Below are 106741 nucleotides of genomic sequence, written 5' to 3'. Positions count from 1 at the left end.
GGGATTGGGGATTCGCAAAAGCATAAGCCGGATCGCTGCAGCTGGCCCGCCTTTGCCAATCCCTAATCCCGACTCCCCAATCCCGTCCATTCGCAGAATGGACACGTCGCCAGCGCCACGTTGTAGTACCGCGGATCGTCGGTGACTTCGGCGCCGAGCCAGTCCGGCGTGGCGAACGCCTCGTCGGCGCTGTCCAGCTCGATCTCGGCGACCACCAGCCCGGCGTTGTCGCCGAGGAACTCGTCCACTTCCCAGAGGTGGCCCTGGTACTGTACGAGATGCCGGCGCTTGTCGATCAGCCCGCCCACGCACAGCGCCAGCAGCGCGCGCGCATCGGCCAGCGGGATCGGATACTCGAACTCCTGGCGGGTATGCCCGAGCTCGCGCGACTTGAGGTTGAGGAACGCGGCCTCGCCCTGCACCCGCACCCGCACCGACGCCTTCTGCGCCCCGCTGGCCAGCGCCGCCTGGTCGTTGAGATACCCCTGCGCCATCGGCATCACCGCGTGCGCCGCCGCGCGCCAGCCGTCGCCGATGACGAGGAATTTGCGTTCGATTTCGATGGCCATGGGAATCGGGAATGGGGAAAGGAGAATGGAAAAAGCTTAAACCGCGCGCGCAGCCGCTGTGACGAATCCCTAATCCCGATTCCCCATTCCCGGCTTTTCAAACACCGCAATGCTCTCCACATGCGCGGTGTGCGGGAACATGTCCATCGCGCCGGCGGCCTTGAGCACGAAGCCCTGTTCGTTGACCAGGTAGCCGGCGTCGCGCGCCAGCGAGCCGGGATGGCAGCTGACGTAGACGATGCGCTGGAACTGTTTCAGCGGTAGTTGCTGCAGCACCTCCAGCGCGCCGGAACGCGGCGGGTCCAGCAGCAGCTTGTCGAAGCCCTGGCGCATCCACGGCGCCTGGCGCTGGTCCTGGGTCAGGTCGGCGGCGAAGAACTGGGCGTTGTCCAGGCCGTTGCGCTGCGCGTTCTCCCTCGCGCGCGCCACCAGCCCGGCGTCGCCCTCCACGCCCACCACCTCGCGCACGGTGCGCGCCAGCGGCAGGGTGAAGTTGCCCAGGCCGCAGAACAGGTCCAGCACGCGGTCGTCGGGCTGCGCATCGAGCAGCGCCAGCGCGTGCGCGATCATCTTCTCGTTGAGCGCGGCATTGACCTGGATGAAGTCCAGCGGCCGGAACGCCAGTTCCACGTCCCATTGCGGCAGCCGGAACGACAGCGGCACCTCCTGCGGATACAGCGGGTGCACGCTGTCCACGCCACCGGGCTGCAGGAAGATGGCGAAGTCGTGCTCCTGGGCGAAGGCGATCAGCGCATCCTGGTCGCGCGCGCTCAGCGGCTGCATGTGGCGGAAGGTCAGCGCCACCGCGGCGTCGCCGGCGATGAACTCGATCTGCGGGATGTCGCGCTTGCCGTCCAGGCTTTCGACCAGCTCGGCCAGCGCGGTCACCTTGAAGCCGATCTGCGGGATCACCGTGTGGCAGACCGACAGGTCGGCGACGAAACGCGGATCCTGCTCGCGGAAACCGACCAGGGTCTTGTCCTTCTTTTCCACCCGCCTAACCGAGAAGCGGCCCTTGCGCCGATAGCCCCAGGGCGCGCCGGTCAGCGCCGGCAGCACCGCCTGCGGGGTCACGTGGCCGATGCGCTCCAGGTTCTCGGTCAGCACCCGCTGCTTGGCGACGATCTGCTGGTCCTCGGCCAGGTGTTGCAGCACGCAGCCGGCGCAGACCCCGAAATGCGGACAGCGCGGCGTCACCCGCTGCGGCGAGGCCTGCAGCACCTGCACGGTGCGCGCCTCGTCGAAGTGGCGGTTGCGCGCGGTCGGTTCGGCCAGGACGGTCTCGCCGGGCAGCGCGCCGGCGACGAAGGCGACCTTGTCGCCCTCGCGGCGGGCCACGCCGCGGCCGTCGTGGCTGAGGTCGGCGATGTCGGTCTGGAAGGGCGTGCGGTCGAGACGGTTTCTGGATCGGGCCACGTGGCAACAGGCTGCGGGCGGAAAAGGGCGGCTATTGTCGCAGATGGGCCGGGCCGGGACCGGCTTGCGATTGCCGCGCCGGCGAGGCAAAGTGGCGCACGCACGCGCGCCGCCGCGCGGGATGCGACCACGCCGCATGGAGGCATCAGCATGGCATCGAACCAGGACCCGGTAACGCGACTGCTGCTCGTCGAAGACGACCCGATCAGCCGCGCTTTCTTCGACGCGACGCTGCAGGCGCTGCCGGCCCAGGTGGACCTGGCCGACTCCGTCGCCAGCGCCCTCGCCCGCGCGCAGACGCAGGCGCACGACCTGTGGCTGATCGACGCCAACCTGCCCGACGGCAGCGGCAGCGATTTGCTGTGCCAGTTGCAGCGGCAACGCCCCGGCACCCTGGGGCTGGCGCATACCGCCGACACCAGCGCCACGGTCCGCGCGCAGTTGCTCGACGCCGGGTTCGCCGACGTGCTGCTGAAACCGCTCAGCACCGAACGGCTGCTGCAATCGGTGCGCCGGCTGCTCGCGCGCGGCCGCCTCGGCGGCACCGCCGGGACCGCCGAACCGACCCTGGACTGGGACGAGACCACCGCGCTGGCCGCGCTCAACGGCGAGCGCGCGCACCTGATCGCATTGCGCGAACTGTTCCTGGCCGAGCTGCCCGGCACCCGCGATGCGGTGGCCTCGGCCCTGCAACTCAGCGACGACCAGGCCGTGCGCAGCCACCTGCACCGGCTGCAGGCCAGCTGCGGCTTCGTCGGCGCCGCCCGCCTGGCGCGGGCCGTGCGCCAGTTGCATGGCGACCCGGCCTCTTCGCAGGCCCGCCACCAGTTCAGCGAGGCGGTGGCGGCGTTGTTGCACTGAAGGCCGGGATCGGGGATTGGAGATTGGGGATGGCTCCCAGTCACTTCCCACGCGTCGGCGTGCGGCGCCATCTGCCGCAACCCGCGCTTCTCGAGCGTTGCCCTGGCAGTCCCGGCTGGCAGCCGCCCTTCCCCGTGCGGTCACGATCCGGTCTCGCGACGGTGACGACAACGACGGTGTCCGCATGGCGCTCGCCACACAGCGAAACTTGCAAATAAGATTCGTTCTCGAATAAATTAACGCCCCGACGACATCTGCGGACCAGCCATCGCCCCGTCCGTTCACTACACGCAACAGGGGCCTTCTCATGTTTCAGACGTCATTCCACCGGCCAGCGCCGGCCATGGGCGTGCTCGCCCGCGCGCTGCTGGCCGCTCTCGTGGCCGCCGCGTCCACCTCGGCCAGCGCCCAGGACACCGCCAGTGACGGCACCCGCGATGCCGGGTCATCGGCCGAGGCCACGCAACTGGACACGGTCATGGTCAAAGGCCAGCGGCTCAGCCTGGACCTGCAGCAGGATGCGGCGGTCGGCGCGCTGGGCACGTCGCGCCTGCTGGATACGCCGTTCTCGGTGAGCCTGATCGAAGAACCCGAGATCGCGCGGCGCCAGGCCACCACGCTGGGGCAGATCTTCATCAACGATCCATCGGTGTTCGCGGCCGAGCCGCCGGCCACCACCAACTGGTGGGGCACGCAGATCCGCGGCATCGGCGTGCGCAATTTCTACGTGGACGGCGTGCCAATGCTGATGGAATGGGGCGGCGAGTTCCCGCTGGAAGCGGTGCAATCGGTGCAGGCGCTGAAGGGCCTGGGCGGCTTCATGTACGGCTTCGGCGCACCAGGCGGCATCGTCAGCTACCAGACCAAGCGCCCCACCGACACGCCACTGCTGGCCACCACGGTTGGCTACCGCAACGACAGCGTGTTCTCGGCGCAGGTGGATGCGGGCGGCCGTGCCAATGGCGCCGACTCCTTCGGCTACCGGCTCAACGCCGGCATCGAACGCGGCGACGCGTACAACGGCGCGGGCATCGACCGCAAGACGATCGCTCTTGCGGTCGAGCAACCGATCGTCGAGGGCCTGACCTGGCATGCCGAACTGGTGCACGAGCGCAACACGCTCGAGCACGAGCCGCTGTACTTCTATTGGGATGCCTACCAGGGCACCCGCCTGCCCCGCCCCACCAGCGACTACGACAAGATCCGCGTCGACGGGGCCTACTACGAGACCGCCCTGCTGCACGCGACCACCGGCCTGAACTGGCGCATCGACGAGCGCTGGAGTGCGGCACTGAGCCTGGGCGGCAGCCGCCGCCGGCACACGTCGCACAAGATGTTCGCCAATCTGCTGAACGAAGCGGGCGACTACGCCGGTTTCGCCTACGACTTCGGTGCGGTGCTGCGCAACAGCGTGGTGCAGCTGCTGGTCAACGGCCGCGTCGACACCGGCCCGGTGACGCACGCGTTGGTGTTCGGTGCCTCGGTGCAGCGCAGTTGGGACCAGTGGAGCAAGGCGTTCTACTGGAGCAACGACTTCGACGGCAACCTGTATCGCCCGCAGTCCTTCCGCCCCACCCGCCGACCGGACTACAGCCTGGCGCCGGTCAGCGCGGACCTGCGCCAGAAGGCGGTGTTCGTCAGCGACACCCTGCAGTTCGGCGACCACTGGCGCGCCATCCTCGGCGCGCGCCACGTGGATTACCAGCAACGCGATCTGGATGGCGACGCGTCGGTGGACAGCGGCTACCGCACCTCGGTGACGACCCCGACCGTGGCGCTGATCTACAAGCCCATCGACGACGTGTCGCTCTACGCCAGCTACGTGGAGGCGCTGGAGCCCGGCAGCCGCGTCGGCACCGATGCGCTGCCCGCCTATGCCAACGCCGGCAGCGTGCTGGCGCCGACGGTGAGCAAGCAGTACGAACTGGGCGCCAAGCTGCAGAGCGGGCGCTTCGCGCTGACCACCGCCGCGTTCCGCATCGAGCGCGGCGCGCAGATCGACGCCTACCGCGACGGCCTGCGCTACCTGACCCAGGACGGCCTGACCCTGTATCGCGGGCTGGAAGTGATCGGCAGCGTCGGCGTGACCGAGGATCTGGAAGTGGGCGTCGGCGGACTGTGGATGGACCCGCGGCTGGAGGATCTGTCGCCGGACAACGCGGCCCTGCGCGGCAACCGCCCGGCCGGCGCTGCACGCCGGCAGCTGCTGGCCAATGCCACCTGGCGCGTGCCGGGCGTGCGCGGCCTGAGCCTGCACGGCAACGTGCGCTACTCCGGCGATGCCTACTACGAGGATCAGAATCGCGTGCTCATCCCCGGGCATACCGTCGCCGCGGCCGGCTTCCAGTACGCCACCACGCTGGGCGGCTACGACGCGTTGCTGACCGGCAACATCAACAACCTGTTCGATCGCACCTACTGGAACCAGCACACGCTGGGCGAGGCACGCAATGCGGCGCTGAGCCTGCGGATCGATTGGCGCTGAGTGCGCCTGCCGCTGCCGTGGCCCCGCGTGGCGACGGCGGCGACGGGCGGCGGCGCTGCGCGGCGGCGTGGAGGTCTGTGGTCGTGACGGAAGCGACCGCAGGCGCGGCTTGAGCTGCGAGGGCGTTACCGGGAAAGCCCGTCGCCGCTGAGCCCACAAGGGCGAACAAGAACCGCTTCTACGGAGCAAGCCGCATCCGGTTGGGCGTGTGACGAACGCAGCTCACTCGGGTGTCCGCGTGGCGGCAGCGCTCGCGCCGTCGATCCGCCGCACTCACGACGCCGCGGAAGGCGGCGACCGCGGCGGCGCTTCCGGTGTGGATGTCGACATCGGATCGCGCTGCGCATCCAGCTCGGCGTCCGGCTCCGATGTCGCCGCGGGCGCTGCCGACGCCGGCATTGCGGCGACGCCGGGTGCAGCCGATCCCGGAGGATCGTCCTGCGGCGGCTCGGGATCGGCGACCGCCGGCGCGATGCCCGCGGCGCTGGCGCTGGCGCTGCGCTGCCGCGCCAGGTCCTCGACCATTTCCCAGGATTTCAGGCCGCGCCCGCCGAGGTGGTGCAGCAGCACCACGCGCATGCCGCGGCGCAGGCCGGGCAGATCCTCGGCAGCCGGTTCGGTATCGTCGGCCAGCGCCAGCAGGGCGCGCCCGGTGGCCATGCCGCTGCGCTGATCGTGGCCGCGGTCGCTCAGCAGCCGGCGTGGCCCGTGCTCGGCGTCGAGCACGTAGCGCGCGGCCGGGTCGATCGGGTCGCCGTCGCCGTCGTGGCGCAGGTCGAATCCCACGCCCAGCGCCTCCAGCAGGTCGCGCTCGAAGCAGCGCAGCGACCAGGCCAGCGGCGCTTCGGCGGCCAGCCGCGCGCGCCCCCGCGCGTACGCCAGATACAGGTCCGGCGCCGGATCGTCGCGCGGCGCCAGACGCAGCGTCAGTTCGTTGATGTAGAAGCCGGCCAGCATCGCCTCGCCGCTCAGCCGCGGCGCCGCATCCATCGCCTCGGCCTCGCGCAGTTGCGCCAGTTCGCCGCGGCGCTGCGCGCTGAAGCGGATCGACTGCAGCGGCTGCAGTGCCGCGCGCAAGGCCTGCTTCTTCGGCCCGTGCACGCCGCGCGCCAGCACGCCGAGCCGGCCGTGATGCACGCTCAGCACCTCCACCAGCAGGCTGGTCTCGCGCCAGGGCCGGGCGTGCAGGACGAAACCGGGTTCGTGCTCGATCAAGGCTGCAGGGGCTGGGAATGGGGAGTGGGGAATAGGGAATGGAACAGCATGCCGTCCCTGGCCGCATCATCGTCCAACGAACGGAAGGAGCCAGCGTCGTGTAGAAGCGGCGTCAGCCGCGGCGGGCGTTACCGGGGGAGCGCACGTGGCTGACGCCGCCCTACGCACACCATGATTGTCCGGGAGGCGCGGGAATCCGATTCCCGATTCCCGATTCACCATTCCCGGCTTATTCCCCGTACCCAAACGCCTTCAGCGCCGCCTCGTCGTCGGACCAGCCCTCGCGCACGCGGACCCAGGTCTCCAGGAATACCTTGGCGCCGAACAGGCGTTCCATCTGCTGGCGGGCCTTGGCGCCGATGTCCTTCAGGCGGGTGCCGCCCTTGCCGATCACGATCGCCTTCTGGCCTTCGCGCTCGACCCAGATCACCGCACCGATGCGCAGCAGCGCACCGTCCTCGGCGAAGCGTTCGATCTCCACGGTGGTGGCGTACGGCAGTTCCTCGCCGAGCTGGCGCATCAACTGCTCGCGCACCAGTTCGCCGGCCAGGAAGCGTTGGCTGCGGTCGGTGATCTCGTCCTCGCCGAACATCGGCGGCGCTTCCGGCACCAGCGCCAGCAGGTCGCGCACCAGCGCCTCCAGTCCCTTGCGCTTGAGCGCGGAGATCGGATGCACCGCGGCGAAGCTGCGGCCCTCGCTGACCTGCTGCAGGAACGGCAGCAGCGCGGTCTTGTCCTTGAGCCGGTCGACCTTGTTGACCACCAGCACCACCGGGATGCCGGCATCGCTGAGCACGTTGAACGCCAGCGTGTCCTCCTCGTCCCAGCGCCCGGCTTCGATCACCAGCAGGCCGGCGTCCACGCCTTCCAGGGAGCCGCGCGCGGCGCGGTTCATCACCCGGTTCATGGCGCGCTTCTGCTCGCGGTGCAGGCCGGGGGTATCGACCAGCAGCAACTGGCCGGCCGGGAAGCTGGCGATACCCAGCAGCCGGTGCCGGGTGGTCTGCGGCCGATTGGAGACGATGCTGACCTTGGCGCCCACCAGGGCGTTGGTCAGGGTGGACTTGCCCACGTTGGGGCGGCCGATCACGGCCACGCTGCCGCTGCGGTAAGGGGGAGTGGCTTGTTCGTTCACTTGCTCGAATCCAGTTGCTCGATGGCGGCGGCGGCGGCCTGCTGCTCGGCCAGGCGCCGCGAGGTGCCCTCGCCCTCGGTCACCAGGGCGGGCTCGGCGAGTACGCAGCGTACCCGGAATAGCTTGGCGTGGTCGTCGCCGGTCTCGCTGATCAGTTCGTAGGCCGGCAAGGTCCGCTGCCGGGCCTGCAGCCATTCCTGCAGGCGGGTCTTGGCGTCCTTCTCCACCTTGCCCACCGGCAGCGCCGCCAGCGCGGCCTCGAACCAGGGCAGGATGGTGGCGCGGCAGGTCTCGAAGCCGGCGTCCAGGTAGATCGCCGCGACCACGGCCTCCACCGCATCGGCCAGGATCGAGTCGCGGCGATGGCCGCCGGACTTCATCTCGCCCGGCCCCAGGGTCAGGCGTTCGCCCAGTTCCAGTTGCCGGCCGATCGCGGCCAGCGAAGCCTCGCGCACCAGTTCGGCGCGGGCGCGGGTCAGCGCGCCTTCGTCGGCCTTGGGCCAGCGCTGGTACAGCGCCTCGGCGATCAGCAGGTTGACGATGCCATCGCCGAGGAATTCCAGGCGTTCGTTGTGCGGTGCGCCGGCACTGCGATGGGTCAGCGCCTGTGCCAGCAACTGCGGCTCGGCGAAGCGGTGACCGATGCGGTCACCGCGCAGGATGGTCTTACTGGCCACCACGCGTCGTCAGGTCCTGGGTGGCGTCGAACTTGCCGACCACGTCCAGATTGGCGATCAGCGGGCGGCGCACTTCGTAGGCCACGTGCATCTTCACGCCGGTGTCGGTGCGCTCGAAGGTGACGTCGCCGGGCTTGACGTTGTCCGAATTGTTGATGTCCAGGCGCCGGAACAGCGAGGCCTTGGCCTGCGACGGATCCATCTCGGCGCTGCCGGCTTCGGTCGCCAGGCCCTTCATCGCCGAGCGCACCGCATAGAACTCCATGTACATCGGGAACAGCTTCATGCCGATGTAGACGAAGAATCCGACCACCGCCAGCACGATCACGAACGAGGTCAAGGTCATGCCACTTTGCTTGTGCTTCATCGCGCTTCCCCTCACGCAAGTCACTGAATGGTCGTCCCGATCCGCGACGGATCGAAACTGCCGCTGCAAAACCAGCCTTCGCAATTGAGCCAGATCAGGAACGCCTTGCCGCGCAGGTTCTCCTCGGGCAGGAAATGGGTCTGGGTCCAGAACCGGCTGTCCTCGCTGTTGTCGCGATTATCGCCCATCACGAAGTACTTGCCCGGCGGCACCACCCAGTCGCCCTGGCCGGCCGGATTGTTGCGGTCGATCCACTCCAGCTCGGTGTGGGTGCGGCCCGGCAGGTACTCGGTGAGCAGCGTGGCACCGGTCATTTCCGCGCCCTTGCCCTTGCCGACGTACTCGCCCATGACCTTGTACTTCATCGGCGTGCCGTTGATGTACAGGGTGTCGCCGTGGAAGCCGATGCGATCGCCCGGCAGGCCGATCACGCGCTTGATCCAGTTCTCGTCCGGCTTGTGCGGCGGCTTGAACACCACCACGTCGCCGCGCTTGGGCTCGCCGACCGGAATGATCTTCTGGTTGGTGATCGGCAGGCGGAAGCCGTAGGAGAACTTGTTGACCAGGATGAAATCGCCGACCAGCAGGTTCGGCATCATCGAGCTGGACGGGATCTTGTACGGCTCGGCGATGAAGCTGCGCAGGATCAGCACCACCGCCAGCACCGGGAAGAACGCCCGCGAGTAGTCGACGATCACCGGCTCGCTGTCGAGCAACCCGGCCCGCGCGGCGCGGCGCTTGGCGAAGAACAGCTTGTCCAGCAGGGTGATGATGCCGGTGGCGAAGGTCAGGACCACCAGCGCGATTTCAAACCATTTCATTCGTATTCCTTCGGAATGGGAATCGGGAATGGAGAACGGGGAATCGGGAAGGCAAGAGCAGGCGCTCTTTCCATTCCCCATTCCCTATTCACGACTCCCAGCTACTTGTCCATCTGCAGCACGGCCAGGAAGGCTTCCTGCGGAATTTCCACGCGGCCGACCTGCTTCATGCGCTTCTTGCCTTCCTTCTGCTTTTCCAACAGCTTCTTCTTGCGCGAGACGTCGCCACCATAGCACTTGGCCAGCACGTTCTTGCGCATCGCCTTGACCGTGGTGCGGGCGATGATCTGCGAGCCGATCGCGGCCTGGATCGCCACGTCGAACATCTGCCGCGGGATCAAGTCCTTCATCTTCTCGCACAGTTCGCGGCCGCGGCGGTCGGCGTGGCTGCGATGCGCGATCAGCGACAGCGCATCGACCTTGTCGCCGTTGATCAGCACGTCCACGCGCACGAACGGGCCGGCGTCGAAGCGCACGAAGTGGTAATCCAGCGAGGCGTAGCCGCGGCTGACCGACTTGAGCTTGTCGAAGAAGTCCAGCACCACCTCGGCCATCGGCAGCTCGTAGCTGATCTGCACCTGGCTGCCCAGGTAGTTGATGCCGATCTGGCTGCCGCGCTTTTCCTCGCACAGCTTGATGATGTTGCCGATGTATTCCTCGGGGGTGAGGATGTTGGCGCGGATGATCGGCTCGCGGATCTCCTCGACCATGTTCACCGGCGGCAGCTTGGCCGGGTTGTCCATGCTGATGATGCTGCCGTCGGTCTTCAGCACCTCGTAGACCACGGTCGGCGCGGTGCTGATCAGGTCCAGGTTGTACTCGCGCTCCAGGCGCTCCTGCACGATCTCCATGTGCAGCATGCCGAGGAAGCCGCAGCGGAAACCGAAGCCCATCGCCTCGGAGCTTTCCGGCTCGAAACGCAGCGCCGCATCGTTCAGGCGCAGCTTGTCCAGCGCCTCGCGCAGGTTTGTGTAGTCCTCGGCATCGACCGGGAACAGGCCGGCGAACACGCGCGGCTGCATTTCCTGGAAGCCCGGCAACGGCTTGCTCGCCGGGTCGCCGGCCAGGGTCAGGGTGTCGCCGACCGGCGCGCCGTGCACGTCCTTGATGCTGGCGGTGACCCAGCCCACCTCGCCCGCGCGCAGCGCCGGCAGCACCTTGCGCTTGGGCGTGAACACGCCGACGTTGTCGACCTGGTGGGTGCGGCCGGTGGACATCACCAGCAGCTTGTCGCCAGCCTTGATCTCGCCCTGCATCACCCGCACCAGCGAGACCACGCCCAGATAGTTGTCGAACCAGGAATCGATGATCAGCGCCTGCAGCTTGTCGGTGTCGCGCGGCACCGGCGGCGGGATGCGGTGCACGATCGCCTCCAGCACGTCGCGCACGTTCAGCCCGGTCTTGGCGCTGACCGGCACGGCGTCGGTGGCGTCGATGCCGATCACCGCCTCGATCTCGGCCTTGGCGCGGTCGATGTCGGCGGTGGGCAGGTCGATCTTGTTCAGAACCGGCACCACTTCCAGGCCCTGCTCCACCGCGGTGTAGCAGTTGGCCACCGACTGCGCTTCCACGCCCTGTGCCGCGTCGACCACCAGCAGCGCGCCCTCGCAGGCGGCCAGCGAGCGGCTGACCTCGTAGGAGAAGTCGACGTGGCCGGGGGTGTCGATGAAGTTCAGGTGGTAGACCTGCCCGTCCTGCGCGGTGTACGGCAGCGACACGGACTGGGCCTTGATGGTGATGCCGCGTTCGCGCTCGATCGGGTTGGAGTCGAGCACCTGCGCTTCCATCTCGCGCGCCTGCAGGCCGCCGCAGAGTTGGATGATGCGATCGGCCAGGGTCGATTTGCCGTGGTCGACGTGGGCGATGATGGAGAAGTTGCGGATGTTCCGCATCGAATCAGAGGACATGAGGTGGGCGGCCAACAAAACCAGCGGCAAAGACATCAACTATGTCGCCATGTACCACATCGCGCAAGTACCGCTCATCTGCATTGGCGGGCAGGATAGCCGAAACAGGCTAACACCTTGACTTTTCAGAAAAATTCAAGTACCAAACCGCAGCCCGGTATCGCACTGGGCAGTCGACACTTTCCTCTTCGAAAGGAACATGAAATGAAAAGGTCAACTTTCTTCAAGAACGTCACGATCGCTTGCATCGCAGCGCTTTGGTGCGTATTGGCCACAGCGGCAGCAGCGCCATCGGACAATGGCGACGACGCTCACCGGCCGACTTCGGCTTTCAGCAACAGCGGCATGCCCAAGCAAAGCTTCAAAATTTGCCCGGTAAAGAACGACAGCGGAAAATCTCAGAAGTACATTGCGTCCCCCAACAAATTGATGGATTGGTGCGACCACTATTGTTGCTGGGTCGAGAATGGGGTTAAGTACTGCCGTGTGGACTGCACATGCGCTTGATGAGAAACACCTGCGACATGACCTTGGCGAGGCGCACACTCGACTAGAAGCATCGACTCACGCAGCGATCAATAGCGTCGATGCCGCAATCACGAACCGTGCCTCACCAGAACCAACGCAGGGCTGGAGTGCCAGCCCTGCGTTTTTCTTCATCCAAAGAGGCAATGCATTACGACAGCGAGATCATTCCACGCTGATGGCCACGAACTGACTCGCCGGACTACCTGGCGCACGCACCAACAACATCACCACGTCGCCCTTCTTAGCGTCGGACGTGAGCTTGTGGAATTGAGCCGGACTGGAAACCGGAACCCGCCCGACCTGCAGCACGATCATGCCAGGTCGCAATTGCGACTTTCTCGCAAGCGCACTGCTGACCTGCGCCACTTGCACGCCTTGGTCGGGCTCCAATCCAAGCTTCTGGCGCATTTGCGCAGGGATCTCCTGGACGCTGATGCCCAGCGCGGTGCCCTCAGCCGCCTGTGGCGCAGGCGCCGCCCCGGCGCGACCAGGCAGTTGCTGACCCAACATTCCATCGTCGGCAATCAGCTCGCTCAAGGTCACCATGACGTCCCGCTCCTTGCCATCGCGAACGATCGTAACGCGCGCCTTGCTTCCAGGCGGCAACATGCCCACCAACGGAGGCAAATCCTCGCGCGTGTTGATCCTCTGACCATTGAAGGCAACGATGAAGTCGCCGGGTTCGATACCGGCCTTGGCCGCACCAGTGCCCGGCTGGACCCCATTGACCAGAGCACCGCGCGTGTCCGGCAGCCCCAGCCCCTTAGCCTCGACGTCACTGATGTTCGGTTGCATGGTCACGCCCAGCATTCCGCGACTGACCTTGCCGGTCTTCTTGATCTGCTCGACCGCGCTCATCGCCAGGTCGATCGGGATCGCAAAGCTGATGCCCATGTAGCCGCCGGAGGCGGAGAAGATCTGCGAGTTGATGCCGACCACCTCGCCGCGGGTGTTGAGCAGCGGGCCGCCGGAGTTGCCCTGGTTGATCGCCACGTCGGTCTGGATGAACGGCACGTAGCGCTGGTCGGCGTAGGGGTTGCTGCGGCCGGTGGCGCTGACGATGCCGGCGGTGACCGAGTGGTCCAGGCCGAACGGCGAACCGATCGCCACCACCCACTGGCCGGGCTTGAGCAGGTTGGAGTCGCCGATGCGCACCGTCGGCAGGTTCTTGCCGTCGATCTTCAGCAACGCCACGTCGTACTGCTGGTCGCTGCCGACCACCTTGGCGGTGAACTCGCGGCGGTCGGTGAGCTTGACCTTGACCTCGCTGGCGCCGTCGACCACGTGGTGGTTGGTCAGCACGTAGCCGTCGGGCGAAATGATGAAGCCCGAGCCCATCGAGCGGCCGGCGGGCGCGCCATCGTCGTCGTCCGGCGCGCCGCGGCCGCCGCGCGGCTGCCCGGGCATGCCCGGCATGCCGTCCGGACCGAAGAAGCGGCGGAAGAACTCGGGCATCTGGTCGTCGTCGGGCATGCCGCCGCCGGAGCGTGCGGCCGCGGCGCGGCGGCTGATGGTGGTCTCGACATTGACCACGCCCGGGCCGACCTGCTCGACCAGGCGGGTGAAGTCGGGAAGGTTGCCGACCAGCTGCGGCGCGGGCGCGGCCTGCGCGGCCGGCGGCGGGGCACTGGCGGCGCTGGGGCTGGGCTGCTGCGCGCAGGCGGCCAGCGGCACGGTCAGCGCCAGCAGGCCCAACAGATGGTGGCGAATACGGTGAGTCATCGGACGCAAGCCTCCGGTTCGGGAAGGGGAACAACGAGGGGACGAAGCAACGGGGACCACGCGCCGGAATGAGGCACGGACGCCTGCCGGCGCGCGGGGTCAGGGTTGCGGATGGAGCGGCGGGTTGGCTACGGCGTCGGCAGGCAATCGGGGTTCGAACGGATAGAACGCCGCCGGGTCCGCGCCGCTGTGCGGGAAGCTGGCGGTGAACGCGCTCCCGGCATCGGCGGATGGCAGCGTCGAGCGCGGCCACGGCCGGGCCTGCAGCGGCGTCGCCGGATGCCCGAACGGATCGCTGGCGCGTTGCGCGACCATCGTCGGGGGCGCGACCGGCGCAACGAACGGCGTCTGCGCCGGCGCCTTGGCCTGCGGTTTGGTAGGCGCCGCTGCGGCATAGGCGCGCTCGACCGGGACGCTGCGGGTGCGCGCGGCCTGGGCGCTACGGGTGGCCTCGCGTCGCGCCGCCGCGGCCGCCTCCTGGCGACGATTGGCGGCGATCGCCATTACCGGCGCGGCGGCGACGGCGGCGGCGAGATCGCCCTGCGGATCGGCCGGTGCCGGCGCGGGTGTCGGGACCTGCGGCGTGGTGGCGGCCGGCGCCGGGCTCGGCACGGTGGCATCGACGACCTGCGCCGGCGCCAACGCCTCGGGCGTCTGCGGCAGGCGTTGGGTCACGAACAGCGCGAGCACCGCGACCGAGGCGGCCAGGGCCGCACTGCCGCCCCAGCGCCAGGTGCGGCGCTTGCCGGCGGCGCTGGCCGCATCGGCACGCGCGGCCTGCTGCGCTTCGGCGGCCACCGCCTGGCGCACGCGGGCGCTGAAATCGCTGGGCGCCGGCACGCTGACGCGGCCGCGCAGGATGTCGCCGCACAGCTGCCAGCGCTCGTGGCAACCGGACAGTTCCTCGTCGTGCTGCAGCCGGCGCAGCACGAAGCGCGCCTCGTCGGCCGGCAGTTCGCCGTCGATCAGCGCGGACAGTTGCTGCCGGTAGTGCAACTCGAACTTGTCCGGCGCTGTGCTGTCGGGCGCCGGCACTGGCTTGGGAAAGGGCGTGCTATCGGTCATACGCGGTGTCGCTCACGGGTGGCGCTGTCGGTATCCAGCAGGGGACGGAGTTCGGCGTCGATGGCCTCGCGGGCGCGGAAGATCCGCGAACGCACGGTGCCGATCGGGCAGCCCATCTTCTGCGCGATGTCCTCGTAGCTCATGCCCTCCACCTCGCGCAGGGTGATGGCGGTACGCAACTCTTCCGGCAAGGCGTCGACCGCCTTCATCACCGTGCGTTCCAGCTCCTGGCGCATCAACTCGCGTTCGGGCGTGTCGGTGTCGCGCAGACGGGTGCCGCTGTCGAACTGCTCGGCATCGAGCACATCGACGTCGTCGGTGGGCGGCCTGCGGTTGTGCGCGACCAGGTAGTTCTTGGCGGTGTTCACGGCGATCCGGTGCAACCATGTGGAGAACTGGGCGTCGCCGCGGAAACTCCCGATCGCGCGGTAGGCGCGGATGAAAGTGTCCTGGGCCACGTCCTGACATTCGCTCCAGTCGGCGATGTAGCGCCCGATCAGGCCGACGATCCGATGCTGGTACTTGCGCACCAGCACATCGAACGCCGCGCTTTCGCCGCGCTGCACACGCCGGACCAGTTCAAGGTCCAGCTCCTGGGGTGTTTCGACATCGGCCATAGCGGGCCGCACTCCTGTCAGCCCAACCTACGTCGGACCCTCTGACCGCCAATTCGGAAAAAAGTTCAGCGCCCCTCAGCGGATCGCCGCCCCACGACGTTAACCGGCGTTCCGTTAGGCTGGCGCAAGGCCAGCGGTCGCGGGACGCGCCTCAATTCCCCTGGATTGGGATTTGACGCGACGGAAACAACCTCTGGATGATAACGATCTTCTCCATACACAAGCGGATGGTCCTCCCCATGCTTTCAGGCTTCGACGGGCTCCGATTCAGTCACTGGCAAGCGGATATCCGCGGCGACGGCGTCGTCGTGCTCAGCCTCGACCGCCAGGACGCGCCCGTCAACGCGCTGTCGCAGGACGTGTTGCTGGAGCTGGGCAATCTGCTCGAGCGCATCGCCATCGATCCGCCCAAGGGCGTGGTGATCCGCTCGGCCAAGGACAACGGCTTCATCGCCGGCGCCGACCTCAAGGAATTCCAGGAATTCGACCGCCGCGGCACCGTCAACGACGCCATCCGCCGCGGCCAGGCCACCTTCCAGAAACTGGCCGAACTGCCCTGCCCCACGGTCGCGGCGATCCACGGCTTCTGCATGGGCGGCGGCACCGAGATCGCCCTGGCCTGCCGCTACCGCGTCGCCTCCAGCGATGCCTCCACCCGCATCGGCCTGCCCGAAACCAAGCTCGGCATCTTCCCCGGCTGGGGCGGCAGCGCGCGCCTGCCACGGCTGATCGGCGCGCCGGCGGCGATGGACCTCATGCTCACCGGACGCACCGTGTCGGCCTCGGCGGCGCGGGCGATGGGCCTGGTCGACAAGGTCGCCGCGCCGGCCGTGCTCACCGATACCGCCGTGGCGCTGGCGCTGTCCGGCAGCGCCCGCCCCTTCAAGCAGCGCGCCACCGCCTGGGCCACCAACACCTGGCCGGCGCGCAAGCTGCTGGCGCCGCAGATGCGCAAGCAGGTGGCGCGCAAGGCGCGCAAGGAGCACTACCCGGCGCCGTACGCGCTGATCGGGGTATGGGAACGCAGCGGCGGCAGCGGCATCCAGGCGCGCCTGGACGCCGAGCGCAAGGCGGTGGTCAAGCTGGCCAGCACCCCAACCGCGCGCAACCTGATCCGCATCTTCTTCCTCACCGAGCGGCTCAAGGCGCTGGGCGGCAAGGACCACGGCATCCGCCACGTGCACGTGGTCGGCGCCGGGGTGATGGGCGGCGACATCGCCGCCTGGTCGGCCTACAAGGGCTTCGAGGTGACCCTGCAGGACCGCGAGCAGCGCTTCATCGACGGCGCGCTGAGCCGCGCCGGCGAGCTGTTCGCCAAGCGGGTCAAGGACGACAGCAAGCGCCCGGCGGTGGCGGCGCGCCTGAAGGGCGATTTGGCCGGCGAGGGCGTGCCGACCGCCGATCTGGTGATCGAGGCGATCATCGAGAACCCGCAGGCCAAGCGCGAGCTATATCAGTCCCTGGAACCGCGCATGCAGCCGACTGCGCTGCTCAGCACCAACACCTCCTCGATCCCGTTGACCGAACTGCGCGAGCACATCCAGCGCCCGGCGCAGTTCGGCGGCCTGCACTACTTCAACCCGGTGGCGCAGATGCCGCTGGTGGAGATCGTCTGCCACGACGGTCTGGCGCCGGAAAACCAGAAGCGGCTGGCCGCGTTCTGCAAGGCGATCGACAAGCTGCCGGTGCCGGTCGCCGGCACCCCGGGCTTCCTGGTCAACCGCGTGCTGTTCCCGTACATGCTGGAAGCGGCCACCGCCTATGCCGAAGGCATTCCCGGCCCGGCGATCGACAAGGCCGCGGTCAAGTTCGGCATGCCGATGGGCCCGATCGAACTGATCGACACCGTGGGCCTGGACGTGGCCGCGGGCGTGGGCGCCGAACTGGCACCGTTCCTGGGCCTGCCGATCCCGGCGGCGCTGCAGACGGTGGAGCCGGGCAAGCGCGGCAAGAAGGACGGCCAGGGCCTGTACGCCTGGGAGAACGGCCGCGCCAAGAAGCCGGAACTACCCAAGGACTACCGTGCACCGGACGACCTGGAAGACCGCCTGATCCTGCCGCTGCTCAACGAAGCGGTGGCCTGCCTGCACGAGGGCGTGGTCGCCGACGCCGACCTGCTCGATGCCGGCGTGATCTTCGGCACCGGCTTCGCCCCGTTCCGCGGCGGCCCGATCCAGCACATCCGCGCCGCGGGCGCCGACGTGCTGCTGGCGCGCCTGCGCGCGTTGCAGGCGCGCTACGGCGAGCGTTTCGCCCCGCGACCGGGTTGGGAGTCGCCGGCGTTGCGCGAACCGGTGGTGTGAGGCGCGCGCACGCCTTCTGTAAGCGTGCGTCAGGGCACCTCCCATAACGACGGGTCGCGCCCCTTTGGCAGCGGCTTCAGCCGCGGCGGGCGTTTCCCGGCAAGACCCGTCGCGGCTGAAGCCGCTCCCACGCGATCTTGCGGCGAATTCGCCGGGCGTACTGTGGGAGAGACTTCAGTCCCGACGCATTACGCCATCGGAAAGCGTGGCCGCTTCGCCCGGCGCGGCTGCATGACAGGTGATTCCCACAAAGCAAGCTGCCCGTAGCTTGATTGCGGGGAAAGCAGGTCGCTGCAGGCGCCCTTCGGTCGCACTCGGCATTCCAGGTGCGCGCGGACGACAAATCCCAAACCAGAACAACGCCGCACCTGCACGAACGCCGTTACGCAGCCGTGCTGCTAGTGCGAATGCCCCTGCATGTGGCCGTGCCCATGTGCGGGATGGGCATGATCGTGATCGTGGTCCTCGTGACCATGCCCGTGATGATCGTGACCACCACCCTCGCCCGCCGCCGGCGTGCCGCACGGGGGTGCGCCGCAATGGCCGGCTTCCATCTGCAGGGTGATGTGATCGATGCCGAACTGCGCATGCAGGCCATCGCACAGCGCGGCGCGCACGGCATCGGCGTCACCGCCGTCGGCGACCACCACATGCGCGGTCAGCGCCGGGGTGCTGGAGGCCAGCGCCCACACGTGCAGGTCGTGCACGCTGGCCACGCCGGGCGCGGCCTGCAGATAGCCGCGCACTGCGCCCAGATCCACGCCCTTGGGCACGCCTTCCAGCAGCACGTTGATCGCCTCGCGCAGCAGCACCCAGGTCCGCGGCAACACCCACAGGCCGATCAGCACCGCCAGGACCGGATCGATCAGTTTCCACCCGGTGACGCGGATCGCCAGCGCGCCGACGATCACCGCGACCGAGCCGAGCATGTCGCTCCACACTTCCAGGTACGCGCCCCTCATGTTGAGGCTCTCGCCGCTGCCGGCCTTGAGCAGGCGCATCGAGATCAGGTTGATCAGCAGGCCGAACGCGGCGATGCCGAGCATGCCGACGGTGGCGATCTCCTGCGGCTGGCGGAAGCGCTGCACCGCCTCCCACAGGATGTAGCCGGCCACCACGAACAGCAGTGCGCCGTTGACCAGCGCGCCCAGCGCCTCCAGCCGTGCGTAGCCATAGCTGCGCTTGGCATCGGGCGGGCGCCGGCTCAGCCGCACCGCGATCAGCGCGATCATCAGCGCCAGCGTGTCGGTGGCCATGTGCGCGGCATCGGACAGCAGCGCCAGGCTGTTGGTGAGGAAAGCGCCGGCCACTTCCACCACCAGGAACAGCGCGGTGAGGCCGAGCGCCCACCACAGGGGCTGCTCGTGGCGGATTTCGGTGGGGGCGTGGCTGTGATCGTGTCCCATGGGGCGACCGGGCGGCGATGCGGAGGAGGATGGCCGCTACCTTAGGCCGCCGCCTGCGCGGAGACTATTACACCGTTCGACAGCGGCACGCGCTCTTGTGCGCTCGCGCAGCCGATTGACCGCAAGGGGATACGGCAACCAGGCACACCGGATGCCGGGGTCATGAAGTCTGGTCGCTACCTGCCCTGCCACACTCTCGCCAAGGAAAAGGCTTGAGAAGCTCCCTCGCACGCGACTCATGAAAGCGCGGATCTCGGCATGGCGGCCGAGACCCGCACGACGCTCAACGGGCCGGCGCAGCCGATGGCGCGCCAGCGCTCTGCAACTGCTGCGCCTTGGCCAGGTGCTCGGCCACGTGCGTGCGCGTGGTGCGCAGATGCGCGGCCACGTCCGGGGTCTTCGCGGCAGGGATCAGGGTGCTGTCGAGCATCTGCAGGGCGGCCTGGTGATCCTTGACCATCGCCATGACGTAGGCCTGCTCGAAGCGATCGCCGTCCAGGGCCTGCAGCTTGCCGGCCTCCGCCTTGGCCTGCTGCATCTGCTGCTGCGCTGGCGCGGCCTTCGCATCAGGACCCCACGGCGCGATCTTGGCGTTGTTGTCCGAGTGCTCCTTGACCATCAGCATGGCGTAGTCGCGCACCGGGCCCTTGACCTGCTTCTGCAAGGCCAGGTTGCCGGCGTTGACCTCGCTGGTGTTGATCGCCGACAACACGCCGAGCGCCTGCTTTTCGTTGAGCGCGGACGCGCGCGCGCCTTGCGCGCCCTGCATGCCGGTCGACGTCTGCGCGGCAGAGGTCGACGGCGTTTGCTGCTGCATGGCGCCGGGATCGGTACTGCCGGCCTGGCCGGACGTATCGGTCTGCGCATGAGCGAGACCCACGCCGATAACCGACATCAGCGCCAGAGAGAACGCGGATCGGGAATGACGCATGACAATGTCCTTTGCTTGGCGGGTATCGCCATGCTCCGCGGCCTTTCGTGAGCGCTTGGTTGAACGTGGGTGCAGACGATGCGAAATGCTGCAGATGCACGTGGACTGCGGCGCCCGCGCCTACGGCAACCAGCGCAGCAGCAACACGCTGAGGCTGGCCAGCGCCAGCAGCGAGAGCGTGCCGGCCGCCAAGACGCGGCCGCCGGACGCAAGCACCGTGCGCAGATTCACCGACAGGCCCAACGCGGCCATCGCCACCAGGGTGAACAGCAGCGACAGCGACTGCGCCGCTTCGATGAGCAACGCCGGCAGCACGCCCAGCGCGCGCAGGCCCATCATGCCGACGAAGCCGAACACGAACCACGGCACCAGCGCGTGCGCCGGGCGCCGCTGCGTCGGCGATCCACCACGGACCAGCCCCAGCAGCAGCATCACCGGCCCGAGCATCAGCACCCGCATCAGCTTGACCAGCGCCCCCACCTGCGCGCTCAGCGCGCCCACCGGCACGGTCGCCGCCAGCACCTGCGGCACCGCGTACACGGTCAGGCCGGCGAGGATGCCGTAGCGGCGCTGGTCCAGGCCCAGCACGGGCACCGCCAGCGGCAACAGCAACACCACCAGCACGCCCAGCGCAGCGGTGAAGGCGATCGCTGCAGCGACATCCTCGGAGTCGGCGTCGATCACCGGCGCCGCCGCCACGATCGCCGAATTGCCGCAGATCGCATTGCCGCACGCGACCAGCGTGGCCAGCCGCGACGGCAAGCCCAGCGCGCGACCGATGCCGTAGCCGATGGCGATCGCCAGCAGCACCACCGCGGCGATGGCGCCCAGCAACAGACCGCCGGCCGCGCCGATGGCGCCGATGCCGACCGAGGCGCCGAGCAGCACGATGGCCAGTTCCAGCGGCAGCTTGGCGGCGAAGGCGATGCCGGCGTGCGTGGACGGCGGCAGGCGCCACGCCGTGCGCAGCAAGGTGCCGAGCACGATCGCGAACACCAGCGCGTCGATCCAGCGCCGGCCCAGCCACTGCAGTTGCGCGCACTCGGCCAGCCAGGCCAGCGCCGCCACCGCGATGGCCAGGGCCAGGCCGGGCAGCAAGCTGGAAGGTCTGTGCGGTTGGGTGCGCATGGCAGCGATCCGGATCGAGTGGCGGCAGATTGCGCCCGCAGACCGTTCCGATCCATCGCATAATTGTGCACACTTCATTCGCTCACTCCGAACGGTTGCCCCATGACCCTGGAACAACTCGCCCTGTTCGTGGCGGTGGCCGAGCGCCAGCACCTGACTCAGGGTGCGCAGGCCGCGCACCGCACGCCCTCGGCCGCCAGTGCCGCGATCAAGGCGTTGGAGCAGCAGTACGGGGTGGCTCTGTTCGACCGTGTCGGTCGCGGCCTGGTGCTGACCGCGGCCGGTGCGGCGTTCTGTGAGGACGCCAAGGCGATCCTGGCGCGCAGCCGTGCGGCCGAACTGGCGCTGAGCGAGTGGCGCGGCGTGCTGCGCGGCACCCTCGATCTGCACGCCAGCCAGACCGTGGCCAGCTACTGGTTGCCGACCCGGCTGATGGCGTTCCATGCGCGCTATCCGCAGATCGAGATCCGCCTGAGCGTGGGCAACACCGACAGCGTGGCGCGCGCGGTGCGCGAGGGACGCGCCGAACTGGGCTTCGTCGAGGGCCGCGTGCAGGCCGCGGAACTGCTGAGTTCGCCGCTGGGCCACGACCGGCTGCGCGTGGTCGCCGCGCCGGACCATCCGTTGGCGGGGCGTCGCCGCCCCGGGCTGGCACGACTGGTCGCCGACAGCACCTGGATCATGCGCGAACCCGGCTCGGGCACGCGCTCGGCGTTCGAGGCGGCGCTGCGCGATGCCGGCATCGGCCCGGAGCGCCTGCGTGTGGCGCTGTCCCTGCCCTCCAACGAAGCGGTGCTGTCGGCGGTGCAGGCCGGGCGCAGCCTGGCGGCGATCTCGCAGCTGGCCGCGGCGCCGTGGCTGGAGAGCGGCCGCCTGCAGCCCCTCGCCGTGGCCCTGGGCGAACGCACCTTCCATGCCCTGCGCCACCGCGAACGCAGCCTGGGTGCGGCGGCAGCCGCTCTGCTGGACTTGCAGGCCCCATCCACCGCGGCCTGAGCCTCGCGTGGGCGACGGTAGACGCGGCGCGCGATATCCATTCCAAAACGAGATAGCCCTCGGCAAATGCTTCATTGGAATGGAATGCCTGTCGCTTCTATCCTCGTTTCCGGTCTCTCGCGCGCCAAGGCAGCGGAAGGGGAATGTCCGCGGCGCCGCCAGCGGACATGCCACGCACGCCCCGCCACGTCGACAGACACGCCATCGAGGACAGCGATCGGGACAGCCTGCAGCCCTGCATGACGCCCTGCCGATGCCTCCAGGACCGGGTTTTCCGGCCCACGCCAACTTGCTCGGTCACTTTTTGTCCTGGGAGGGAACAAAAATGCCTTTGGAACAGTCCCGTCGCCCGGTCGGCCGGCGCGCGCACCGCCCTGCCGCCCGCACCCTGCTGGGCGCGGCCATCGTCCTGGCCCTGTCCGGCAGCTTCGCCGCGCACGCGCAGAGCACCAGCGCCGATCTGGCCGCCGCGCAACCCGCCAAGCCCGATGCCACGACCGGCCAGCAACCGGTCACCCTGGACAACGTGATGGTGGTCGGCCAGCGCGCCAGCCTGGAACAGGCGGTGCAGGCCAAGCAGCTCGACGACCACGTGGTGGAAGTCATCTCCGCCGACAACATGGGGCAGATGCCCAACGTCACCGTGGCCGAGGCGCTGGTGCGCCTGCCCGGCGTCAACGGCACCCGCGACCGCGGCAACGAAAGCCTGGCCACCGTGCGCGGCCTCGGCCCACGCATGACCATGGGCACGGTCAACGGCCGCGAGATCGCCTCCTCCGAACCCAACCGCGCGGTGCGCTGGGAAGTCTTCCCCACCGAGATCGTCTCCACCGTCAAGGTCTACAAGACTCCGTCGGCGGACCTGATCGCCGGCGGCATCGCCGCCACCGTGGACATCTCCACGATCAACCCGCTCGACCACACCGGCCCGACCTTCGTCGCCACCGGCGGCCCGGTCTACTACGACGAGGCCAAGGACGCGCGCGACTACTCGCCGTGGGGCCAGCGCCTGGGCGCGAGCTGGATCCACCGCATCAACGACAACCTGGCGGTCGCGCTCGGCGCCACCTACCAGAAGCAGAAGAACGCCGGCGTCTCGATCGGCACCTGGGGCTACACCGACGACAGCAACGCACGCGATGTGGATGGCGACGGCAAGGTCGACTACACCCCCTGGGGCGCGGCCGACCAGCTCAAGCTGACCGAGCAGACCCGCACTGGCGCCATGGGCACCGTGCAGTGGCGCTCGGGCAACCTGGAACTCAAGCTCGACGGCCTGTACTCGCGCATCCGCATCGACGAGGACCAGCGCCAGAACTGGTTCAACAACCTCGGCTACAGCATCTACTCGGCCAGCAATCCGTACACCACGCCTGGCTCGTCCTACACCATCGTCGATGGCGACGTGGTCGCCGGCACCCTGGCCAATTCCAAGCTGCAGGTGGACCACGTCGTGGCCCGCTACGACGAGGTCAAGACGCTGGCAGCCGGCGGCCTCAACGCCAAGTGGCGCGGCGACGTGTGGACGCTGGGCAGCGACCTGTCGTTCTCGCAGGCCAAGCGCGACAACGACTGGCGCGCGGTGCGCTTCGGCAGCAACCCGGACACGGTGTCGTTCGACTTCCGCCACGGCGTCACCCCCACCATCAGCACCAGTTCCGACGCGCCGGAATGGGGCATCAGCGGCCAGACCGAGCCGCAGGCGCTGCGCGACCGCATCGCCGCGCTGGCGCTGAGCGCCAGCCGCGCGATCGAGGATTCCCCGGTCACCGCGCTGGAATTCGGCGCGCGCGCGTCACGCCGCGAGAAACAGAACCGCCATTTCACCAGCTTCCAGTCGGGCTACAGCCAGCCGATCTCGGCCTACCAGAACCTGATCTACCCGGTGACGATGCCGGACCTGAACGTACCGACCCTGACCGGCGGCGACCTGGACGCGATCGCCAAGCTCGGCTTCGGCGGCTTCGATCCCAGCCTGGCCACCGAGCAGCGCCTGGACCACTGGAACGTCGAGGAGAACGTGCGCGAGGCCTTCGCCAAGGCGGTGTTCAGTTCGCAGTGGTTCGGCGTCGACGTCACCGGCAACGCCGGCGTGCGCGTGGTCCACACCGACACCGACAGCCACGGCTACGACACCGTCGGCGGCGTGGTGCAGCCGAGCAGCGCCGGCAAGACCTACACCGACGTGCTGCCCAGCGCCACGGTCAATTTCCTGATCGACCCCGAGCGCATCCTGCGCGTGTCGGTGGCCAAGGTGATGGCGCGGCCGCCGCTGGACGAACTGCGCACCGGGCGCGCGCTCGACGACCCCAACACCACCGTCGGCCAGCTCACCGGCAGCGGCGGCAACCCGCAGCTCAATCCGTTCCGCGCCACCCAACTCGACCTGTCCTACGAGTGGTACTTCCACAAGGAAGCGCTGGCGGCGCTGGCGCTGTACCGCAAGTGGGTGGATTCGAGCATCGGCTACAAGACCCAGCACGAGACCATCGACGGCCGCGACTACCTGATCAGCGGTCCGTTCAATGGCGGCGGCGGCTACATCAACGGTGCCGAGCTGACCTTCCAGACCCCGTTCTTCTTCATCCCGCACATGGAGAACTTCGGCATCTACTCGAACTACTCGTACGTGGAATCCAACCTGCACGAGTTCTCGCCGGCGGACAATCCGCTGCCGCTCAGCGGCCTGGCGCGCAACACCGGCACGCTGGACCTCTGGTACAACAACAGCAAGTTCGAAGCGCGGATCGGCTACAAGTACCACAGCCCCTACACCGTGGTGTACGGCTGGAACGCGGCGCGGCTGGCGCGACTGGAGAGCGAAGGCACGGTGGACCTGAGCCTGGCGTGGCGCTACAGCGAGCACCTGGGCTTCAAGTTCCAGGTCGGCAACCTGACCAACGAACCGTTGCGCGCCTACAGCGACAACAAGCGCAACCGGCTCGCCAACCAGGACGATGGCGGCTACCAGCTGTTCGGCCGCCGCTTCGCCCTGGAAGCGACCTACACGTTCTGAGCCGGTGGAGACCCGCATGCGATCCAGACGCACCTGGCTGCCGGCGCTCGCGCTGGCTCTCGCCACCGCCCTCGCCGCGCCCCTGGCCGGCGCCGGCACGCTGTACCTCGGCGCCGACCTGTCCTACGTCAACGAGATGGAGGATTGCGGGGTGCAGTACCGCGACCACGGCGCGGTGCGCGACCCGTTCGAGCTGTTCCATGCGCACGGTGCCAACCTGGTGCGCGTGCGCCTGTGGAACGATGCGCGCTGGACGCGCTACAGCGATCTGAGCGACGTCAAGAAGACCATCCGCCGCGCGCGCGCGCAGGGCATGCAGGTGCTGCTGGACTTCCACTACTCGGACGACTGGGCCGACGGCGAGAAGCAACTGATCCCCAAGGCCTGGGCCAACATCACCGACCAGGACGAACTGGCGCGCACGCTGTACGGCTTCACCTACGACACGCTCAGCGCGCTGGACCGCGCCGGGCTGATGCCGGAACTGGTGCAGGTGGGCAACGAAAGCAATTCCGACCTGATGGACAGCCAGCCCTGGGACAAGCGCCGGCCGATCGACTGGACCCGCAACGCCAAGCTGTTCAACGCCGGCATCCAGGCGGTGCGCGATGCCGGCGCGCGCTCGACGATCAAGCCCAAGGTGATGCTGCACATCGCCCAGCCGGAGAACGTGGAGCCGTGGTTCGCCGACGCCGCCAAGGCCGGCGTGCGCGACTTCGACTTCATCGGCATCAGCTACTACCGCAAGTGGTCGCGCGAGACCATGGACCAGCTCGGCGCCACCATCAAGCGCCTGCGCCAGCGCTATCCGGCCGAGGTGATGGTGGTGGAGACCGCCTATCCGTGGACGCTGGAAAGCGGCGACCCCTCGCCCAACCTGCTCGGCGCCGACTCGCTGATCAAGGGCTACCCGGCGACGCCGCAAGGCCAGTTGAACTACCTGGTCGACCTCACCCAACTGGTGGTCGACAACGGCGGCAGCGGTGTCGTGTACTGGGAACCGGCCTGGACCAGCAACCAGTGCAAGACGCGCTGGGGCGTCGGCTCCTCCTGGGAGAACGCCAGCTTCTTCGATTTCCGCCACGGCAACGAACTGCTGCCCGGCATCGGCTTCATGCAGCACGCCTACCGACCGGCGCCGGCCACGACGACCGGCAAGCGTGCCGCGCCGGCGCAGGACGCGCAGCCATGATCGAACTGAGCCGCCGCGACCTGCTGCGCTCGCTGGTCGCCGGCGGCGTGCAGGTGGCGGTGCCCGGCGCGGCCGCGGCGCTGGCGCCGGCCGCGCTCGCCGCCACGCCGGCTGGTAGCACCGCCATTGCGCCGCTCTCGCTGGACCTGGACGACGACGCACCGCGCCAGCGCCTGCTGTGCGATGGCGGCTGGCGCTTCCATCTCGGTCACGCCGACGACCCGGCGCGCGACTTCAACTTCGGCACCTTCCAGCGCACCTACGCCAAGGCCGGCAAGGACACTGCCGACGCCGCCCTGCTCGCCTTCGACGACAGCGCCTGGGAACGCATCGACCTGCCGCACGACTGGGCGGTGGCGCTGCCGCCGCGCCAGGACCCGACCTCCACCCTGGTCAACGGCGAAGACCCGGCCGCCGCGCACGGCTACACGCCGCTGGGCCGCACCGATCCACAGACCAGCATCGGCTGGTACCGGCGCGTGCTGGAGATTCCGGCGGAAGACCTGGGCAAGCGGATCAGCCTGGAATTCGACGGTGTGTTCCGCGACTGCATCGTGTTCTGCAACGGCCACATCGTCGGCCGCAACAGCAGCGGCTACTGCGGCTTCGACGTCGATCTCAGCGACGTGCTCGACTACGGCGCCGAAAACATCATCGCCGTGCGCGTGGACGCCACGCTCGGCGAAGGCTGGTTCTACGAGGGCGCCGGCATCTACCGCCACGTCTGGCTGCGCACCACCGACGCGCTGCACGTGCCGATGGACGGTGTGTACGTGCGCAGCGCCTGGGACGGCGGCGACGCGCAGGCGCTGGTGGAGACCGAACTCGGCAACCGCGGCGCGACGCCGCGGCAGTGCAGTGTGGTCTCGGTGATCCGCGCACCGGACGGGCGCATCGTCGCGCAGGCCAGTTCCGCGCCGATCACGGTCGAGCCCGGCGTAGTGCAGCGCGTGCAGCAGACCCTGGACCTGGGCACGCCCGCGCCGTGGTCGCCGGAGAACCCGCAACGCTACACGCTGTCCACGCGCCTGCTCGGCGACGGCCGCACCTGCGACGCGACCACCACCCGCTTCGGCGTGCGCCGCCTGCAGTTCGATCCGCAGCGCGGCCTGCTGCTCAATGGCGCGGCCTACAAGCTGCACGGCACCAACAACCACCAGGACCATGCCGGCGTCGGCACCGCCATTCCCGACCGCCTGCACGAATGGCGCCTGCGCCAGCTCAAGTCGATGGGCTGCAACGCCTACCGCAGCGCGCACAACCCGGCCTCGCCGGCGGTGCTGGAGCTGTGCGACCGGCTGGGCCTGCTGCTGATCGACGAGACCCGGCGCATGTCCTCCGACGACGAGGCCATGGCCGAACTGACGTCGATGGTGCGGCGCGGCCGCAACCATCCCTGCGTGATGCTGTGGTCGCTGGGCAACGAAGAGCCGCAGATGGTGACCGCGCGCGGCGCGCGCATCGTCGCGCGCATGCAGCGCCTGGTGCGGCGCCTGGATCCGAGCCGCCCCACCACCTTCGCCATGGACAAGGGCTTCGACGACGGCGTCGGCCAGGTCGTGGACGTGGTCGGCTTCAACTACCGCACCACGCAGATGGACGCCTTCCACGCGCGCCATCCGCAGATCCCGGTCTACGGCAGCGAAACCGGCAGCACCGTCGGCGTGCGCGGCAACTACCGCACCGACGACGTGCGCGGCTACGCCCGCGCCTACGACCTCGACTACCCCTGGTGGGCCAGCAGCGCCGAAGCCTGGTGGAGCTACGTCGCGCAGCGCCCGTACATCGCCGGCGGCTTCGTCTGGACCGGCTTCGACTACCGCGGCGAGCCGACCCCGTACAACCGCTGGCCGAACGTGGCCTCGCAGTTCGGCATCCTCGACAGTTGCGGTTTCCCCAAGGACAACTACTGGTACTACCGCGCGCAATGGACCGCCGCGCCGGTGCTGCACCTGTTCCCGCACTGGAACTGGGACGGCCTGCTGGACGAGCGCGACAACGGCATGGTCGACGTCTGGTGCCACAGCAACCTGGACGCGGTGGAACTGCTGGTCAACGGCGTCAGCCAGGGCCTGCAGCAGGTGCCGGCCTACGGCCACGTCGAGTGGCGCGTGCGCTACGCACCGGGCCGCATCGAAGCGCGCGGCTACCGCGACGGCAAGCAGGTGCTGACGCAGCGCCGCGAGACCGTGGGCGCCCCGGCCGCGGTGCGCCTGCGCTGCGAACGGGCGAATCTGCTGGCCGACGCCGAGGACGTGGCCGTGGTCGCGGTGGAGATCGTCGACGCCAAGGGCCGCGTCGTGCCCACCGCCAGCGACGCCGTGCGCTTCGCCGTCCGCGGCCCCGGCCGCCTGATCGGCGTGGGCAACGGTGACCCGTCCAGCCACGAACCCGACAAGGCCGATCAGCGCCGCGCCTTCAACGGCCTGTGCATGGCCTTGCTGCAGACCACGCGCGATGCCGGCACGCTGACACTGGAAGCGACCGCGCCCGGATTGGTGCCTGCGCGGCTGGCGCTGAAGAGTGTGCGCACCAGGCCGCGGCCGTTCGTCGCCTGAGGCGGGGGCGCGCTTTCAAGGAGCTGCGCGGCACCATCGTCATGCGCTCCCGACTCGGTGCTCCTACGCGGCGCTGGCGCGCCAGCTGCGCCCGCCCAAGCCGTGGTCGGCACACGCGCGACGCACAATGAAGCGAAGCCGCTGACGCGTCATTCCGAAGCCGATCTACGACGCCTCGCCAGCGTCGCCGCAGCCACGACGCTGCATCGCCCCGGCGATGCACGCTCCCCCACCGCGCATCGCGGCGAGGGAGCGCCAGCCCTCACCGCAAGCGCGACAAGGCACCGATCCCGGCGATCGCCAGCCGCTCCGCGGGCAGCGCTGTTTCGGCGAACGACAGCCGCAGGTAACGGATCTGCCGGACCTCGGGGAAATTCAGCCGCTGGGTCGAGAGCGCGTAGGCGATATTGGACAACTCGCCGCCACCGGCCGGCTGCCAGTGCTGGCCATCCTCGCTGCTTTCGGCGCGATAGCCCTTCGGCGGCGCCGCACCGTTCATCACCGTGCGCGAGGGGGTGAGGCTGAAGCCGGCGACCTGGCGCAGCGCACCCAGGTCGATGGTCACCTGCACGGGATGGCCCGGCGTGGGAGCGGGCACGACCCAGATCGTGCCGGCATCGTCGTCGAGCAACTTCTCCGCTCCCGGCGCGCTGGCCGCGACGATGCGCCAACCCGCGGTGGACAGCACGTCCGGCGCGTTCGTCGTGGGCCGCGCGACCGCAACGGGCGCCACCGCGCGGAACAGCGCGAATTCGCTGATCGCCGGACAGACAGGCGCCTCGAGCACACGCAGGCGCACACGGCGCGCGGCGATCGGACGATCGAGCCGCAGGATCCGCTGCGCGCCGATGCATTGCGCTTCGGCCAAGCGCTGCCACTGCCCATCTACCTCGGCGTCGACCGCGAAGCGGGTGACGCGCACGCCCAGCGGCAGGTATTCGCGCAGCCGGATCAGGTCGAAGCTGCGCGCCGCCGACAGTTCCAGCGACAGCGTCGGCGTGGTGACGTCGTCCGGCGTGGACCAGTAGCTGTCCGGCTGGCGGTCGAGCACACGCTCCGGCTCGAACCCCGGACCGCGCGACGCGTTGGCGCTGGCCTTGGCGCCCTTGGCCAGATCGATGGCGAAGCTGGCGCGGATCGCATCGCCGAAGCTCTTCAACACCGCGACGTCGTGGTCGGCGATGCGGCCGCGTCGGTCCGGCGGAAGATTGAGGTTCATGTTGGTGCCGCGTGCGACCGAGGTATCGAAGTAGCGCACCAGATTCTCCGGGCTGCGCACCTTGCCGTCTTCGTCGGCATGGTAGAACCAGCCCGGGCGGATCGAGGTGTTGGTTTCCGCAGGCCACCACAGCGCCCCGCCCCGCACGCCGGCGTTGCCGTTTTCCTGCGTGTAAGGCGCATTGGGCATGGTCGGCCAGCACGGATCGCCGGCCACGCCCTCTTCGTTGCCGACCCAACGGATATCTGCGCCCAGCGGATCGAAGGTGCAGGCCATCGGCTGGTGTTGGTGGACCAGCTCGATCATCCGCGGCCAGTTGTAGTAGGCGGGGGCATCGATCTTGCGGGTTTCGCGCGCTCCGCCGTAGTAACCGTCGCCACCGTTGGCGCCGTCGAACCAGAACTCGAACAGGTCGCCATAACCCGTGCACAGCTCGACGATCTGCTTGCGGAAATAGTCGAGATAGCCGGGACGGCCATACTCGGCGTGGTTGCGATCCCAGGGAGAGAGATAGATGCCGAAGGCCAGGCCGGCACGCCGGCACGCCGCGGCCATTTCGCCGACGATGTCGCCCTTGCCGTTCTTGTAGGGCGAATTGCGAATGCAATGCTCGGTCAGGCGCGTCGGCCACAGGCAGAAGCCATCGTGGTGCTTGGCGGTGAAGATGATCCCCTTGAGGTTGCCCGCCTTGGCCGCGGCGACGATCTGATCGGCGGAGAAATCGCTGGGATCGAATCTGCGCGGATCTTCGTCGCCGTAACCCCATTCCTTGTCGGTGAAGGTGTTCATCGCAAAATGCACGAAGGCGTATTGCTCCCACCGGTGCCACCGCAGCTGCCGCGCGCTTGGCACGGCGCCCCACGGTGCCGGCCCTTTCGGGCGCGGCGCGGCCACGATCTGGGCGGCGGATGCGCTGAAGCCCGCGGCGACGGCCACGACCCCCGTGGCAAGAAAGGTACGACGATCGATCATGGACGCCTCCGGCTCTACACAAGCTCGGATCTTAGCTTTTCCAACGGCGAAACAGTCCTGCCCGAAGCGACACACGGTCGTTCAACGGACACAGCGTCACCGTGTGGCCGGTCCTCCGCCGCATGCTCGGGAATTGCACTGCGTGCTGTCGCCGATCCACTTTTTTACGGACAATTGCAGTTGGCGCCGAGACGACTCGCACGCAGTTGCTGCGGACTCGGCATTGCACATACTGCGTGCGCACCGGACATTCGCTGTCTCGCGCTTGGCCTTCCTGCCGTTGCCCGTGGAAACGGTGCGGCCCCGACGTTGCACCGTGGATCGGCAGGTGGCGCATCGAACCACGCACCGGGCTGGCGCCGCGCCGCGCTGTCATTTGCTGCCGGCACCCGTCCATACTTGTCCACAGACAGTCACCCCGAAACTCATTAAGTCACTGAATCAGATGCAGAATCGAGAAAAGACCCACGTTCCTGGAAGCGCAGCGGAGCACACCCCGCTGATGAAACAGTTCTTCGCCGCAAAGTCCGAGTACCCGGACCTGCTGCTGTTCTTCCGCATGGGCGATTTCTACGAACTGTTCTACGACGACGCGCGCAAGGCCGCGCGGCTGCTGGACATCACCCTGACCCAGCGCGGCAGTTCCGGCGGTGCGCCGATTCCGATGGCCGGGGTGCCGGTGCATGCCTACGAGGGCTATCTGGCGCGGCTGGTGGCGCTGGGCGAATCGGTGGCGATCTGCGAGCAGATCGGCGATCCGGCGCTGGCCAAAGGCTTGGTCGAGCGCAAGGTGGTGCGCATCGTCACCCCCGGCACGGTGACCGACGAGGCCTTGCTGGACGAGCGCCGCGACACCTTGCTGATGGCCATCGCACGCAACAAGCACGGCTACGGCCTGGCCTGGGCCGACCTGGCCGGCGGCCGCTTCCTGGTCAACGAGGTCGACAGCGAGGACGCGCTGGAGGCGGAACTGGCGCGGCTGGAGCCGGCCGAACTGCTGGTGCCCGACGAGGACCAGTGGCCGGAGTTCCTGCGCGAGCGCCGCGGCGTGCGCCGCCGGCCGCCGTGGCTGTTCGATGCCGACAGCGGCCGCCGCCAGTTGCTGGCGTTCTTCCAGTTGCACGATCTGAGCGGCTTCGGCATCGACGACAAGCCTCGCGCGACCGCCGCCGCCGGCGCCCTGCTCGGCTACGTGGAGGAAACCCAGAAACAGCGCCTGCCGCACCTGACCGCGATCGCGATGGAGACCGCCGGCGAGGCGATCGCGATGAACGCGGCCACCCGCCGCCACCTGGAGCTTGACACGCGCGTCGATGGCGACACCCGCAACACCCTGCTCGGCGTGCTCGACAGCACGGTCACGCCGATGGGCGGGCGCCTGCTGCGGCGCTGGCTGCACCGTCCGCTGCGCCTGCGCGAGGTGCTGGTGCAGCGCCACCACGCGGTCGGCACGCTGATCGACCGCGGCGCCGACGCCGACCTGCGTGAGGCGTTCCGCGCGCTCGGCGACGTCGAACGCATCCTCACCCGCGTCGCCCTGCGCTCGGCACGCCCACGCGACTTCTCCACCCTGCGCGACGGCCTGGGCCTGCTGCCGAAGGTGCGCGCGATCCTGGCGCCGCTGGATTCGCCGCGACTGGCCGCGCTGGCGGCGGAGCTGGGCCAGTACGACGAGATCGCGCACCTGCTGGCGTCGGCGATCGCCGAGCAGCCGCCGCTCAAGCTCAGCGACGGCGGCGTCATCGCTGCCGACTACGACGCCGAACTGGACGAGCTGCGCCGGCTCAGCACCAACGCCGACCAGTTCCTGATCGACCTGGAAGCGCGCGAACGCGCCAACAGCGGCATCACCACGCTGAAGGTCGGCTACAACCGCGTGCATGGTTACTACATCGAGATCAGCAAGGGCCAGGCCGACAAGGCGCCGGTGCACTACAGCCGGCGCCAGACCCTGACCAACGCCGAACGCTACATCACCGAGGAACTGAAGAACTTCGAGGACAAGGTGCTGTCGGCGCGCGAGCGCGCGTTGTCGCGCGAGAAGCTGCTCTACGAAGGCCTGCTGGACACGCTGGGCGAGCGCCTGGAGCCGCTCAAGCGCGCCGCCGCCGCGCTCAGCGAACTGGACGTGCTGGCCGGCTTCGCCGAACGCGCACAGGCGCTGGACTGGACCCCGCCGGAACTGGAGACCGGTGCGTGCCTGCGCATCGAACGCGGCCGCCACCCGGTGGTGGAAGCGGTGCGCGAGCAGCCGTTCGAGCCGAACGACCTGGACCTGCACCCCGACCGCCGCATGCTGGTGATCACCGGCCCGAACATGGGTGGTAAATCGACCTACATGCGCCAGAACGCGCTGATCGTGCTGCTCGCGCACATCGGCAGCTACGTGCCGGCGCGGCGCGCGGTGATCGGCCCGATCGACCGCATCCTCACCCGCATCGGCGCCGGCGACGACCTGGCGCGCGGCCAATCGACCTTCATGGTCGAAATGGCCGAAACCAGCTACATCCTGCACCACGCCACCGCGCAGTCGCTGGTGCTGATGGACGAGATCGGCCGCGGCACCTCCACCTACGACGGCCTGGCGCTGGCCGACGCGGTGGCGCGTCACCTCGCCCACCACAACCGCTGCTACACGCTGTTCGCCACGCACTATTTCGAGTTGACCGCACTGGCCGACGAATCGGTCGAAGGCGGCGCCAGCGGCATCGCCAACGTGCACCTGGACGCGGTCGAACACGGCGACCGCCTGGTGTTCATGCATGCGGTCAAGGACGGCCCGGCCAACCGCAGCTTCGGCCTGCAGGTGGCGGCGCTGGCCGGCCTGCCCCGGACCACCGTGGCGCAGGCACGGCGACGCCTGGCGGAACTGGAGCAACGCGGCGGCGAGAGCCACGCCTCGCAGATGGCGCCGCAGGCGCTGGACGCACCGCAGCAGTTCGGCCTGTTCGCGGCCACGCCCTCCGCCGCGCAGGAAGCGCTGGCCGCACTGGATCCGGACGAACTCACGCCCAAGCAGGCGCTGGAAGCGCTGTACCGGCTCAAGTCGCTGCTGTAGGCGGCCTGCGATTCAACCCCTCTCCCATCGGGAGAGGGGTTGGGGTGAGGGTTCGGCGCGAAGCGTCTCGCAGCGCCAGGACACACGAGGCTGCGCCCGCACCCTCATCCGCCCCTTCGGGGCACCTTCTCCCAGTGGGAGAAGGGAAGCGCTAGAGCCCCTCTCCCCCCGGGAGAGGGGTTGGGGTGAGGGTTCGGCGCGAAGCGTCTCGCAGCGCCAGGACGCACGAGGCTACGCACGCACCCTCATCCGCCCCTGCGGGGCACCTTCTCCCAAGGGGAGAAGGAAAGCGCTAGAGCCCCTCTCCCACCGGGAGAGGGGTTGGGGTGAGGGTCCGGCGCGAAGCGTCTCGCCGCGTCAGGACGCACGAGGCTGCGCCCGTACCCTCATCCGCCCCTTCGGGGCACCTTCTCCCAAAAAGGGGGCCATGGTCCCGGCGGGAGAAGGGAAGCGCCGAAGCCCCTCTCCCACCGGGAGAGGGGTTGGGGTGAGGGTTCGGCGCGAAGCGTCTCGCAGTGTCAGGTTGCACGAGGCTGCGCCCGCACCCTCATCCGCCCCTTCGGGGCACCTTCTCCCAAGGGGAGAAGGGAAGCGCTAGAGCCCCTCTCCCACCGGGAGAGGGGTTGGGGTGAGCGTCCGCCCGCACGGCACACCCAACCACCAGTCATCCCACCTCCCGCTAAGCGCTCGCCGGCACGGCGTTCGGGCGCGGCATGAACGGGTTCGGATGCGCCGCCAGCAACGCATCGTCGATGGCCGCGGCACGCTGCGCCGCCGGGCGCGCCATGTGCCGCTGCACGAAGGCGACAAACGCCGGCCGCGCCTGCAGCACACCGATGCGCGTGTAGAAGCCGAGAAACGCCGCGGCATAGAGGTCGGCCGCGCTGAAGCGATCGCCGGCCAGGTGCTCGCGACCGGCGACGCCCTGCTCCAGCATGTCCAGCAGATCCTCGCCATGGCCGTAGCCCGCGCTGTGCGCCGGGGCCAGCGTGCCGTGCTGCCTGGCGGTCAGGAACGCCTCGGCCGGGCCGGCCAGCAGGAACAGCCAGCGGTAGTAATCGCCACGCGCCGGCGATCCAAGCGGCGGCGCCAGTTGCCGCTCCGGCACCAGGTCGGCCAGGTAGGCGCAGATCGCCGCGTTCTCGGTGACGGTGGTGGTGCCGTGGACCAGCGCCGGCACCTTGCCCATCGGGTTGATCGCCAGATACGCCGGCGTCTTCATGCCGGTGCCGTAGTCGAGGATCTGCGCGCGGTACGGCAGGCCGGTTTCTTCGAGCATCCAGCGCGCGATGCGGCCGCGCGACATGGGGTGGGTGTAGAGCACAAGATCGTGGGACATGGTCGGACTCCGTGGTGGACGCCACGCAGTCTGCGCGTGCCCTGCTGACACCTGCTGTCAGGAGCCGACGCCGTGTCCGGTGGCGGCGCGCCAGCGCCGGATCAGCAGATGCCGCCGCGTCGGGTAGCGTTCGCTGTCGTCGCGCAGCGCCAACACCCGGTCGGCGCGGAAATGGCGGAAATCGCCGCGCAGTTCGCACCACGCCGCGATCATGCCGAAACCGCCCAGGAAGGCCATCGCGAACGGCCAGATGCGCCGTTGCGAGGCGACGCCGCCGGCATCGGCATAGTCCATGTGCAGCACGTGTTCCAGACGGATGCCACGACGCAGCACCGGCAGCCACGGTGCCGCCGGCTGCGCGGGCGTGGCCGCGGGCACCAGCAATCCGCTGGTCTCCAGCGCCAGCCGCAACGGCGCCGGCAGCGACGCCCCGATCCGGGTGATGGCGCGCTGCGCGGCCTGCGCCAGTTCCGGATCGGCCTGGCTCGCCACCCAGCGCGCGCCCAGGGTCAGCGCTTCCAGCTCGTCCTCGCTGAAGTTCAACTCCGGCAGCAGGAAGCCCGGGCGCAGCACGTAGCCCACGCCCGGGTCGCCGAGGATGTCGGCGCCCTGCCCGCGCAGGCTGGCGATGTCACGGTACAGCGTGCGCAGGCTCACTCCCAGATCGGCGGCGAGCTGCGCCCCGGCCACGGGCCGGCGTCGCCCGCGCAGGGCGTCGAGCAGGCGCAGCAGACGGGTGGCGCGTTGGGTCATCGCGACAGGATAGTGGGCAGGCGCCGCCAACGGGAGGCGCTGGTGCGTCAGGCAGCCCGCCTGGCGCTGCAGTCCGATCGGTGTCGCACTGCGCAGCGACGCTGTCGCCTGGAGGAAACACGGACTTCTATACTCGACGGCGAACGCGCGGCCCCGCTCCGTCGCAAACGGGGCCGCGCACACCAGCACAGGCCGCACGCGTCCGCGACGGCTACATCCAACGAGGGAACGCATGCAGCCACGCTCGCGAACGTCGTCACGCCCCCCGGTCCGCTGCACCATCGCAGGTGCCATGCGGGCGCCACATCCGCGCAGCGGCCGTCGCGGCATCCGGGACTGAGGCGACGATGATGGAATTTGCCCTTTTCGCCATCGGCGTGGTCGTCGGTGCGGTGCTGTTGCATCTGGCGCGCCCTCTCGGGCGGAGCGCCTCCGCGCAGCGGCCTGCACCGGCGACCGACGCCAGCGACAACCACCACGCCGCGCCCGAGGCAACGCAGGAGACCCCGGCGCAGCATCTGCAGCGGCTGCGCCAGCAGGTGGAAGCACAGGACGAGCAGATCCACAGCCCTGCCGATCTGGCACAGATTCCGCAGTTCCAGCACGGCGTGGCGCTGCTGGCGGGCGCGGAGTTCTCCCATCAGGAACTGGTCGAGGCGCTGGGCAGCCCAGGCTACGTGCTGCCGTGCATGGCAGCGCAGGCCTTGGCGCAACGCCGCTCCCCGGATGCGGACGCGATCCTGGACGTGCTCCCGCACCTGGGTTCGTATCCGCTGAGCTTCCTGTTCGACTACCTGCAGCGCCTGCCGGATGCCGACCATCTGCACGCGCTGCTGCGCCACGCACGCGACTGGTGGTGGAACGTCGTCCCGTTCCGGCAACGCCTGCGCGCCTATCTGCAGTGGGCCGCAAGCAAGGCCCCGGCGGACCGCCCGGTGGATTTCGACGAACTCGACGATGCAGCGCTGACCGCACTCGGCGACACCCTGGCGCAGTTCAAGGAACCCGTGCTGGAGCCGTTCCTGCGGCGCCTGCACGACGCACGCAAGCAGCGTCGCGAGCAGCGCGTGCTCGGCGGCTTCGGCCGTGTCGTCGCCGCGGTGCCGGCGCGCCTGCGCCTGCACCACCCGGGGCTGGATGCGGCCTTGCAGCGCGCCTACGAGCACGTGATGACCACGCCTCCGCAACCGGTCCTGCTGGTCGGCGAGCACGGCGTGGGCAAGAGCGTGCTGATCGACCTGCTCAGCGAACGCCTGCTCGGCGAAGGCTGGCGTGTGTTCGAGGCCTCCGCTGCGGAGATCCTGGCGGGGCAGAGCTACATCGGCGAACTGGAGGGACGCATCCGCGAGATGCTGGCGGTCCTGCACCGCGAGCGCGCCCTGTGGCGCGCGCCGGACTTCTACGACCTGCTGCACAAGGGCGCGCATTCGCGCGATCCGCGCGGCATCCTCGATCTGGTGCTGCCGGCGCTGGAGCGCGGTGAGTTGCGCCTGATCGGCGAGATCACGCCGCGGCAACTGGCGCAGCTGCAGGTGGCACGGCCGACCACGCGTTCGCGCTTCGAAGTGGTGACGCTGGCACCGGCCGCGTCCACCGCGCTGGCGCAGATCGGCGCACAGTGGGCGCAGGCCCAGGCGCAGGCGCTGCAGACCGAGGTGATCGACGCGCGCGCCCTGGCCGAAGCCGAACGCCTCGCCGCGCAGTACTTCCCCGATCAGCACGAACCCGGCCGCCTGCTGCAGCTGCTCGACGAGACCCTGCAGGCCGCGAAGGACGGCGACGACGCACGCCTGCCGCTGGACGACGATGCCCTGCTGCAGGCGGTGGCCAGGCGCAGCGGGCTGCCGCTGGAGGTGATCGACGATCGCCAACGGCTGGAACTGGAGACGCTGCGCCGTTTCTTCCGCAAGCGCGTGCTGGGCCAGGACGAGGCGGTGGAGACCCTGCTCGACCGCATCGCCATGCTCAAGGCCGGGCTGATCGACAGCCGCCGCCCGATCGGCGTGTTCCTGTTCGCCGGCCCGACCGGCACCGGCAAGACCGAATTGGCCAAGGCACTGGGCGAACTGCTGTTCGGCACTCCCGAGCGCCTGCTGCGCCTGGACATGAGCGAGTTCCAGGGCGAGGACGCGCTGTACCGGCTCACCGGCGACGACAGCGCCGGGCAGCGCACGCTGATCGCGCGCATCCGCGAGCAGCCGTTCTCGGTGGTGCTGCTGGACGAGTTCGAGAAGGCCCACCCCAAGGTCTGGGACCTGTTCCTGCAGGTGTTCGACGACGCCCGCCTGAGCGACCGCAACGGCAACACCGCCGACTTCCGCCACAGCATCATCATTCTCACCAGCAACGTCGGCGCCACGCTGGCCCGCGGCGCCGGCCCCGGCTTCGCCACCGTCGCCGGCGGCTACTCGCGCAACGCGGTGGAAAAGGCGGTGTACGAGACCTTCCGCCGCGAGTTCGTCAACCGGCTCGACAAAGTGGTGCTGTTCAACCCGCTGGATCGGGCGCTGATGCGCGAGATCCTGCACAAGGAACTGGATCGCACGCTGACCCGGCGCGGCCTGCGCAATCGCGCCTGGGCGGTGGAATGGGAGCCGTCGGCGATCGAGTTCCTGCTCGACCGCGGCTTCACTCCGGACCTGGGCGCGCGGCCGCTGCGCCGCGCGATCGAACAGCATCTGCTCGCGCCCCTGGCACGCAGCATCGTCGAGCAACGCGCCCCCGAAGGCGACCAGTTCCTGTTCGTGCGCGGCGCCGGCGACCGCCTCGACGTGCGCTTCATCGCAGCGGACGCGCCGCCGCCGCCGGAAGCCTTGCCCGCGGCGGTCGACCCCGCCACGCCCACGGATCTGCGCGACCTGGTGTACGCGCCCAACGCAGACAGCGCGGTCCTGCCGCGCCTGGATGCGGCCTTGCATCGCCTGCAGGAATCGCATGCCACGCCGGCCTGGCGGCAGGCGCGCGAGGCCGACTTCGCCGCCATGGGCGAGCGCGATTTCTGGTCGCAATCCGGCCGCTTCCAGGTGCTGGACCGGATCGAGCGCCGCGACCGCATCGAAAGCGCGCTGGCCACCGCCGTGCGCCTGCGCGCGCGGCTGGACGGCGGCGCCCAGCGCGACGGCGAGTTCGTGGCGCGCCTGACCCAGTTGCTGTGGCTGCTGCACCTTGCCAGCACCGCGCTGCAGGAGCAACGCCCGCAGGATGCGCTGCTGGACCTGCGCATCGGCGCCAGCGAGCTGCACCGGCATCCGGCCGAAGCGCGGCAGTGGTGGCAACGTCTGCTGCAGATGTATCTGGCCTGGGCCGAGCAGCGCAACATGCGGGTGGAGGTGCTGGCACAGGATCCGCAGCAGGGCCGCGCCTGGCTGGCTATCGCCGGCTTCGGGGCGCTGGCGTTGCTGGACGCGGAAGCCGGCCTGCACGTGCAGGAGCAGGAGACCGACGAACCGACCCTGCGCCGGCTCGCGGTGCAGGTGCGGGTCGCCCCGGACCTGCCCGGGCAGGCACGGCGCGCGCCCATCGGCGAGGACGAACTGCGGGTGTGCCGACGCTACCGGATCGCGCCTTCGCCGCTGGTGCGCGACAGCGTCCGCGGCTGGCGCAGCGGACGCCTGGAACGCGTGCTGGGCGGCGATTTCGATGTGATGCCGGTCGACTGAGTCCTGTCACGGACGCAGGCGGCATGCGGCCACTGCAGGGAGCGCTGGGCAGGCGCGCGATGCGCGGCCACACCGCACACCGCCATCGATGCGATAGCTGCACGCTATCGATTGATTAGAAGAATTCGAATTCTCTAAATCGCGGCTTCCGCCTATCGTGTCTCCAGTTTCACCGTGTCGCCGCCGTATGATCGCGGCGCCGAGCCACCCCATCTCGTCCACCAAGAGCCAAGGCAGCCTCCCATGACCAGCGAATCGAAATGCCCGTTCCACCAGGCTGCCAGCGGCAGCGGCACCAGCAATCGCGACTGGTGGCCCAAGCAGTTGCGCGTGGACCTGCTCAACCAGCATTCCGCCCGTTCCAACCCGCTGGACCCGCAGTTCGATTACGCCAAGGCGTTCAAGCAACTCGATCTGGAAGCGCTCAAGCGCGACCTGCATGCGCTGATGACCGATTCGCAGGACTGGTGGCCGGCCGACTTCGGCCACTACGGCCCGCTGTTCGTGCGCATGGCCTGGCATAGCGCCGGCACCTACCGCACCGGCGACGGCCGTGGCGGCGGTGGCCGCGGCCAGCAGCGTTTCGCTCCGCTCAACAGCTGGCCGGACAACGTCAGCCTGGACAAGGCGCGGCGCCTGCTGTGGCCGATCAAGCAGAAGTACGGCCAGGCCATCTCCTGGGCCGACCTGCTGATCCTCACCGGCAACGTCGCGCTGGAATCGATGGGCTTCAAGACCTTCGGCTTCGCCGGCGGCCGCGCCGACACCTGGGAGCCGGACCAGGACGTGTACTGGGGCCGCGAGACCAAGTGGCTGGGCGGCGACGAGCGGTATTCGCACGGCTCGCCGGGCGTGGACGAGGCGCACGGCGTGCTGGTGAAGGACGACGACAGCGAAGTGCGCCACACCCGCGACCTGGAAAACCCGCTGGCCGCGGTGCAGATGGGCCTGATCTACGTCAACCCGGAAGGTCCGGACGGCAACCCCGACCCGCTGCTGGCGGCCAAGGACATCCGCGACACCTTCGGCCGCATGGCCATGAACGACGAAGAGACCGTGGCGCTGATCGCCGGCGGCCACACTTTCGGCAAGACCCACGGCGCCGGCCCGGCCGACCACGTCGGCGCCGAGCCGGAAGCGTCCGACCTGGAAAGCCAGGGCCTGGGCTGGTCCAACAGCTTCGGCAGCGGCAAGGGCGGCGACACCATCACCAGCGGCCTGGAAGTCACCTGGACCACCAAGCCGGCGCAGTGGACCAACGAGTTCTTCGAGCACCTGTTCAAGTTCGACTGGGAACTGAGCAAGAGCCCGGCCGGCGCCCACCAGTGGGTGGCCAAGAACGCCGAGGCGGTGATTCCGGACGCGCACGACCCGTCGAAGAAGCACCTGCCGACCATGCTCACCACCGATCTGGCGCTGCGCTTCGACCCGGCCTACGAGAAGATCTCGCGCCGCTTCCTGGAGAACCCGCAGCAGTTCGCCGACGCCTTCGCCCGCGCCTGGTTCAAGCTGACCCACCGCGACATGGGCCCGCGCGCGCGCTACCTCGGCTCCGACGTGCCGGCCGAAGAACTGCTGTGGCAGGACCCGATCCCCGCCGTGGACCACCCGCTGGTCGACGCGCAGGATATCGCCGCACTGAAGAAGACCCTGCTCGACTCCGGGCTGAGCGTGGCGCAACTGGTGTCCACCGCCTGGGCCGCGGCCTCCACCTTCCGTGGCTCGGACATGCGCGGCGGCGCCAACGGTGCGCGCATTCGCCTGGCCCCGCAGAAGGATTGGGAAGTCAACCAGCCGGCGCAGCTGGCACAGGTGCTGGCCACGCTGGAAGACATCCAGGCGCAGTTCAACGGCGCGCAGAGCGGCGGCAAGAAGATCTCGCTGGCCGACCTGATCGTGCTCGGCGGCGCCGCCGCGGTGGAACAGGCGGCCAAGCTGGCCGGACAGATCGTCGAGGTGCCGTTCGTGCCGGGCCGCATGGACGCCTCGCAGGAACAGACCGACGTTGAGTCGTTCGCGGTGCTGGAACCGATCGCCGATGGTTTCCGCAACTACGCCAGGCGCCGTTATGCGTTGTCGGCCGAAGCCCTGCTGATCGACAAGGCGCAGTTGCTGACCCTGACCGCCCCGGAGATGACCGTGCTGGTCGGCGGCCTGCGCGTGCTCGGCGCCAACAGCGGCCAGTCCGCGCATGGCGTGTTCACCGATCGCCCCGGCGTGCTCAGCAACGACTTCTTCGCCAACCTGCTGGACATGGGCACCGAGTGGAAGGCGACCTCGGAGATGAAGGACGTCTACGAAGGCCGCGACCGCAAGAACGGCGCCGTGAAGTGGACCGGCACCCGTGCCGACCTGGTGTTCGGCTCCAACTCGGTGCTGCGCGCGGTGGCCGAGGTCTACGCCAGCGCCGACGCGCAGGCGAAGTTCGTGCGCGACTTCGTCGCCGCCTGGACCAAGGTGATGCAGCTGGATCGCTTCGACCTGGCCGCCTGACGACGGCAGACGGGGCGCCGCAGCGGCGCCTCGCTTGTCCTAGTTGCATATGACGACAACGCCCCGCTCGCCGGGGCGTTGTCGCGAGTGCAGCGGCTCCACACGCTCTGTCGCAGAGGGCAACGCACGAATGGGGATGACGAGGAATGACCGCCCTGCGTCGCGGCTGAAGCCGCTCCCACGGTGTGTCAACCGCCATGAGCACGCCGACGCTCGCCAGGACGCAAGCCGGTCGTGGGAGGGACTTCAGTCCCGACTGCATGCAGCCGAGGAAGCCTGATGTTGCTTGCAGCGACTGGCCATCGAGCGAAACACGCGACCAGCGCACCACCCACCTTCGGCAACGTCACGGCACCATTCGGTCGTCGCTGCAACTCGGTCAACCGCACCGATCCTCGGCCAGGCGCAGCGGACTCGGCTACAACGCGTCCAGATCCCCCAGCGCGCGGATCAGCCGCCGCGCGCGCTTGTCCGGTTTGCCCTCCGGCGCCTGGTAGCCGTTGCGCTCGGCGCTGCGCTGCGCACGCAACTGCGCACGGCGCTCGCGCGAAGCATCGCTTTCTTGGTACAGGGTCTGCGCCACGCTGGCCGGGCCGCGGGTATCGCTCAATCCCAGCACCTGGATCTCGAACACCTCGTCGCCGCGCTGCACGCGCACCTGCTCGCCCACGCGCACCGCGCGCGAGGATTTCGGCCGCTGCCCGGCCACGTCCACCTTGCCGGTCTCCACTGCCTGCTTGGCCAGGCTACGGGTCTTGAAGAAGCGCGCGGCCCACAGCCAGACATCCAGGCGCACCGCGGCAGCTTGTACGACAGATTCATTCATTGCGTTGCTCGACATCCACTCGCGTTGGGGATTGCAGGCAGTCAAAAGGCGACGCCGGATCGGACACCATCGCGCCGCTGAGGGCATGCGCGGCGCACACGTCTCTCCGCACAGATGGCGATGCGATCGCACCAATGCAAGTACCGCGCCGCAGGGGCTCACCTTTCCGGGATGAATGGGTTGGCAGAGAGCGAGCGACCTTGAGGCAGGCGCAGCGGGGGGCGGCTCGCCCAGGTTTCATGTCCCATGCCGTTGCTGGCGTCGCCCCCTACCCGGCACCAAGCAATGACCCGAGCCGTGCCGAACGCAGTTCCATCCTCGCCGCAGCGCACCACCGCGACTCGGACAGGACCGGCCGCCACGCGTGACCGCGCACGCCACCCGCCGTGGGGCGGCGCAGGCCCGTCCCCTGCCTGCCTGCGGCACGAACGCTGCAGACCCAGATCCGCCCATCGCCCCGCCGACATCCGTCGGTGCTAGTGTGGCCGGCTCACGCTCGCTCCCGACCCGCGATGACCAAGCCCGCTGCGCTCACCGAAGGCCCGATCGGCCGCCAGTTGTTGCTGTTCTCGCTGCCGATCCTGGCCGGCAACATCGCGCAATCGCTCAACGGCTCGGTCAATGCCGTGTGGATCGGCCGCTATCTCGGCGAAGCGGCGCTCACCGCCGCGGCCAACGCCAACAGCATCATGTTCTTCCTGATCGGTTCGGTGTTCGGCATCGGCATGGCCGCCACCATCCTGATCGGCCAGGCGATGGGCCGCAGCGACGTGGCCCAGGCGCGGCGGGTGATGGGCACCAGCGCCACCTTCTTCATCGGCATCTCGGTATTGATCGCCGCCGGCGGCTGGTGGCTGGCGCGGCACCTGCTGGCGGCGATGGGCACGCCGGCGGCGTCGCTGCCGCTGGCCGAGGCCTATCTGCGGGTGATCTTCCTGGCGATGCCGCTGCTGTACACCTTCGCGTTCCTGTCGGCGGCGCTGCGCGGCACCGGCGATTCGCGCACGCCGTTCCGCTTCCTGCTGCTGTCGGTGGTGCTGGACATCGGCTTCAACCCGCTGCTGCTGTTCGGGCTGGGGCCGTTCCCCAAGCTGGGCATCGCCGGGGCGGCCTGGGCCACGCTGATCGCGCAGGCGGTGTCGCTGACCGGGTTGCTGCTGTACCTGCGGCACAAGCGCCACGTGCTGTGGCTGGGCCGCCGCGACGCGCGGCTGTTCCGGCTCGACCTGCCGATCCTGCGCGCGCTCATCGTCAAGGGCGTGCCGATGGGCCTGCAGATGGTGCTGATCTCGCTGGCGATGATCGTGATGATCTCGCTGGTCAACGGCTATGGCACCGCCACCTCCGCGGCCTACGGCGCGGCGCTGCAGCTGTGGGCCTACCTGCAGATGCCGGCGATGGCGATCGGCGCGGCCTGCTCGTCGATGGCCGCGCAGAACGTCGGCGCGCAGCGCTGGGACCGGGTCGCGGCGACCGCGCGCAAGGGCGTGCTGTTCAACTTCCTGCTGACCGGCGCGCTGATCGCGCCGCTGATCCTGTTCGACCGCTGGACCCTGGCGCTGTTCCTGCCGCCGCACAGCGCGGCGCTGGAGATCGCGCGCCACCTCAACCACATCGCGGTGTGGTCGTTCCTGTTCTTCGGCGTCACCTTCGTCATCTCCGGCGTGGTCCGCGCCACCGGTGCGGTGGTCCCGCCGCTGCTGATCCTGGCGCTGTCGCTCTGGGGCATCCGCGTGCCGTTCGCGCAGTTGCTGCAGCCGCAGCTGGGCGTGGATGCGGTGTGGTGGAGCTTCCCGACCAGCGCCACCTGCGCGATGCTGCTGTCGCTGGCGTATTACCGCTGGGGCAACTGGCGCACCGCGCGGATGCTGGTGCCGTCGCGGCCGGAGACCGTGGCGCATCCGGCGGAAGTGCCGGTGCAGCCGCCGGCACCGGTCGCCGACGTGGCGGTGGCGCAGGATCCGGCGCGCTGAGCGCTGCGCTCGCTTCACTATCCGCAGGCGCCATTGTCTGTGCGGGAGTCGACTGTCATGCAGCCGCAGCGATCGAAGCCCAAAGCCGTCCGACACCGTCACGCGTCGGGACTGAAGTCCCTCCCACAAGGGCGCCAAGCCCCTGTGGGACGCGACTGAAACTCCTGCCACAAAAATAACGGCCAGACCCGCCATCGCGGACATGACGGCTCCGCTCCCGCGCGGCGCGATCCAAACCCCGCAAACGCAAACGGCCGCCCGAAGGCGGCCGTTGCGGCAGCGACCGAGGTCGCCGGAAGATTACTCGGCCTTGGCGGCGGCAGCAGCGGCCTGGCGCGCGACCTTGGCCTGCGCAGCGGCGGCCAGGTCTTCCTTGATGCGGGCGGCCTTGCCTTCCAGGCCACGCAGGTAGTACAGCTTGCCGGCGCGGACCTTGCCGCGGCGCTTCACTTCGACCGAGTCGATGGTGGCGCTGTGGGTCTGGAACACGCGCTCGACGCCATAACCGTGCGAGATCTTGCGCACGGTGAACGAGGAGTTCAGGCCGGCGTTCTTGGTGCCGATCACCACGCCTTCGTAGGCCTGCACGCGCTCGCGGTTGCCTTCCTTCACCTTGACGTTGACGACGACGGTGTCGCCCTGGTTGAACTCCGGCAGCTTGCGCTGGATCTGGGCGGCTTCGAAGTCGGCCAGGATGGTCTTGTTGAGCTTGCTCATGGTGGGCACCGCTTGTGTCTGGTGAGGTGGTCCGGCAGTCGCCGCACGGCGATTGCGCGATATCGGATGGGCCAAGCACGGAACGCACTGGCCGGAAAGCCGGGCATTTTAACCCAGCCCGGCGGCAATGGCTAGGGCTTGGATGGATTTTCCTGTTCGGCGGCCTGCGCCGCCTCCCGCTCCTGGCGGAATTCCTGCAGCAGGCGCCGGTCGGCCGCGCTCAGCGCCGCCTCGTCCAGCAGTTCCGGACGCCGCAGCCAGGTCCGCCCCAGCGCCTGCATGCGCCGCCAGCGCGCGATCGCGGCGTGGTTGCCGGAGCGCAGCACCGCCGGCACCTCGCCCAATGCGTGTTCGCGCGGATGGGTGTAGTGCGGGCAGTCGAGCAGGCCGTCCGGGCCCTCGAAACTGTCCTGGGCCGCGGATTCGGCGTCGTTCAGCGCCCCCTCCTGCAGCCGGGTGACCGCGTCCACCAGCACCGCCGCGGCCAGTTCGCCGCCGGACAGCACGTAGTCGCCGATCGAGATTTCCTCGTCCACCGCGGCGGCGACGAAACGCTCGTCCACGCCCTCGTAGCGCCCGCACAGCAGCAGCAGCCGCGGCAGCGCGGCCAGTTCGCGGGCCTTGGCCTGGGTCAGCGGCCGGCCTTGCGGGCTCAGGTAGATCAGCGGCGCCGGCAGCGGATCGGCCGCGCGCACCGCCTGCAGGCAGGCCTGCAGCGGCTCGATCATCATCACCATGCCCGGGCCGCCGCCGAACGGGCGGTCGTCGACCTTGCGGTAGCCGCCGCTGGCGTAGTCGCGCGGGTTCCAGCCGTGCAGGTCCAGCAGCGCGCGCTCCTGCGCCCGCCCGACCACGCCGAACCCGGCGCACTGGGCGACGAACTCGGGGAACAGACTGATGACGTCGATGCGCATGAGGCGGGGAATGGGGAGCCGGGAATGGGGAATGGGAAAGGCAAACGCCAAAGCGGCCGCATGGCCGCTTCGCTCAGAACTCGGGGTCCCAGTCGACCACGACCAGGTTGGCCTCGAAATCCACCGACTTGATGTAGTCCGGCTGCACGAACGGCACCAGCCGTTCGCGGTCGCCGCGCACCACCAGCACGTCGTTGGCGCCGGTGGAGAACAGGTGCGACACCTGCCCCAGCGCCACGCCGTCGACGGTACGCACGTCCAGGCCTTCCAGGTCCACCCAATAGTACTCGTCCGGGCGCGGCGGCGGCAGGCTGCTGCGCGCCACGTAGATCTCGGTGCCGCGCAGGGCCTCGACCGCGTCGCGGTCGGTGACCTCGGGCAGCGTGGCGATCAGGTACTTGCCGGACTCGCGGCCGCGCACGCCGCTGAGGCTGCTCTCGCTGCCGTCGGGCTTGCGCACGATCCAGGGCTGATAACGGAAAATGGCGAGGCGCGGCTCGGTCCAGGACTCGAGCTTGGCCTCGCCACGGATGCCGAACGCGCCGAGGACCCGACCGAGCAGGATGCGGCGCTGGCTGTCTTTCATTGGGGCAAACGCGAGGGCCGCGCGCTGGGCGCGGCCCGCGGAATCAGGCCGCGGCGGCCTGGTTCTTGGTGGCTTCCTTGTACAGGTTGCGCACCTTGTCGGTCAGCTGCGCGCCATTGGACACCCAATGGTCGACGCGGGCCAGGTCCAGCACCACGCGCGGCTCGGCGCCCTGGGCGACCGGGTTGTAGTAACCGACGCGTTCGATGTTGCGGCCGTCGCGCGCGCTGCGCACGTCGGTGACGATGATGTGGTAGAAGGGGCGCTTCTTGGCGCCGCCACGGGTAAGGCGGATCTTGACCATGGTGAGTTTCCGGTGTTGCCCAGTCGCCAGGATGGCGCGGTGAACCGACGATTATAGCGACCGGCCCCGGCTCTGCCAAGTCTGGGCCGTGGCCTGCGGCCGCGGGATTGGGGATTCGAGATTGGGGATTCGCCAGGAGCGGCAGCCATGCCACGATGGCCGTCCACGGGGTGCTCAGATCGCCTGCCAGGGCTGGGTGTGCGACGCCGCCTCCAGCATGGCCAATAGATCCGCGGCCGGGCGCAGCGCGCGCCCGTCCACCGCCGCCACCGCCTGCTGGCCGCGGGCGTTGCAGGTGAAGGCGGCCACGTCCGGCCCGAGTTCGTGGAGCGACAGCGGCCGAACCTCCTGCGCCACGCCCAGCGCGGCGAGCCCGGCCTGCAGCAACCGTTCCTGGGTGCCGCGCAGCGCTGGTGCCTGCGGCCAGTGCAGACAGGCGCCGTCCCACAGTCCCAGGTTCCAGGTCGGCCCTTCGGCCACCTGCCCCTGCGCGTCGACGAACAGCGCATCGTCGCTGCCGGCCTGCAGCGCCAGGCGGCGCTGGTGGAACGCGGCGAAGGTGCCGACGTGCTTGAACTGCGCCGCCTCGCGTGCGAACACGCTGCTGCGCAGGCGCAGCGGCGCCGCCTCGGCCTGCGCCGGTGGCGCCAGTGACACCAGCAGTTCCACCGCGCAGTCGGCATCGGCCCGGCGCAGGGTGAATGCCGGCGAACACACGGTGACGCGCAGCGACGCGTTGCCCCTGCCGAACGCGGCCAGCGCCGCGCGCAGCTCGCCGCGCACGCGCTCATGCGGCAAGGCACTCCCGAACAGCGCCGCATTGGCCTGCTGCAACCGCTGCAGATGCAGCCCGAACCCGCGCACGGCGCCATTGCGCACCTGCATGGTGCTGAAGTGCCCATAGTTCACAAGCGCGGCGGCGGCCAGCAGCTCGGCGCCGGCAGGCTGCCCGTGGTGGAAGACCTGCGATGTCACAGCAGGGCCTGCGCCTGCGTCCACCAGCGTTCAACCAACGTCGCGGCGGGCTCGGCCTGGGCCATCCACGCCGACTGCCCGGCCCAGGCCTGCATCGCCGCCAGGCGGCCGGCGCGCTGTGCGGCCTGGCGCATCGGCGCAGTCAGGCCACGCTGCACCGGGTACGGCCGCGGCGGCGGCGCCTCCGCGGCAGCGGCGGCGCGCACGTAGTCGGTGGCCAGCGCGCGGCCCAGGCGGCCGGAAAAGGCGAGGGTCAACGTGGTCTGCTCGGGTTCGGCCTGGGCCAGCGCATCCGCCCAGGCCGGTGCCAGCGCCGCCTCCGGGGTGCGCAGCAGGGCGGTGCCGATCTGCACCGCGCTCGCGCCCAGGGTCAAAGCGGCGGCGATGCCACGGCCGTCGCCGATGCCACCGGCGGCGATCACCGGGATCTGCAACTGGTCGGCCAGCCGCGGCAGCAGCGCGAACAGCCCGGTCAACTGCCGCTCGGCGCTGCCGGCCTCGAAGGCACCGCGATGGCCGCCGGCCTCCGCCCCCTGCGCGACCACCGCATCGGCACCGGCGGCCTGCGCAGCCAGCGCCTCGTCCAGGGTGGTGGCGCAGGCGAACCAGGCGATCCCGGCCTGCTGCAGGCGCTGCACCTGGTCCGGCCGGAACAGGCCCATGATCGAGGAGGCCACTGCCGGACGCGCCGCGAGCAGGGCCTCGAACTGGGCATCGAAATCGGCCGGCGCCGCATCGCCGGCGGCGGCGTCGACCGGCGGTCCCCAGGCCGCGAGAAAGGCGCGCACCTCGGCCTCGGCGGCGGCATCGCGCGCGGGGGGCGGATCCGGCACCCACAGGTTGACCTGTGCCGCCCCGCCGCCGGCGGCGCGGAACGCATCCATCCACGCCACGATGTCCTGCGGCGCCGACAGCACCGCGCCCATCGCCCCCATGCCGCCGGCCGCGGCGACCGCGGCCGACAGCGGCACCGGGCAGGCACCGGCCATCGGGCTGAGCAGGATCGGCAGGTGCAGGCCGAAGCGCTGCCGAAAGGCGTCCACGCGCGCCAGGCGCTGCATCATGCGTGCTCCGCGATTCAAGGAACGGCCATGGTAGCCGCGCCGCCTTCCGGCCGCCGTGCCAGAGATGCGAGGACGCTCACGGCAGCGGCACCGGCAGACATTGCCGGTCCCGATCGCCGACCCACACCTGCTGCTGGGAAAAAGCGCGCAACCGTGACGGGCGATGCACGAAGGCACCCCACAGCCGCAGATCGACGAACGTCTCGACAGCACGATCGCGCCACGCCGCCGGACCGGACAGCCGCAGCTCCAGGCAATACAGCCCATCGACCGGACACACCACCTCCACGCACGCCGGCGTCGCCGCGGACGGACGCAAGGCCATCAGCTGCGGCCCGTGCAACAGCGCGAACAGCCCCAGTTCGCCGTCGGTCGGACGGCTGCCGCCGGGCACCGGCAGTGACCGACCGAACAGGCCGGATGTCCACACCGCCTCCAGCACCAGGACGTCGCCCTGGCTCAGCTGCAGAAAGTGACGATGCACGACCACGTTATCCGTGGGATCCGCCACCGCGGTGTCCTGCGCTCCATGCACGTCCCAGGCCCGCTCGGCGCCGGCGAACAGCAACGCGGCCGCGGCCGGCACGCGCGCCACGCAACGCGGCGGCAACTGCGCCAGCGGCCATGCGTCACGCACTGATGCCTCGACAACGGCGAGGCTGCCATCGGGGCGCTGCGCATACGCCAACGGCGTGCCGCGCAGTGGCTGCATCGGCAGCGCCAGCCGCTCCGGTTCCGGCACGCGCCGCCACAGCGCCACCGTGCCGGGCACCTGCAGCTCGGCCTGGCCGATACCGATCGAGTACACGCCGGTGCGCACGATCGGCACGACGCACTCGGCATCGGCCGCCACGTCCAGCCACTGCGCCTGGGTCGCGCCCGGTGCCAGCAGGTCGCAGCGCCACTGCGCGGGGCCGTCAGCGGCGGGATGGAAGGCGAGCACCAGCGCATCGCCGGCGTACAGCACAAGCTCGGAGGTGGTGCAGATGCCCTGGCGCGGGAAGCGCTCCTCCGGGAACGGGACGATGTCCTCGAGATGATGGCGCCATTGGCGCGGACCGGACGGCCGCGCGCGCATCGCCGCAGGTGGGATGACAGGCTGCGCTGGCGGCGGCAGCCGCGCCGGCGCGGGCGTGGCGCCGGCCTCGCCAATGGCGGGGCCCAGGGAAGCCGCCGCGGTACCGCCGGCCGTGCGTCGCGCCATCGCACGATCGATCGCTGCGACGACCAGTACCACCAGCACCCAGTACACCAGCGTCGCCGGCAGCACCGCCCAGCCGGAGGCCGAGTGCAGCGCCAGGGCCAGCGCCAGGGCCAGGCGCAGCACGCGCGTGCCGACGGACACGCTCACCGCACGCGCCGTGGCCGCGGGCTCAGCGGAACGGCAGGCCGCCGCGGCCGCCCATGCCGCCGAGCATGCCCTTCATGCCGCGCATCAGGCCCTTCATGCCGCCGCCGGCCATCTTGCTCATCATCTTTTCCATCTGCTGATACTGCTTCATCAGCTTGTTGACGTCGGCCGGCTGGGTACCGGAACCGCGGGCGATGCGCGCGCGGCGCGAGCCGTTGAGCAGGCCCGGGTTGCGCCGCTCCTTCTTGGTCATCGAGCCGATGATGGCGATCATCCGCGGCACGTCCTTGTTGCCGGCGACCTGCTGCTTGAGGTGCTCGGGGATCTGGCCCATGCCCGGCAGCTTGTCCATCAGCCCGGACAGGCCGCCCATGTTCTGCATCTGCTCGAGCTGGTCGCGCATGTCGTTGAGGTCGAACTTCTTGCCCTTGGCGACCTTCTCGGCCAGCTTCTGCGCCTTGTCCTTGTCGACCTGGTGCTCGACCTGCTCGACCAGCGACAGCACGTCGCCCATGTCGAGGATGCGGCTGGCCAGGCGGTCGGGATGGAACACGTCCAGGCCGTCCGGCTTCTCGCCGACGCCGATGAACTTGATCGGCTTGCCGGTGATGTAGCGCACGCTCAGCGCCGCGCCGCCGCGGGCGTCGCCGTCGGTCTTGGTCAGCACCACGCCGGTCAGCGGCAGCGCCTCGCTGAACGCCTTGGCGGTGTTGGCCGCGTCCTGGCCGGTCATCGCGTCGACCACGAACAGGGTCTCGACCGGGGTGATCGCCGCGTGCAGCGCCTTGATCTCCTCCATCATCGCCGCGTCGATGGCCAGGCGGCCGGCGGTATCCACCAGCAGCACGTCGACGAAGGACTTGCGCGCGTCGGCAATGGCGGCGCGGACGATGTCCACCGGCTTCTGCGAGGCCTCGGACGGGAAGAACAGCACCCCGACCTGCTCGGCCAGGGTCTTGAGCTGCTCGATCGCGGCCGGGCGGTACACGTCGGCCGACACCACCATGACCTTCTTCTTGCGCTTTTCCTTCAGGTGCTTGGCCAGCTTGCCGACCGTGGTGGTCTTGCCCGCGCCCTGCAGGCCGGCCATCAGCACGATCGCCGGCGCCGGCACGTTGAGGTTGAGGTCGCTGGCGGCCGAGCCCATCACCGCGGTCAGCTCGTCGCGCACGACCTTGATCAGCGCCTGGCCCGGGGTCAGGCTCTTGAGCACTTCCTGACCGACCGCGCGGACCTTGATGCGCTCGATCAGCGCCTGCACCACCGGCAGGGCGACGTCGGCCTCGAGCAGCGCGATGCGCACTTCGCGGGTGGCTTCGCGGATGTTCTCCTCGGTCAGGCGACCGCGGCCGCGCAGGCGCTGCATGGTGCCGGAGAGGCGTTGGGTGAGGGATTCGAACATGCGGGCGGGTCGCGGACGGGAAACGGCCGTCGATTATAGCCGGGCGCGCCGGCGATCCCCGGCGGCGCCGTCACGGCGGCTGGCCCGATATGCGAAACTGGCGCGATGCTCATCACCGTCCTCGCCGCCCTGCTGTACCTGGCCGCCACCGGCCTGCTGATCGCCGCGGTGGTGCGCGACCGGGTGGACCGCAGCCGCGCCTGGCTGTGGCCGGCGCTACCGGCGGTGGCCCTGCATGCGGGCTATCACGTGCAGGTGGCCCTGCACACCGCCGGTGGCCCGGACATGCACTTCTTCGCCGCGCTGTCGCTGGTCAGCCTGGGCATGGCGCTGATGACCGCCCTGGTCGGCGCCAGCGGGCGCATGGCCGCGCTGGGCGTGGTGGTGTTCCCGCTGTCGGCGGCGCTGCTGCTGGCCTACCACGGCTACGGCCACGAGCCCGCGCCGGTGCTGGACTGGCGGCTGCAGTTGCACGCCTGGCTGGCGCTGCTGGCCTACGCCACGCTGGGCATCGCCGCCCTGCTGGCGGTGATGCTGTGGCTGCAGGAACGCGCGCTGCGACGCCGCGACTTCCATCCATGGCTGCGCGCGCTGCCGCCGCTGACCGCGCTGGAGACGCTGCTGTTCCGCACCATCGTGGTCGGCTTCATCCTGCTGACCCTGACCCTGCTGACCGGGGTGCTGTTCGTGCAGGATTTCCTGGCGCAGCGGCTGGTGCACAAGACCGTGCTCAGCGTGCTGTCGTGGATCGTGTTCGGCGCGCTACTGTTCGGCCGCTGGCGCTACGGCTGGCGCGGGGTCAAGGCGGTGCACTGGACCCTGGCGGCAATGGTGCTCCTGCTGCTGTCGTTCTTCGGCAGCAAGTTCGTGATCGAACTGGTGCTGGGACACGCGCAGTAGCGGCCCCCGTCTTCCCGTAGAAGCGGCTTCAGCCGCGACGGGTGACACCGGGAAAGGCCCGGTCGCGGCTTCAGACACGCCTGCGACGTCCCACGCCTCAACCGCCGCCCTGCTCCGCCAACGCCGCCTCCACCGCCGCCCAGTCGGCGCCGCGGCCGACCTCGGCGAAGCGATAGTCGATGCGGTGCCGATAGACCTGGCCGGGACGCAGGATGCAATCGGGAAAGCCCGGCTGGTTCGGCGCGTCCGGATAGCCCTGCGGCTCCAGGCAGATACCACGGCCCAGCGCCGGATGCTGCCGGTCCAGGCCCTGGCCTTCATAGAGTTGCACCGCCGGCATCGGACTGACGATGCGCATGGCCACGCCGCTGTGCGGCGAATACAGCAGCGCGGTGCAATCGTGGCCCTCGGCCAGCACCAGGCAGTGGTCGTAGCCGGCGCTGAGCGACAGTTGCGGATCGGCGGCGATGTCCTTGTCGGCGATGGCACGCGCCTGGCGGAAATCGAACGGCGTAGCGGCCACCGTGGCGATCTCGCCGCGCGGCAGCAGCGCCGCATCGCGCACCGGCAGGTAACGGTCGGCCGGCACCCGCAGCCACTGCGCCGCGGCGGGCACCGCGGCATCGCCGGCCAGGTTGAAATAGGGATGGTGGGTGAGATTGAGCGGGGTCGGCGCATCGGTCTGCGCGACGAACTCGACGCTCAGGCAACGGTCTTCGACGCGGTAGGTCGCCTCCACCGACAGGTTGCCCGGATAGCCCTCCTCGCCGGCCGGCGAGTCGTAGCGCAACTGCAGCATGCGCTCGGTCTGCGCCGACACCGTCCACACCCGGCGGCCGAAGCCCAGCGCGCCGCCGTGCAGATGGTTGGCGCCCTCGTTGGCGGTGACCGCGTAGTGCCGGCCATCGACGGTGAAGGCCGACCCGGCGATGCGGTTACCGAAGCGGCCCACCAGCACGCCCAGGTAGGCCGGGTCCTGCAGGTAGTCCTGCAGCGTCGGCAGCCCCAGCACCAGCTCGGTATCGCCGTGCGTGCCCTGCAGGCGCAGGCTGCGCAGCAGGCCGCCGTAGGTCAGCAACTCGGCGCGCAGGCCGTCGCCGCTGTCCAGGACCATGCGCTGGATGGCGGTACCGTCGGGAAGATGACCGAAGAGCGAGGACATGCAGGAGCCTTGGAAGTCGGTGCGCATGCGCGGGGTCCGCAGCATAACCAGCGAGGGCGCGACACGGCCATCGCCGCGCGAGCGCCGACAGCGCGCTGTGCGATACCGCGCACGTTCTGGCAACACACCGCGTGCGGCGCCGTGCCGCGCATTGCAATTCCGATATGGCGGCCTCGCATTTGGGCATTGGTTCGCCCTCCACGTGTCTTCTATGCTCGGGAGCGGGGCACACCGGGGACAGGCGCGGAAGCGATCGTGCCGGGGGGTGCGCGCCCCGAATGCGGCAGCGCCTGGGCTTCATGGCCAAGGCCGCGCGCCGGCCGTCACTCCCACGCGACGCTGGCGACGGCGCCGCCCTACCCGACAAGGAGCTCCCGATGCGTTCGCCCCGTTTCCTGCAGCAGCGTGCGGCACACTGGCGACGGTTGCCGCTGATCGCCGCGACGCTCGGCCTGGCACTGGCCGCCACACTGGCGCAGGCCGCCGACGTCGAGGTGCGCGGCACGCTGCGTGCCGACCGCCCTGGCGCCGCGGTGTCGCGCCACCTGTTCGGACAGTTCGCCGAGCATCTGGGCAACGGCATCTACGGCGGCGTCTGGGTCGGCCCGGACTCGAAGATCCCCAACACCCGCGGCTACCGCAACGACGTGGTCGCTGCGCTGAAGGCGCTGGACGTGCCGGACATCCGCTGGCCCGGCGGCTGCTTCGCCGACGAATACCACTGGCGCGACGGCATCGGTCCGCGCAACCAGCGCCCGACCAGCGTCAACACCCACTGGGGCGGCGTGGAGGAACCCAACAGCTTCGGCACCCACGAGTTCATGGACCTCACCGAACTGCTCGGCACGCAGGCGTACGTGGCCGGCAACGTCGGCGACGCGGCGCCGGACGAGATGGCGCAGTGGGTGGAATACATGACCGCGCCCACGCGCTCGACCCTGGCCGAACAGCGCCGCCGCAACGGCCGCCAGGCCCCGTGGAAGGTGCCGTTCTTCGGCGTCGGCAACGAACTGTGGGGCTGCGGCGGCAACATGCGCGCCGAGTACGCCGCCGACGTGTTCCGCCGTTACCAGACCTTCGTCAAGGCGCCGGCCGACCAGAAGATCCTCAAGATCGCGCCCGGCCCGAACGAAGACGACTACCACTGGACCGAGGTGATGATGCGCGAGGCCAGCAAGTTCATGGACGGCCTGAGCCTGCACTACTACACCGTGCCCGGCGGCTGGCCGCCGCGCGCCTCTTCCACCAGCTTCGACGAGGCGGCGTGGATCGAAACGCTGTCGCGCACGCTGCGGATGGACGAGCTGATCAGCAAGCACAGCGCGATCATGGACAAGTACGACCCGGACAGGAAGGTCGCGCTGGTGGTCGACGAATGGGGCACCTGGTACAAGGGCCTGCCCGACGTGAACCCGGGTTTCCTGCACCAGCAGAACACCTTGCGCGATGCGCTGGTGGCGTCGCTCAACCTGGACATCTTCGTCCAGCATGCCGACCGCGTGCGCATGGCCAACATCGCGCAGATGGTCAACGTGCTGCAGGCGATGATCCTCACCGACGGCGACAGGATGCTGCTGACGCCGACCTACCACGTCTTCATGCTGTACAAGCCGTACCAGGACGCGACCGCGCTGCCGCTGCAGATCAGCACGCCCGACTACCGGCATGCCGGCTATACGGTGCCGGCGGTGCACGGCTCGGCGGTGCGGGCCAAGGACGGGCACGTGTACGTGGCGCTGACCAATCTGGACCCGAACCGCAGCGCCGACGTTACGGTGCAGGTCGACGGCGTGCAGGCGCGCGGCGTCGACGGGCAGATCCTGACCGCACCGACCATCGACGCGCTCAACACCTTCGCCCAGCCGCAGGCGGTACGCCCGGCCGCCTTCGCCGGCGCGCGCGTGCAAGGCGACACGCTGCAGGTGGCGCTGCCGGCCAAGGCGATCGTGATGCTGAAGCTGCAGTAGCCCCAGGCCATTGCCGCGCTCCTAGCCCCTCTCCCCCCGGGAGAGGGGTTGGGGTGAGGGTCGGCCCGCGCAGCGCAGCCACTCCTCGCCAATTCCAAAAAGGGATTTGGATTCCTATGCGGCGCGCCGCGCTGCGCGACTAGTCCTGCGCGTCGGTCAGCAGCGCGAACAGCGATTGTCCATCCGGCGCGATCAGGTCGCTGACCGCCCAGCAGCCGTTGCCGCGGCGCTGCAGTTCGATCTTGACCGACTGCGCCCGCGCGGCACGACCGCCGAGCGCCAAGCGGTAGTCCATGCGCACCTCCACCACGGTGGCCTGCGAACCGCCCGAGACCAGGGTGAAGGTCGGCGCGCCCTGAATGTCGCCGTCCTGCGCGCTGGTCCACGGGTCGAAGTCCAGCCGGCACACGCCCTCGCGCGCCGCGCAGCGCTGGTCGGCCTGCAGCGCGTGCGCAAAGGATGGGGTCAGCAAGCCGTCCAGGCTTTGCGGCTGCCAGTAGAAATCGCGCGCCTTGTACAGGCGCTCGGCCATCTGCAGCGGCGTCGCGCATGCCGGCGGCTGCGCGGCGGCGAGCGTCGGCGACAGAGCAAGCAGGGTCAGGAGGACAAGACGGCGATGCATGGGTGGCTCCGGCGATCGGGGCCGGCTATGAAGCCCGGATCGCGGCGCCAACGCAAGCGCGGACAAAAAAAGAGGAGCCGGCGAACCGGCTCCTCGTTCTCCTGCCGCATTGCCAGATGGCAACGCGGCTCACGCGGCCTTGACCGGCGCATAGCCGTCGAAGGTCATGCTCGCCGATGCCCGTCCCTGGGTCAGCGAACGCAACGCCGTGGCATAGGCCTGCAGTTGCGCCAGCGGCGCCTGCGCGACCACCTCGGCACGGGAGCCGCGCTCTTCGATCGCCACGACGCGTCCCTCGCGCCGCTGCAGATCGCCGAGCACGTCGCCGACGCTGTGCGCAGGCGCATCGATCGCCACCGCCATCACCGGCTCCAGCAGCAGCGTGCCGGCCTGCGCCAGCGCCGCCTTCACCGCGTCCGAAGCCGCGCGCTGGAACGCCATGTCCGACGAATCCACCGCATGCGCCTGGCCATCGACCAGCACCACCTCCACGCCGACCACCGGATGACCGAGCGGGCCTTGCGCCAGCGCCGCACGCGCCCCCTTCTCGGTGGCGGCGACGAAGACCTTCGGCACCACCCCGCCGCGGCTGCGGTCGACGAAGGTGACCGCACCGTCCGCGCGCGGCAGCACATCCAGCACCACCTGCGCGAACTGGCCCTGGCCGCCGTTCTGCTTGGACAGCCGTGCCGCCACGCCCAGCGCGGCCGCGCGCGGCGTTTCCTGGTAGGCCACGCGCGGCGCACCGGTGCGCACGTCCACGTGCCACTCGCTGCGCAAGCGCTCCACCATCACCTCCAGGTGCAGCTCGCCCATGCCCCAGATCACCGCTTCGCCGGTCTCCGGATCGCTGTCGACGCGGAAGGACGGATCCTCCTGCGCCAACCGCGCCAGGCCATGGCCCAGCCGCACCAGCTCGGTCGCGTTGGCCGCGCCGAGCCGCCACGCCAGCACCGGCGGCTGTGTGCGGATGCGTTCCAGCACCCACCGCGCCTGCACGCCGCTGAGCGTCTCGCCGCTGACCGCGTCCTTCCAGCCGAGCACGGCGACGATCTCGCCGGCCTGCGCCTGCGCCACGTCGTGGGTGCGCTGCGCCTGCACCACCGCCAGCCGCCCGACCCGGCGCGGACGCCGCGCATGCGACGTCCACACCGTGTCGCCGACGCGCAAGGTGCCCGAATACACGCGCACGAAGGCCAGCGGCCCCTGCGCGGTATGCGCGAACTTGAACACCAGCGCCGCCAGCGGACCGGACGGATCCGGCGCCAGCAAGGTGTCGGGTCCGTCCTCGGCGCCGGCATCGGTGTCCGTGTCAGCCCGGGCGGCGACCGGCGGGCGGTCCAGCGGCGACGGCAGCCAGTCGACGATCGCGTCCAGCAACGGCTCGATGCCCTTGCGCTTGAACGCCGAGCCGGCCAGCACCGGCACGCCGGCGCCGGCCAGGGTGGCCCGGCGCACGGCGGCGCGCAGCAGCTCGGCGTCGATCGCGCGTTCCTCGAGATAGGCCTGCGCCAGCGCCTCGTCGTGCTCGGCCACCGCGGCGATCAACTGCTCGCGTGCATCCGCGAACGTGACCACCTCCTCGGTGTTCCAGGCGCGCGTGTGCAGTTGCCCCGCGTCGTCCCAGCTCAGCAGGCGGCCGTCGACCAGGTCACTCCAGCCGTCGAAGCCGGAGTCGCCCGACACCGGTACGCCGACCGCCCAGACCTTCGCGTCGAGCTTGCTGCGCAACTGCGCCAGCACGCCGTCGAACGAGGCACCGGCACGGTCCATCTTGTTGACGAACGCGAGCATCGGCACGCCGTGGCGGCGCGCTTGCCGCCACACGGTTTCGGATTGCGGCTGCACGCCGTCGACCGCGGAGAACACCGCGACCGCACCGTCGAGCACGCGCAGCGAGCGTTCCACTTCGATCGCGAAATCGATGTGTCCGGGGGTATCGATCAAGGTCAGGCGATGCGCCGGCCGCCCGTCCGGCGCCCACTGCACCTGCACCGCGGCCGCACCGATGCTGATGCCGCGCGCACGTTCGATGTCCGAGAAATCGGTGGTGGCGGCACCGTCGTGGACTTCGCCCACACGATGGATCGCACCGGCGGCCCACAGCAGGCGTTCGGTGAGGGTGGTCTTGCCGGCGTCGATGTGGGCGATGATGCCGAGATTGCGCCAGCGGGAAAGGGTGTTTGTGTTCATGAGAAAGACTCCGCATTGCCAACACGGGGGACGCCGCATGCCCCGGTTGGCGAGGCGGGCATGCGGCTAGGTTTCGGGTTCGGCGGCGTAGTGCATGGCACGTTCTCCTTGGCGTGTCGGAATGGTGGAACAGCGAAAAACAGGCAATAAAAAAGCACCCATCGGGTGCTTGTCTGCGGCGGATCGGCGATGGCCGGCGTTAGCGCACGGCGTCGACCACTCCTTCAGGCAGGCGCACCCGGCCTGCGCTGACGCGCAGGGCGTTGGGCAATATCAGCAGCGGTGCGTGGGCCATGGCGGCGTGGACGTTCGGGTGGAAATGTGGCCGCAAGTCTGAACCTGTGCGAGGGCCCGGTCAATGCGGGCGGCGCGGTGCCGCTGGAACGGTCAGAAGCGCTGCATGCAACGCTGACATGGCTGGAGGCACTGCCAGCGGTACAGAAGCGCACGGCCATGCATGCCCGTCCGGCGCCACGGGGCGGGACATTTCAATTGGACCGCCCCGATCGTCGCGCCGGTGCGGCAGATGCCTCTGCCGGCACCGACATGACGTGCGCCTCACCAACCGATATTAGTGTTCTGGACCAACCCGGCCGCGGCGTTGGGGCCCTTCCAGAGCACGTTGCCCATCGCCACGCCGTACTGGCCTGCGCCCCAGAACAAGGATTCCTTGCCACTGGAGCGGCAATGGTTGCCGATGATGCTGACCCTTGAAATGTTGTTGAAGAACATCGCGGTGTCGCGCGTATTGTTGAAGATGTTGTTGTGGACGGTGATGTCGTGGATGCGGCCGACGGTGTCGGAGACCACCGACAACTGGAAATCGCCGCCCTCGAAGGTGTTGTCGGCGAAGGTGATCGAGTTTGCATCCTGGCTCAACGAGCACAACACCGTGCCGGGCGGTCCGGACAGCCAGTTGCCGATGCATTTGACATAGGAACTGTTATTGGTGATCTGCACCGAGGCCACCTTGACCTGATCGATCACGTTGTGCGAAATGTTGATCTCCAGGCCGTGGTCGACGTAGACGCCAATGCCTGCACCGGCCGAGGCGAGAATCGAGTTGTTGACGATTCTGACGCCCTCCGGCTGCGCCGACGTGGACCCCAAATAGACGCCCCCGCAACCAAGCATGTAATTGCCCTCGACGAATGAGTTGATGCCGCCGTCGCGGTTGTAGACCGCATAGTCGCCGATGGAATTGAAGAAGCACTCGCGGATCTGGTATCCCTCGCCGCCGACGCAGTGAAAGCCGTTGGACAGGAACCGCGAGAACGCCACGCCGCGGATCAGGATGGTGCGGTCGTCGGGACGGTCCGGTGCGGAGTACGCGTATTCCACGCCATTCTGCGCGCGATTCATGCCATCCAGCCCCAGATCAAACAGCGCGGCGTTGCCGCCGAGCACGTAGACCAGAGCTACGTTGGTGGGAAAGTTCTCGCCGGCACGAATGGCGCAGTTCTGTCCAGAGCCGGCCACCACGAACCCCGCCGCGCTGTTGACCTTGCTCTTCACGAACAGCGGAAAATCGACCCGATAGGAGCCCGCGGGAAAGAACACGTAGCCGCCATCGGTCCCCACGCTGTCCAGGGCTGCCTGGATCGCCGGCTGGTCGTTGGTCGCGCCATCGCCGACTGCGCCGAAATCCTTGACGTTGACGATCGGGGAAGCTGTTGCCGCCGCCTGTGTCGTGTTGGCGCCGGCCACGTCCACGCCAGCCAGCGCCGCCACCCCAGCCATGCCGCCCAGCCCCACAAAGCGGGAAAAATCGCGGCGCGACATTCCGGCCGGGGGCCGCTGTCCATTCGAGTTCTGTTGCATGTCCATCTCTCGTTTTGGTGAAAAAGGGCGTTGTGGAGAAAGCCGCATCGGCGGCATCACATGTGATCCCAAAAACGTTTCAGCCGTCACCCGTCAACGATCGCGATCGCGCCGTGAGCCAGCGATGCGCTGTCAGCGACAGCCGGCGTCAAACACTCCAGATCTCGCCGAACACCCGTTCGAAATTCGCTCCCAGCACCTTCTCGGCCACCCGGGCACTGTAGCCCTGGCGCAGCAGCGCGTCGGCCACGCGTTCGAGCTTGCGCGGGGTGTTGGCGTCGGGCAGGTAGGGCAGACGGTTCTCGCCCGGGGCGCCGATGCCGTCGCGACGGCGCTGCACCAGGTCTTCCTCGAAGGCGCGCCGGTCCTGCTCGGTGGCCGGGAAGAACAGCGAATCGGTACCGATGCCGACATGGTCCTCGCCGCACACGTCCAGTGCGTGCAGCAGGTGGCGCATGTAGTCGGCCAGCTGCGGTTGGCGGCTGTCCTCGGTCAGGAACGGCAGCATGTACACGCCCATCACCCCGCCCTTGTCGGCCAGCGCGCGCAGTTCGGCGTCCGGCTTGTTGCGCGGATGCGCGAACACTGCGGCGCAACCGGCATGGGTGATGACGGGCGGACGCTGCGACAGCGCAATGCCGTCGCGGGTGGTCTGCAGGTTGCAATGGCTGAGATCCAGCGCCACGCCGAGCCGGTTCATGCGCGCGATGGCGTCGCGGCCGAGCGCGGTGACACCGCCCGTGTCGCCGTCCAGGCAGCCCACGCCGAACGGCGTGGTGCGGTTGTAGGTCAGTTGCATGACCCGCACCCCGAGCTGGCGGAACAGGTCGATGCGCGCGGGCTTGTCCTCCAGCATCGCTGCCGATTCGAAGGAGAAGATCAGCGCGACGCGGCCCTCGCGCTTGGCGCGGCGCAGGTCGGCCGGCTGCAGCACTTTGAGGAAATGCTCGGGATAGCGCTCGACCAGCGCCTGCGCGGCGGCGATGTCCTGCACGGCGGTCTCGAAGTCGCCGGCCGCACCGCCCAGCGTGGTCTTCAGCGCCGACACGCCGGAGTCGCGCAATTGCTGCAACAGCTGCGGTGCATCCGGGCCATCGAATACCTGCCCGATCGAGGCCAGGGCGTTGGCGTCGAGCACCAACGCACGCCGGTACAGCGCGTCGGCATCGTGCGCACGGGCAGCGGCGGCGCCCGCGATGGCGGCCCCGGGCAGCACGCCGGCCACTGCACCCACGGCAGCGGCGCCCAGGCATTGCCGCCGCGTCCATCCCTTGCTCATCGCTTCGCTCCCCGGTGCGTCCTGCGGTGTCGGCCCGCATGCGTGTACGGCCTGCGCCATGCGCGCGCCAGGCACCATACCGCAACGCGCCCCGCCCCACCATGTGAGGCGCGGCCGCATGGATTTCATCGCCACGGCCTCCTATCATCCGCCGACACTTCCAGGACGGCCGCCCATGACCACCCCGCAGATGTCGGTGTATTTCTTCCTGCAGGCGGCGGTGATCCTGCTGGTGTGCCGGCTGGTCGGCCTGCTGGCCAGGCGCCTGGGCCAGCCGCAGGTGGTCGGCGAGATGATCGCCGGCGTGGCGCTGGGGCCGTCGCTGTTCGGCGCGCTGCTGCCGGACCTGCAGCAGGCGCTGTTCCCCAAGCCGACCCTGGACATGCTGTACGTGGCCGCGCAGTTCGGCGTAGGCCTGTACATGTTCCTGGTCGGCACCGATTTCCGCGGCGAGCACTTCCGCACGCGCTACCGCAGTGCGATGGGCGTGTCGCTGGCCGGCATCGCCGTGCCGTTCGTGCTCGCCTTCGTGCTGGCGCCGTGGCTGCTGCACGTGCCCGGGCTGTTCTCGGCCAAGGCCAAGCTGCTGGAGGCGTCGCTATTCCTGGGCGCGGCCATCGCCATCACCGCGTTCCCGATGCTGGCGCGGATCATCCACGAGCGCGGCCTCACCGGCAGCCCGCTGGGCACGCTGGCGTTGACCGCCGGCGCGGTCGACGACGCCGCGGCCTGGTGCATCCTCGCGCTGGTGCTGGCCAGCTTCGGCGGCAGCTGGGGCAGCGCCTATCTGGCGATCGGCGGCGGCGTGGGCTACGCGCTGTTCATGCTGCTCGTCGGCCGCCACTGGCTGCGCCGCCTGGCCGACCACGTGCGCCCCGAGCAGCCGCTGAGCGCCGGGGTGCTGGCGGTGGTGCTGATGCTGTTCTGCGTCAGCGCCTGGGCGATGGACGCGATCGGCATCCACGCGGTGTTCGGCGGTTTCCTGCTCGGCGCCTGCCTGCCCAAGGGCGCACTGACCGAAAAGCTGCGCGAGCAATTGCAGCCGTTCGTGGTGGTGTTCCTGCTGCCGATGTTCTTCACCTTCTCCGGGCTCAAGACCGAGCTGAGCGTGCTGCTGGACCCGCAGATCCTGCTGGCCGCCGGCGCGGTGCTGCTGGCTTCGTTCCTGGGCAAGGGCATCGCCTGCTGGGCGGCGGCGCGGATCAGCGGCGAGACCAACCGCAATGCGATGGCGATCGGCGCACTGATGAACGCGCGCGGCCTGATGGAGCTGATCATCATCAACATCGGCCTGCAGGCCGGGGTGATCGAACAGGGACTGTTCTCGATCCTGGTGCTGATGGCCATCACCTCCACGCTGATGGCCACCCCGCTGTTCAACTGGGTGATGCGCCGCGCGGGCGGCGACGCGCTGCCGGCGGTGGCGGGCGGGAGACCCTGAGGCGCGCACGCGTTCGGCGGCGCGTCGCCGACACCGCGCACGGACGCAGGAAGCAACGCGGCGTCAGAGCGGCATCAGCCGCCACAGTCCATAGGGATTGGCGAACAGGTCGCCGGGCTGGAACTGGCTGCTGGCTTCGGCCTGGATCCGGTAGCGCGGCGCATCCGCCGCGACCGAGAAGGTATGGCCGGCGCGCACGTCGGGCGCTTCGTTGAACAGGTAGCAGGTGAAGGTGTGCAGCAGGCCGACCGGGTCGGATGCCGCCTGCGCCGCGACGATCGCGTCCTTCATGCCGAACTGGTGCATGCCGCAGGAGTAGACCTGCTCGCCGGTGATGTTCAACACATAGGCGCGGTGGGCGCTGCCTAGCGACAGGTCCGCGCACAGCTGCCGCCAGTCGGCGGGGCTGTGGGCGACGCCGCTGCTTTCCACCTTCACCCCCAGGCCACCGGCGTCCAGCAACGCCGCGGCCGCGCGCATCATCGTCTCCGCACGCACCCGCGAGCCGCCGGCACCGATCAGGTAGACGACGGACGCATGCGTCCCGATGCGCGCCATGTCGGCCGAGCCTCGCCAATGCGGGCCGGCGGCGGCGAACGCGGCGGCCATGCGCGCATCGTGCGGTTCGTACTGCAGTTCGCATGCCTGGCCGCTGTCCATGTGCATCAGCACGTGCCCGGCGAACAGGTAGCCGCCGCTGTCCTGGACGATGCGCGCGAGCAGGTCCGCGCGATCCGGCCATGGGCCGGGAATGCAGAGCACGATCTTGGGAGGTTCGATCACGGGTAGCGGCTCCTTGCCGTCAGGTGGGAGCGAGCGGTTGACGGGCATGGCCACCGCCGCGACGGCACCGTCCCCCGCCGGAAACGCCGCACTCAGGTCAGCGCCGTCATCACGCCCTTGCGATAGGCCGGGCGCTGCTGCAGACGTTGGTACCAGGCGTGCAGGTGCGGCAGTGCCGGGCGTTCGATCGGCATCTCGAACCAGGCATAGGCGAAGCTGCCCAGCGGGATGTCGCCCATGGCGAAGTGCTCGCCCGACAGCCAGGGCTGTTGCGCCAACGCGGCGTCGGCGGTGTGCAACAGCTCGGCCGATTGTTCCAGCGCGGCGGCGATCCTGGCTGCATCGCGCTGTTCCGGCGCGGTGCGCAACACGCCCCAGAACAGGTCGCGGAAGGCACCGGCGAAGCGCGAGGTGGTCCAGTCCATCCACTTGTCGCCCTGCGCGCGCAGCGCCGGATCCTGCGGGTACAGCGTGCCAGGGGCGTAGCGCGCGGCCAGGTAGCGGACGATGGCATTGGATTCCCACAGCGCCAGGCCATCGTCCTCGATCGCCGGCACCAGGCCATTGGGATTGAGCGCGCGATAGGCCGGCTGATCGTTGCCGCCGAACGCGCCGCCGACCTCGATGGAGGTGTAGGCCAGGCCGATCTCCTCCGCGCACCACAGCACCTTGCGCACGTTGCTCGAATTGTGGCGGCCCCAGATGGTCAGCATGTCGGCGCTCCGGTTGCGGTTGCCGAATTCTACGCCGCCGTGCCGCTCACGCGCTCGCCGCACCCTGCGGCAGGCGCCGGGTCAGCAGTCGCTGCAGCAGGCAGAACAGCAGCAACAGGCCGCCGATCACGATGCGCGTCCACCACGAGCTGAGCGTGCCGTCGAACACGATCAGGGTCTGGATCGCGCCCAGGATCAGCACGCCGAACAGAGTCCCGATCACATAGCCGCTGCCGCCGGCCAGCAGCGTGCCGCCGATCACCACCGCGGCGATGGCGTCCAGTTCCAGGCCCTGCGCATGCAGGCTGTAGCCGGACAGCATGTAGAACGTGCACACCACCCCGGCCAGCGCCGAGCAGAAGCCGCTGAAGGCGTAGACGCGCACCTGCGTCGCCTCCACCGGCAGGCCCATCAGCCGCGCCGAGGCCTCGCTGCCGCCGAGCGCGTACACGCAGCGGCCGAAACGGGTGCATTGGGTCAGCCACATGCCCAGCGCCACCGTCGCCAGCGCGATCAACGCACCGATCGACAGCGACGCGTCGCCGCCCAGCGGCAGCCGCGCCTGCGCGATCGCGGTGTACAGCGGGTCGGTGATCGGGATCGAATCGACGCTGATCAGGTAACTGGCGCCGCGCGCCAGGAACATGCCGGCCAGGGTCACCACGAACGGCTGCAGGCGGTAGCGCTGGATCAGCAGGCCCATGAACGCACCGAAGACGCTGCCGAGCAGCAGCACCAGCGGGATCGCCGCCAGGGGCGACCAGCCGTGGCGCTCGACCAGCGATGCCGACAGCACGGTGGTGAACGCCAGCACCGCGCCCACCGACAGGTCGATGCCGCCGCTGAGGATCACCAGGCTCATCCCCACCGCGGCAATGCACAGGAAGGCGTTGTCGATCAGCAGATTGGCCAGCACCTGCGGCGCCAGGAAGCCGTCGTAGAGCACGCCGCCGGCCGCGAGCATGGCCACGAACAGCGCCACGGTGATCGCCAGCGGCAGGCGGGCGCCCTGCAGCACGCCCGCCGCCTTGCGCAGGCCGGACCCAACCGGGCGTGGAGCCGCCGCGCTCATGGCCGCACCTGCGGCGGCGGCCGCCGGATCCAGCCGCGCAGGTGGGCGCGGAAGCGCGGCGATTGCAGCAGCATCACCGCGAACACCAGCAATGCCTTGATCAGCATGGTCACCTGCGCCGGCACGCCGAAGGCGTAGATGGTCGCGGTCAGGGTCTGGATGATCAGCGCGCCGATCACGCTGCCGGCCAGGCTGAAGCGGCCGCCATCGAGCAGCGTGCCGCCGAGGGTGACCGCGAGGATCGCGTCCAGTTCCATCAATTGCCCGGCGTTGTTGGCGTCGGCGCTCTTGACGTTGGAGCTGATCAGCAACCCGGCCAGGCCGGCGCTGAACGCGCAGAACACGTACAGCAGCACCGCGATCAGCCGCGCACGCACGCCGGCCACCCGCGCCGCGCGCGGGTTGTGGCCGATGGCGCGCACGAACAGCCCCAGCGCGGTGCGCCCCAGCAGCAGTTGCAAGGCCGCGAACACCGCCGCGACCACGAACAGGGCGAACGGCAGGCCGAGCAGAAAGCCGTTGCCCAGGTAGAAATACGGCGCGTAGTAGATGGTGAGGATCTGCCCGTCGCCGATCAGCTGCGCGATGCCGCGCCCGGCCACCATCAGGATCAGCGTGGCGATGATCGGCTGCATGCCGACCTTGACCACCAGCAGCCCGTTCCACAGCCCGCACAGCGCCGCCACCAGCAGCGGCGCCAGCAGCACCGCCCACAGCGGGAAGCGGCTGTGTTCGCCGCCGCCGATCATCCACGCCGCTACCGTCGCGGCGATCGCCACCACCGCGCCGACCGAGATGTCCAGGCCGCGCACCGCAATCACCAGGGTCATGCCCATCGCCACCAGCGCCAGCGGTGCGGCACGGTTACCGATGTCGACCAGGCTGCCGTACAGGTGGCCGTCGCGCCATTGCAGGCTCAGGAAGCCCGGGTCGCACAGGCCATTGCCGAGCAGCAGCACCGCCAGCGTCGCCAGCGGCCAGAACAACGGATGCGCGCGCAGCCGCGCCGACCAGCGCGATGCGGTGGTGTCGGGCGTGGCGGTGGCGCTCATGCCGCGCTCCCGGCGATCAGCTCGAAGATCGCGCGCTCGCCGCAGCCGCCGGGCAGTTCGCCGACCAGGCGGCGTTCGCGCAGCACCGCGATGCGGTCGGCGATGCGCGCGAGCTCGGCGACCTCGGCGGAGATGAACAGTACCGCCATGCCCTCGCGGGCCAAGGCCAGGATCCGGGTCATGATCTCCTGCTTGGCGGCGATGTCGATGCCGCGCGTGGGTTCGTCGAGGATCAGCAGCCGCGGCCGCGTCGCCAGCCAGCGCGCCAGCACCACCTTCTGCTGGTTGCCGCCGGACAGCAGCCCCACCGGCGTCTCCAGGCTGGCGGTCTTGATGCCCAGCACGTCCACATAGCCCTGCGCGATGCGCAGCTGCTCGGCCGGCGCCAGGAACCGGCGCAGGCCCATGCGCGCCTGCAGCGCCAGCACGATGTTCTCGCGCACCGACAGTTCGGCGACGATGCCCTCGGTCTTGCGTTCTTCCGGGCACAGCGCCAGGCCGTGGGCGATCGCGTCGGGCGGGCCGCGCAGCGCCACGTCGCGGCCGTCGATCGCCACGCGGCCGCGATCGGCACGGTCCAGCCCGAACAGCAACCGCGCCAGTTCGGTGCGGCCGGCGCCGAGCAGACCGGCCAGGCCCAGCACTTGGCCTTGGCGCAGTTGCAGGTCGACCGGCTGCAACTGGCCGCGCCGGGCCAGGCCCTGCGCCTGCAGCAGCGGCGCAGCGTCCTCGGGCGCGGCCACGCGCACCGCGGCGGCCGCGGCGCTGGCCGGGTCGAGCGCGCGCCCGACCATCGCCGCGACCAGTTGCGGCGCCGGCAATTCCGCCGGTGTGTATTCGCCGACCAGGCGGCCGTTGCGCAGCACGCTGATGCGGTCGGCCACCGCGTACACCTGGTCCAGGAAGTGGGTGACGAACAGGATCGCCATGCCGCCATCGCGCAGCGCGCGCATCACCCGGAACAGTTCGGCCACCTCGCCTTCATCGAGGCTGGAAGTGGGTTCATCGAGGATCAGCACCCGCGCCGACACGCCGACCGCGCGCGCGATCGCCACCATCTGCTGCACCGCCACCGGATAGCTGCCCAGCGCGCGCCGCACATCGATGGCGATGCCCAAACGCTGCAGGCCGGCCTCGGCCTCGCGCTCGACCCGGCGCCAGTCGATGCGCCGCAGCCAGCCGCGCAGCGGGTAGCGGCCGGCGAACAGGTTCTCGGCCACCGACAGGTTCGGGCACAGGTTCACTTCCTGGTACACGGTGCTGATGCCGAGCCGTTGCGCCTGCTGCGGCGACGCCGGCGCGACCACCGCGCCGTCCAGCGCGATGCGCCCGGCGTCGGCGGCGGTCACGCCGGTAAGCAGCTTGATCAGGGTCGACTTGCCGGCGCCGTTCTGGCCCATCAACGCGTGGATCTCGCCGCCGCGCAAACGCAGCGCCACGTCCTCCAGCGCGGCCACGCCGGCATAGGCCTTGCTCAGTCCCTGCGCCTCCAGCACCAGCGGATGCATGCGCGCGGCCTCAGTACTTGCGCTTGGGCAGTTCGGCCGCGGCCTGGTCCTGGGTGTACACCGACTCCTCCACCACGATGCGCTTGGGCAGCGGCTTGCCGGCCTTGAGGTCGCGGATGGCCTGCACCAGTTGCGGGCCCAGCAGCGGATTGCATTCGACGGTGACGTTGAGCTTGCCGGCCTGCATCGCCTCGAACGCGCCCTTCACCCCGTCCACCGAGATCACCAGGATGTCCTTGCCCGGCTTCATCCCGGCTTCCTCGATCGCCTGGATCGCGCCGATCGCCATGTCGTCGTTATGCGCGTAGAGCACGTCGATGTTGCGTCCCTCCGACTTCAGGAACGCCTCCATCACTTCCTTGCCCTTGGCGCGGGTGAAATCGCCGCTTTGCGAGCGCACGATCTGGAAGCGCGGATGCGCCGCCAGGATCTCCTTGAAGCCCTTCATGCGATCGATCGCCGGCGCCGAGCCGACGGTGCCCTGCAGTTCGACGATGCGCACCGGCTTGTCGCCGTCCTTCAGCGGCGAACGCTCGACCAGCCAGCGCGCCGCCTTGCGCCCTTCCTCGACGAAATCCGAACCGATCAGGGTCACGTACAGGCTGTCGTCGGACACCTTCACCGCGCGGTCGGTCAGCACCACCGGGATCTTCGCGGCCTTGGCCTCGCGCAGCACCGTCTCCCAACCCGACTCCACCACCGGCGAAAACGCGATCACGTCCACGCGCTGGGCGATGAACGAGCGCAGCGCCTTGATCTGGTTTTCCTGCTTCTGCTGCGCGTCGGAGAACTTCAGCGTCATGCCGGCATCGGCGACGGCCTGCTTGATCGAGGCGGTGTTGGCAGTGCGCCATTCGCTCTCGGCGCCGACCTGGCTGAAACCGACGGTGAGTTGCCCGGGCGCCTTGCCGGCGTCCTTGCCGCCGCCGGAACACGCGGCCAGCGCCATCCCCAGCAGTGCCGCGATTCCCAGCGCCCGCATTCCCGACGTGTGCTTGTGCATAGCCCCTCCTCGTTGATGGCACGCTGGCGGCGGACGCGGCCCGGGGGCCGCGACGCGCCGCCCACCCTCCCAGGCCGGCGTGCGCTGATTCGATCAGTTCATGGTGCGGATGTGTAAGCCGTCTTGACCGTGGTGTAGAACTCCACCGCATACCGGCCCTGCTCGCGCGGGCCGTAGCTGGAGGCCTTGCGTCCGCCGAACGGCACGTGCGGGTCGACGCCGGCAGTGGGCAGGTTGACCATCACCATGCCCGCCTGCGCATGCCGCTTGAAATGCGTGGCGTGCTTCAGCGAGCGCGTGGCGATGCCGGCGCACAGGCCGAACTCGGTGTCGTTGGCCAAGGCCAGCGCGTGCTCGTAGTCGTCGGCCACCAGTACCGCGGCGACCGGGCCGAACACCTCCTCGCGGGCGATGCGGTGCTGCGACTGCGCGGCCACCAGCGCCGGGCGCAGGTAGTAGCCGCGGTGCGCGCACTCCAGCGCCTCGCCACCGTAGAGCAGTTCGGCGCCTTCCTCGCGGGCGATGCGCAGGTAGTCGCGATCCTGTTCGAACTGGCTGGCGCTGGCGACCGGGCCGATGTCCACACCCGGCTCCAGCGCATGGCCGATCTTCAGCGCGGCCAGGCGGGTGCGCACCCGCGCGACGAACTCGTCGTGCACCGCGCGTTCGACGATCAGCCGGCTCGAGGCGGTGCAGCGCTGTCCAGTGGAGAAGTAGGCGCCGTTGACCGCGATCTCCGCCGCCAGGTCCAGGTCGGCATCGGCCAGCACCACCAGCGGATTCTTGCCGCCCATCTCCAACTGGATCTTCAGCCCGCGCTCGGCGGCCTGGCGCAGCAACCGGTTGCCGGTGGGCACCGAGCCGGTGAAGCTCAGCGCATCGATGCCGCGCTCGGCGACCAGCGCCTGACCGACCGTGCTGCCGCTGCCGAGCACCAGGTTGAACGCGCCGTTTGGCAGGCCGGCGCGGCTGAGGATCTCGGCCAGCGCCCAGGCACAGCCGGGCACGATCTCCGCCGGCTTGAACACCACGGTGTTGCCGTAGGCCAGCGCCGGCGCGATCTTCCACGCCGGGATCGCCAGCGGAAAATTCCACGGCGCGATGATGCCGACCGTGCCGACCGGCTCGCGGGTGATCTCGACGTTGACCCCGGGCCGGGTGGAGGCCAGCGTCTCGCCGGGAATGCGCAGGGCCTCGCCAGCGAAGAACTTGAAGATCTGCCCTGCGCGCGCCGCCTCGCCGATGCTCTCCGGCAAGGTCTTGCCCTCTTCCGAGGCCAGCAGCGCGCCCAGTTCCTGCTTGCGCGCCAGGATCTCGCTGCCGACCGCGTCCAGCGCGTCGGCGCGCTGCTGCGGGGTGCTCGCAGCCCACGCCGACTGCGCCGCGTTGGCCGCGGCGATCGCCTCGCGCACCGTGGCCGCGTCGAGGCTGCCGGCTTCGCCGACCGGTGCCGACAGGTCGGACGGATTCTCGTCGGGGGCGAGGTCGTCGCCGGCCACCCAGCGGCCGTCGAGGTAGCTCTGGAAACGTCGGGTCATGCCTACCTCCGTGCGGTTCTACAGCGCGCGCACGCCGCCCAGGGCGAATCCGCTGTCGACGCGCTGCAAGGGATTGACCAGCGCCGCGCCGAACTCGGCCAGTTCGATCTCGAAGCGGTCGCCGGGCTGCGCCTGCACGCCATCTGCGAAGCTCAGCGTGGCGGTGCCGAAGAAATGCAGGTGCACGTCGCCGGGCACGCGGTGCGCGGCGTACTTGAAATGGTGGTACTCGAGATTGGCCAGCGAATGGCACATGTTGGCCTCGCCGGTGACGAAGGGCTTCTCCCAGATCACCGCGTCGCCGCGGCGGATGCGGCTGTGCCCGCGCAGGTCGCGCGGCAACGGGCCGCAGCGCAGTTCCGGGCCGACCGCGCAGGCGCGCAGCTTGGAATGGGCCAGGTACAGGTAGTTCTGGCGCTCGGTGACGTGGTCGGAGAACTCGTTGCCCAGCGCGAAGCCGAGCCGGTACGGCACACCGTCGGCGCCGATAACGTACAGCCCGACCAGTTCCGGCTCCTCGCCGCCATCCAGGGCGAAGTCCGGCGATGGCAGCGGCGCGCCCGGCGCGACCAGAGTGCTGCCGTCGCCCTTGTAGAACCATTCCGGCTGCGCGCCGGGCTGGCCGCCGCGCGGGATGCCGCCGTCCACACCGAGCTGGAAGATCTTCATCGAATCGGTGAGCGTGCCCTGCGCCGCCTGCTGCTGCAGGTTCTGGTGCATGGCATCGCGGGTGGCGGCGCTGCCCAGGTGGGTCAGGCCGGTGCCGGTGACGCGGCAATGCGCCGGGTCTGGATGAGTCAGCGGCGGCAGCACCCGGCCGGCCGCCAGCAGCGCGGCGTAGTCGAGCACGCGCTCGCCGCGCAGCTGATGCGCCTGCGCCTCCAGGCTGGCGCCGGCGGCCAGCGCCGCGTTGGCCAGCGCATAGGTGGACGCCACCTCGCGCAGCAGCCGCACCTGGCGGCCATCGTCTTCCACCACACCGACGCCGGGCGTCCCGGCGTCATCGAGCAACTGGATCAATCGCATGCATCGGTCGCCTGTCGGAATGCGGGCGCGCAGCGCGCGACGCGGGACAGGCGCGACGCGAAGCGCTCGTCGCTATTCTGGCCGGACGACCTATATGCAACAAATATCGGTTTTGGCTTAACGTATACGAACATTCATATCACTCTGAGCGCCATGCCCGCCGCCCCGCCCTGGTTCGTCCGCGCCCGCCTGAAGACCCGGCAATTGATGCTGCTGCTGGCGATCGAGGAGGAAGGCAACATCCACCGCGCCGCCGAGACCTTGAACATGTCGCAGCCGGCCGCCTCCAAGCTGCTCAAGGACCTGGAGGACATGCTGGCGGTGCCGCTGTTCGAGCGCCTGCCGCGCGGCATGCGCGCCACCTGGTACGGCGAGGCGATGATCCGCCACGCGCGCATCGCCCTGGCCAGCCTCGGCGAGGCCGGCGCCGAGATCGAGGCGCTGAAGGCCGGCTATGCAGGCAGCGTGGCCGTCGGCGCGATCGCCGGGCCGGCGATGAGCCTGCTGCCGTCCGCGCTGGCCCAGGTCGGCGCGCAGCATCCGCTGCTGCGGGTGAGCCTGCGTGTGGACGGCAGCGACGTGCTGCTGGAGCAACTGGCGCAGAACAAACTGGACATCGTGGTGGCGCGTCTGTTCGCGCGGCACGACAAGCGCCACCTGCACTACCAGGCACTGGCCGAGGAAAAGGTCTGCGCCATCGCCCGCCCCGGCCATCCGCTGCTGGCGGCGCCGGCGCCGACGCTGGCGGTGCTGGCCGAGGCACCGTGGATCGTGCCGCCGGACGGCAGCGTGTTGCGCCACCGCTTCGAACTGATGTTCCAGAACGCCGGGCTGGAGGCGCCCAAGCGGGTGATCGAGACCTCGGCGCTGGTGGTGCTGCCGCAGTTGCTGCGGCATGGCGACGCGCTGGCGGTGGTGCCCGAGGACGTGGCCCGGCATTTCGCCGACCACGGCAGCGTGGCGATCGTGCCGGTGGCGCTGTCCTGCCGCATGGACGCCTTCGGCCTGATCACCCGCCGCGACTGGCTGCTGTCGCCGGGTGCGCGGATCGTGCTGCAGGCGCTGCAGGAGGCGGCGGCGACGGTCTACGGCGTCGCCGTGACGGCGACCCCGCCGTCGCTGCCTGCGGACGGCTGATCGCGTCGGAACTGAAGTCCCTCCCACAACGCGCCGCCCAGCAGCAGCGCCCGGCTGTTTGTGGGAGGGGCTTCAGCCCCGACGAGCGAAGCCGGATACCGCCTCCGCTGTTGCCCTGCCCGAACCGGTGCCCCCGCGACGCCCAGCCGCGCGACCGCGCTCAGGTCCAGCCGCCGTCCACCACGAACTCCTGCGCGGTGATCGCGCGCGCCTCGTCCGAGGCCAGGAACAGCGCCATGCGCGCGATGTCCTCGGGCATCACCTTGTCAGGCAGGCACTGGTTGCGCGCCAGTTCGCGCTCGCCGGCCTCGTCCAGCCACAGGGTGACCTGGCGTTCGGTCATCACCCAGCCCGGGGTCAGCACGTTGATGCGGATCCGCGCCGCGCCCAGGTCGCGGGCCAGGCCGCGGGTCAGGCCGTTCACCGAGGACTTGGCGGTGGCGTACACCGGGTAGCCGCCGGTCTTGCTCTGCCAGCCGGTGGAGCCGAGGTTGACGATGGAACCGCCGCCCAGCCGCTGCATGCCCGGCACCACCGCCTGGATGGCGAAGAACGCCGCACGCTGGTTGATCGACACGCAGCGCTCCCAGTACTCCGGGGTCACCGCCTCCAGCGCATGGCGGTCGTCGCTGCCGACGTTGTTGAGCAGCACGTGGAAGTCGCCCAGCTCGGCCGCCGCCTCGCCGATCGCCGCCTGCAGCGCGGCCACGTCGGTGACGTCGCAGCGACGCCACCACGGCGCGGTCAGGCCGGACGCGGCCAGCCGCTCGGCCAGCGCGGCGCTGGCCTCGGCCGCGACGTCGACGAAGGCCACCTGCGCGCCCTGCGCGGCGAAGGCCTCGACCAGCGCGGCGCCGATGCCGGAACCGCCGCCGGTGATGAAGACGCGGCGCCCGTGCAGGCTGCCGTAGGTTGCGTTGCCGAGGGAGGAAGGCGCTGCGCTTGCCGAGTTGTCCATGCCGTTTCGCTCTAGGTGGATAGGATTTCGATATATGAAAACAAATATCCATTTGGAGATATTTGCTATTTTTCACGTATCAATATGCCCGCTAGCATCCCCGGCGTAAAGCATCCGGGGGCGGCTTGCGCACAAGGCGGATCCCGGCGTCCTGGACTCGAGGAATCCGCCGACATGGGCTCACCCAGCAAACCGCCGCGCCGCAGCCAGGCGTGGTTCGGGCGCGAAGGCAAGCAGGGCTTCTACTACCGCAGCTGGCTCAAGAGCGCCGGCCATCCGCACGACATGTTCGATGGCCGCCCGGTGATCGGCATCTGCAACACCTGGTCGGAACTGACCCCGTGCAACGGCCACCTGCGCGAACTGGCCGAACACGTCAAAAAGGGCGTGTACGAGGCCGGCGGGTTCCCGCTGGAGTTCCCGGTGATGTCGCTGGGCGAGACGCAGATGCGCCCCACCGCGATGTTGTTCCGCAACCTCGCCAGCATGGACGTGGAGGAATCGATCCGCGCCAATCCGCTGGACGGCGTGGTGCTGCTGATGGGCTGCGACAAGACCACCCCGTCCTTGCTGATGGGCGCGGCCAGCGTGGACCTGCCGACCATCGGCGTGTCCGGCGGGCCGTCGCTGTCGGGCAACTGGCGCGGGCAACCGCTGGGCTCGGGCACCGGCGTGATCGAGATGTCGGAGATGGTCCGCGCCGGCACCCTGAGCCAGGACGACTTCGTCGAGGCCGAGGCCTGCATGCAGCGCTCCAAGGGCAGTTGCATGACCATGGGCACCGCCTCGACCATGGCCAGCATGGTCGAGGCGCTGGGCATGTCGCTGCCGGAGAACGCCGCGATCCCGGCGGTGGATGCGCGCCGCGCGCGGCTGGCGCGGCTCAGCGGGCGGCGCATCGTGCAGATGGTGGAAGAGGATCTGCGCATGTCGCAGATCCTCACTGCCGACGCCTTCGCCAACGCGATCAAGGTCAATGCGGCGATCGGCGGCTCCACCAACGCGGTGCTGCACCTGCTCGCCCTGGCCGGCCGCGTGGGCGTGCCGCTGCAGTTGGACGACTGGGACCGGCTCGGCTCGCGGCTGCCGTGCCTGGTGAACCTCAAACCGTCCGGCCAGTACCTGATGGAAGACTTCTACTATGCCGGCGGGCTGCCGGCGGTGATGCGCGAACTCGGCAGCGAACTGGCGCTGGACGCGCGCACCGTCAACGGTCGCAGCCTGGGCGAGAACGTGGCGCAGGCGCCGTGCTGGAACCGCGAGGTGATCCACCCGCTGGACGCGCCGGTGCGCGCGGAGGCCGGCATCGCCGTGTTGCGCGGCAACCTGGCGCCGGACGGTGCGGTAATCAAGCCGTCGGCCGCCTCGCCGCACCTGTTGCGGCACCGCGGGCGCGCGGTGGTGTTCGAGAGCATCGAGGACTTCAAGGCGCGCATCGACGACGAGGCGCTGGACATCGACGCCGACTGCATCATGGTGCTCAAGCACTGCGGCCCGCGCGGCTACCCGGGCATGGCCGAGGTCGGCAACATGCCGTTGCCGCCGAAGCTGCTGCGCGCCGGCATCACCGACATGGTGCGCATCTCCGATGCGCGCATGAGCGGCACCGCCTACGGCACCGTGGTGCTGCACGCCTCGCCGGAGGCCGCCGCCGGCGGCACCCTGGCGATGGTGCGCGACGGCGACATCATCGAACTCGACGTCCCCGGCCGCGCGCTGCACCTGGAAGTCAGCGACGAGGAACTGCTGCGCCGGCGCAGCGAATGGACCCCGCCACCGGCGCCGACGCGCGGCTGGAGCAAGCTCTACGTGGAACACGTGCAGCAGGCGCACCTGGGCGCCGACCTGGATTTCCTGGTGGGCGGCAGCGGCGACGCGGTGGCGCGCGATTCGCATTAACGGTCGCGGCGGGATGCATCCACCTTGCCCTCGCAGGAGCGGCGGCGAGCCCGCCGTGCGCACTGTAGGAGGGACTTCAGTCCCGACGCATTGCGCCATCGGAACGCACATCACGTCGCGCGTCGCGGCTGCATGACAGGCGACTCCCGCAGGAAGTGGCGAACGCCGCCTTGCTCCACACGCACCACCCCCACACGTCACCGAACCGTCATCTGCAGCTTCTAGCCTGCCCCGCACCCCAGGGACAAGGCAGGCTCGGTGGCGGCTCACCCCAAACGCGCATGGGCGCGCATGTTCGCGGAACACGGCCCGGTGCTGCGCGGCTTCTTCGTGCGCCGCGGCGCACGCGAAGACGCCGAGGACATGGTGCAGGAAACCTATCTGCGGCTGCTGCGCGCGCATCGGCAGCAGGGCGAGGCCATCGCCAATCCCGAAGCCTATCTGTACACCGTCGCGCATAACCTGGCGCGCGAACAGGCCGCGCGTCGCCGGCAGGCGCCGCTGCGCATCGACGAGATGGAGCAGTTCTCGCAATTGCTGGCGGCGGGAGAGGACGTGGAAGACAGCGCACACCGGCGGCAGCGCCAGCAGCACCTGCAGGCCCTGCTCGCCGAACTGCCCGCGCGCACCCGCGCGGTGCTGGTGATGCAGTACCGTGACGGACTGAGCTACAAGCAGATCGCCGAACGCATGGGCGTGTCGCCGCACATGGTCAAGAAACATGTGGTGCGCGGGCTGTCGGCCTGCCGCCGCGCGCTGGCCGAGAGCGGAGACCGCTGGTGAACGACAGCACATTCTCTTCGCGCAGTGCCATCGCCGATGCCGCGCACTGGCATGCGGTGCAACGCATGCAGCCGCTGGACGCGAAACAGGAACAGCAGTTGCTGGACTGGCTGACCGCCTCGCCGCAGCATCTGCGCGAGTATCTGGCCATGCAGCGCGTGGCCGGCGAACTCGGCGAGGCGCTGCGCGGCATGGACCTGGACGTGGACGCCTTGCTCGCCAGCGACGACACCGCCGATGGCACGGCGAGCGGCAACGTCATCGCCCTGCCCGTGCCGCGGCGCGCGACAGCGGCAGCGCCAACGCGTGCGGCGCGCGCCCACGCCGCGCCGCGCTGGCGTCTGGCCGCGGCCGCCGCGGTGTGCGCGGTGGCGGTGCTGGTCGGCTGGGCCTGGCCGCGCAGTCAGACCTACCGCACCGCGCTCGGCGAACAACGCAGCGTGCAACTGGCCGACGGCAGCACGGTGCGGCTCAATGCGCAGACCCAGGTACGCGCCACGCTGACCCCCTGGAGCCGAAAGCTGCAGTTGCTGCAGGGCCAGGCCAGTTTCGTAGTCGCCGCCGACCGGCGCCCGCTGCAGGTGCAGGCCGGAGGCCTGCGCGTGGAAGATATCGGCACCACCTTCGACATCGCCCTGCACCCCGACCAGGCGCGCATCGAGGTCTCGGCCGGGCGCGTGCAGGTGTGGCGCCAGGATCGGCCGCAGCAGCCGATGCTGGCCGATCTCGGCGCCGGCCAGAGCGCGCGCATCGACACCGCCGATGGCCGGGTCGAACTGGGCAACGAGGACGTCGCCGCGATGCACGCGTGGTGGCAACACCGCATCGTGTTCCGCGACGAACCGCTGGCCAATGTCGCCGAGGATTTCAACCGACTCAACCGCACCCGCCTGCTGATCGACGACGCCGATGCCGGGGCGATGCGGCTGACCGGCAACCTGCGTGGCGACGACGTCGCCGCGTTGCGCGCCTTCCTGGATGCGCAGCCGACATTGCAGGTGCGCACCAGCGCCGACGGCATCCACGTGCGCAGCCGCACGCCGATACAGGCGCGCCTGCAGTAGCGCGGCAGCTGCGTCGCGCGCACTGCGCGGCGCGCGCATCCTTCAAACCAGACGGCCGGCGCGCCATCAGCGCGTCACATGCATCGTGCACGCACGCATCCGTGCGCGCACGCGAAGCCAGCACCCCCACGCACGTGTCACAGAAAATTCATCGAAAAACGGTGCCCGATCTTCGTCGTCGCGCCTCGTAGTCCGGGGACAGCGCAGGCAAACGCCCATGGGCGATGCCGCGCGCACCACCACCCCCGCTCTCACAGGACCCGACGATGCGCCGCACCCTGTTCCTTTCCATCGCCCTCGCCCTGCACGCCGGCGTCGCCGGTGCGCAGACCGCGCCCATCGCGGTCGAGGCGATTCCCGCGCAGCCGCTGGCGCGCGCGCTCAATGCGCTGTCGCGGCAGACCGGCCTGCAGTTCGTCTATGCCGCCGGCAGCACCGGCAACCCGCAGACCCATGGCAGCCGCGCCGGCGCCGCGCCGGAACAGGCGCTGCAGCAACTGCTCGACGGCACCGGCCTGCGCTACCGTTTCCTCACCCCGACCACGGTGACGATCGAGGCAGCGAGCGCGCCGGCGGAAACAGCGGCCACTGCACCGGCGGCGATGGCGGCCGCACCGACGCCGGCACCGGTGACGTCGGCGGATGCGCCGGTCAAGCAACTGGACAGCATCCAGGTGCTCGGCAGCTACGCCGGCAGCCTCAGCGCCGCGCTGCGCGAGAAGCGCTACGCCGACAGCGTGGTCGACGTGATCGCCGCCGAGGATATCGGCAAGCTGCCGGCGCAGAACGTGGCCGAAGCGCTGCAGCGCGTGCCCGGCGTGTCGATCGTGCGCGACCGCGGCGAAGGCGTGTATGTGCGCGTGCGCGGCCTCGGCCCCAACTTCCAGGTGACCACGCTCAACGGCCAGACCATGGCGGTCAACGAGAACGTGCGCACCTCCGGCCAGACCGGCCGCCAGTTCCGCTACGACACCCTGCCGGCGGAACTGGTCGCCGGCCTGGAGGTGATCAAGAGCCCCACCGCGGACCTGGACGAAGGCGCGATCGGCGGCATCGTCAACGTGCGCACGTTCCGCCCGCTGGAACTGGGGAAAACGCTCACCAACGTGTCGCTGGAGTCGAGCCAGGCGCAGCGCACCCACGCCAACGACCCGCGCGTGTCCGGACTGTTCAACTGGGTCAACGCCGACGGCACCTTCGGCCTGCTGCTGTCCGGCGCCTACGCGCAGCGCAGCCTGCGCCAGGACCGGGTCAACGAAGTGAGCTGGGACTACTACCGCGACGGCGTGCCGGGCGTGCCTGGCGCCAACTACGTGCCCACCGGCCTGCGCCCGACGCTGGAACTGGAGCAGCGCGAACGCACCGGCATCGCCGCCTCGCTGCAGTGGAAACCGAGCGCGGCCTGGGAAACCAACCTGGACCTGCTCTACGCCAAGCAGACCGTGCACTACGACGAATACAGCCTGGGCGTGGGCTTCGACAGCCTGGCCAAGCTCAGCAACCTGCGCGTGGCGCATGGCGGCGTCGCCGGCTTCGACTACCGCAACGGCCAGGTGCAGATCTCGCGCGAGACCTCCGGCATCACCGACGACAACCGCAGCGCGCGCCTGTCCAGCACCTGGAGCGGCGATGCGTGGACGCTGGGCGCGGTGGCGTTCCACTCGCAGGCGCACAGCTACGACTCCGATCCGATCCGGCGCACGCGCCTGCGCAGCGGCACCACCCTGTCGATGCGCGTGGACATGCCGCAGGCCGATGGCGACGACGTGCCCGACTGGCGCTTCACCAACGGCTTCGACCCGACCAACCCGGCCAGCGTGGCCGGGCGCCGCCTGGAGTGGCGCGAGATCGATGCGCGCGACAAGGAGGACGCGCTGCAGCTCGACGCCAAGCGCGCGCTCGGCGACGGCTTCTTCCGCGAGCTCAAGTTCGGCGCCAAGTACCGGCAGCGCTCGCGCACCTACGATCGCGCCGACCTGCTGCTGACCAGCATCGCCGGGGTGCGCTTCCCGGCGGGCAACTTCACCGCGCTGCCGGTGGACGACATGCTGACCGACGCCAACGGCAACCTGCCCCGGCAGTGGCTGGCCCCGATCGAATCGCGCTTCTTCGGCACCTGGCCGACCGCCGCGGACCTGGTCAACACGCCGAACAGCGCCGACCTGCAGAACTCCTACGAGGTGAAGGAGAAGATCGGCTCGGCCTATGCGATGGCCGACTTCGGCGGCGACCTGGCCGGCCGCGCGCTGCGCGGCAACCTCGGCGTGCGCCTGGTGCGCACCGAGCAGACCACCGACGGCCATGCCGACGTCAACGGCAGCGCGCAACCGGTGCACTTCGAACGCAGCTACAGCAACGCACTGCCCTCGTTCAACGCGGCCTGGGACGTGCGCGAGGACATGGTGCTGCGCAGTTCCGCGGCCAAGGTCATCACCCGCCCCGACCTCACCGACCTGTCGTCCAAGCTCACCTTCAATTCCAGCGGCGAGATCCTCACCGCCAGCGGCGGCAATCCGTCGCTGCGTCCGTTCGAGGCGTGGCAGTACGACCTGACCTTCGAGTGGTACATCGACGGCACCTCGGCGCTGACCGGCGGCGTGTTCTACAAGGACATCTCGCGCTTCATCCAGACCCAGATGTCGAACCTGCAGTACCAGGGCCAGACCTACCTGCTCTCGTCCAAGACCAACGGCAGCCAGGCCAGCGTCAAGGGCGTGGAAGTGGCCTACCAGCAGGTGTTCGCCGGCCTGCCGGCGCCGCTGGACGGGCTGGGCATGCAGCTCAACTACACCTGGACCGACAGCGAGGCCACCTATCGCGACGGCAGCCGCACCTTCACCGACAGCCTCGAAGGCGTGGCCAAGAACACCTACAACGCGGTGCTGTTCTACGAGAAGGGACCGCTGATGGCGCGGGTGAGCTATGGCTGGAGCGACGACATCGTCAACGCGGTCGGCACCGCCAACGTCGCCACGCTCAACAGCGACAAGTTCGGCAGCCTCGACGCGAACGTGGCATGGAAGGTCAACGACACCCTGTCGGTGTTCGTCAACGCGATCAATCTCACCGGCGCTGTGCAGCGCCAGTACGTCGGCGACCGCCTGTTCGGCGGCTACACCGACTACGGCCGCACCTGGTCGGTGGGCTTGCGCGCACGTTTCTGATCCGCCGCGCTGCCGCCCACGCGCGGCAGCCAGCCCGCCCCGCGGCCTGCATCGCCGCGGGCGCCGGCCATCGCACCGTGCGCCGCCCACCGCCGCGCGCGTCGTACCGCCTCTGCCTGGAGCTTGCCGATGCCATCGCTGCCGCGCCTCGCCACCCTTGTCCTGTTTGCCCTCATGCCACTGGCCTGTGCCGCGGCACGCGCGCAAGCGGCCGCGACGGAGACGCTGGAAAAAGTCGTCATCCTCAAGCGCCACGGCGTGCGCGCGGCGATGTCCAGCGCGGAGCAACTGGAGCGTTACTCGGCGCGCCCCTGGCCGCGCTTCGCGGTGCCCGCCGGGTATCTCACCGCGAACGGCGCGGCGCTGGAACGCTTGTTCGGCGCCTACTACCGCGCCCGCTATGCGCCGCTGGGGCTGTTCGCCGGCGACGGCTGCGCGGCCGCGTACTACTGGGCCAACCGCACCCAACGCACCCTCGCCTCGGCGCAGGCGCTGGCCAGCACGCTGACCCCGGGCTGCGCCAACCCGGTGCACAGCGTCGCCGACGATGCCTCCGATCCACTTTTCGACGGCGCGCCCGCCCTGCGCACTCCCGCCGCGGTGGCGCAGATGCGCGCGGCCATCGCCGGCCGCATCGGCGGCGACGCGCAGGCCTGGAACGCGGCCCAGGCCGACGCCATCGACAGCCTGCAGCAACTGCTGCTGCAGTGCGCGCAACGGCCCTGCCCGGCCGACGCCGGCAGCGGCAAGCTGCGCCTGGATGCGGTACCGGCGCGGCTGGGCGATGCCGACGACGCGATCCCCGGCATCGAAGGCCCGGCCTCGACTGCTTCCGGCCTCAGCGAAAGCCTGCTGATGGCCTGGGCCGACAGCCAGGACTTCGCCGCGCTGGGCTGGCGCGGCGTCGACGAGGCCAGCCTGCTGCGCGCCTTCGCCCCGCACCAGGCCGAGTTCGCGCTGCGCCTGCGCGCGCCCGCCGTGGCGCGCATGGCGGCCTCGCCGCTGGCGGCGCGGCTGCTGGCGACGCTGCTGGACGGCAGCGGCCAGGCCACGCGGGCCGAACCGATCGGCGGCGCGGCGCGGCTGGTGGTGCTGTCCGGCCACGACGGCACCCTGACCCTGCTGGCCGGCATGCTCGACCTGCACTGGCAACTGCCCGGCTACCAGCCCGACCAGACCGTGCCCGGCGGCGCGCTGGTGTTCGAGCGCTGGCGCCGCGCCGACGGCGAACGCGTGATCCGCCTGCGCTACACCGCGCAGAGCCTGGCGCAACTGCGCGAACGCCGCGCGCTGACGGTGCAGGCGCCGCCGCTGGAGTCGCCCGTGTTCATCCCGCAGTGCAGCCGCGCCGACGCCGCCTACGACTGCCCGCTGCCCGCCTTCGCCGCCGCAGTCGAGGCCGCGCTCGATCCGCAGTTCCTGACCCCATGACGCCACGTGCGCCGGCCCCGGCCGGTCGCGCGGCGGCATCGGTGCCTTCCGGCACCGCCCCTGGCGCTCGCGCCACCCGCTGTTCCTCCCAACCCGCAAGAGGCGATTCATGATCCAGCATCTACGCACCCTCGTGAGCTACGGCATCGGATTGAGCCTGGCCTGCGCCGGCGTGGTCCACGCGCAATCGGACGTCGGCGTGCTCGACGTGCTCACCTACAACGTCGCCGGCCTGCCGCAGGGCATCTCCAGCAGCAACCCGGCCGCCAACACCGCCCAGATCGCACCGAAGCTGGCGCCCTACGGCCTGATCAACGTGCAGGAAGACTTCAACTATCACGCCACCTTGTACGCGGGCGACAAGCACCCCTACCGCACGCCCACCAGCGGCGGCGCGGCGATCGGCGACGGCCTCAACACGCTGAGCAACTACCGCTTCGACGACTTCACCCGCATCAAGTGGGACAAGTGCAACGGCACCGACTGCCTCACCCCCAAGGGCTTCAGCTACATGCGCGTGCGCCTGGACGACGGCGTGCTGCTGGACGTGTACAACGCGCACCCCAACGCCGGCACCGAAAGCGCCGACCTGGCCGCGCGGCGCGCCAACATCAGCCAGCTGTCGCAGTTCATCCAGACTTGGTCGGCCGGCAACGCGGTGCTGGTGATGATGGACTCCAACACCCGCTACACCCGCGCCGACGACAACATCCGTGCGTTGATTTCCGCCAACGGCCTGACCGATACCTGGGTGGAACTGGTCAAGGGCAGTGCCCCGGCGGCCGGCGCCGCGCCGCTGCTGTGCGGCACCCCGCCGACCAACGACTGCGAAGTGGTGGACAAGATCCTGTACCGCGACGCGCCGCAGCTGACCCTGGTCGCCAACCGCTACAAGCTCGACGACGGCAACTTCTACGACAGCGACGGCAAGCCGCTGTCCGACCACTACCCGCTGGCCGCGCAGTTCGGCTGGGCGGTCGGGACCACCGTGCGCACCAGCGACCAGTTCGGCGGCCCGCACGGCACCCCGTTCAACGACATCGCCAAGGGCGCCGAGCAGCGCACCATCGCCAGCGTGACCTTGCGCGGCGCCTCGCGCCTGGACGGCATCGCGCTGGGCCTGGACAACGGCAGCACCCTGGCCCACGGCGGCAGCGGCGGCGACGCGGTCACGCTGCGCCTGGGCAGCAACGAGCGGCTGACCTCGGCCACGCTGAGCGTGGGCCAGTACAACGGCCACACCCGGCTGTTCTCGCTGAGCCTGCGCACCAACCAGGGCCGCAGCCTCAGCGCCGGCACGCCGACCGCCGAGACCTACACGCTCACCGCGCCCAGCGGCTGGCACATCGCCGGCTTCACCGGCCGCGACGGCGACGAGATCGACAAGCTCGGCGTGGTCTACCGCAAGGATTGACGGACCCGCGGGCGCCATCGCGCCTGCGGCACCGCAACGGCAACGGCGCGCGTGGCGACGCGCGCCGTTCGCCTTACCGAAGAAGAGGCGACGGCTGCGACCTGTGGCCGGTCGCGCGCATCGACGTGCAGCGAGCGGATGCATTACCGCTGACGATGCGGATCGGAAATCTCCACACCAGGCCGCGCGATGCGGCCACGTGTCTACGTGGGCCGCACTCGCGCGCACACCACCGCATCGCGATTCGAAGCGACGCAGTACACGGGGACGACGCGCCGCTGCCCGCCGACGCCGCAGCCTATTCGCTCGCCGCTTCCAGCGCCTGCGCCAAGCGCTCCACCGCGATCACCTCCATGCCCTTGACCGTACTGGTCTTGGGCGCATTGGCCTTGGGCACGATGGCGCGCTTGAAGCCGTGCGTGGCGGCCTCGCGCAGCCGGTCCTCGCCATTGGGCACCGGGCGGATCTCGCCGGACAGGCCGACCTCGCCGAAGGCGATGGTCTTTTCCGCCAACGGCCGATCGCGCAGCGACGACAGCACCGCCAGCAGCACCGGCAGGTCGGCCGCGGTCTCCTGCACGCGGATGCCGCCGACCACGTTGACGAACACGTCCTGGTCGCCGACCACGATGCCGCCATGGCGGTGCAGCACGGCCAGCAGCATCGCCAGCCGGTTCTGTTCCAGGCCCACCGCCACGCGCCGCGGATTGGACAGCGGCGAGGCATCGACCAGGGCCTGCACTTCCACCATCAGCGGCCGCGTGCCCTCGCGGGTGACCATCACGCAACTGCCGGGCTGGTGCGCGCTGCCGCCGGACAGGAAGATCGCCGACGGATTGGAGACTTCCTTCAGCCCCTTCTCGCCCATCGCGAACACGCCCAGTTCGTTGACCGCGCCGAAGCGGTTCTTGAACGCGCGCAGCAGGCGGAAGCGGCTGCCGCTCTCGCCCTCGAAGTACAGCACCGCATCGACCATGTGCTCGAGCACGCGCGGGCCGGCGATGCCGCCCTCCTTGGTGACGTGGCCGACCAGGAACACCGCGGTGCCGGTCTCCTTGGCATAGCGCACCAGCCGCGCCGCGCTCTCGCGCACCTGGCTGACCGAGCCGGGCGCGGCGGTCAACGCCTCGGTCCACAGGGTCTGCACCGAGTCGGCGACGATCAGCTTGGGTCGCGCCGCGCTGGCATGCTGCAGGATGTGCTCGATGCCGGTCTCGGCCAGCGCGTTGAGGCCGTCCAGCGGCAGGTCCAGGCGCACCGCGCGCCCGGCGACCTGGCCCAGCGATTCCTCGCCGGTCACGTACAGCACCGGCAGCGTGCCGGCCATCTTCGCCAGCGCCTGCAGGAGCAGGGTCGATTTGCCGATGCCGGGGTCGCCGCCGATCAGCACCACCGCGCCCTCGACCAGGCCGCCGCCGAGCACCCGGTCGAACTCGCCGATGCCGGTGGACACGCGCGCCTGGTCGCGGTGCTCCACGTCCTTGAGCGCGGTGATCTTCGGCGTCTCGGCCTTGCCGGCCCAGCCGCTGCGCCGCGCCGCGGCCGGCGCCTTGGCCGTGGCCGCGCTCTCCAGCACGATCTCGCTCAGCGCGTTCCAGGCACCGCATTCGGTGCACTGGCCCTGCCACTTGTTGTATTCGGCGCCGCACTCGCCGCAGACATAGGCCGTTTTCGCTTTCGCCATCTGCTTCTGGTCCGCTCAGACAATGCACCAGCATAGTGGCTGGCGGTCTCAAGGTCCGCGACGCGGCGCCAGGCACCGCATCGCATTCGCTTCCCCAGCGTGTAACGCGGCGGCGGGAAGACGTCGCGCACTCGGCAGCGACGACGATGTACGGTGGCGCTGCTGCGTTTCCCCGCGACTGGTGACCCAAGTCGCCCGCGCACGGCCGCCAGGCGGCAGCAGGAGGCAGCCTGTGGCGCCGACGTCGGGTCAGACCGATTCTGCCCGGGACGATGTCCTCTTCGCTTGTCGCGGCAGGGAGGCCGTCAGCGCGCCTTCAAGGCGGCAAGGAGGTGTTCCGCCTGCTCCCGTCGCCTAATGCGCACGAAGCGAATATGCGCGTACTGCGGGTTGTGCAGATCGGCCTGGTAGCGCGCGCGGTTGCTGCGCCAGGTCTTGAGCATCCAGATGATGATGGACTCCCGGCTAAAGAATGCGCGGCGAAAACTCTCGCGATTTCCCGTACCGGGCCACAGCTCATGTTTGTGCCAGGCCCGTTTGAACGCTCTGGCGACAGCCTGGAACAGCGTGCGCAAAAATCCATAGTCCACCCACACCACCAGGTCCACGTCGCGCCATTTCACGGGGCGCGTCCGGTTGTAGTTGCCATCCAGCACCCAGTCGGCAGAGGCGGCCAACGCACGCTCCAGTTCTTTCAGGAACACATCGTCCGGGGTCCCCTGCCAGTCCGGGCGCCAGTAAAGTCTGTCCATTTCGACATAGGGAATCGCAAGTTCCTTGGCGATCAGCCTGGCGAGTGTGCTTTTCCCGCTTGCGCTAGTGCCGACCACATTGATTTTCACCGCCTGACCTCGTCCCCGCAAAGAAGATCGGCCACCTCGGCCGCTCCCGCACGGTGCTGCGCTCGCTGCAGGAACGGCTTCACATGGACTGCGCCATCGGTGGCGACCAAACAATGAGCATCGTGCGCGCAACCGCCGCAAGCGACACGCGCCAGCACGACGACGCCGTCGCCGCACCGCGCACCGGCACACCGAAGCGCCGGTCGGCGATCGCGCTCGCCGCCCTCAACGCGCCTTGTACAACTCGCTCAGGCGATCCGGCGTGCCGGCGATGCGCTCCAGGTGCGGATACTGCAGGCCGCCGTAGTAGGCGATGAGCAAGGTGTCGTAGCGGTCGCCGCGCTTGACCAGCAGTTCGATCGGCGTGCTGCCGCCCTTGGCCGCGGTGACCGCATCCTTGAGCGCCTCGGCGCTGTACTCGCGGCCGCCGACTGCGACCACGCGGTTGCCGGCGATGATGCCGGCATTGAACGTCGGGCTGTCCCACAGCACGGATTGCACCCGGCCCTGCTCGTCCAGGCTCAGGCCGAGCGAGTAACTCAGGTCCAGGCTCTTGTTGCGCGCCTCGGAGGTCTTGCTGGCCGCGTTCGGCTGATCGGTATAGACCAGCTTCCAGCCGCTGGCCTCGATCCCGCCGACCAGCGACCCGTGCTCATCGAGACGGCTGCGCAGCAGGCTCGCCCAGTCGTACTTGGCGATCCCATCGAGCGTGGCGACGATGTCGTCGAAGGTGTAGGTGTTCACGTCCCAGGCGCCGTCGTGCATGCCGAAGAACGCCTTGGCGAAATCGTCCAGCGAGCGCTTGCCGCCGCTGAGCTCGCGCAGCTTGGCGTTGACCTCCAGCCAGACCATCTGCCCGCCGGAATAGTAGTCCTCGCTCAACTGGTAGCTGCGGTAGGCGCGCGGCCGGCGCATCGACATGGTCGGGTCGTTGGTGGTGTCCTGCAGCGCGCGCCAGGCCAGGCCGGGACGGCCGCGCTGGTAGACCGCGGCGACGTTGGCCAGCATGTCGCGGGCCTGGTCCTGGGTCCACAGCCCTGCGCGCGCGGCGATCACCTCGCCCCAGAACTGGGTCTGACCCTCGTACAGCCACAGCAGGCTGTCGCCCATCGGCACGTTGAAGTTGGGCGTGGCCAGGTCGGCGCCGCGCCGGTACTTGCCGTTCCAGGAGTGGTTGAACTCATGCGCGAGCAGGTCGCGCATCTCCCAGCTCTTGTCCCACTCGGTGAAGTAGTCGAGCGGGCCGCTGTTCTCGCTGGAGCGATGATGCTCCAGGCCGATGCCGCCGAGCTTGTCGGTCAACGCCAGCAGGAACTCGTAGTGGTCGAAGTGGCGCGCGCCGTACAGCTTGTCCATCTGCTGCACCAGGGCCACGTGCGCCTTGACCTGCTCGGGCTTGGCCTCCAGCGACTTGGGCTTGTCGGCGAACACGTTCAGCGCCACCGGCGCCTTGCCCTTGTCGTCCAGCACGATGCGCTTGTAGTACTTGCCGGCGAACATCGGCGAATCGACCAGGTCGTCGAAATCGATCGGCTTGAACGTCACCGTATCGCCGCTGCGCGTGGCGGTCTCCAGCGCGGTGGCGTAGCTCCAGCCGGCCGGCAGGGTCACGCTGGCCTGCGCCTTGATGTTGCGCGCGTACACCCCGGCCGGATACAGCGCAGTGGTGTTCCACTGCAGGTTGAGCATCTCCGGGGTCATCATCACCCGGCCCTGGCCGTCGCCCTGCGAGGACAGGAACTGGTACTCGGCGACGATCTCGCTGACGCCGGCGGGCACGTCGATCTTGAACGCATAGACGTCGAACTGGTCGCGCGTCCACGGCAACACCTTGCCGTTGGCCTTGATCGTCAGCCCGGCGAGCTTGTCGATCGGACCGGTCGGCGAATGGTTGCCGGGGATCCACTGCGGATACAGCAGGGTCATCGGCCCCGGCGTGGCCGGGATGGTGCTGCGCACGCGGAAGATACGGTGCGCCAGATCGGTGGCATCGACATCGATCTTCAACGTACCGGCGAAGGGCACGTCGCGCGGCGGTGCGGTCTGCGCCGTGGCCTGGAACGCGACAGTGGCGGCCAGCAGCAACGGCGCCATCCAGGCGGTGGACTTGTTCATGGGATCTCCAGGGGGCGAACGACAGCGGACAGGCAAACTCCCATGCTATGCCTGCGCCGCCGCCGTGTGCCATGCCATAGGTCATGCCCGCGGCGATCGCCGCGCACGGCGCCTGCCGCATTGGCCGGAGCCCTCAGCGCCCGGCCAGTTGGCTGCGCCGCTCGACGATGCGCGAGACCAGGCCGTAGTCCATCGCCTCCTGCGCCGACATCCAGCAGTCGCGCTCGATGTCGGTCTCCACGCGCTCCAGCGGCTGGCCGGTCTCGCGGGCAATGACCTTGGCGATGCGGGCGCGCGCCTTGAGGATCTCGCTGGCCTGGATGGCGATGTCGCTGGCCGGGCCGCCGGCGCCGCCGCTGGGCTGATGGATCAGGAACCGGGTCTGCGGCAGGCACACCCGGCGCTCGCGCGGCACGCCCAGGAACACGTGCGTGGCCGCGCTGCCGACCCAACCCGAGCCGATCATGTCGACCGGTGCGGAAATGAAGCGCAGCGCATCGTGGATGGCGTCGCCGGATTCCAGATGCCCGCCCGGCGAGGACACGATCATCGCGATCGGCGCATCGGACTCGGCATCCAGCGCCAGCAGATGGCGCACCGTCTGGTAGGCGCTGGCGTCGGTGATGGTGCCGAACAGCAGCAGGGTCCGCGCGCGGAACGCCTTTTCCTCGAGGAAGGCGGCGGACGGCGACTGCGCGGAGGGCGCGGAGGGGGACGTTTCGTCGGAACGCAGCATCGGCCTGTCTCCATGTATGGTGGGTGTCCCTCCCAACGAACGACGGGGCCGCGACGTGACATCTCCGACCGACACGCCCACGCCGGCCGACGGCGAGGCGCTGCGCCGCCAGTTGCTGGCCCTGGCGCACCGCTGGCTCGGCCAGGGCCAGGACGCCGAGGACCTGGTGCAGGAGACCTATCTGCGTGCCGCCCAGGGGCCGTTGCCGGCGAATGGCGGCGACGCATGGATGACCACGGTGCTGCGGCACCTGTGCATCGACCGCCTGCGCCGCCGCGCCCGCTACCGCAGCGTGCTGGAACGCGCCGCACAGGACCCGGCGCTGCTGGAGGCCGGGCCGACGCAAGAACCGGCGCAGCACGCCCTGCACCGCGACGCGGTCGCACAGGCGCTTGCCCACCTGGTGCGCACCCTGCCGCCCGGCGACGTGGCGCTGGTGCTGCTCGCCGAAGCGTTCGACTTTCGCCACGCCGAGCTGGCGGCGCTGTCGTCACGCAGCGAAAGCGCCTCGCGCCAGCACTTGCGTCGTCTGTTGCAGCGCGTACGCGTCGCACCGCCAGAAACGCCGGCGCGGCCCGTCGCCGCCCCGCGCGAGGACGAGGGCTGCCTGCTTGCGCTATGCCACCACGCGCTGCTGCATGGCGACCCGGCCGGCCTGGTCGCCACCTTGCGCGCGGCACGGCCGCAGACCCTGTTGGCCAGCGCCTTCCCGGCAACGGCGGCGGCAGCCCCCGCCCGCGCGGCACCCGGCATCGCGCCGGTCTACGCCCAGCCGCTGCAGCAACATGGGCAACTGGGCCTGTTGATCCGCAACAGCGACGGCGTGCCGACCTGGCTGCCGTTGTGTGAACTCACCGACGCGCCTTGCATGGCGTGAGCGGGACAACCCCGGCGCGCCGGTTACACCGGCGCCGCCGCTTCAGTACCTGCGAACGGGAAAGCGTCCGGAGAATTCATCGAACACGGCACGCTCCACGTCGAGACGCTGCCGAAACTCCGCCGAATCGGTCATTCCGAAGCCGAGCTCGTCGGCCTGCCCCGCCGCGAGGCCGGCGAAGATGGCGTCGCAGAAGTCGTCCAGGTCCGCGCCATGGGCCATGCCCGGGCCCGCCAGCGCGGTGCGGACCGCGGGCGGAATGATCTCGACGACCCTGACCGGCGTCGCGGCAAGCGCGAAGCGGAGATTGCGCGTATAGCTGTGGAGCGCGGCCTTGCAGGCGCTGTAGACCGGGGCGAACGGTTGCGGAACGAAGGCGCCGCCGGAGGAGACATTGGCGATCAGTGCAGGCTCGCCATGCTGCAGCAACAGCGGGACCAGCAAATGGTTCAGATGCACGACGGCAGCGAACAGGATGTCGATCTCGCGCTGGCGCTCGGCCCAGGGCGCCTGGTCGTCGGCGAGCGCGACACGCCGCTGGATGCCGGCGTTGTTGACGACCACGCGCAGCCCGGGATGCCGCGCTCGCAGGTACTGCGCCAGTCGCTCGCGCTCTTCGGCGACCCCGATGTCGTTGACCAGGGTCTGCAGACCGGGCGCGGCCTGGGCCGCGCGGTCGAGCTTACCTGCATCGCGGCCTGTGACCAGCACGTTTGCGCCCGCGGCCAGAAAGCGCCGCGCGAGGCCGAACCCGATACCGTCGCTGCCGCCGGTCATCACCACATCCACACCTGCGAACGTCATTGCAGACATCGCCATCGCCTCCAGGAACCGCGTGTCCGCTCGTCTGGCATCGCACGCCTGCCAGCGGCCACGCACAGGTTGTCATGTCAACCTAGAAGTACGCTCTTCCGGTTGCCATGTCAACCAGCGCCACCTATGGTGACCGCATGAAACGCGCACGACTCTCCGCAGGCGAACTGGCGATCTGGCACGCCTTCAAGCAGATGGGCCAGACGGTGATGGCCGCCGTCGAAAAGGACCTGGCCGACCACGCCGGCCTGACCGGCAGCGACTTCGGTGTGCTGTCGCGGCTGGTGGACCTGGGCAAGGGCGAGCTGCGCCAGCAGGCGCTCGCCGATTCCATGGGGTGGCACAAGAGCCGGCTGTCGCATCAGCTCACCCGGATGCAGACGCGCGGCCTGGTCCGCCGCAGCGACGCAGAACCGCGCGTGGTGAAGGTGGCCATCACCGCCCTGGGCCGGGAGAAGATCGCGGCGGCGCGGCCGATCCACGCCGCCGCGGTCAGAACGCGGCTGCTCGATCGCCTCAGCGCGGAAGACGCGCAGGTCCTGCTGAAACTCTCCGCGACGCTCGGCTCGGACCGCAGCTGACGGCGGCGCGCCCATCGGCCATCTGCAACTTCCAGGGCGGCCGCACCGGACCGTAGAACGCAAAAGGCCGCCCGGAGGCGGCCTTCGCGAACCCGAGGCGGTGCGCGCCTCAATGCATCATGTTGACGTTGAGGTTGTGCATCACCCACAGCGAGCCGACCACCACGATGCCGATGATCAGCAGCGAGAACAGGCCCACGTGCACGTTGGAGCGCTGTTCGGCCGACCGGTCCATGTGCAGGAAGTAGATCAAGTGCACCAGCATCTGCACCGCGGCCAGCACCGCGATGACGATGACGGTGACGCCGCGCGGGAACGCCCCGCTCATCACCATGCCGAACGGGATCACGGTCAGGATCACCGCCAGCACGAAGCCGACCAGGTAGGACTTCAGGCCGCCGCCGTGGCCGTGCTCGGCGTGCGTGTCGGAGGAATGATGGTTGGCCATTACAGCGCTCCCAGCAGGTAGACGATGGTGAACACGCCGATCCAGATCACGTCCAGGAAGTGCCAGAACAGGCTCAGGCACGCCAGGCGGGTCATGTTGCGCGGGGTCAGGCCGTTCTTGGCGATCTGGATCACCAGCACGGTCATCCACAGCAGGCCCGAGGCCACGTGCAGACCGTGGGTGCCGACCAGGGTGAAGAAGGCCGACAGGAACGCGCTGCGGCCGGGGCCGGCGCCCTCTTCGATCAGGTGGTGGAACTCGTAGAGCTCCATGCCCAGGAAGCCCAGGCCCAGCGCGGCGGTGACCGCCAGCCAGCCGTACAGGCCGCCCATGCTGCGCTTGTTCGCCGAGATCATCGCCAGGCCGAAGCCCAGGCTGCTGAACAGCAGCAGGAAGGTTTCCACCAGCACGAACTTCAGGTCGAACAGTTCCTTGGCGGTCGGGCCGTCCACCGTCGCGCCGGCCAGCACCGCATAGGTGGCGAACAGGCCGGCGAAGATGAGGCAGTCGCTCATCAGGTAGACCCAGAACCCGAAGACGGTGTTGCCGCCCGCGTCGTGGTGGTCGTGGTCGTGGCCGCCCGCGTGGGCGGCGTGGGAATCGAGCGTCGTGGAAGCCATTGTTCAGACCGCCTTTGCGGCGTTGGCCGCGTGTTGCTGTTCCAGCAGGGCGAAGCGCGCGTTCTCGATGCGCTCCACTTCCTCCGCCGGGACCCAGTAATCGATGTCGTCATCGAAGGTGCGCGCGATGAAGCTGCCGATCATGCCGACCAGGCCGATCACCGCCATCCACCAGATGTGCCAGGTCAGACCGAAGCCGAGGACGATGCTGAAGGCGCCGATCCAGAAGCCCGCCGCCGTGTTGCGCGGCATGTGGATCGGTTCGTACTTGGCCGGACGCGGCCAGCCCTTGCCCTTGAGCTTGTCTTCCCAGAACTGGTCGCGGTCGTCGATGTGCGGCAGCACCGCGAAGTTGTAGAACGGCGGCGGCGAGGAGGTCGCCCACTCCAGGGTGCGGCCATCCCACGGGTCGCCGGTCAGGTCCATGTTCTCCTTGCGCTTCCAGATGCTGTAGCCGATCTGCACCAGGTTGAGGAAGATGCCGGTACCGATGATCGCCGCACCCACCGCGGCCACCATCAGCCACGGCGCCCACTCGGGGTGGTTGTAGCTGTTCATGCGCCGGGTCATGCCCATGAAGCCGAGCACGTACAGCGGCATGAAGGCGATGAAGAAGCCGATGATCCAGCACCAGAACGAGGCCTTGCCCAGCTTCTCGTTGAGCTTGAAGCCGAACGCCTTCGGGAACCAGTAGGTCAGGCCCGCCAGGTAGCCGAACACCACGCCGCCGATGATCACGTTATGGAAGTGCGCGATCAGGAACAGGCTGTTGTGCAGCACGAAGTCCACCGCCGGGATCGCCAGCATCACGCCGGTCATGCCGCCGATGACGAAGGTGATGATGAAGCCGATGGTCCACAGCACCGGTGCGGTCATGTGCACGCGGCCGCGGAACATGGTGAACAGCCAGTTGAAGATCTTCACGCCGGTGGGGATCGAGATGATCATCGTCGTGATGCCGAAGAAGGCATTGACGTTGGCGCCCGAGCCCATGGTGAAGAAGTGGTGCAGCCACACGATGAACGACAGCACGCCGATGCACGAGGTCGCGTACACCATCGAGGTGTAGCCGAACAGGCGCTTGCGGCTGAAGGTGGCGATCAGCTCGGAGAAGATGCCGAACGCCGGCAGGATCAGGATGTAGACCTCCGGGTGGCCCCAGATCCAGATCAGGTTGACGTACATCATGGCGTTGCCGCCACCGTCGTTGGTGAAGAAGTGCGTGCCCAGGTAGCGGTCCGCACCCAGCAGCGCCAGCGCCACGGTCAGGATCGGGAACGCGGCGATGATCAGGATGTTGGTGATCAGCGCGGTCCAGGTGAAGATCGGCATGCGCATCAGGGTCATGCCCGGCGCGCGCATGCGCATGATCGTCACGAAGAAGTTGATGCCGGTGAGCAATGTGCCCAGGCCCGAGATCTGCAACGCCCAGATGTAGTAGTCGACACCGACGCCTGGACTGTATTCCAGCCCGGACAGCGGCGGGTAGGCCAGCCAGCCGGTCTGCGCGAACTCGCCCACGCCCAGGGAGATGTTGACCAGCGCCGCGCCGGCCACGAACAGCCAGAAGCTCAGCGAGTTCAGGAACGGGAACGCCACGTCGCGCGCGCCGATCTGCAGCGGCACGATCAGGTTCAGCAGGCCGGTCATGAACGGCATGGCCATGAAGAAGATCATGATCACGCCGTGCGCGGTGAAGATCTGATCGTAGTGGTGCGGCGGGAAGATGCCCTCGTTGCCGCCGTGCGCGATCGCCTGCTGGGTGCGCATCATCGCCGCGTCGGCGAAGCCGCGCAGCAGCATGATCAGCGCCACCACGATGTACATGACGCCGATGCGCTTGTGGTCGACCGAGGTGAACCACTCCTTCCAGAGGTAGCCCCACAGCTTGTACTTGGTGACCGCGGCCACCACCAGCAGGCCGAGCAGGCCGGCGCCGCCGAGGGCCGCCATGATGATCGGCTCGTGGTACGGAACCGCCTCGAGCGTGAGTTTGCCTAGCATCACTTGTCTCCAGAAGTGCACATGGCGACCGGCTCAGCAGCCGATGCCGGATGAGCGTCGTGGCCTTCCATCTTGTGGCCCTTGCCCATCATGTATTTGTCGATCAACGACTTGAACAGGCCGTCCTGCACCGAGGCGTAGTACGTCACCGGGTAGGCGGCCTTGTCGTTGCGGTTGGCCGCCAGCACCTGGAACTCGGCCTGGTCCAGGGTCTTCTGCGAGGCCTTGACCTTGGCCACCCACGCGTCGAAACCGGCGCGGTCGGTGGCATGCGCGGCGAAGCCCATCTTCGAGAAGCCGTGGCCACTGTAGTTGGCCGACAGGCCGAACATCTCGCCCGGCTCGTTGGCGATCAGGTGCAGCTTGGTCTCCATGCCGGCCATCGCGTAGATCTGCGTTCCCAGGTGCGGGATGAAGAACGAGTTCATCACCGTGTCGGAGGTGATCTTGAAGTTCAGCGGCGTGTCGACCGGGAACGCGATCTCGTTGACCGTGGCGATGCCCTGCTCCGGGTAGATGAACATCCACTTCCAGTCCAGCGCCACCGCCTCGATGGTGATCGGCTTGACCTTGGAATCCAGCGGCTTGTACGGATCCAGCGCATGCGAGGAGCGCCAGGTCAGCACCGCCAGGACCAGGATGATCATGCACGGGATCGACCACACCACCACCTCGATCGCAGTGGAGTGCGACCAGTTCGGCTCGTAGCGGGCCTTGGTATTGGACGCGCGGTAGCGCCAGGCGAAGGCCAGGGTCATCACGATGACCGGGATCACCACCAGCAGCATCAGCACCACCGAGGTGATCAGCAGCGTCTTCTCGTCGTGGCCGATCTGACCCTTGGGGTTGAGGATGGCCGAGTTGCAGCCGGCCAACAGCAGTGCGGCCAGCAGCAACAGACCGGAGCGCAGCGAGCGCCGGAGTTGTTTCAACGGAATCATCGAACGATCCAATTGCGTAGGGGATGCGAACCGCGCGGGAGCGGGAGGCGGGGCGCCGTAGAGGGGGCTGTCCCGCGTCCGCCGCGGCATCCGGGCCGGCATGCGCGATCAACGACGCATTTTATGCTGCCGTGCGGCAACTCCGGAAGTCATTGACAAGCCCGGGCGGGCGCCAGGCCGCGTTTTTATGTGCGACACATTGCCGCACCCGCCTGCGACACGGCGTCGCAGGCCGCTGCGCGCACGGACCTGCGTCGCAGAAAAACGGGAGCGCAGACACCAGGAAGGCAGCCTCGCGGCTGCCTTCTGGGTACGACTGGTGCCGGAAACAGGAGTCGAACCTGCGACCTACGCATTACGAATGCGCCGCTCTACCGACTGAGCTATTCCGGCGGAACTGGCAATTCTAGGCGTCGGCCCGGGCCGGGGTCAATCGCTGCCCGGGCCTTCGCGCGCGCGCCGCAATCGATGGGTTACCCTGCCGCCCCCGTCGTACCCATCCCCCTGCTCATCGTGAAGTTGTTCGCCTGGTTCTGGCTCGCGTTCCTGCTGTTTTTCGCCATCCCCTTCCCCTGCATCCTCTACTTCGCCAGCGACTGGCCACGCGTGCTGGCCCAGCCCAGCACGCCCGCATGGGCGCTGACCCTGCTGGCGCTGTCGCTGGGCCTGTGGCTGCACCTGCTCTACGCCTACATGGACACGCTGCTGCTCATGCCCGGGCGCGCCCTGCACCGCGTGCGCCAGCTGCTCGCCCACGGCGTGCGCCGCGAGGCGCTGATCGAACGCATCGCCCCCACCGGCGTCGAGGTCAAGGGCTGGCCGCAGCTGTCGCTGACCCTGGCCTTCGACAACCTGTCCGGCACGCCCATCCGCGACACCCTGCTGATCGTGGACCGCAAGCCGGCGCAACGCCGCTTCGAGAGCGGGCGCACCGTGCCGCTGCGGCTGAGCACCACCCCGGGCGCCACCCCGAACCTGGTGCTGGAGGACGCCGAGCCGGCGCTGGATCGCGCCAGCCTGTGGCGCCGCGCGGCCGGCGCCTTGCTGCTGGTGGCACTAGTCGGCGCGGCCTACGTGGCGGCCTGGCGCCTGCAGAACCGCGGCATGGGCTGGACCTTCCTGTCCTTCAACCATCCGCTGCTGATGAGTGCGCTGGTACTCAACGGCTACGTGCTGGCGCTGCGCGTGATCCTGCGCGTGATCCGCCGCAACGCCACCGACGAGACCCTGAAGTACCGCGGCCTGCGCGCACGTGCGCGGGTGCTGGACGTGCGCCAGACCGGCACCACCCTCAACGAGCAGCCGCAGGTGGAGTTCCGCGTGGCGTTCGAGGACGCGTCAGGCAACCCGCACGAGGCAACGATGCGGCGGTTCGTGTCGCTGCTCGACGTCGGGCAGTTGCCGCGCGACACCGTGTCGGTGCTGTACGACCCGCAACACCCCGCCCGCGCCGACCTGGAGCTGCCATGAAGACGCCGCCCACCCCACTGGTCTTCGCCGGCGTGGTGCTGCTGCTCGGCGGCCTGGCCTTCGCCGGCGGCGCCTGGGACACCATCCACGCCACCCTGCAGGCGGCGGGCCCAGGGGCTGCCCTGCAGGCCCCCTCCAAGCCGCAATCGCTGGCGGCGCCGACCCCGACTGCCCGCGCTGCCGACACCGAGCCGGCGCCGACGCCGGCACCACGCGGCAACCTGCTGTTCGACCCGCAGCGGCTGCGCGCGGCCCGGCAGGCGCTGGCGGACCTGCCCGACCTGCAGGGTCACGACCTGCGCGTGTTCCATGCCGTGCATTTCTACGACAACCGGATCGGGCTCGAACTGCTGGACCCCGCACAGCCGGACCACGTGGACGAATACAGCTTCCACGACGAGGCCTGGCACAAGGATGCGCCAGTGAATCTGCGCATGTTCGGGCCGTTCCTCAAGCCAGCCACCGACACCGCCGCGCTGCAGGACATCGATTTCGAGGGCGCCTACCGGGTGGCCACGGCCTTGCAGGAACAGGGCGAGGCGCTACAGGCCGAGCCGAAGAAGGTGGATCACGTGTACGTGCTGGTGGGCCGGCGTGGCCGCCTGCGCTGGATGCCGGACGGCGTGGAAGGCGATCGCGTCAGCGTGGGCATCGAGTTCGATGCACAGGGACGGCCGCGCGGCATGCAGCGCCAGTAAGCCGTGGCGCTTGCCACGCGGCAGCACCCCATCACGTCATCTCGCAGGAGCGGCTCTTGTCCCCTTTTCGGGGATCAGCCGCGCCGGGCTTTACCGGGATCGCCCGTCGCAGCTGACAGCCGCTCCTACGCGCGCCGCGACAGATACGCCCATCCAGCGTACGAACGCCCCCGTCAGTCGACCAGACGCAGCCGCAATTCCTTCGGCAGCGCGAACACCATCGACTCCGGTTCGCCCGCCAGTTCCGACACGCCGTCGGCGCCGAGTTCGCGCAGCCGCGCGATGACCCCGTCCACCAGCACCTGCGGCGCCGAGGCGCCGGCGGTCAGGCCGACGCGGCGCTTGCCGGCGATCCAGGCGGGATCGATCTCGTCGGCGCCGTCGATCAGGTAGGACTCCACCCCGTCGCGCCGCGCCAGCTCGCTGAGCCGGTTGGAATTGGAGCTGTTCGGCGAGCCGACCACCAGCACCAGGTCGCACTCCTTGGCCAGGTCGCGCACGGCGTCCTGGCGGTTCTGGGTGGCGTAGCAGATATCGTCGTTCTTCGGGCCCTGCATCGCCGGGTAGCGCGCGCGCAGCGCCTCGATGATGCCGCGGGTGTCGTCCACCGACAGCGTGGTCTGGGTGGTGTAGGCCAGGTTCTCCGGCTGCTGCACGTCCAGCGTGGCGACCTGCTCGATGTCCTCGACCAGGTAGATGCGGCCGGTGCCGCATTCGCGGTCCCACTGCCCCATCGTGCCTTCCACCTCCGGGTGGCCGGCGTGGCCGATCAGCACCACGTCGCGGCCGGCGCGGCAGTGCCGGGCCACCTCGAAATGCACCTTGGTGACCAGCGGGCAGGTGGCGTCGAACACCTTCAGCCCGCGCCGCTCGGCCTCCTGGCGCACCGCCTGGGCCACACCGTGGGCGCTGAAGATCACCGTGTTGCCGTCGGGCACCTCGTCCAGTTCCTCGACGAAGATCGCGCCGCGCTGCTTGAGGTCGTCGACCACGAAGCGGTTGTGCACCACCTCGTGGCGCACGTAGATCGGCGCGCCCAGGGTTTCGATGGCGCGCTTGACGATCTCGATCGCGCGATCGACGCCGGCGCAGAAGCCGCGGGGGTTGGCGAGCAGGACATCCATTAGCTAGATCCGCCGGCCGCAGGGGGCCAGGCGCTTCGACAGGGAGAGTGGCACCGATTATCCCGCTTTTCGCTTCGCCTTGCCGTCGAACACGCCGAACAGGGCGATGCCGATGGCGCCGGCGACGATCGCCGAGTCGGCGATGTTGAACGAGGGCCAGTAGTGCTCGCCCACGTACCACTGGATGAAATCGACCACGTGGCCGTGCATCAGCCGGTCGATCACGTTGCCGATCGCCCCGCCGATCACCAGCGCGTACGGCAGCGCGCTGCGCCACTCGCCGCGCGGGGTGCGCGCCAGCCACCAGGCCAGCAGGGCGCTGATGCCCACCGCCAGCGCGGTGAAGAACCAGAGCTGCCAGCCGCCGGCCTGGCTCAGGAAACTGAATGCCGCGCCGGTGTTGTAGGTCCGGTACCAGTTCCAGAAGCCGGGGATCACCGGCACCGCGGTGAACTCGGGCAGGCTGGACAGCACCCAGGCCTTGCTCCACTGGTCCAGGCCGATCACCGCGGCCGACAGCAGCAGCCAGATCAGGGCGGAGGGGTTGGGTCGTGCGGTCATGCGGGAAGTCCGCCTTGGGCGAAGAAGGAAAGGGAGGACGGCCGGCGCCGCAGCCACGGCACCACCGCTGGCCCCGGCGACGCAGTCGCGTGGCCGGGGACGGGACTCAGAACCAGCGGCGCTCCTCGCCCGGTCCTTCGATGTTGCTGACGCAGCGGCCGCACAGTTCCGGGTGCGCCGGATCGGCGCCGACGTCGGCGCGGTAGTGCCAGCAGCGCACGCACTTGGGCTTCTCGGTGGCCTGGGCGCTGACGAAGATCTCGTCGGTGCTGGCCTCGCGCACCACCACGTCGCCGCTGATGAACAGGAAGCGCAGCTCTTCCTGCAGCGGCTGCAACTTCGCCGCGGTGGCGGCGTCGGCGGCGACGGTGATCTCCGCCTCGAGCGCCGCGCCGATCACGCCGTTGCCGCGCATCGGCTCCAGCACCTTGGCCACCTGCTCGCGCAGCGCCAGCAACTGCTCGAAGTCGGCCGCGCTCAGCGCCGCGTCGTCCGGCAACGGCGCCAGGCCTTCGTACCAGGTCGCGAACAGCACGTTGCCCAGGTGCGCGCCCGGCAGGTAACCCCACAGCTCGTCGGCGGTGAAGCTCAGGATCGGCGCGATCCAGCGCACGAAGGCCTCGGCCACATGGAACATCGCGGTCTGCGCCGAGCGCCGGCCGAGCGAATCCTCGGCCATCGTGTACAGCCGGTCCTTGGTCACGTCCAGGTACAGCGACCCCAGGTCCACGCTGCAGAAGTTCAGCAGCGCCTGCACGATGGCGGCGAAGTCGTAGCGCGCGTAGGCGGCCTTGATCTGCTCCTGCACCTCGTAGGCGCGGTGCACGATCCAGCGGTCCAGCGCCACCAGCTCCGGCAGCGGCCGCAGGTGCACGGCCGGATTGAAGCCGTGCAGGTTGCCGAGCAGGAAGCGCGCGGTGTTGCGCAGGCGCCGGTAGGCGTCGGCGTTGCGCTTGAGGATCTCCTGCGACAGCGACATCTCGTTGCTGTAGTCGGCCGAGGCGATCCACAGGCGCAGGATGTCCGCGCCCAGCGTCTTCATGATGTCCTGCGGCTCGATGCCGTTGCCCAGCGACTTGGACATCTTGCGGCCGTGCTCGTCCACGGTGAAGCCGTGGGTCAGGCACTGCCGGTACGGCGCCGCGTGGTCCAGCGCCACGCCGGTCAGCAGCGAGGACTGGAACCAGCCGCGGTGCTGGTCGGAGCCTTCCAGGTACAGGTCGGCCGGCTTGGGCAGGCCGCGTTCGGTCAGCACCGCCTCGTGGGTGACGCCGGAATCGAACCAGACGTCGAGGATGTCGGTGATCTTCTCGTAGTCGCCCGCTTCGTCGCCGAGCAGTTCGGCGGCGTCGAGCGCGTACCACACGTCCACCCCGCCCTCCTCGACGCGGTCGGCGACCTGGCGCATCAGCTCGGTGCTGCGCGGATGCGGCTCGCCGGTCTCGCGATGCACGAACAGCGCGATCGGCACGCCCCAGGTGCGCTGGCGCGAGATCGTCCAGTCCGGGCGCCCGGCGACCATGCCGGCGATGCGCGCCTGGCCCCAGGCCGGGTACCAGTGCACGCCTTCGATGGCCTGCAGCGCCTCGGCACGCAGGTTGGCCTGCTCCATCGAGATGAACCACTGCGGCGTGGCGCGGAACGCGATCGGGGTCTTGTGCCGCCAGCAATGCGGATAGCTGTGGACCATGCTGGCACGCGCCAGCAGCAGCCCACGCGCGGCCAAAAGGTCGGCGATGACGTCGTTGGCCTTCCAGATGTGCAGCCCGGCCAGCTCCATGCCATCGACCGCGGGGGTCGACGGCAGGTACACGCCGCGCGCATCCACCGGGTTGATCTGCGCCGCGCCGTAGCGCTCCAGCAGCCCGTACGGCTTGACCGCCACGTAGTCCTCCTGGCCGTGGCCGGGGGCGGTGTGCACCGCGCCGGTACCGTCGGTGTCGGACACGTGGGTGCCGAGGATCACCGGCACGTCGCGCTCGTCGTAGAAGGGGTGCGCCAGCACCTGGTGTTCCAGCGCCGCGCCGGCGACGCGGCCGTGCACTACCACCTCATCCACCCCGTAGCGCTGCAGCGCGCGCTCGGCCAGCGCGTCGGCCAGCACCAGCCAGCGGCGGCGGCCGTCGCGGGCCGGGCCTTCGACCAGCGCATAGACCAGCTCCGGCCCCAGCGACACCGCCAGCGAGGCCGGCAGCGTCCACGGCGTGGTGGTCCAGATCGGCACGGCCACTTCGGCACCGTCCGGCAGGGTCGCACCGAACGCGGCGGCCAGCGCCGCGCCGTCGCGGGCCGTGTAGGCCACGTCCACCGTCGGCGACTGCTTGTCGGCGTACTCGATCTCGGCCTCGGCCAGCGCCGAGCCGCAGTCGAAGCACCAGTGCACCGGCTTCACGCCGCGGGTCAGGTGGCCGTTCTCGACGATCCGCGCCAGCGCGCGGATCTCGTTGGCCTCGAAATGGAAGTCCAGCGTGCGGTAGGGGTTGTCCCAGTCGCCGATCACGCCCAGGCGCTTGAAGTCGCGGCGCTGGATGTCGATCTGCGCGTTGGCGTATTCGCGGCACTTCTGCCGGAACTCCACCGCATCCAGCTTCACTCCGACCTTGCCGAACTTCTTCTCGATCGCGATCTCGATCGGCAGGCCATGGCAGTCCCAGCCCGGGATGTACGGCGCGTCGTAGCCAGACAGGTACTTGGACTTGACGATGATGTCCTTGAGGATCTTGTTGACCGCATGCCCGAGGTGGATCGCGCCATTGGCGTAGGGCGGGCCGTCGTGCAGCACGAACAGCGGCCGGCCCTGGGCGTTGTCGCGCAGCCGCGTGTACAGGCCCTCGCTCTCCCAGCGCGCCAGGATGTCCGGCTCGCGCTTGGGCAGGTCGCCGCGCATCGGGAACTCGGTCGCCGGCAGATGGAGGGTGGCTTTGTAGTCCTGGGTCACGGGCAGTTACCGGTCGGTGGTCTTCAGGGGGAGGTCCGCGCGCGGGGCGGCGGACACGGGCGGCAGGCCCGCGCCGGCAGGCGCAGCGAGCAGTTGCCGCGCCAGCGCGGCGTCGCGGTGCATCTGCGCGGTCAACGCCGGCAGATCGGCAAAGGTTTCCTCGTCGCGCAGCTTGGCGACGAACTCCACCTCGATGTGGCGACCGTACAGGTCGCCCTGGAAATCGAACAGGTGCGCTTCCAGCAGCGGCTCCACGCCCTGCACGGTCGGGCGGGTGCCGAAACTGGACACCGACGGCCACGGCTGCGCCGCCACGCCGTGCACCCAGGTGGCGTAGATGCCGGACAGCGCCGGGGTGCGGGCGAACCGCAGGTTGGCGGTGGGATAGCCGAGCGTGCGCCCGAGCTGCTTGCCGCGCACCACGCGGCCGCCGATCGCATACGGGCGGCCGAGCAGTTCGGCGGCATGGGCGAACTCGCCGGCCACCAGCAGCTCGCGGATGCGGGTGCTGGAAATGCGCTCCTCGCGCAGGTGCACCGGCGCGATCTCATCGGCGGCGAAGCCATGCTGGGCGCCCAGCGCACGCAGCAGCGCGATGTCGCCGCCGCGCTTGTGGCCGAAGCGGAACGCCGGGCCGATCCAGACCTCGCGCGCACGCAGGCGCTCGACCAGCACGCGCTGCACGAAGTCCTCCGCGCTCATCGAGGCCATGCGCCGGTCGAAGCGCAGCAGGCCGACGCTGTCGATGCCGAGTTGGAGCAGGCCCTGCACTTTGGCCCGGGCCAGGGTCAACCGCGGCGGCGGCGCGGCCGGGGCGAAGAACTCGCGCGGCAGCGGCTCGAAGCTCAGCGCCACCGCCGGCACGCCCGCTTCGCGCGCGCGCGCGATCGCCTGCCGCACCAGCGCGCGGTGGCCCAGGTGCAGGCCATCGAAGGCGCCGATGCAGACCACGCTTCCCTGCGGGAACAGGGTCCCGCCCTCGACGTCTCTAAACAGCCTGCTCATTCCTCGGTCCGAAGCGCCGGCGCAGGAAGCGCCGGTCGATGATGCGTAACCGTCGAGTATAGCGGGTGGGGGCTTGGCTCGGGGCTCGGGACCCGGGACCCGGGACGGCAGCATCGGCGTGCGGAGCCAACCCACTGCAAAGCGATCATCAAAAACAGAGTAGTCGCTTTCTGCGGGAGGGACTTCAGCCCCGACAGGCGTTATCGGTAAAGCCCGTCGGGGCTGAAGCCCCTCCCACAGTGCAATCGCAACCGCCCAGCACTTACGGAAAATTTCGGGTCCCGATTTGCGGGGTTCCGAATCCCCAATCCCAAGTCCCCAATCCCGGCTTTTTAGCCCCGCTTCAGCGCGATGCCTCACCAATAAAACAACGCTAACGCTAGCCCTGCAGGAAGCGGCCGCGCATGCAGCCATCCTGTGGGAGGGACTTCAGTCCCGACGCGATAGCGCCAAACGACGCTGCAGATTTCCCGGCACGCGGTCCGCGGCCGATGCGCTGCCTTCCTCCAGGACATCGCCGTCGCTGGAGGCATCGCACACGCGCTTGGTCAGCCGCCCTGGCCGCCGCTCCAGGTATCGCGCAGGGTCACGCTGCGGTTGAACACCGGCGCGTCGGCGCGGTGGTCGTAGCGGTCGGCGACGAAATAGCCGGTGCGCTCGAACTGGAACGCCTGCTCCGGCGCGGCCTGGGCGGCGGCGGGTTCGACGTAGCCGCGCACGCTGCGCTTGGAGTCGGGGTTGAGGTGGTCGCGGTAGGTCTTGCCGTCGGACTCGTCGTCGGGCTTTTCCACCGAGAACAGGCGGTCGTACAGGCGGATCTCGGCCTCGACCGCGTGCGCGGCGCTGACCCAGTGGATGGTGCCCTTGACCTTGCGGTTGGCGCCTTCCATGCCCGGACGCGATTCCGGGTCGAGCCAGCCGCGCAGTTCCACGATCTCGCCGGCGTCGTTCTTGATCACTTCGTCGACGCGGGCGATGCCGGCGCCGCGCAGGCGCACTTCGCCGCCAGGCACCAGCCGCTTCCAGCCCTTGGGCGGGACTTCGGCGAAGTCCTCGCGCTCGATCCACAGTTCGCGCGAGAACGGCACTTCGCGCGTGCCGAAGCTGTCGTCCTTGGGGTGATTGGAGAAGGTCAACGTCTCGCTGTGGCCCTCGGGCAGGTTGCTCAGCACCAGCTTCAGCGGCTCGATCACCGCCATGCGCCGCGCGGCGTGCGCGTCCAGGTCTTCGCGCAGGCAGCCTTCCAGCACCGAGAAATCGATCACCGAGTTCTGCTTGCTGATGCCGACCCGGTCGACCAGCAGGCGCAGCGCGGCCGGCGTGTAGCCGCGGCGGCGCAGGCCCTGCAGGGTGTACATGCGCGGGTCGTCCCAGCCATCGACCAGGCCCTCGGCGACGAGCTGGGTCAGTTTGCGCTTGCTCATCACCGTGTAGTTGATGTTGAGCCGCGAGAACTCGATCTGCCGCGGTTTGGCCGCCTCGCGCGGCAGGCCCTTGTCCAGCAGCGGCTGCAGCAGTTCCGGGTGGCCGGCCAGGTCGACCTTGTCCACGCACCAGTCGTACAGCGGGCGGTGGTCCTCGAACTCCAGCGTGCACAGCGAGTGGGTGATGCCTTCCACCGCATCGCCCAGCGAATGCGCGAAGTCGTACATCGGGTAGATCGGCCAGGCGTTGCCGGTGTTCTGGTGCTCGACGTGCTTGATCCGGTACAGCGCCGGGTCGCGCAGGTTGATGTTGCCGCTGCTCATGTCGATCTTGGCGCGCAGGGTGCGCGCGCCGTCCGGGAACTCGCCGGCGCGCATGCGTCGGAACAGGTCCAGGTTCTCCTCGACGCTGCGGGTGCGGTAGGGCGAGTCGCGGCCCGGCTCGGTGAGGGTGCCGCGGTACTCGCGCACCTGCTCGGCGGAGAGGTCGCAGACGAAGGCGTGGCCGTCGCGGATCAGCTTCTCGGCGGCCAGGTAGTACACCTCGAAATAGTCCGAGGCGTGGCGCAGCTCGGCCCAGTCGAAGCCCAGCCAGCGCACGTCGTCCTGGATCGCGGCGACGAATTCGGGATCTTCCTTGGCCGGATTGGTGTCGTCGAAGCGCAGGTTGCAGCGCCCGCCGAACTCGGCGGCGATGCCGAAGTCCAGGCAGATCGCCTTGGCGTGGCCGATGTGCAGGTAGCCGTTGGGCTCTGGCGGGAAGCGGGTGCGGATGGCCGTGTGCTTGCCGCTGGCCAGGTCCTCGCGGACGATCTGGCGGATGAAGTCTTTCTTCTCGGCCGGGGCGGAGGCGTCGGTGGCGGGGGTGTCGGACATGCGCGCGTCGGAGAATAAGTAAAGCGCAAGTTTATAGTAAGTAAAGCGCTGCTTTAGCTTGGCCGGGCTGGTCGGCGGCCGTCCTGGCGCGTAGGCTGCGGAACAATTCACCCGAGAGAAGCCCGCATGCCGGCGTTCCGTCTTGCCCTTGGCGCCATGCGTCCTTCTCAGTTTGCGTACCCGTGTACGGGCCTGTGTTGCCTTTCCTCGCTCCAGGTTCTGCCTGGCTCCGTGGCTCGCCGCTGAGGGCTCGACCATGCAGATCGCCTACCGCGCCCAGCACCTGATCGACGCGCACCTGGCCAAGCACGCGCTGGAGGATGCCGGCATCACCGCCTTCGTGTTCGGCGAGGCCCTGCTCGGCGGCGCCGGCGAACTGCCGTTCGGCGTGGTCCAGGTCTGCGTGGCCGACGAACTGCTGGAAAAGGCCCAGGAAGTGCTGATGGCATTGGGCCTGGGCGGCCAGGTGACGCGGGCGATGTAGGTTGGGGGCCGGGATTGGGGAGTCGGGATTGGGGATTGGCAAAAGCGGGG

Annotated in this window: 79 protein-coding genes, 1 tRNA gene and 1 pseudogene; 26 read left to right on the top strand and 55 right to left on the bottom strand. The window is 69.5% G+C overall.

Translation table 11 applies throughout. The features are described from left to right. Positions 1–62 precede the first annotated feature (62 nt). Positions 63–569: a CYTH domain-containing protein gene (locus CEK69_RS02000; protein ID WP_152238391.1), complete on the bottom strand. Its 507-nt coding sequence runs from the start codon at positions 567–569 to the stop codon at positions 63–65. Between the two features lie 69 nt (positions 570–638). Continuing rightward, positions 639–1985 carry a 23S rRNA (uracil(1939)-C(5))-methyltransferase RlmD gene (gene rlmD / locus CEK69_RS01995; RefSeq protein ID WP_152243479.1) on the bottom strand — a complete coding sequence of 449 codons (1347 nt, stop codon included), beginning with the start codon at positions 1983–1985 and terminating at the stop codon, positions 639–641. A 144-nt stretch (positions 1986–2129) separates the two neighbouring features. On the opposite strand from rlmD, the gene CEK69_RS01990 reads away from it, so the two are divergent. Together CEK69_RS01990 and CEK69_RS01985 are read left to right on the top strand one after the other, a co-directional pair. Then, entirely contained in the window at positions 2130–2846 is a 717-nt protein-coding gene (locus CEK69_RS01990) for a response regulator (protein ID WP_026144765.1), read from the top strand. A gap of 307 nt (positions 2847–3153) precedes the next feature. Then, a complete protein-coding gene (locus CEK69_RS01985; protein ID WP_226975005.1) occupies positions 3154–5331 on the top strand; it encodes a TonB-dependent siderophore receptor in 2178 nt (725 codons plus the stop codon). 498 nt (positions 5332–5829) lie between these two features. Here the strand turns inward: CEK69_RS01985 and recO are convergent. The 9 genes and pseudogenes from recO to rpoE all read right to left on the bottom strand — a co-directional run. Then, positions 5830–6546, bottom strand: a pseudogene (recO, locus tag CEK69_RS01980) (DNA repair protein RecO); the annotation flags it as partial. A 229-nt stretch (positions 6547–6775) separates the two neighbouring features. After that, positions 6776–7681, bottom strand: coding sequence for a GTPase Era (era, locus tag CEK69_RS01975; RefSeq protein ID WP_010340598.1), 906 nt, complete (start codon positions 7679–7681; stop codon positions 6776–6778). After that, the gene (rnc, locus tag CEK69_RS01970; RefSeq protein ID WP_026143959.1) at positions 7678–8358 is read right to left on the bottom strand and encodes a ribonuclease III; all 681 of its coding nucleotides are present in this window, start codon (positions 8356–8358) and stop codon (positions 7678–7680) included. The genes era and rnc overlap by 4 nt, the downstream gene beginning before the upstream one ends. Further along, on the bottom strand, positions 8348–8725 hold the full coding sequence (locus CEK69_RS01965) for a DUF4845 domain-containing protein (RefSeq protein ID WP_010340596.1): 378 nt from the start codon (positions 8723–8725) through the stop codon (positions 8348–8350). The genes rnc and CEK69_RS01965 overlap by 11 nt, the downstream gene beginning before the upstream one ends. A gap of 20 nt (positions 8726–8745) precedes the next feature. Continuing rightward, positions 8746–9546: a signal peptidase I gene (gene lepB, locus CEK69_RS01960; protein ID WP_010340595.1), complete on the bottom strand. Its 801-nt coding sequence runs from the start codon at positions 9544–9546 to the stop codon at positions 8746–8748. 101 nt (positions 9547–9647) lie between these two features. After that, entirely contained in the window at positions 9648–11438 is a 1791-nt protein-coding gene (gene lepA / locus CEK69_RS01955) for a translation elongation factor 4 (protein ID WP_017911022.1), read from the bottom strand. Between the two features lie 705 nt (positions 11439–12143). Next, on the bottom strand, positions 12144–13703 hold the full coding sequence (locus CEK69_RS01950) for a DegQ family serine endoprotease (RefSeq protein WP_193313860.1): 1560 nt from the start codon (positions 13701–13703) through the stop codon (positions 12144–12146). Between the two features lie 99 nt (positions 13704–13802). Beyond that, positions 13803–14768: a sigma-E factor negative regulatory protein gene (locus tag CEK69_RS01945; RefSeq protein WP_152243475.1), complete on the bottom strand. Its 966-nt coding sequence runs from the start codon at positions 14766–14768 to the stop codon at positions 13803–13805. Beyond that, complete coding sequence (rpoE, locus tag CEK69_RS01940) at positions 14765–15385, bottom strand: RNA polymerase sigma factor RpoE (RefSeq protein WP_010340494.1); 621 nt, start codon at positions 15383–15385, stop codon at positions 14765–14767. Before rpoE ends, CEK69_RS01945 begins: the two co-directional genes overlap by 4 nt. A gap of 239 nt (positions 15386–15624) precedes the next feature. Between rpoE and CEK69_RS01935 the strand changes: the two genes are divergently transcribed. Further along, on the top strand, positions 15625–17688 hold the full coding sequence (locus CEK69_RS01935) for a 3-hydroxyacyl-CoA dehydrogenase NAD-binding domain-containing protein (RefSeq protein WP_152243473.1): 2064 nt from the start codon (positions 15625–15627) through the stop codon (positions 17686–17688). Positions 17689–18086: 398 nt separating this feature from the next. Here the strand turns inward: CEK69_RS01935 and CEK69_RS01930 are convergent, their stop codons facing one another. From CEK69_RS01930 to CEK69_RS01920, 3 genes are all read right to left on the bottom strand, one after another. Then, entirely contained in the window at positions 18087–19094 is a 1008-nt protein-coding gene (locus tag CEK69_RS01930) for a cation diffusion facilitator family transporter (RefSeq protein ID WP_152243471.1), read from the bottom strand. A 283-nt stretch (positions 19095–19377) separates the two neighbouring features. Then, on the bottom strand, positions 19378–19989 hold the full coding sequence (locus tag CEK69_RS01925) for a DUF4142 domain-containing protein (RefSeq protein ID WP_152243495.1): 612 nt from the start codon (positions 19987–19989) through the stop codon (positions 19378–19380). Positions 19990–20145: 156 nt separating this feature from the next. Then, positions 20146–21153, bottom strand: coding sequence for a putative sulfate exporter family transporter (locus CEK69_RS01920; protein WP_152243469.1), 1008 nt, complete (start codon positions 21151–21153; stop codon positions 20146–20148). A gap of 102 nt (positions 21154–21255) precedes the next feature. Between CEK69_RS01920 and CEK69_RS01915 the strand changes: the two genes are divergently transcribed. The 4 genes from CEK69_RS01915 to galA all read left to right on the top strand — a co-directional run bounded on the left by CEK69_RS01915 (position 21256) and on the right by galA (position 28915). Then, on the top strand, positions 21256–22149 hold the full coding sequence (locus CEK69_RS01915) for a LysR family transcriptional regulator (RefSeq protein WP_152237267.1): 894 nt from the start codon (positions 21256–21258) through the stop codon (positions 22147–22149). Between the two features lie 325 nt (positions 22150–22474). Continuing rightward, positions 22475–25165, top strand: a complete 2691-nt coding sequence (locus tag CEK69_RS01910) for a TonB-dependent receptor (protein WP_152243467.1) — start codon at positions 22475–22477, stop codon at positions 25163–25165. Positions 25166–25181: 16 nt separating this feature from the next. Beyond that, positions 25182–26357 carry an arabinogalactan endo-1,4-beta-galactosidase gene (locus CEK69_RS01905; RefSeq protein WP_152243465.1) on the top strand — a complete coding sequence of 392 codons (1176 nt, stop codon included), beginning with the start codon at positions 25182–25184 and terminating at the stop codon, positions 26355–26357. Next, complete coding sequence (gene galA / locus CEK69_RS01900) at positions 26354–28915, top strand: beta-galactosidase GalA (RefSeq protein ID WP_152243464.1); 2562 nt, start codon at positions 26354–26356, stop codon at positions 28913–28915. The genes CEK69_RS01905 and galA overlap by 4 nt, the downstream gene beginning before the upstream one ends. A 262-nt stretch (positions 28916–29177) precedes the next feature. Here galA and CEK69_RS01895 read toward each other — a convergent pair whose 3' ends face one another. After that, positions 29178–31106, bottom strand: a complete 1929-nt coding sequence (locus tag CEK69_RS01895) for an alpha-L-fucosidase (RefSeq protein WP_152243462.1) — start codon at positions 31104–31106, stop codon at positions 29178–29180. A gap of 445 nt (positions 31107–31551) precedes the next feature. Here CEK69_RS01895 and mutS point away from each other — a divergent pair, with 445 nt between their 5' ends. Next, the gene (gene mutS, locus CEK69_RS01890; RefSeq protein WP_152243460.1) at positions 31552–34164 is read left to right on the top strand and encodes a DNA mismatch repair protein MutS; all 2613 of its coding nucleotides are present in this window, start codon (positions 31552–31554) and stop codon (positions 34162–34164) included. A gap of 679 nt (positions 34165–34843) precedes the next feature. On the opposite strand, the gene CEK69_RS01885 is transcribed toward mutS, so the two are convergent. Both CEK69_RS01885 and CEK69_RS01880 read right to left on the bottom strand, forming a co-directional pair. Next, positions 34844–35503: a glutathione S-transferase family protein gene (locus CEK69_RS01885; protein WP_152238404.1), complete on the bottom strand. Its 660-nt coding sequence runs from the start codon at positions 35501–35503 to the stop codon at positions 34844–34846. Positions 35504–35560: 57 nt separating this feature from the next. Continuing rightward, positions 35561–36256, bottom strand: a complete 696-nt coding sequence (locus CEK69_RS01880; protein ID WP_017907930.1) for a YafY family protein — start codon at positions 36254–36256, stop codon at positions 35561–35563. A 350-nt stretch (positions 36257–36606) separates the two neighbouring features. On the opposite strand from CEK69_RS01880, the gene CEK69_RS01875 reads away from it, so the two are divergent. Both CEK69_RS01875 and katG read left to right on the top strand, forming a co-directional pair. Continuing rightward, positions 36607–39915: an AAA family ATPase gene (locus CEK69_RS01875; RefSeq protein WP_226975004.1), complete on the top strand. Its 3309-nt coding sequence runs from the start codon at positions 36607–36609 to the stop codon at positions 39913–39915. Positions 39916–40158: 243 nt separating this feature from the next. After that, positions 40159–42408 (top strand): catalase/peroxidase HPI, encoded by a 2250-nt coding sequence (katG, locus tag CEK69_RS01870; protein WP_152243456.1) that lies wholly within the window; start codon positions 40159–40161, stop codon positions 42406–42408. 418 nt (positions 42409–42826) lie between these two features. On the opposite strand, the gene CEK69_RS01865 is transcribed toward katG, so the two are convergent. Beyond that, positions 42827–43234 carry an RNA-binding S4 domain-containing protein gene (locus CEK69_RS01865; protein WP_152243454.1) on the bottom strand — a complete coding sequence of 136 codons (408 nt, stop codon included), beginning with the start codon at positions 43232–43234 and terminating at the stop codon, positions 42827–42829. Positions 43235–43746: 512 nt separating this feature from the next. Between CEK69_RS01865 and CEK69_RS01860 the strand changes: the two genes are divergently transcribed. Beyond that, on the top strand, positions 43747–45207 hold the full coding sequence (locus CEK69_RS01860) for an MATE family efflux transporter (protein ID WP_152243452.1): 1461 nt from the start codon (positions 43747–43749) through the stop codon (positions 45205–45207). Between the two features lie 300 nt (positions 45208–45507). Here CEK69_RS01860 and rplS read toward each other — a convergent pair whose 3' ends face one another. The 8 genes from rplS to ffh form a co-directional block, all read right to left on the bottom strand. After that, positions 45508–45924 (bottom strand): 50S ribosomal protein L19, encoded by a 417-nt coding sequence (gene rplS, locus CEK69_RS01855; protein ID WP_010342237.1) that lies wholly within the window; start codon positions 45922–45924, stop codon positions 45508–45510. Between the two features lie 131 nt (positions 45925–46055). Next, complete coding sequence (gene trmD, locus CEK69_RS01850) at positions 46056–46838, bottom strand: tRNA (guanosine(37)-N1)-methyltransferase TrmD (RefSeq protein ID WP_152243450.1); 783 nt, start codon at positions 46836–46838, stop codon at positions 46056–46058. A gap of 73 nt (positions 46839–46911) precedes the next feature. Continuing rightward, on the bottom strand, positions 46912–47424 hold the full coding sequence (gene rimM / locus CEK69_RS01845; RefSeq protein ID WP_017907937.1) for a ribosome maturation factor RimM: 513 nt from the start codon (positions 47422–47424) through the stop codon (positions 46912–46914). A gap of 43 nt (positions 47425–47467) precedes the next feature. After that, on the bottom strand, positions 47468–47728 hold the full coding sequence (gene rpsP, locus CEK69_RS01840; RefSeq protein ID WP_010342240.1) for a 30S ribosomal protein S16: 261 nt from the start codon (positions 47726–47728) through the stop codon (positions 47468–47470). A gap of 174 nt (positions 47729–47902) precedes the next feature. After that, entirely contained in the window at positions 47903–48703 is an 801-nt protein-coding gene (locus CEK69_RS01835; RefSeq protein WP_152243448.1) for an aminotransferase class IV, read from the bottom strand. Next, positions 48700–49764: a nitronate monooxygenase gene (locus CEK69_RS01830; RefSeq protein WP_152243493.1), complete on the bottom strand. Its 1065-nt coding sequence runs from the start codon at positions 49762–49764 to the stop codon at positions 48700–48702. The genes CEK69_RS01835 and CEK69_RS01830 overlap by 4 nt, the downstream gene beginning before the upstream one ends. Positions 49765–49843: 79 nt before the next feature. Then, entirely contained in the window at positions 49844–51118 is a 1275-nt protein-coding gene (locus CEK69_RS01825; RefSeq protein WP_152243446.1) for a hypothetical protein, read from the bottom strand. A gap of 22 nt (positions 51119–51140) precedes the next feature. Further along, complete coding sequence (gene ffh, locus CEK69_RS01820) at positions 51141–52520, bottom strand: signal recognition particle protein (RefSeq protein WP_152238411.1); 1380 nt, start codon at positions 52518–52520, stop codon at positions 51141–51143. Between the two features lie 105 nt (positions 52521–52625). Between ffh and ccsA the strand changes: the two genes are divergently transcribed. Further along, positions 52626–53420 carry a cytochrome c biogenesis protein CcsA gene (gene ccsA, locus CEK69_RS01815; protein ID WP_017910279.1) on the top strand — a complete coding sequence of 265 codons (795 nt, stop codon included), beginning with the start codon at positions 52626–52628 and terminating at the stop codon, positions 53418–53420. Between the two features lie 97 nt (positions 53421–53517). Here the strand turns inward: ccsA and CEK69_RS01810 are convergent, their stop codons facing one another. Beyond that, positions 53518–54582 carry an aldose epimerase family protein gene (locus tag CEK69_RS01810; RefSeq protein ID WP_193313858.1) on the bottom strand — a complete coding sequence of 355 codons (1065 nt, stop codon included), beginning with the start codon at positions 54580–54582 and terminating at the stop codon, positions 53518–53520. A gap of 377 nt (positions 54583–54959) precedes the next feature. Between CEK69_RS01810 and CEK69_RS01805 the strand changes: the two genes are divergently transcribed. Next, the gene (locus tag CEK69_RS01805; RefSeq protein WP_226975003.1) at positions 54960–56549 is read left to right on the top strand and encodes an alpha-L-arabinofuranosidase C-terminal domain-containing protein; all 1590 of its coding nucleotides are present in this window, start codon (positions 54960–54962) and stop codon (positions 56547–56549) included. Between the two features lie 139 nt (positions 56550–56688). Here CEK69_RS01805 and CEK69_RS01800 read toward each other — a convergent pair whose 3' ends face one another. From CEK69_RS01800 to CEK69_RS01785, 4 genes are all read right to left on the bottom strand, one after another. Beyond that, entirely contained in the window at positions 56689–57171 is a 483-nt protein-coding gene (locus tag CEK69_RS01800) for a hypothetical protein (protein WP_152243442.1), read from the bottom strand. Positions 57172–57300: 129 nt separating this feature from the next. Continuing rightward, positions 57301–59364, bottom strand: a complete 2064-nt coding sequence (gene fusA, locus CEK69_RS01795; protein ID WP_152243440.1) for an elongation factor G — start codon at positions 59362–59364, stop codon at positions 57301–57303. 558 nt (positions 59365–59922) lie between these two features. Beyond that, on the bottom strand, positions 59923–61185 hold the full coding sequence (locus CEK69_RS01790; RefSeq protein WP_193313857.1) for a glycosyl hydrolase family 28-related protein: 1263 nt from the start codon (positions 61183–61185) through the stop codon (positions 59923–59925). A 148-nt stretch (positions 61186–61333) separates the two neighbouring features. Then, a complete protein-coding gene (locus CEK69_RS01785; protein ID WP_226975002.1) occupies positions 61334–62464 on the bottom strand; it encodes a membrane dipeptidase in 1131 nt (376 codons plus the stop codon). Between the two features lie 175 nt (positions 62465–62639). Here CEK69_RS01785 and CEK69_RS01780 point away from each other — a divergent pair, with 175 nt between their 5' ends. Continuing rightward, positions 62640–63905, top strand: a complete 1266-nt coding sequence (locus CEK69_RS01780; protein WP_017910272.1) for a cation:proton antiporter — start codon at positions 62640–62642, stop codon at positions 63903–63905. A gap of 63 nt (positions 63906–63968) precedes the next feature. Here CEK69_RS01780 and CEK69_RS01775 read toward each other — a convergent pair whose 3' ends face one another. From CEK69_RS01775 to araD1, 8 genes are all read right to left on the bottom strand, one after another. Beyond that, positions 63969–64688 carry a DUF4261 domain-containing protein gene (locus tag CEK69_RS01775; protein ID WP_226975001.1) on the bottom strand — a complete coding sequence of 240 codons (720 nt, stop codon included), beginning with the start codon at positions 64686–64688 and terminating at the stop codon, positions 63969–63971. Positions 64689–64780: 92 nt separating this feature from the next. Further along, entirely contained in the window at positions 64781–65401 is a 621-nt protein-coding gene (locus CEK69_RS01770) for a glutathione S-transferase (RefSeq protein ID WP_152243434.1), read from the bottom strand. Between the two features lie 46 nt (positions 65402–65447). Further along, on the bottom strand, positions 65448–66473 hold the full coding sequence (yjfF, locus tag CEK69_RS01765) for a galactofuranose ABC transporter, permease protein YjfF (RefSeq protein WP_152243432.1): 1026 nt from the start codon (positions 66471–66473) through the stop codon (positions 65448–65450). Next, positions 66470–67525, bottom strand: coding sequence for an ABC transporter permease (locus tag CEK69_RS01760; RefSeq protein WP_152243430.1), 1056 nt, complete (start codon positions 67523–67525; stop codon positions 66470–66472). Before CEK69_RS01760 ends, yjfF begins: the two co-directional genes overlap by 4 nt. Beyond that, positions 67522–69033 (bottom strand): sugar ABC transporter ATP-binding protein, encoded by a 1512-nt coding sequence (locus tag CEK69_RS01755; protein WP_152243428.1) that lies wholly within the window; start codon positions 69031–69033, stop codon positions 67522–67524. Before CEK69_RS01755 ends, CEK69_RS01760 begins: the two co-directional genes overlap by 4 nt. A gap of 10 nt (positions 69034–69043) precedes the next feature. Further along, complete coding sequence (locus CEK69_RS01750) at positions 69044–70036, bottom strand: ABC transporter substrate-binding protein (RefSeq protein WP_152243426.1); 993 nt, start codon at positions 70034–70036, stop codon at positions 69044–69046. Between the two features lie 98 nt (positions 70037–70134). Beyond that, on the bottom strand, positions 70135–71574 hold the full coding sequence (locus CEK69_RS01745) for an aldehyde dehydrogenase family protein (RefSeq protein ID WP_152243424.1): 1440 nt from the start codon (positions 71572–71574) through the stop codon (positions 70135–70137). 18 nt (positions 71575–71592) lie between these two features. Then, entirely contained in the window at positions 71593–72600 is a 1008-nt protein-coding gene (gene araD1, locus CEK69_RS01740; protein WP_152243422.1) for an AraD1 family protein, read from the bottom strand. 153 nt (positions 72601–72753) lie between these two features. Between araD1 and CEK69_RS01735 the strand changes: the two genes are divergently transcribed. Continuing rightward, a complete protein-coding gene (locus tag CEK69_RS01735; protein WP_017915375.1) occupies positions 72754–73737 on the top strand; it encodes a LysR substrate-binding domain-containing protein in 984 nt (327 codons plus the stop codon). 160 nt (positions 73738–73897) lie between these two features. Here the strand turns inward: CEK69_RS01735 and CEK69_RS01730 are convergent, their stop codons facing one another. Then, on the bottom strand, positions 73898–74695 hold the full coding sequence (locus CEK69_RS01730; protein WP_152243420.1) for an SDR family oxidoreductase: 798 nt from the start codon (positions 74693–74695) through the stop codon (positions 73898–73900). Positions 74696–74869: 174 nt separating this feature from the next. Between CEK69_RS01730 and CEK69_RS01725 the strand changes: the two genes are divergently transcribed. The 6 genes from CEK69_RS01725 (at position 74870) to CEK69_RS01700 (ending at position 84450) form a co-directional block, all read left to right on the top strand. Further along, entirely contained in the window at positions 74870–76594 is a 1725-nt protein-coding gene (locus tag CEK69_RS01725; protein ID WP_152243418.1) for an IlvD/Edd family dehydratase, read from the top strand. 258 nt (positions 76595–76852) lie between these two features. Beyond that, entirely contained in the window at positions 76853–77377 is a 525-nt protein-coding gene (locus tag CEK69_RS01720; protein WP_193313856.1) for an RNA polymerase sigma factor, read from the top strand. A gap of 65 nt (positions 77378–77442) precedes the next feature. Beyond that, positions 77443–78441 carry a FecR domain-containing protein gene (locus CEK69_RS01715; protein WP_152243487.1) on the top strand — a complete coding sequence of 333 codons (999 nt, stop codon included), beginning with the start codon at positions 77443–77445 and terminating at the stop codon, positions 78439–78441. A gap of 266 nt (positions 78442–78707) precedes the next feature. Then, positions 78708–81605, top strand: a complete 2898-nt coding sequence (locus tag CEK69_RS01710; RefSeq protein WP_152243414.1) for a TonB-dependent receptor — start codon at positions 78708–78710, stop codon at positions 81603–81605. A 129-nt stretch (positions 81606–81734) separates the two neighbouring features. Further along, positions 81735–83036 (top strand): histidine-type phosphatase, encoded by a 1302-nt coding sequence (locus CEK69_RS01705; protein WP_152243412.1) that lies wholly within the window; start codon positions 81735–81737, stop codon positions 83034–83036. A 109-nt stretch (positions 83037–83145) separates the two neighbouring features. Then, positions 83146–84450 (top strand): jacalin-like lectin, encoded by a 1305-nt coding sequence (locus CEK69_RS01700; RefSeq protein WP_152180447.1) that lies wholly within the window; start codon positions 83146–83148, stop codon positions 84448–84450. A 298-nt stretch (positions 84451–84748) separates the two neighbouring features. Here CEK69_RS01700 and radA read toward each other — a convergent pair whose 3' ends face one another. The 4 genes from radA to CEK69_RS01680 form a co-directional block, all read right to left on the bottom strand. After that, complete coding sequence (gene radA, locus CEK69_RS01695) at positions 84749–86134, bottom strand: DNA repair protein RadA (protein ID WP_152243410.1); 1386 nt, start codon at positions 86132–86134, stop codon at positions 84749–84751. Between the two features lie 305 nt (positions 86135–86439). Further along, a complete protein-coding gene (locus tag CEK69_RS01690) occupies positions 86440–86976 on the bottom strand; it encodes an adenylate kinase (protein ID WP_152236228.1) in 537 nt (178 codons plus the stop codon). A 225-nt stretch (positions 86977–87201) separates the two neighbouring features. Beyond that, positions 87202–89070, bottom strand: a complete 1869-nt coding sequence (locus CEK69_RS01685; RefSeq protein WP_152243485.1) for a tetratricopeptide repeat protein — start codon at positions 89068–89070, stop codon at positions 87202–87204. Between the two features lie 154 nt (positions 89071–89224). Next, a complete protein-coding gene (locus CEK69_RS01680) occupies positions 89225–89827 on the bottom strand; it encodes an ATP-dependent Clp protease proteolytic subunit (protein WP_152243408.1) in 603 nt (200 codons plus the stop codon). Positions 89828–89882: 55 nt separating this feature from the next. On the opposite strand from CEK69_RS01680, the gene CEK69_RS01675 reads away from it, so the two are divergent. Beyond that, a complete protein-coding gene (locus tag CEK69_RS01675) occupies positions 89883–90704 on the top strand; it encodes a sigma-70 family RNA polymerase sigma factor (protein ID WP_152243406.1) in 822 nt (273 codons plus the stop codon). Between the two features lie 42 nt (positions 90705–90746). On the opposite strand, the gene CEK69_RS01670 is transcribed toward CEK69_RS01675, so the two are convergent. Beyond that, a complete protein-coding gene (locus CEK69_RS01670; protein ID WP_226975000.1) occupies positions 90747–91517 on the bottom strand; it encodes an SDR family NAD(P)-dependent oxidoreductase in 771 nt (256 codons plus the stop codon). 107 nt (positions 91518–91624) lie between these two features. Here CEK69_RS01670 and CEK69_RS01665 point away from each other — a divergent pair, with 107 nt between their 5' ends. Then, positions 91625–92098: a MarR family transcriptional regulator gene (locus CEK69_RS01665; RefSeq protein ID WP_226974999.1), complete on the top strand. Its 474-nt coding sequence runs from the start codon at positions 91625–91627 to the stop codon at positions 92096–92098. Positions 92099–92207: 109 nt separating this feature from the next. On the opposite strand, the gene cyoD is transcribed toward CEK69_RS01665, so the two are convergent. The 5 genes from cyoD to CEK69_RS01640 form a co-directional block, all read right to left on the bottom strand. Beyond that, positions 92208–92546: a cytochrome o ubiquinol oxidase subunit IV gene (gene cyoD, locus CEK69_RS01660; protein ID WP_010341155.1), complete on the bottom strand. Its 339-nt coding sequence runs from the start codon at positions 92544–92546 to the stop codon at positions 92208–92210. Next, positions 92546–93166: a cytochrome o ubiquinol oxidase subunit III gene (cyoC, locus tag CEK69_RS01655; protein ID WP_152243404.1), complete on the bottom strand. Its 621-nt coding sequence runs from the start codon at positions 93164–93166 to the stop codon at positions 92546–92548. The genes cyoD and cyoC overlap by 1 nt, the downstream gene beginning before the upstream one ends. A gap of 3 nt (positions 93167–93169) precedes the next feature. After that, positions 93170–95170 carry a cytochrome o ubiquinol oxidase subunit I gene (cyoB, locus tag CEK69_RS01650; RefSeq protein WP_017907390.1) on the bottom strand — a complete coding sequence of 667 codons (2001 nt, stop codon included), beginning with the start codon at positions 95168–95170 and terminating at the stop codon, positions 93170–93172. Beyond that, the gene (cyoA, locus tag CEK69_RS01645) at positions 95170–96111 is read right to left on the bottom strand and encodes a ubiquinol oxidase subunit II (RefSeq protein WP_010341159.1); all 942 of its coding nucleotides are present in this window, start codon (positions 96109–96111) and stop codon (positions 95170–95172) included. Before cyoA ends, cyoB begins: the two co-directional genes overlap by 1 nt. Positions 96112–96428: 317 nt before the next feature. Then, positions 96429–96504, bottom strand: a tRNA-Thr gene (locus tag CEK69_RS01640). 120 nt (positions 96505–96624) lie between these two features. Between CEK69_RS01640 and CEK69_RS01635 the strand changes: the two genes are divergently transcribed. Both CEK69_RS01635 and CEK69_RS01630 read left to right on the top strand, forming a co-directional pair. Next, entirely contained in the window at positions 96625–97581 is a 957-nt protein-coding gene (locus CEK69_RS01635) for a hypothetical protein (RefSeq protein WP_152243402.1), read from the top strand. Further along, on the top strand, positions 97578–98279 hold the full coding sequence (locus CEK69_RS01630; protein WP_152243400.1) for a hypothetical protein: 702 nt from the start codon (positions 97578–97580) through the stop codon (positions 98277–98279). Before CEK69_RS01635 ends, CEK69_RS01630 begins: the two co-directional genes overlap by 4 nt. Before the next feature lie 173 nt (positions 98280–98452). Here the strand turns inward: CEK69_RS01630 and ispH are convergent, their stop codons facing one another. The 5 genes from ispH to CEK69_RS01605 all read right to left on the bottom strand — a co-directional run bounded on the left by ispH (position 98453) and on the right by CEK69_RS01605 (position 106207). Beyond that, positions 98453–99403 carry a 4-hydroxy-3-methylbut-2-enyl diphosphate reductase gene (gene ispH, locus CEK69_RS01625; RefSeq protein ID WP_152243398.1) on the bottom strand — a complete coding sequence of 317 codons (951 nt, stop codon included), beginning with the start codon at positions 99401–99403 and terminating at the stop codon, positions 98453–98455. 57 nt (positions 99404–99460) lie between these two features. Continuing rightward, on the bottom strand, positions 99461–99964 hold the full coding sequence (gene lspA, locus CEK69_RS01620) for a signal peptidase II (RefSeq protein ID WP_017907394.1): 504 nt from the start codon (positions 99962–99964) through the stop codon (positions 99461–99463). Positions 99965–100070: 106 nt separating this feature from the next. Continuing rightward, the gene (gene ileS / locus CEK69_RS01615; RefSeq protein WP_152243396.1) at positions 100071–102902 is read right to left on the bottom strand and encodes an isoleucine--tRNA ligase; all 2832 of its coding nucleotides are present in this window, start codon (positions 102900–102902) and stop codon (positions 100071–100073) included. 6 nt (positions 102903–102908) lie between these two features. Next, positions 102909–103907: a bifunctional riboflavin kinase/FAD synthetase gene (locus CEK69_RS01610; protein ID WP_152180458.1), complete on the bottom strand. Its 999-nt coding sequence runs from the start codon at positions 103905–103907 to the stop codon at positions 102909–102911. A 548-nt stretch (positions 103908–104455) separates the two neighbouring features. Further along, positions 104456–106207, bottom strand: coding sequence for a glutamine--tRNA ligase/YqeY domain fusion protein (locus CEK69_RS01605; RefSeq protein WP_152243394.1), 1752 nt, complete (start codon positions 106205–106207; stop codon positions 104456–104458). Between the two features lie 256 nt (positions 106208–106463). Between CEK69_RS01605 and CEK69_RS01600 the strand changes: the two genes are divergently transcribed. Further along, positions 106464–106691 carry a DUF2007 domain-containing protein gene (locus CEK69_RS01600; protein WP_017915895.1) on the top strand — a complete coding sequence of 76 codons (228 nt, stop codon included), beginning with the start codon at positions 106464–106466 and terminating at the stop codon, positions 106689–106691. Positions 106692–106741 lie beyond the last annotated feature (50 nt).

This window comes from Xanthomonas sp. LMG 12462, assembly GCF_009192885.1.
Taxonomy (GTDB): Bacteria; Pseudomonadota; Gammaproteobacteria; order Xanthomonadales; family Xanthomonadaceae; genus Xanthomonas_A; species Xanthomonas_A sontii.
This window is presented reverse-complemented; position numbering and strand designations above follow the sequence as displayed.

Coding starts and splice junctions, on each gene's coding strand:
- CEK69_RS02000 (WP_152238391.1), bottom strand. CDS start 569: ATGGCCATCGAAATCGAACGCAAATTCCTCGTCATCGGCGACGGCTGG.
- CEK69_RS01985 (WP_226975005.1), top strand. CDS start 3,154: ATGTTTCAGACGTCATTCCACCGGCCAGCGCCGGCCATGGGCGTGCTC.
- CEK69_RS01965 (WP_010340596.1), bottom strand. CDS start 8,725: ATGAAGCACAAGCAAAGTGGCATGACCTTGACCTCGTTCGTGATCGTG.
- lepB (WP_010340595.1), bottom strand. CDS start 9,546: ATGAAATGGTTTGAAATCGCGCTGGTGGTCCTGACCTTCGCCACCGGC.
- lepA (WP_017911022.1), bottom strand. CDS start 11,438: ATGCGGAACATCCGCAACTTCTCCATCATCGCCCACGTCGACCACGGC.
- CEK69_RS01950 (WP_193313860.1), bottom strand. CDS start 13,703: ATGACTCACCGTATTCGCCACCATCTGTTGGGCCTGCTGGCGCTGACC.
- CEK69_RS01945 (WP_152243475.1), bottom strand. CDS start 14,768: ATGACCGATAGCACGCCCTTTCCCAAGCCAGTGCCGGCGCCCGACAGC.
- rpoE (WP_010340494.1), bottom strand. CDS start 15,385: ATGGCCGATGTCGAAACACCCCAGGAGCTGGACCTTGAACTGGTCCGG.
- CEK69_RS01935 (WP_152243473.1), top strand. CDS start 15,625: ATGCTTTCAGGCTTCGACGGGCTCCGATTCAGTCACTGGCAAGCGGAT.
- CEK69_RS01930 (WP_152243471.1), bottom strand. CDS start 19,094: ATGGGACACGATCACAGCCACGCCCCCACCGAAATCCGCCACGAGCAG.
- CEK69_RS01925 (WP_152243495.1), bottom strand. CDS start 19,989: ATGTCGGTTATCGGCGTGGGTCTCGCTCATGCGCAGACCGATACGTCC.
- CEK69_RS01920 (WP_152243469.1), bottom strand. CDS start 21,153: ATGCGCACCCAACCGCACAGACCTTCCAGCTTGCTGCCCGGCCTGGCC.
- CEK69_RS01915 (WP_152237267.1), top strand. CDS start 21,256: ATGACCCTGGAACAACTCGCCCTGTTCGTGGCGGTGGCCGAGCGCCAG.
- CEK69_RS01910 (WP_152243467.1), top strand. CDS start 22,475: ATGCCTTTGGAACAGTCCCGTCGCCCGGTCGGCCGGCGCGCGCACCGC.
- CEK69_RS01905 (WP_152243465.1), top strand. CDS start 25,182: ATGCGATCCAGACGCACCTGGCTGCCGGCGCTCGCGCTGGCTCTCGCC.
- galA (WP_152243464.1), top strand. CDS start 26,354: ATGATCGAACTGAGCCGCCGCGACCTGCTGCGCTCGCTGGTCGCCGGC.
- CEK69_RS01895 (WP_152243462.1), bottom strand. CDS start 31,106: ATGATCGATCGTCGTACCTTTCTTGCCACGGGGGTCGTGGCCGTCGCC.
- mutS (WP_152243460.1), top strand. CDS start 31,552: ATGCAGAATCGAGAAAAGACCCACGTTCCTGGAAGCGCAGCGGAGCAC.
- CEK69_RS01885 (WP_152238404.1), bottom strand. CDS start 35,503: ATGTCCCACGATCTTGTGCTCTACACCCACCCCATGTCGCGCGGCCGC.
- CEK69_RS01880 (WP_017907930.1), bottom strand. CDS start 36,256: ATGACCCAACGCGCCACCCGTCTGCTGCGCCTGCTCGACGCCCTGCGC.
- CEK69_RS01875 (WP_226975004.1), top strand. CDS start 36,607: ATGGAATTTGCCCTTTTCGCCATCGGCGTGGTCGTCGGTGCGGTGCTG.
- katG (WP_152243456.1), top strand. CDS start 40,159: ATGACCAGCGAATCGAAATGCCCGTTCCACCAGGCTGCCAGCGGCAGC.
- CEK69_RS01865 (WP_152243454.1), bottom strand. CDS start 43,234: ATGAATGAATCTGTCGTACAAGCTGCCGCGGTGCGCCTGGATGTCTGG.
- CEK69_RS01860 (WP_152243452.1), top strand. CDS start 43,747: ATGACCAAGCCCGCTGCGCTCACCGAAGGCCCGATCGGCCGCCAGTTG.
- rplS (WP_010342237.1), bottom strand. CDS start 45,924: ATGAGCAAGCTCAACAAGACCATCCTGGCCGACTTCGAAGCCGCCCAG.
- trmD (WP_152243450.1), bottom strand. CDS start 46,838: ATGCGCATCGACGTCATCAGTCTGTTCCCCGAGTTCGTCGCCCAGTGC.
- rimM (WP_017907937.1), bottom strand. CDS start 47,424: ATGAAAGACAGCCAGCGCCGCATCCTGCTCGGTCGGGTCCTCGGCGCG.
- rpsP (WP_010342240.1), bottom strand. CDS start 47,728: ATGGTCAAGATCCGCCTTACCCGTGGCGGCGCCAAGAAGCGCCCCTTC.
- CEK69_RS01830 (WP_152243493.1), bottom strand. CDS start 49,764: ATGCAGCGCCTGGCGCGCGTGGACGCCTTTCGGCAGCGCTTCGGCCTG.
- ffh (WP_152238411.1), bottom strand. CDS start 52,520: ATGTTCGAATCCCTCACCCAACGCCTCTCCGGCACCATGCAGCGCCTG.
- ccsA (WP_017910279.1), top strand. CDS start 52,626: ATGCTCATCACCGTCCTCGCCGCCCTGCTGTACCTGGCCGCCACCGGC.
- CEK69_RS01810 (WP_193313858.1), bottom strand. CDS start 54,582: ATGTCCTCGCTCTTCGGTCATCTTCCCGACGGTACCGCCATCCAGCGC.
- CEK69_RS01805 (WP_226975003.1), top strand. CDS start 54,960: ATGCGTTCGCCCCGTTTCCTGCAGCAGCGTGCGGCACACTGGCGACGG.
- CEK69_RS01800 (WP_152243442.1), bottom strand. CDS start 57,171: ATGCATCGCCGTCTTGTCCTCCTGACCCTGCTTGCTCTGTCGCCGACG.
- fusA (WP_152243440.1), bottom strand. CDS start 59,364: ATGAACACAAACACCCTTTCCCGCTGGCGCAATCTCGGCATCATCGCC.
- CEK69_RS01790 (WP_193313857.1), bottom strand. CDS start 61,185: ATGCAACAGAACTCGAATGGACAGCGGCCCCCGGCCGGAATGTCGCGC.
- CEK69_RS01785 (WP_226975002.1), bottom strand. CDS start 62,464: ATGAGCAAGGGATGGACGCGGCGGCAATGCCTGGGCGCCGCTGCCGTG.
- CEK69_RS01780 (WP_017910272.1), top strand. CDS start 62,640: ATGACCACCCCGCAGATGTCGGTGTATTTCTTCCTGCAGGCGGCGGTG.
- CEK69_RS01770 (WP_152243434.1), bottom strand. CDS start 65,401: ATGCTGACCATCTGGGGCCGCCACAATTCGAGCAACGTGCGCAAGGTG.
- yjfF (WP_152243432.1), bottom strand. CDS start 66,473: ATGAGCGCGGCGGCTCCACGCCCGGTTGGGTCCGGCCTGCGCAAGGCG.
- CEK69_RS01760 (WP_152243430.1), bottom strand. CDS start 67,525: ATGAGCGCCACCGCCACGCCCGACACCACCGCATCGCGCTGGTCGGCG.
- CEK69_RS01755 (WP_152243428.1), bottom strand. CDS start 69,033: ATGCATCCGCTGGTGCTGGAGGCGCAGGGACTGAGCAAGGCCTATGCC.
- CEK69_RS01750 (WP_152243426.1), bottom strand. CDS start 70,036: ATGCACAAGCACACGTCGGGAATGCGGGCGCTGGGAATCGCGGCACTG.
- CEK69_RS01745 (WP_152243424.1), bottom strand. CDS start 71,574: ATGACCCGACGTTTCCAGAGCTACCTCGACGGCCGCTGGGTGGCCGGC.
- araD1 (WP_152243422.1), bottom strand. CDS start 72,600: ATGCGATTGATCCAGTTGCTCGATGACGCCGGGACGCCCGGCGTCGGT.
- CEK69_RS01735 (WP_017915375.1), top strand. CDS start 72,754: ATGCCCGCCGCCCCGCCCTGGTTCGTCCGCGCCCGCCTGAAGACCCGG.
- CEK69_RS01730 (WP_152243420.1), bottom strand. CDS start 74,695: ATGGACAACTCGGCAAGCGCAGCGCCTTCCTCCCTCGGCAACGCAACC.
- CEK69_RS01725 (WP_152243418.1), top strand. CDS start 74,870: ATGGGCTCACCCAGCAAACCGCCGCGCCGCAGCCAGGCGTGGTTCGGG.
- CEK69_RS01715 (WP_152243487.1), top strand. CDS start 77,443: ATGCAGCCGCTGGACGCGAAACAGGAACAGCAGTTGCTGGACTGGCTG.
- CEK69_RS01710 (WP_152243414.1), top strand. CDS start 78,708: ATGCGCCGCACCCTGTTCCTTTCCATCGCCCTCGCCCTGCACGCCGGC.
- CEK69_RS01705 (WP_152243412.1), top strand. CDS start 81,735: ATGCCATCGCTGCCGCGCCTCGCCACCCTTGTCCTGTTTGCCCTCATG.
- CEK69_RS01700 (WP_152180447.1), top strand. CDS start 83,146: ATGATCCAGCATCTACGCACCCTCGTGAGCTACGGCATCGGATTGAGC.
- radA (WP_152243410.1), bottom strand. CDS start 86,134: ATGGCGAAAGCGAAAACGGCCTATGTCTGCGGCGAGTGCGGCGCCGAA.
- CEK69_RS01685 (WP_152243485.1), bottom strand. CDS start 89,070: ATGGCGCCGTTGCTGCTGGCCGCCACTGTCGCGTTCCAGGCCACGGCG.
- CEK69_RS01680 (WP_152243408.1), bottom strand. CDS start 89,827: ATGCTGCGTTCCGACGAAACGTCCCCCTCCGCGCCCTCCGCGCAGTCG.
- CEK69_RS01670 (WP_226975000.1), bottom strand. CDS start 91,517: ATGTCTGCAATGACGTTCGCAGGTGTGGATGTGGTGATGACCGGCGGC.
- CEK69_RS01665 (WP_226974999.1), top strand. CDS start 91,625: ATGTCAACCAGCGCCACCTATGGTGACCGCATGAAACGCGCACGACTC.
- cyoD (WP_010341155.1), bottom strand. CDS start 92,546: ATGGCCAACCATCATTCCTCCGACACGCACGCCGAGCACGGCCACGGC.
- cyoC (WP_152243404.1), bottom strand. CDS start 93,166: ATGGCTTCCACGACGCTCGATTCCCACGCCGCCCACGCGGGCGGCCAC.
- cyoB (WP_017907390.1), bottom strand. CDS start 95,170: ATGCTAGGCAAACTCACGCTCGAGGCGGTTCCGTACCACGAGCCGATC.
- cyoA (WP_010341159.1), bottom strand. CDS start 96,111: ATGATTCCGTTGAAACAACTCCGGCGCTCGCTGCGCTCCGGTCTGTTG.
- CEK69_RS01630 (WP_152243400.1), top strand. CDS start 97,578: ATGAAGACGCCGCCCACCCCACTGGTCTTCGCCGGCGTGGTGCTGCTG.
- ispH (WP_152243398.1), bottom strand. CDS start 99,403: ATGGATGTCCTGCTCGCCAACCCCCGCGGCTTCTGCGCCGGCGTCGAT.
- lspA (WP_017907394.1), bottom strand. CDS start 99,964: ATGACCGCACGACCCAACCCCTCCGCCCTGATCTGGCTGCTGCTGTCG.
- CEK69_RS01610 (WP_152180458.1), bottom strand. CDS start 103,907: ATGAGCAGGCTGTTTAGAGACGTCGAGGGCGGGACCCTGTTCCCGCAG.
- CEK69_RS01605 (WP_152243394.1), bottom strand. CDS start 106,207: ATGTCCGACACCCCCGCCACCGACGCCTCCGCCCCGGCCGAGAAGAAA.
- CEK69_RS01600 (WP_017915895.1), top strand. CDS start 106,464: ATGCAGATCGCCTACCGCGCCCAGCACCTGATCGACGCGCACCTGGCC.